Annotated in this window: 84 protein-coding genes and 2 tRNA genes (2 of these 86 running past the window's edge); 46 read left to right on the top strand and 40 right to left on the bottom strand. The window is 51.2% G+C overall.

Features of this window, described 5'->3' with window-relative positions:
- The 6 genes from IE117_RS22585 to IE117_RS22560 form a co-directional block, all read left to right on the top strand.
- Positions 1-399, top strand: the 3' end of a protein-coding gene (locus tag IE117_RS22585; protein ID WP_189567564.1) for a putative sugar nucleotidyl transferase. The gene continues 786 nt to the left of window position 1, outside the view; 399 of the gene's 1,185 nt are visible here — the last part of the coding sequence; the start codon falls outside the window, past its left edge; the stop codon is at positions 397-399.
- A 105-nt stretch (positions 400-504) separates the two neighbouring features.
- Complete coding sequence (gene holB, locus IE117_RS22580) at positions 505-1,632, top strand: DNA polymerase III subunit delta' (protein ID WP_189567562.1); 1,128 nt, start codon at positions 505-507, stop codon at positions 1,630-1,632.
- A complete protein-coding gene (locus tag IE117_RS22575) occupies positions 1,629-2,054 on the top strand; it encodes an ATP-dependent zinc protease family protein (RefSeq protein ID WP_189567560.1) in 426 nt (141 codons plus the stop codon). The genes holB and IE117_RS22575 overlap by 4 nt, the downstream gene beginning before the upstream one ends.
- A 121-nt stretch (positions 2,055-2,175) precedes the next feature.
- Positions 2,176-3,078: a 30S ribosomal protein S6--L-glutamate ligase gene (rimK, locus tag IE117_RS22570; RefSeq protein ID WP_189567558.1), complete on the top strand. Its 903-nt coding sequence runs from the start codon at positions 2,176-2,178 to the stop codon at positions 3,076-3,078.
- A gap of 101 nt (positions 3,079-3,179) precedes the next feature.
- Positions 3,180-3,677 (top strand): pyridoxamine 5'-phosphate oxidase family protein, encoded by a 498-nt coding sequence (locus tag IE117_RS22565; RefSeq protein WP_189567557.1) that lies wholly within the window; start codon positions 3,180-3,182, stop codon positions 3,675-3,677.
- A 105-nt stretch (positions 3,678-3,782) separates the two neighbouring features.
- A complete protein-coding gene (locus IE117_RS22560) occupies positions 3,783-6,326 on the top strand; it encodes a M14 metallopeptidase family protein (RefSeq protein WP_189567555.1) in 2,544 nt (847 codons plus the stop codon).
- A 56-nt stretch (positions 6,327-6,382) separates the two neighbouring features.
- Here the strand turns inward: IE117_RS22560 and IE117_RS22555 are convergent, their stop codons facing one another.
- Complete coding sequence (locus IE117_RS22555) at positions 6,383-6,964, bottom strand: nitroreductase family protein (RefSeq protein WP_308439297.1); 582 nt, start codon at positions 6,962-6,964, stop codon at positions 6,383-6,385.
- 289 nt (positions 6,965-7,253) lie between these two features.
- Here IE117_RS22555 and IE117_RS22550 point away from each other — a divergent pair, with 289 nt between their 5' ends.
- From IE117_RS22550 to IE117_RS22540, 3 genes are all read left to right on the top strand, one after another.
- Positions 7,254-7,766 (top strand): hypothetical protein, encoded by a 513-nt coding sequence (locus IE117_RS22550; protein ID WP_189567551.1) that lies wholly within the window; start codon positions 7,254-7,256, stop codon positions 7,764-7,766.
- Between the two features lie 120 nt (positions 7,767-7,886).
- Positions 7,887-8,549, top strand: a complete 663-nt coding sequence (locus tag IE117_RS22545) for a hypothetical protein (protein ID WP_189567549.1) — start codon at positions 7,887-7,889, stop codon at positions 8,547-8,549.
- A gap of 132 nt (positions 8,550-8,681) precedes the next feature.
- Positions 8,682-9,329 carry a hypothetical protein gene (locus IE117_RS22540; RefSeq protein ID WP_189567547.1) on the top strand — a complete coding sequence of 216 codons (648 nt, stop codon included), beginning with the start codon at positions 8,682-8,684 and terminating at the stop codon, positions 9,327-9,329.
- A gap of 12 nt (positions 9,330-9,341) precedes the next feature.
- Here IE117_RS22540 and IE117_RS22535 read toward each other — a convergent pair whose 3' ends face one another.
- Positions 9,342-10,064, bottom strand: coding sequence for an RluA family pseudouridine synthase (locus tag IE117_RS22535; protein ID WP_189567545.1), 723 nt, complete (start codon positions 10,062-10,064; stop codon positions 9,342-9,344).
- 221 nt (positions 10,065-10,285) lie between these two features.
- Here IE117_RS22535 and IE117_RS22530 point away from each other — a divergent pair, with 221 nt between their 5' ends.
- The 3 genes from IE117_RS22530 to IE117_RS22520 all read left to right on the top strand — a co-directional run bounded on the left by IE117_RS22530 (position 10,286) and on the right by IE117_RS22520 (position 16,251).
- A complete protein-coding gene (locus IE117_RS22530; protein ID WP_189567543.1) occupies positions 10,286-12,385 on the top strand; it encodes an outer membrane protein assembly factor BamB family protein in 2,100 nt (699 codons plus the stop codon).
- A 135-nt stretch (positions 12,386-12,520) separates the two neighbouring features.
- Positions 12,521-13,990: a M14 family zinc carboxypeptidase gene (locus tag IE117_RS22525; RefSeq protein WP_229581315.1), complete on the top strand. Its 1,470-nt coding sequence runs from the start codon at positions 12,521-12,523 to the stop codon at positions 13,988-13,990.
- A gap of 59 nt (positions 13,991-14,049) precedes the next feature.
- Positions 14,050-16,251, top strand: coding sequence for a TonB-dependent receptor plug domain-containing protein (locus IE117_RS22520; protein ID WP_189567533.1), 2,202 nt, complete (start codon positions 14,050-14,052; stop codon positions 16,249-16,251).
- An 82-nt stretch (positions 16,252-16,333) separates the two neighbouring features.
- Here the strand turns inward: IE117_RS22520 and IE117_RS22515 are convergent, their stop codons facing one another.
- Positions 16,334-16,717, bottom strand: a complete 384-nt coding sequence (locus tag IE117_RS22515; RefSeq protein ID WP_189567531.1) for a TraR/DksA family transcriptional regulator — start codon at positions 16,715-16,717, stop codon at positions 16,334-16,336.
- Between the two features lie 180 nt (positions 16,718-16,897).
- Between IE117_RS22515 and IE117_RS22510 the strand changes: the two genes are divergently transcribed.
- The 3 genes from IE117_RS22510 to IE117_RS22500 are packed head-to-tail and all read left to right on the top strand — an operon-like array spanning position 16,898 to position 19,017.
- On the top strand, positions 16,898-17,938 hold the full coding sequence (locus IE117_RS22510) for a sensor histidine kinase (protein ID WP_189567529.1): 1,041 nt from the start codon (positions 16,898-16,900) through the stop codon (positions 17,936-17,938).
- A complete protein-coding gene (locus tag IE117_RS22505; RefSeq protein ID WP_229581312.1) occupies positions 17,935-18,657 on the top strand; it encodes an SGNH/GDSL hydrolase family protein in 723 nt (240 codons plus the stop codon). Before IE117_RS22510 ends, IE117_RS22505 begins: the two co-directional genes overlap by 4 nt.
- 60 nt (positions 18,658-18,717) lie before the next feature.
- Complete coding sequence (locus IE117_RS22500) at positions 18,718-19,017, top strand: Dabb family protein (RefSeq protein ID WP_189567527.1); 300 nt, start codon at positions 18,718-18,720, stop codon at positions 19,015-19,017.
- 96 nt (positions 19,018-19,113) lie between these two features.
- On the opposite strand, the gene IE117_RS22495 is transcribed toward IE117_RS22500, so the two are convergent.
- The 5 genes from IE117_RS22495 to IE117_RS22475 all read right to left on the bottom strand — a co-directional run bounded on the left by IE117_RS22495 (position 19,114) and on the right by IE117_RS22475 (position 26,588).
- Positions 19,114-20,397 carry a Gfo/Idh/MocA family protein gene (locus IE117_RS22495; RefSeq protein WP_189567525.1) on the bottom strand — a complete coding sequence of 428 codons (1,284 nt, stop codon included), beginning with the start codon at positions 20,395-20,397 and terminating at the stop codon, positions 19,114-19,116.
- A gap of 60 nt (positions 20,398-20,457) precedes the next feature.
- On the bottom strand, positions 20,458-21,756 hold the full coding sequence (locus IE117_RS22490) for an MFS transporter (protein WP_189567523.1): 1,299 nt from the start codon (positions 21,754-21,756) through the stop codon (positions 20,458-20,460).
- Positions 21,757-21,901: 145 nt separating this feature from the next.
- A complete protein-coding gene (locus IE117_RS22485; protein ID WP_189567521.1) occupies positions 21,902-22,984 on the bottom strand; it encodes a PepSY-associated TM helix domain-containing protein in 1,083 nt (360 codons plus the stop codon).
- Between the two features lie 223 nt (positions 22,985-23,207).
- Positions 23,208-25,016 (bottom strand): FAD/NAD(P)-binding protein, encoded by a 1,809-nt coding sequence (locus IE117_RS22480; RefSeq protein ID WP_189567519.1) that lies wholly within the window; start codon positions 25,014-25,016, stop codon positions 23,208-23,210.
- 111 nt (positions 25,017-25,127) lie between these two features.
- Positions 25,128-26,588, bottom strand: a complete 1,461-nt coding sequence (locus tag IE117_RS22475) for a DASH family cryptochrome (RefSeq protein ID WP_189567517.1) — start codon at positions 26,586-26,588, stop codon at positions 25,128-25,130.
- 343 nt (positions 26,589-26,931) lie between these two features.
- Here IE117_RS22475 and IE117_RS22470 point away from each other — a divergent pair, with 343 nt between their 5' ends.
- Positions 26,932-28,023 carry a zinc metalloprotease gene (locus IE117_RS22470; protein ID WP_189567509.1) on the top strand — a complete coding sequence of 364 codons (1,092 nt, stop codon included), beginning with the start codon at positions 26,932-26,934 and terminating at the stop codon, positions 28,021-28,023.
- Between the two features lie 109 nt (positions 28,024-28,132).
- Here the strand turns inward: IE117_RS22470 and IE117_RS22465 are convergent, their stop codons facing one another.
- Both IE117_RS22465 and IE117_RS22460 read right to left on the bottom strand, forming a co-directional pair.
- Positions 28,133-28,642, bottom strand: a complete 510-nt coding sequence (locus tag IE117_RS22465) for a cupin domain-containing protein (protein ID WP_189567507.1) — start codon at positions 28,640-28,642, stop codon at positions 28,133-28,135.
- Positions 28,643-28,782: 140 nt separating this feature from the next.
- On the bottom strand, positions 28,783-29,997 hold the full coding sequence (locus IE117_RS22460; RefSeq protein ID WP_189567505.1) for a pyridoxal phosphate-dependent aminotransferase: 1,215 nt from the start codon (positions 29,995-29,997) through the stop codon (positions 28,783-28,785).
- A 572-nt stretch (positions 29,998-30,569) separates the two neighbouring features.
- On the opposite strand from IE117_RS22460, the gene IE117_RS22455 reads away from it, so the two are divergent.
- The gene (locus IE117_RS22455) at positions 30,570-31,379 is read left to right on the top strand and encodes a glycoside hydrolase family 16 protein (RefSeq protein WP_189567503.1); all 810 of its coding nucleotides are present in this window, start codon (positions 30,570-30,572) and stop codon (positions 31,377-31,379) included.
- A gap of 120 nt (positions 31,380-31,499) precedes the next feature.
- Complete coding sequence (locus tag IE117_RS22450; protein WP_189567501.1) at positions 31,500-33,665, top strand: polysaccharide lyase family 8 super-sandwich domain-containing protein; 2,166 nt, start codon at positions 31,500-31,502, stop codon at positions 33,663-33,665.
- Between the two features lie 20 nt (positions 33,666-33,685).
- Here the strand turns inward: IE117_RS22450 and IE117_RS22445 are convergent, their stop codons facing one another.
- On the bottom strand, positions 33,686-34,657 hold the full coding sequence (locus IE117_RS22445) for a zinc-dependent alcohol dehydrogenase family protein (protein ID WP_189567499.1): 972 nt from the start codon (positions 34,655-34,657) through the stop codon (positions 33,686-33,688).
- Between the two features lie 231 nt (positions 34,658-34,888).
- Between IE117_RS22445 and IE117_RS22440 the strand changes: the two genes are divergently transcribed.
- From IE117_RS22440 to IE117_RS22430, 3 genes are all read left to right on the top strand, one after another.
- Positions 34,889-35,512: a HupE/UreJ family protein gene (locus IE117_RS22440; RefSeq protein ID WP_189567497.1), complete on the top strand. Its 624-nt coding sequence runs from the start codon at positions 34,889-34,891 to the stop codon at positions 35,510-35,512.
- A gap of 75 nt (positions 35,513-35,587) precedes the next feature.
- A complete protein-coding gene (locus IE117_RS22435; protein WP_189567495.1) occupies positions 35,588-37,957 on the top strand; it encodes a M1 family metallopeptidase in 2,370 nt (789 codons plus the stop codon).
- A 220-nt stretch (positions 37,958-38,177) separates the two neighbouring features.
- A complete protein-coding gene (locus tag IE117_RS22430; protein ID WP_189567493.1) occupies positions 38,178-39,347 on the top strand; it encodes an AIR synthase related protein in 1,170 nt (389 codons plus the stop codon).
- A 59-nt stretch (positions 39,348-39,406) separates the two neighbouring features.
- Here the strand turns inward: IE117_RS22430 and IE117_RS22425 are convergent.
- Positions 39,407-39,480 (bottom strand) — tRNA-Pro (locus IE117_RS22425).
- 86 nt (positions 39,481-39,566) lie between these two features.
- A complete protein-coding gene (locus IE117_RS22420; RefSeq protein WP_189567491.1) occupies positions 39,567-40,601 on the bottom strand; it encodes a hypothetical protein in 1,035 nt (344 codons plus the stop codon).
- A gap of 716 nt (positions 40,602-41,317) precedes the next feature.
- Between IE117_RS22420 and IE117_RS22415 the strand changes: the two genes are divergently transcribed.
- On the top strand, positions 41,318-47,878 hold the full coding sequence (locus tag IE117_RS22415; protein WP_189567489.1) for a putative Ig domain-containing protein: 6,561 nt from the start codon (positions 41,318-41,320) through the stop codon (positions 47,876-47,878).
- Positions 47,879-47,941: 63 nt separating this feature from the next.
- Complete coding sequence (locus IE117_RS22410) at positions 47,942-49,141, top strand: PQQ-dependent sugar dehydrogenase (protein ID WP_189567479.1); 1,200 nt, start codon at positions 47,942-47,944, stop codon at positions 49,139-49,141.
- A gap of 100 nt (positions 49,142-49,241) precedes the next feature.
- Here the strand turns inward: IE117_RS22410 and IE117_RS22405 are convergent, their stop codons facing one another.
- The gene (locus IE117_RS22405) at positions 49,242-49,949 is read right to left on the bottom strand and encodes a 3-keto-disaccharide hydrolase (RefSeq protein WP_189567477.1); all 708 of its coding nucleotides are present in this window, start codon (positions 49,947-49,949) and stop codon (positions 49,242-49,244) included.
- Positions 49,950-50,171: 222 nt separating this feature from the next.
- Here IE117_RS22405 and IE117_RS22400 point away from each other — a divergent pair, with 222 nt between their 5' ends.
- The 3 genes from IE117_RS22400 to IE117_RS22390 all read left to right on the top strand — a co-directional run bounded on the left by IE117_RS22400 (position 50,172) and on the right by IE117_RS22390 (position 55,496).
- On the top strand, positions 50,172-52,238 hold the full coding sequence (locus IE117_RS22400) for a T9SS type A sorting domain-containing protein (RefSeq protein ID WP_189567475.1): 2,067 nt from the start codon (positions 50,172-50,174) through the stop codon (positions 52,236-52,238).
- Between the two features lie 105 nt (positions 52,239-52,343).
- Positions 52,344-54,641 carry a DUF7133 domain-containing protein gene (locus tag IE117_RS22395; RefSeq protein ID WP_189567465.1) on the top strand — a complete coding sequence of 766 codons (2,298 nt, stop codon included), beginning with the start codon at positions 52,344-52,346 and terminating at the stop codon, positions 54,639-54,641.
- A 255-nt stretch (positions 54,642-54,896) separates the two neighbouring features.
- Positions 54,897-55,496 (top strand): YMGG-like glycine zipper-containing protein, encoded by a 600-nt coding sequence (locus tag IE117_RS22390; RefSeq protein WP_229581308.1) that lies wholly within the window; start codon positions 54,897-54,899, stop codon positions 55,494-55,496.
- A 72-nt stretch (positions 55,497-55,568) separates the two neighbouring features.
- Here IE117_RS22390 and IE117_RS22385 read toward each other — a convergent pair whose 3' ends face one another.
- From IE117_RS22385 to IE117_RS22375, 3 genes are all read right to left on the bottom strand, one after another.
- Positions 55,569-56,615, bottom strand: a complete 1,047-nt coding sequence (locus IE117_RS22385) for a hypothetical protein (protein ID WP_189567463.1) — start codon at positions 56,613-56,615, stop codon at positions 55,569-55,571.
- Complete coding sequence (locus tag IE117_RS22380; protein WP_189567461.1) at positions 56,593-57,195, bottom strand: anti-sigma factor; 603 nt, start codon at positions 57,193-57,195, stop codon at positions 56,593-56,595. Before IE117_RS22380 ends, IE117_RS22385 begins: the two co-directional genes overlap by 23 nt.
- A gap of 71 nt (positions 57,196-57,266) precedes the next feature.
- Entirely contained in the window at positions 57,267-57,824 is a 558-nt protein-coding gene (locus tag IE117_RS22375; protein WP_189567459.1) for an RNA polymerase sigma factor, read from the bottom strand.
- Positions 57,825-58,176: 352 nt separating this feature from the next.
- On the opposite strand from IE117_RS22375, the gene IE117_RS22370 reads away from it, so the two are divergent.
- Positions 58,177-59,403 (top strand): 4-hydroxy-3-methylbut-2-enyl diphosphate reductase, encoded by a 1,227-nt coding sequence (locus IE117_RS22370; protein ID WP_189567457.1) that lies wholly within the window; start codon positions 58,177-58,179, stop codon positions 59,401-59,403.
- 22 nt (positions 59,404-59,425) lie between these two features.
- On the opposite strand, the gene IE117_RS22365 is transcribed toward IE117_RS22370, so the two are convergent.
- Positions 59,426-59,956, bottom strand: coding sequence for a DinB family protein (locus tag IE117_RS22365; protein WP_189567455.1), 531 nt, complete (start codon positions 59,954-59,956; stop codon positions 59,426-59,428).
- 4 nt (positions 59,957-59,960) lie between these two features.
- A complete protein-coding gene (locus IE117_RS22360; RefSeq protein WP_189567453.1) occupies positions 59,961-63,404 on the bottom strand; it encodes a DUF7133 domain-containing protein in 3,444 nt (1,147 codons plus the stop codon).
- A 211-nt stretch (positions 63,405-63,615) separates the two neighbouring features.
- Between IE117_RS22360 and IE117_RS22355 the strand changes: the two genes are divergently transcribed.
- Together IE117_RS22355 and IE117_RS22350 are read left to right on the top strand one after the other, a co-directional pair.
- A complete protein-coding gene (locus tag IE117_RS22355) occupies positions 63,616-63,873 on the top strand; it encodes a DUF6364 family protein (protein WP_189567445.1) in 258 nt (85 codons plus the stop codon).
- On the top strand, positions 63,870-64,295 hold the full coding sequence (locus IE117_RS22350; RefSeq protein WP_189567443.1) for a PIN domain-containing protein: 426 nt from the start codon (positions 63,870-63,872) through the stop codon (positions 64,293-64,295). Before IE117_RS22355 ends, IE117_RS22350 begins: the two co-directional genes overlap by 4 nt.
- 51 nt (positions 64,296-64,346) lie before the next feature.
- Here IE117_RS22350 and IE117_RS22345 read toward each other — a convergent pair whose 3' ends face one another.
- Positions 64,347-65,714 carry a dipeptidase gene (locus IE117_RS22345; protein ID WP_189567441.1) on the bottom strand — a complete coding sequence of 456 codons (1,368 nt, stop codon included), beginning with the start codon at positions 65,712-65,714 and terminating at the stop codon, positions 64,347-64,349.
- Between the two features lie 194 nt (positions 65,715-65,908).
- On the bottom strand, positions 65,909-67,003 hold the full coding sequence (locus IE117_RS22340; RefSeq protein WP_189567439.1) for a chorismate mutase: 1,095 nt from the start codon (positions 67,001-67,003) through the stop codon (positions 65,909-65,911).
- A 247-nt stretch (positions 67,004-67,250) separates the two neighbouring features.
- Between IE117_RS22340 and IE117_RS22335 the strand changes: the two genes are divergently transcribed.
- The 3 genes from IE117_RS22335 to IE117_RS22325 all read left to right on the top strand — a co-directional run bounded on the left by IE117_RS22335 (position 67,251) and on the right by IE117_RS22325 (position 69,748).
- Complete coding sequence (locus IE117_RS22335) at positions 67,251-68,453, top strand: proline dehydrogenase family protein (RefSeq protein WP_229581305.1); 1,203 nt, start codon at positions 67,251-67,253, stop codon at positions 68,451-68,453.
- A gap of 120 nt (positions 68,454-68,573) precedes the next feature.
- The gene (locus tag IE117_RS22330) at positions 68,574-69,365 is read left to right on the top strand and encodes a lipoprotein signal peptidase (RefSeq protein WP_189567437.1); all 792 of its coding nucleotides are present in this window, start codon (positions 68,574-68,576) and stop codon (positions 69,363-69,365) included.
- Between the two features lie 14 nt (positions 69,366-69,379).
- Complete coding sequence (locus IE117_RS22325; RefSeq protein ID WP_189567435.1) at positions 69,380-69,748, top strand: four helix bundle protein; 369 nt, start codon at positions 69,380-69,382, stop codon at positions 69,746-69,748.
- Between the two features lie 88 nt (positions 69,749-69,836).
- Here the strand turns inward: IE117_RS22325 and IE117_RS22320 are convergent, their stop codons facing one another.
- The 9 genes from IE117_RS22320 to IE117_RS22280 all read right to left on the bottom strand — a co-directional run bounded on the left by IE117_RS22320 (position 69,837) and on the right by IE117_RS22280 (position 81,857).
- A complete protein-coding gene (locus tag IE117_RS22320; RefSeq protein WP_229581303.1) occupies positions 69,837-71,492 on the bottom strand; it encodes a hypothetical protein in 1,656 nt (551 codons plus the stop codon).
- A 233-nt stretch (positions 71,493-71,725) separates the two neighbouring features.
- Complete coding sequence (locus IE117_RS22315) at positions 71,726-72,346, bottom strand: OmpH/Skp family outer membrane protein (RefSeq protein ID WP_229581300.1); 621 nt, start codon at positions 72,344-72,346, stop codon at positions 71,726-71,728.
- A gap of 37 nt (positions 72,347-72,383) precedes the next feature.
- Positions 72,384-72,947, bottom strand: a complete 564-nt coding sequence (locus IE117_RS22310) for an OmpH/Skp family outer membrane protein (protein WP_189567433.1) — start codon at positions 72,945-72,947, stop codon at positions 72,384-72,386.
- Between the two features lie 49 nt (positions 72,948-72,996).
- On the bottom strand, positions 72,997-75,588 hold the full coding sequence (bamA, locus tag IE117_RS22305; protein WP_189567432.1) for an outer membrane protein assembly factor BamA: 2,592 nt from the start codon (positions 75,586-75,588) through the stop codon (positions 72,997-72,999).
- A gap of 86 nt (positions 75,589-75,674) precedes the next feature.
- The gene (gene uppS, locus IE117_RS22300) at positions 75,675-76,415 is read right to left on the bottom strand and encodes an undecaprenyl pyrophosphate synthase (RefSeq protein WP_189567430.1); all 741 of its coding nucleotides are present in this window, start codon (positions 76,413-76,415) and stop codon (positions 75,675-75,677) included.
- A gap of 205 nt (positions 76,416-76,620) precedes the next feature.
- Positions 76,621-77,424, bottom strand: coding sequence for a LytR/AlgR family response regulator transcription factor (locus IE117_RS22295; RefSeq protein WP_189567428.1), 804 nt, complete (start codon positions 77,422-77,424; stop codon positions 76,621-76,623).
- Positions 77,421-78,869 carry a histidine kinase gene (locus tag IE117_RS22290; protein ID WP_189567426.1) on the bottom strand — a complete coding sequence of 483 codons (1,449 nt, stop codon included), beginning with the start codon at positions 78,867-78,869 and terminating at the stop codon, positions 77,421-77,423. Before IE117_RS22290 ends, IE117_RS22295 begins: the two co-directional genes overlap by 4 nt.
- A 45-nt stretch (positions 78,870-78,914) precedes the next feature.
- Positions 78,915-79,571: a hypothetical protein gene (locus tag IE117_RS22285; protein ID WP_189567424.1), complete on the bottom strand. Its 657-nt coding sequence runs from the start codon at positions 79,569-79,571 to the stop codon at positions 78,915-78,917.
- Positions 79,572-79,679: 108 nt separating this feature from the next.
- Positions 79,680-81,857, bottom strand: coding sequence for a TonB-dependent receptor (locus IE117_RS22280; protein ID WP_189567422.1), 2,178 nt, complete (start codon positions 81,855-81,857; stop codon positions 79,680-79,682).
- Between the two features lie 206 nt (positions 81,858-82,063).
- On the opposite strand from IE117_RS22280, the gene IE117_RS22275 reads away from it, so the two are divergent.
- The 10 genes from IE117_RS22275 to IE117_RS22230 all read left to right on the top strand — a co-directional run bounded on the left by IE117_RS22275 (position 82,064) and on the right by IE117_RS22230 (position 94,483).
- Positions 82,064-82,924: an SDR family oxidoreductase gene (locus IE117_RS22275; protein ID WP_189567420.1), complete on the top strand. Its 861-nt coding sequence runs from the start codon at positions 82,064-82,066 to the stop codon at positions 82,922-82,924.
- Positions 82,925-83,025: 101 nt separating this feature from the next.
- Entirely contained in the window at positions 83,026-83,946 is a 921-nt protein-coding gene (locus tag IE117_RS22270; protein ID WP_189567418.1) for a helix-turn-helix domain-containing protein, read from the top strand.
- 97 nt (positions 83,947-84,043) lie between these two features.
- Positions 84,044-84,688, top strand: a complete 645-nt coding sequence (locus tag IE117_RS22265) for a hypothetical protein (protein ID WP_189567416.1) — start codon at positions 84,044-84,046, stop codon at positions 84,686-84,688.
- A gap of 177 nt (positions 84,689-84,865) precedes the next feature.
- The gene (locus IE117_RS22260) at positions 84,866-86,131 is read left to right on the top strand and encodes a YdcF family protein (protein ID WP_189567414.1); all 1,266 of its coding nucleotides are present in this window, start codon (positions 84,866-84,868) and stop codon (positions 86,129-86,131) included.
- 4 nt (positions 86,132-86,135) lie between these two features.
- Positions 86,136-87,014 carry a hypothetical protein gene (locus IE117_RS22255; protein WP_189567412.1) on the top strand — a complete coding sequence of 293 codons (879 nt, stop codon included), beginning with the start codon at positions 86,136-86,138 and terminating at the stop codon, positions 87,012-87,014.
- 167 nt (positions 87,015-87,181) lie between these two features.
- On the top strand, positions 87,182-90,517 hold the full coding sequence (locus IE117_RS22250; protein WP_189567410.1) for a SusC/RagA family TonB-linked outer membrane protein: 3,336 nt from the start codon (positions 87,182-87,184) through the stop codon (positions 90,515-90,517).
- An 82-nt stretch (positions 90,518-90,599) separates the two neighbouring features.
- Positions 90,600-92,141, top strand: a complete 1,542-nt coding sequence (locus IE117_RS22245) for a RagB/SusD family nutrient uptake outer membrane protein (RefSeq protein ID WP_189567408.1) — start codon at positions 90,600-90,602, stop codon at positions 92,139-92,141.
- A gap of 233 nt (positions 92,142-92,374) precedes the next feature.
- A complete protein-coding gene (locus tag IE117_RS22240) occupies positions 92,375-93,214 on the top strand; it encodes a 1,4-dihydroxy-2-naphthoyl-CoA synthase (protein WP_189567406.1) in 840 nt (279 codons plus the stop codon).
- A gap of 10 nt (positions 93,215-93,224) precedes the next feature.
- A complete protein-coding gene (locus tag IE117_RS22235; protein ID WP_189567404.1) occupies positions 93,225-94,052 on the top strand; it encodes an MOSC domain-containing protein in 828 nt (275 codons plus the stop codon).
- 38 nt (positions 94,053-94,090) lie between these two features.
- Positions 94,091-94,483, top strand: coding sequence for a RidA family protein (locus tag IE117_RS22230; RefSeq protein ID WP_189567402.1), 393 nt, complete (start codon positions 94,091-94,093; stop codon positions 94,481-94,483).
- Between the two features lie 67 nt (positions 94,484-94,550).
- Here IE117_RS22230 and hemH read toward each other — a convergent pair whose 3' ends face one another.
- The 4 genes from hemH to asnS all read right to left on the bottom strand — a co-directional run bounded on the left by hemH (position 94,551) and on the right by asnS (position 99,272).
- Complete coding sequence (gene hemH / locus IE117_RS22225) at positions 94,551-95,618, bottom strand: ferrochelatase (protein WP_189567400.1); 1,068 nt, start codon at positions 95,616-95,618, stop codon at positions 94,551-94,553.
- Positions 95,619-95,689: 71 nt separating this feature from the next.
- Positions 95,690-96,454: a hypothetical protein gene (locus IE117_RS22220; RefSeq protein WP_189567398.1), complete on the bottom strand. Its 765-nt coding sequence runs from the start codon at positions 96,452-96,454 to the stop codon at positions 95,690-95,692.
- Between the two features lie 146 nt (positions 96,455-96,600).
- Positions 96,601-97,686 (bottom strand): complex I subunit 1/NuoH family protein, encoded by a 1,086-nt coding sequence (locus tag IE117_RS22215; RefSeq protein WP_189567397.1) that lies wholly within the window; start codon positions 97,684-97,686, stop codon positions 96,601-96,603.
- Positions 97,687-97,820: 134 nt separating this feature from the next.
- Complete coding sequence (gene asnS / locus IE117_RS22210; protein ID WP_189567395.1) at positions 97,821-99,272, bottom strand: asparagine--tRNA ligase; 1,452 nt, start codon at positions 99,270-99,272, stop codon at positions 97,821-97,823.
- 341 nt (positions 99,273-99,613) lie between these two features.
- On the opposite strand from asnS, the gene rpoN reads away from it, so the two are divergent.
- The 4 genes from rpoN (at position 99,614) to IE117_RS22190 (ending at position 102,929) form a co-directional block, all read left to right on the top strand.
- Entirely contained in the window at positions 99,614-101,065 is a 1,452-nt protein-coding gene (gene rpoN / locus IE117_RS22205) for an RNA polymerase factor sigma-54 (RefSeq protein ID WP_189567394.1), read from the top strand.
- Between the two features lie 134 nt (positions 101,066-101,199).
- Entirely contained in the window at positions 101,200-101,874 is a 675-nt protein-coding gene (locus IE117_RS22200; protein WP_229581298.1) for a hypothetical protein, read from the top strand.
- Between the two features lie 112 nt (positions 101,875-101,986).
- Positions 101,987-102,766: an enoyl-CoA hydratase/isomerase family protein gene (locus tag IE117_RS22195; RefSeq protein ID WP_189567392.1), complete on the top strand. Its 780-nt coding sequence runs from the start codon at positions 101,987-101,989 to the stop codon at positions 102,764-102,766.
- A gap of 89 nt (positions 102,767-102,855) precedes the next feature.
- A tRNA-Arg gene (locus IE117_RS22190) sits at positions 102,856-102,929 on the top strand.
- 532 nt (positions 102,930-103,461) lie between these two features.
- On the opposite strand, the gene IE117_RS22185 is transcribed toward IE117_RS22190, so the two are convergent.
- From IE117_RS22185 to IE117_RS22160, 6 genes are all read right to left on the bottom strand, one after another.
- Positions 103,462-103,611, bottom strand: coding sequence for a hypothetical protein (locus IE117_RS22185; RefSeq protein ID WP_189567390.1), 150 nt, complete (start codon positions 103,609-103,611; stop codon positions 103,462-103,464).
- 196 nt (positions 103,612-103,807) lie between these two features.
- Entirely contained in the window at positions 103,808-105,703 is a 1,896-nt protein-coding gene (gene drmB, locus IE117_RS22180; RefSeq protein WP_189567388.1) for an MrfA Zn-binding domain-containing protein, read from the bottom strand.
- Positions 105,704-105,714: 11 nt separating this feature from the next.
- Complete coding sequence (locus IE117_RS22175) at positions 105,715-109,434, bottom strand: helicase-related protein (RefSeq protein WP_189567386.1); 3,720 nt, start codon at positions 109,432-109,434, stop codon at positions 105,715-105,717.
- Positions 109,435-109,446: 12 nt separating this feature from the next.
- A complete protein-coding gene (locus IE117_RS22170; RefSeq protein WP_189567384.1) occupies positions 109,447-111,876 on the bottom strand; it encodes a DISARM anti-phage system protein DrmE domain-containing protein in 2,430 nt (809 codons plus the stop codon).
- A gap of 372 nt (positions 111,877-112,248) precedes the next feature.
- Positions 112,249-115,215, bottom strand: coding sequence for a type I restriction endonuclease subunit R (locus IE117_RS22165; RefSeq protein ID WP_189567382.1), 2,967 nt, complete (start codon positions 115,213-115,215; stop codon positions 112,249-112,251).
- A gap of 28 nt (positions 115,216-115,243) precedes the next feature.
- Positions 115,244-115,343, bottom strand: partial view of a hypothetical protein gene (locus IE117_RS22160; protein WP_189567380.1) — the 3' portion only. 482 nt of this gene lie beyond the right edge of the window; only the last 100 of its 582 coding nucleotides appear in the window; its start codon lies beyond the right edge, outside the window — the gene reads right to left on this strand; it ends in the stop codon at positions 115,244-115,246.

Raw genomic sequence — 115,343 nt, 5'->3', positions numbered from 1 at the left:
TCGGTACTTGGCGAATGGTGCAATCTGGGAGCGAATACCAATAACTCCAATTTGAAAAACGATTACACCAACGTTAAACTTTACAACTACGCGACCCAAGGGTTGGAAGACACCGGACGGATATTCTGCGGCCTGTTTATGGGCGACTATACCAAGGCAGGAATCAGCACAATGTTCAACACGGGTACTGTCGTGGGCGTCAACGTTAACGTATTCGGTGCAGGTTTTCAGCCCAAACACATTCCGTCTTTTTCCTGGGGCGGGGCCGCCGAAGGCTTCGCGCCCTACCGCCTCGAAAAAGCCCTGACCGTACTAAATGAAACCATGCGAAGACGAGAGATTTCGTTTGACGAGAAGCAGGAAGCGATGCTACGATGTATTAATGCTGGAATGGTGTAATGTCGGAATTGGTGATTTTTGCTTTCGCCAGCTTCCATTTGAATGCTGCACCGCGCGGGCGGCCCCGTCGAATAGTCCGACATTCACTAATTCCATAATTCCAAATTGAAATTCCAAGATCTCCCCGGCTTACAAGAAACCAAAACTACCCTGCGACGCGCGGTGAAGCAAAGTCACGTGGCCCACGCGCTACTGTTCGATGGGCCACCGGGTGGAGGCGGACTGGCGCTGGCGCTGGCCCTGGCGACCTATGTCAACTGCGAGAATCGCAACGAGGAGGATTCCTGCGGAGTTTGTGCTTCCTGCGTGAAGATGAACAAGCTGGTGCATCCCGATCTGCATTCGATTTTCCCGCTGCCGCGCTCACCCAAGGATGGGGAGGATTTGTTGGGGGAATTGACGCCGCTCTGGCGCGCGTTTCTGGACGAAAGCCCGTTTCGAACGTTGCCCGAGTGGCTGGCTTTCATCAAGGCTACCAACAATCAGCAGGGGATCATCCCTATCAAGGAGGCACGGGCGATCATTGGCAAGTTGTCGTTGAAATCCTTCGAGGCAGAGTACAAGATCATGATTCTCTGGCAGCCCGAACTGATGAATCTGCAGGCGGCCAACGCGCTGCTGAAAATCCTGGAAGAGCCGCCCGCGAAAACACTTTTTTTGCTCGTTACGGAACAGTCAGATCGCCTTATCACAACCATAATTTCCCGGACACAGCGGCTGGTTGTTCCGGCATTCCGGGATGAGGATGTGGTGGAGTACTTACAAAAACACCATCAAACCGACGAAAGCCGCGCCAGACGCATTGCCTACCTTTGTGACGGCAACCTTTCGGCGGCTCACCAGTTGTTACTGGAAAAGGAGGACGAGAGCCACGCCTGGTTCAGCGAGTGGATGCGCGACTGCTACAAGCGGGACATCATCAAGCTGGTGAAAAGGGCCGACGCCTTCGACGGCATGAGCAAGGAAAAGCAAAAGGGGATTTTTGATTATGCGCTGCGGCTCTTTCGTGACATGCTGCTGTGGACACAGGGCGCGGGCGAACTGCTGCGTGTGCCGGAGGAAGAGCTTACCTTCGTACAGAATTTTTCCAAGGCAGTCCCTGAGGCGTCGCTTGAACAAATGATTGCCGAAATCAATGAAGCCTATTACCACGTAGAAAGGAACGTGCGGGCCAAAATGGTTTTTCTTGACCTATCTCTAACCACCGTCCGCCTGTTTCAAAGATCCGCATGAAAAAGAAGACTCCCGCCACCGCTGAGAAAACAGTAATCGGTGCTACGGCCACCATCAATTTCCCCGATCTGGACTGGCACGGAGTGCCGGCACGGGTGGACACGGGCGCGGCAACCTCATCCTTTCACTGTTCGAAAGTAAAGGTGATCGAGCGGGACGGACAGACGTTGCTCAGTTTTGTGCTGGACATGAAAAAAGGCGGCGCCAGTAAGCCGATTCTGGTGAGCGACTTTAAAGAGAGAACCGTCAAAAACTCTTTCGGGCAGTCTGAGCAGCGGTACATCATTCGTACGACTGTCGAGGTGGCCGGGCGTCAGATACGCACCCAGTTTTCATTGGCTGACCGCTACAAGATGACTTTCCCGGTGCTGTTGGGCCGCCGTCTGCTTAAGGGAAAGTTCATTGTCGATGTTTCCCAATAATTATTTTTTCGTAAAAACACTTGGCCCCGAACGGAGTTCTGATAAATCCGTTTGATATTTGGCCGCCATTTGCGCACAACTCACTTGTCCCGCCGCATGGGACCTAATCCAATTCCATTTCATGAAAATTGCAGTTTTATCAACTGATCCTGAACTATACTCAACGCGCCGATTGGTGGAAGCAATCCGGGAAAGAGGCCACGAAGCGGTGGTTATCAACCACCTGAAATGCTTCCTGATGATCGAGGGCGAAACGACATCTATCCGTTACGAGGGGAAGTCCATATCGGGGATCGATGCCATTATTCCACGCATAGGTACGTCGGTGACGGCCTACGGCTGCGCGGTGGTGCGGCAATTTGAGCTGATGCGGGTTTACACGACAGTCAAGTCGCAGGCCATCACCCGCTCGCGCGATAAGCTGCGCTCAATGCAGATTCTGGCCCAGGCCGGCGTGCGCATTCCCAAAACTGTTTTTGCCAAAAACCCCGCGCAGGTCAACGAATTGATCAAGATCGTAAATGGACCGCCCGTCATTATCAAACTTTTGGAAGGAACGCAAGGCGTGGGCGTTGTGCTGGCCGAAACTTCAAAGGCTGCTAAATCTACCATCGAGGCATTTTTTGGCCTGAAAGCCAACTTTCTCATTCAGGAATTCGTGGCTGAGTCAAAGGGCGCGGACATCCGGGCGTTCGTCGTGGGCAACAAAGTGGTGGCGGCCATGCGGAGGCAGGGGGCCGAGGGCGATTTCCGCTCCAACCTCCACCGGGGCGGGGCAGGAACGCCCGTGGTACTCTCACCTGAAGAGGAACACGCGGCTCTGGACGCTGCACGGGCGTTGGGCGTACGCGTGGCGGGTGTGGACATGCTGCAGTCGAGTCAGGGGCCTATGGTGATGGAGGTCAATTCGTCGCCGGGCTTGCAAGGCATCGAGAAAACTACCGGGATCGACGTAGCCTCGCTTGTGATTGCCTACCTTGAGAAACAAATCAAGATGGATGAGGGCGATACGGTGGGGGTCTAGGAGAGAGTGAGTAAGGTTTTCAACAGGTGGCCAGGGAATAGTTCGTGGCCCAATTTTGGTAAGGTTAGGGAGAATAATTTTCAACCCTAAACTTAACCAAAATGAAAAGTGAAGAAATAAATCACGATCTGAATAAAGTAAAGGAGATAATCGACAGCATCGAAGTGGGCATGCTTACTACCATGCAGGACGACGGCGATCACAAAAGCCGCCCGATGCAAACCCAGAAACTCGATGCCGAAGGTAACCTTTGGTTCCTGACCAGCCGCTCTTCCCATAAAACCGAAGAACTACAGAAGCACCCGGGCGTCAACGTGGCCTATGCCGATACCGATGCCCAATCCTACGTGTCGGTCGTGGGCGAAGCCTCGATCGTGGACGACCCGGCTATCAAAAAAGATTTATGGAGTCCCGTAGCAAAAGCGTGGTTTCCCAAAGGACTGGAAGATCCCGACCTGACAGTACTGAAAGTTAAAATCAAAGAAGCCGAATATTGGGATAGCCCCTCCTCCACCATGGTGCAGGCTTACCATATCGCGAAAGCCCTGATTACGGGTGAGCAAAACGACGAAGGTGAACATGGCGAGGTGAAGATGTAGTAGCGACAGCTCAAATACCAGAATAACCACAAGGGTACTCCGACGAGTACCCTTGTTTTTTTGTAGTTTCGTTCAAAATTCACCCCAACTCCTCTTTCTTATTGCATGAAGAAATATTTGCTCTTACTACTGACCCTCGTTGGTACTTTCACCCTGCAGGCGCAAGTGGCCGACAGCTACTACCTTCCGACCAATATTACCTATGATCCGGCAATACCCACGCCGCAGCAGTTTCTGGGCTATCAGGTTGGCGAATGGCACGTGACACACGACCAGCGTGTGGCCTACATGAATAAACTGGCCGAACTCTCCAACCGCATCACGCTGGCCGAATACGCCCGCACCTACGAGCAACGGCCCTTGCTGCTGCTCACGATTACCAATCCGGCCAATCACGCCAATCTGGAAAATATCCGCACCGAACACCTCAAACTCACCGATCCGGCGCAGTCAGGGGGGCTGAAAACGGCGAATATGCCCGCCGTGGTGTGGATGGGCTATTCCGTTCATGGTAATGAGCCAAGCGGGGCCAACGCCTCGCTGCTATCGGCTTACTACCTGGCGGCGGCGCAGGGTGCAGAGATCGACTCGCTGCTGCGCGAGTGCGTCATTCTGCTCGATCCCTGCATCAATCCTGACGGCGGTAACCGCTTTGCCAGCTGGGTCAACACCCACAAAAGTATCACGCAAGTGAGCGACCCGGCGGCGCGGGAGTACAATGAGGTATGGCCCGGTGGCCGCACGAATCACTACTGGTTCGACCTGAACCGGGACTGGCTCTACACCCAACATCCAGAAAGTCAGGGGCGAATGGTAAAGTACCACGCCTGGAAGCCTAATATCCTGACCGACCACCACGAGATGGGCGGCAATTCTACTTTCTTCTTTCAACCCGGTGTGGCCTCGCGGACGCACCCGCTTACACCGCGCCTGAACATTGACCTTACGGCCAAAATCGGCGCCTATCACGCTGCCGAATTGGATAAAATCGGCTCTTACTACTACACCCAGGAAAACTACGACGACTTTTACTACGGCAAGGGTTCGACTTATCCCGACGTCAATGGCTCTATCGGTATCCTGTTCGAGCAGGCCAGCTCACGCGGCCACGCGCAGGAAACCAACAATGGCTTACTCACTTTCCCGTTCACGATCCGCAACCAGTTTACGGCTACGCTTTCTACGCTGAGAGCGGCACGCGCCATGCGAGTTGAACTGCTGGATTATATGCGGGATTTTTACAAAAGCACCAATGAACCCGTAAAAGCCTACGTTTTCGGCGGTAGCAACGACCGCGCCCGTACCTGGGAAATGGTCAACATTCTGCGCCGCAACGACATCGCTGTGCATGAACTTGCCAAAGACGAAACGCTGGAAGGCCGCAAATTCCCGAAGGACAATGCCTTTGTCGTGCCGCTCGACCAGTCGCAAAGAAAGGTAGTTAAGGCAATTTTCGAAAAGAGGACCGAGTTCGAGGATAGCCTGTTTTACGACATTTCGGCCTGGGCGATGCCGCTGACATTTAATGTACCATACGTGGAGTCCAAGGCGAACATTTCTTTGGGCAAAAAATTGACGGAGAATCCCTTTCCGGCGGGGAAAGTCGTGGGTAAAACTGCTTATTCCTATCTATTCGAGTGGGACAGCTACTTTGCACCACGCACGCTTTATGAACTCCAAAAGCGCGGCTACCGCACCAAAACAGCCGCCCAGCCGCTCATTGTTTCCATTGACGGAAAACCCCGCGAATTCGATTACGGTACCATTCAGATTCAGGTTCACGATCATAACCCCGACTCCACGTATCAGCTGCTCCAACGCCTTGCTGCCCGCGATGGGGTGGATTTTTATGCCTCCGGTACGGGGCTCACGAGCAGCGGCATCGACTTCGGCAGCGAAAACTTCAAGACCATGCGACAGCCCAAGCCACTGATGCTGGTCGGCGCGGGCGTCAATAGCAATGATGCCGGAGAAGTGTGGCACCTGCTCGATCAGCGGATCAAAGTACCCCTGACGATGGCCGACATGGGTAGTTTCAATCGTCTGGATTTGAGCGAATACAACACGCTTATTCTGGTCAGCGGAAACTACGGCAGCCTCTCTGTGGACAAAATCCGCGATTGGGTGCGGGCGGGCGGGGTCCTCATCGCCATGACCGACGCCAACGAATGGCTGGCCGAAAAAGGACTTTCTACCCTGAAACTGAAAGCGATTCCCAATGACACCACCGGGCCGAAACTCTATGCTTTGGCTGACCTGTACCAAGGAGCGCAGGTTACGGGCGGAGCCATTTTCCAGGTAAAACTTGACCTGACGCACCCGCTGGCCTACGGCTACAAAGAGCCGATGCTGAACGTTTTCCGCGATCACAACAACTTTGTACAGCCCATCAAAGATCCCTACGGCGCCCCCGCTATCTACACCGATAGTCCGCTGGTGAGCGGCTATATGTCGGCCCGCAACCAAAAGTTGATCCGCAACTCGCCCGCCATCGTTTGTAATAACCTGGGTTCGGGCAAGGTGATCGCCCTACTGGATAATCCTAATTTTCGCGCGTTTTGGTACGGGACGAACAAAATATTCCTGAACGCGCTGTTCTTTGGCTCGCAGATTTCTTCGGGGAGGTTTGGTGGAGGTGCGCAGGAATAGCTCCTGGAAGTTAAAGGTCAATGCAGGACATATCGTATCAATCTTTTAATCTGGCTTCATTCGTACCACGCAATCACCTCCTCACTGGGTTTCCGTTGCAGATCAGGAACTGTGGCGTCCGCAGCCGCATAGCCGACGGGGATGAGCAGGAATGGCTTCTCGTTGGCGGGGCGCGCTAGCAATTTTGTCAGAAAATCCATCGGGCTGGGGGTGTGCGTGAGCGCCACCAGCCCGGCTTGGTGAATGGCCGTGAGCAGAAAGCCGCAGGCAATGCCTACCGACTCATTGACGTAGTAGTGCGTTTGCCTTTCGCCCTCCTCCCCCATTCCATAAATCTGCCGAAAAACGATGATGAGCCAGGGAGCAGTTTCCAGAAATGGCTTATGCCAGTCGGTACCGAAAGGCTGCAGGTCGCGGAGCCATTCCTCACTCATGCGCCCGTGGTAGCTGCGATACTCCTCTTCTTCCGCCGCCGCCCGGATTTTGCTTTTTGTGGCAGGGTCACTCACCGCACAGAAAGTCCATGGTTGTTTGTGGGCCCCGGATGGCGCGGTAGAAGCGGCCATAATCATCTGTTCGATAGCTTTCTTTGGCACCGGATGGTCGGAGAAAAAGCGCAGCGAGCGGCGGGTTTCCATGAAGCGATGATAGTCCTGGCAGTTGCGAATAAGTTCAGCTGGTTGGACAGAAGGTTTGGAAAAGTAGGAAACCTGAGAAGACATCTTGTACTATTTCGTGGTATTCAAATATACGCATACAGGCGAAAAGTGGCGTTCGTTTGCTGTATTTTGATGGTTTACTATATAAGAAAGACCGTTCAAGCGGTTTGCTGTGCCGAATAATAATTTCTGTTCAATGGTCCTTTGCCTTACCAGAAGAATCACTTTACTTTGCGTATATCACTCACGAAACAAAATCTATTATATCATGAAAAAATTAATTTCCTCTCTTTTTATCGTAGCGCTGCTTGCGGTTTCCGCTGAAAGTGTAGTCGCGCAGTCATATCAGAATGGCGATAAGTTACTTAACGTAGGTATCGGTCTTGGTACTTATGGCGGCGGTGGCCTGGGTTTCGGCGGTTCCTTTGAATATGGCGTCCATGATGCAATCAGCGTCGGCGTTATGGGTGGTTACTCAGGCAGGAACTACCTGGGATCTAGATGGTCAGTACTTACCATTGGTGCGCGTGGCTCGTACCACTTCAACGAGCTACTGAACTTGGATAACGATCAGATAGACTTATACGCAGGTCTGGGATTGGGATATCGTAACTTCAGCTGGGACTATGCTGGTTTTGGAGATGCATACAGCTACGGAAGCGGCGTAACATTTTTGGGCCACATTGGCGGCAAATACTATTTCCAACCCAACTTAGGCGTTTTTGCTGAATTGGGCTCAGGATTCGGTGTTCTGCAAGCCGGAGTAAGCTTTAAGTTCTAATTTAATCCAAAAAGAACTGATTTTTCCAAAGCGTCGCTATGATTTTAGCGACGCTTTTTTACTTTTAGCCCTGAAAGGAAAAAGTTTATTCAATTTTTTTAATCTAAAATCCTGTTTGTGATGAAAAAAATCTTTTTACTTCTAGCAATGGTAAGTGTGTTTGGGGCTTGTCAGAAAAAGGAATACCCAACCTTCAATTATACCAATACCACGGTTTCTACCAGTCAAAAGCAAGTTTCTACGCCTGCCGAAGTTGTCGCCGCTGATGTGGAAACCCCGGCTATTTCCACGCCACAAGTACTTTCTGCCTCTGCCGACGAGGAGGTCGTCGTCATGACTGAGGAGGAAGTCGCGTTGTCGGTAATCCCTTCCGAAGCGATTACGCCAAATGCGGCTCCCGGTGTAGCAAAAACTACGGCAGCCAAGCCAGCCAAGTTGACCTGGACCCAGAAGATTGCGGCTAAGAAAATTCAGAAGCAGATCAAAAAAGCCAGTTCGCCCGAAACGGCCAAGGCCGCGAAGGCGGAGAACACGATCGCCCTTCTCTCGCTAGTTTTTGGTGGAGCAGGATTACTCCTGCTATTGCTTGGTAGTGGATTAGGGATATTACTTGGTATCGCCGGTCTAGTGCTTGGAATCGTTGGTTTGGGGCGTATCAAGAAAGGACAGGCTCCCGATTCTACCAAAACAATGTCACTTTTGGGGGTCATTTTTGGTGGTCTGGTGACCCTGCTGGGACTCATCGTCGTAGCGGCTGTCGCATCGTACGGCGGTTTCTATTGAGAGTAGAACTTCCGTCCCAAACCGGGAGGTTGCTTCTTGGAACAATTACTCGAGTTGGCATTCATACAAATACCCGCGTCTTATGGCGCGGGTATCTTTGTGATTCAGGTTGTTAAAAAAATTCTGTAAGCTATGAAAAGGCTTGTTATCCTTATAGCGTTTGTTTGGGCAAGCCAAGCTTGTCACAGAAAGGAATATGCTCTTTTTGACGATCTGGCTGCCAGGCCATATCTTCATGAGACAAGAAGCAACCCGCCCGTCATTGAGAAACGGGTCTTTTTGGCGGAAGCCGACTCGTCGGGAATTTTACAGGAAGAGAAACAGGTAGTTGTTGCGCAGCCAATACTCGCTTTGGCAAAAGCAGCCAACCCGCAGCGAGCTTTTATCAAGAAGAAACAAATTAAGACCAGCAGACTATCGAAACAAAGCGTAAAGCCTTTATTTAAGCAGAAAATAGATGAGCCCAAACCTCTTCCCTCTCGGGGTTTGGGAGTGGCTTCATTAGTCTTGGGAGCAGTTGGTTTGGTTCTATTGATTCCATCGCTGTTTACGCTGGAACTATTCGGACTGGCATTTACAGGCTTTCTGTTAGGGATAACCGGTATTTTTTTTGGAATCTTCAGTCTGCTTCGACAAAAAGATAGTCCAGATGTACCCTCTGGAAAGACTGCTGCAATAATTGGCGTAATTTTCAGCTCGCTCGCTATGGCCGCCGGAGCGTGGCTGGTGATGGTTTATATCTTCGTCACACTTTTTTCGGCGTTGTTTAGTTTCAGCTGATAAAGCCGTCTTTTACACCCCCCACTTATCCAGTTGCTTTACCAGCACATCCATATCTTTCGGATAAGGAGCCGTCACCTGAACGCCCTCGCCAGCCATCAGAAAAAATGACAATGAGTAGGCGTGCAAGGCTACTCGCTGGATTAGCGGCTGCTCCTCTGAACCCTGTTTCAGATTGAATTTTCTTTTTATTTTGGATAAAAAAATCGGCTCGCCGCCGTACTGCGGATCATTGACGATGGGGGCTCTCAGGCAGGAGAGGTGAATACGGATCTGGTGCATCCGACCCGTGATGGGGATGCATTCTACCAGCGTGTAGCCTTTGTAGATTTTCAGCGTATTGAAAATAGTCTCGGCCACCTTGCCTTTTTGGCGGTCGATGGTCACAGCGGTGCCGTTTTTCAGCTGCATGATGGGTAGATACACCGACACGCTGTCGAACTCGTGTATTCCATTCGTGACGGCGTGGTAGCGTTTGGTCACCTCGCGGGCCTCAAACTGCATGGCCAGATGGCGGTACGCTTCGCGATGTTTGGCGAACGCCAGCGCGCCGGAGGTTTCCTTGTCGAGCCGGTGGGCGGCCATCAACTCGGGGTTGTACTCTCGGGCCAGTCGCAGCAGACTATCGCCCCGGTCGGCGGTCCGCTCGTCGAGCGTGGCCAGGTTAGTGGGTTTATTGACAATCAGGAAATCGTCGTTCTCGAAAAGAATAAGGTCTTGAAAATTATACTTCATGGGGGTTTTCGGCGGTCGGCATTCGGCTTTTCAAACTCACCGATTCCCAGGCCAATTAATTTAAAATTCTTTTGTAAGCGATCAGCTTTGATGCTGTTTAGCTTTTGACAAAGGTCGCAAGATTATTGAGATAAGCCCATAACGGTAAACCCTCTTCCTATTGTTCTTTTAATCTCAAATCAAAAAAGCCGACGGCCGTAAGTCGATCGCTGAGAGCCACAATGAAAAAACTCATTCCTTTTCTTCCGCTGCTCTTCCTGAACGCCAGCCAGCCCGATGTGCCGCCGCACACGACCTGGGCCACCTACCGGGCTGACGCAGCAAGTACGGCCTATTCAGCTCTGGATCAAATCAACCTCAGCAACGTCGAAAATCTGGAAGTCGCCTGGACCTACCAATCGGGCGACGCGCGGGAGGGCAACCGCTCGTCCATCCAGTGCAATCCTATCGTGGCCGATGGGCGCATGTACGTTAGTTCGCCGGCGCTGAAACTGATGGCTCTCGATCCCGAAACCGGACGCGAGCTCTGGCGATTCGATCCTTTTGCCGGGCAAACCGCCAACGGTACCAACCGGGGCGTCGTGTATTGGGAGTCGGGCTCGGACAAGCGCGTGTACTTTTCTGCCGGGCCCTACCTTTACGCCCTGAATGCTGCAACCGGGGCATCAGTGAAGGATTTTGGCAAAAATGGCCGGATAGACTTGCGGGAAGGGTTAGGTCGCGACGCCGAGAAACTGACGGTCTGGGCGTCGTCGCCCGGCATTGTTTTTCAGGATTTGCTGATTCAGGGGACCGCGCTCACCGAAGGCTATGATGCGGCCCCCGGCTTTGTGCGGGCCTATGAACTGAAAACCGGGAAAATCGCCTGGACTTTCCGCACGATTCCGCAACCCGGTGAGTTTGGCTACGATACCTGGCCCAAGGAAGCGCACAAAGAAGTCGGTGGGGCCAACTCGTGGGCGGGGCTATGCCTGGATGAAAAGCGCGGCCTCGTCTTCGTGCCGACGGGGTCGGCTGCATTTGACTTTTACGGCGGCAATCGCGCGGGCGAAAACCTATTTGCCAATTGTCTGTTGGCGCTCGATGCCCGCAGCGGCAAGCGTATCTGGCACTACCAGCTCGTCCACCACGACCTTTGGGACTACGACCTACCCGCCCCGCCCACATTGGTGACGCTGAAACAAAACGGCAAAACCATCGACGCCGTGGCTCAAACTACCAAAATGGGCATGGTTTTCGTCTTCGACCGCGAAACGGGTAAGCCGATTTTTCCCATCGAGGAACGGCCCGTGCCGCCATCTGCTTTGGTGGGCGAAACTACCTCGCCCACACAGCCATTCCCAACCAAGCCCAAGCCCTTTGTGCGCCAAGTATTTAGCCGCGCTGATATCTCGGATGTTACCCCGAAATCCAAGGAATTCCTCATCAATTTTATCAAAGGGGCCACGCTTGGCGACATCTACACGCCGCCGGGTGTGGATGGAGTCGTGCAATTTCCCGGTACACGTGGCGGAGCCGAATGGGGTGGACCATCTTTTGACCCCGAAACCGGAATCATGTACGTGAATGCCAATGAAGTACCGCTGCTGGTCAAGATGAAGAAGCTGGAAACCGCCAATAACGGCACGCTGGCGGCGCAGGGTAGCAAACTGTACGCCCTCAATGGCTGCGCGGCTTGTCACGGTGGCGACCGTGCGGGCAGCAGCGTTTATCCATCGTTGGCAAACCTGTCCGCGCGGCGCACTGAAGCCGAAGTGAGTACCATACTGGCTAACGGCCGCGGACAGATGCCCGCTTTTCTGGCTATTTCGGGGAAAGAAAAGGAAGCGTTGCTGGCTTTTTTATTGGATAAAAACCAGGAAGCAAAAGCAGCGACAGCCGAGAAAGTACCCACGCGTTACGTCCACAACGGCTGGAATATTTTGCAGGACGAGGACGGTTATCCCGGCGTGAAGCCACCCTGGGGAACGCTCAATGCCATCGACCTGAACAAAGGCGAAATTTTGTGGCAAGTACCACTGGGTGAGTACAAAGAATTGATGGACAAAGGCTTGTCGCCTACCGGAACGCAGAATCTTGGTGGCAGTGTCGTGACGGCGGGTGGACTGGTATTTATCGGCGCGACCAAGGACGAGAAGTTCCGGGCCTTCGACAAGCGCACAGGCAAGGTAGTTTGGGAGTATAAACTACCCTTCGGCGGGTATGCGACGCCCTCCATTTATCAGGTAAAAGGAAAGCAATACATTGTCATCGCGGCGGGTGGCGGCGGCAAAGTTGGCTCGCCTTCGGGGGATAGTTACGTGGCGTTTCGCTTGAAATGAGTGGAGAAGTGATTATGGGCAGGGATGGATTTTTTTGATTATTAGAATCCTCCTTCGTGTTTTCAACTACTTTTGAAAAAAAATCGGCCAGGCCATCGGAAAAACTGAAAGGCCGGGGGCCGAAAGCCAACTGCCATGAAAAAACTTTTTCTCATCGCCTTTCTAACGCCATTTATGCTATCGGCCCAGCCCATTCCACTTGCAAAAAAACTCCACGATGCCCACGCTACCTACCGCGAAAGTACCTTAACGCAACGCCGCTTCAAACACAAGGATGTGCAGGCATTGCTGGACAAACGCCGCGGCAATCCACTCTACGAAATCACCAAGGTTGGCGAATCTTTCGAAGGGCGCGCCATCGATATGGTCAAAGTCGGCCGTGGCCCGCATAAAGCCCTATTGTGGACCCAAATGCACGGCGACGAGCCCACCGCGACAATGGCAGTGCTCGACATCCTGAATTTTCTGGAAAGCAAGAATGACGATTTCGATGCGTTGCGGGCGCAACTACTCGATAGCCTGACGCTGTACATTGTGCCCATGCTGAACCCCGACGGGGCCGAGCGTTACCAGCGACGCACCGCACAGGGCATCGACATGAACCGCGATGCGCTGTACCTCCAAACCCCCGAGGGCCGTATCCTGAAAGAATTGCAGCAGACTTTGCAGCCCGAATACGGTTTCAACCTCCACGATCAGAGTCCGCGCTACTCGGCGGGCCGCAGCGGCAACGTAGCCACGATTTCGTTTCTGGCGACGGCTTACGACTACGACCGCAACATCAACTCCGTGCGCGAGAAATCCATGAAAATGGTCGTGCGGATGAATCGCCTTTTGCAGACCTTTATTCCGGGTCAGGTGGCCCGCTATGCCGACGACCACGAACCGCGCGCCTTCGGCGACAACGTGCAGAAATGGGGAACTACCCTTATTCTCATCGAGTCGGGCGGCTACCTTGGTGATCCCGAAAAGCAGTACATTCGTCAGCTCAACTTCGTTGCCATCCTGTCGGGCCTGGCCGCCGTAGCCGACGGCTCAATAGCCGACGAAACCCGCGACGATTACTACCAGATTCCCGAGAACGAACGCTACCTCTACGACCTGCTGGTGCGCAACGCGACGGTGAAACTGGGCGGCAAGAGCTACCAAACTGACTTTGGGATCAACCGCAATGAGGTCAACTACGCCAACGCCAGCAAATTCTTCTATTACAGCAAGATAGAAGAATACGGCGATCTATCGACGCACTACGGCAGCCAGGAAATCAACGCTGACGGCTACACGCTGGAACGCGGAAAGGTATATCCTGCTACTCTGAAAAGCATTAGCGACGCCGCTAAACTGAATCCCGTGGAACTCTGGAAGCAAGGCTACACTTATTTGCGCGTCGCTAACACCTCGGGCCGCAGCCTGGGCCTGTACCTTACGGTGCATCCTTTCCATATTCTGCGCTCCGCTTCTACCCCGACCGGTTCACCGGATATGGGTGACGCCGCAACCTTTATCCTGAAGAAAGACGGGAAGGTACGTTATGTTGTGGTGAATGGGTTTGTGTACGATCTGGAAGAGAAATTTTCAAAAAAAGGTAACGGCTTGGTAGAGTGAGTTTTTGTTTGGCGAGTTAGTCCCTTTCGCTAATTTTGTTTTCCTGTAAACATAATTACATGCTAAAAATTGTACTTGGCTACGCTACTATCAGCCTGATTTTTTCAGCTAGTGCACTGGCACAAAGTGCCGCCACCGACACGCTGCAACTCAACGAGGTGGTAGTTTCGGCTTCCAAGTTCGGCGAACTCAAGCGCAACGTTCCCTACCAGATTGAGCAGGTCAAGCGTTCGGATATTGCTTTCCGGAATGCCCAAACCTCGGCGGATGTCCTGACGCAGAGCGGTCAGGTATTTGTACAAAAGAGTCAGGCGGGTGGCGGGAGTCCTGTCCTGCGCGGCTTCGAGGCCAACCGTATCCTGCTCGTGGTGGACGGCGTGCGGCTGAACAACGCCATCTTTCGCGGCGGACACCTCCAAAACGTGCTGCGCATCGACCAGAATATGCTGGACCAGTTAGAGATCCTGTACGGCCCAAACTCCGTCGTGTATGGTAGCGACGCCTTGGGCGGGGTACTTCACTTCAAAACCCGGATGCCGGAATTGTCCGACCAACCATCCACGCTTTTCAAAACCTCGATCCTGACCCGCTACGCCTCGGCCAACAATGAGTGGACCACCAACGCGACTGTCAACATAGGTCGCGAGAAGTGGGCCTCGCTCACGGGCTTCACCGCCTCCGACTTCGGCGACCTGCGGCAGGGGGCCAACCGCCGCGACGCTTATCCCGATTTTGGCAAAAGGCCTGATTATGTCACGCAGGAAAATGGTAAGGACGTCATCAAGCAGAACGACAAGCCCAATGTGCAGGTCGGAACAGGCTATAAGCAGTACGATTTTATCCAGAAATTCCGTTTCCAGCCTTCTGCGCGAGTGCAGCACATCCTCAATTTACAATATTCTACTACTACCGACGTGCCGCGCTACGACCGCCTGACGCAGGTCAGAAACGGCAAGCTCCGCTATGGGGATTGGTACTACGGCCCGGAAAAGCGCTTCCTGGCTTCGTACCAGCTGACCCTGACAGGAGAAAAGTACTACGATGAAATGCAGGTTACGGCGGCCTACCAAAATATCGGTGAAAGCCGCCACTCCCGCTCTCTCAATAGCACCCAGCTGAAAAGCCAGAACGAAAACGTGAAGGTTTACAGCCTGAACGCCGATGCCCAAAAGCGGCTCGGCGCGCACACGCTTCGCTACGGGCTGGAATATATTCACAACGACGTAGATTCGCGGGCTACCTTCACCAACATTACCACCGGTAGTCAAACATCGGCGGATACGCGCTATCCCGATGGTGGCAGTTCGATGGACTGGCTGGCTGCCTACGCCACCGATCAATGGAGTCTGAGCGATCAGTGGATTCTCAACGGTGGGGTACGGCTGAATCAGGTGAATTTGAAAGCTAGTTTTGTGTCGAAGGAATTTTTTCCTTTTCCGTTTGAGGACGCCGGACAGAACAGTACGGCAGTCACGGGCAACCTGGGGCTGGTGTGGCTGCCTTCACGTACCTCCAAGGTTTCGCTTCTGGGTTCGACCGGCTTCCGTGCCCCGAACGTGGATGATCTGGGCAAAGTGTTCGACTCTCAACCGGGACTAGTCGTAATTCCCAACCCTGACCTCAAACCGGAATACTCTTATAACACTGAGGTTTCGGTAGAGCAATGGTTCGGTAAGGTTCTTAAATTCAATGGTACTATATATCATTCCTGGCTGCGCGACGCGCTGGTTCTAACCCCCTATACTTTCAACGGGCGCGATAGTATCGACTACAACGGGCAACTCAGTCGCGTGACCGCCAACCAGAATCAGCAGCGAGCCTACGTGCAGGGCGTTAGTGTAGAGTTAAACGCTTATCCTGCTGCGAATTGGCGGTTGCAGGCGATTTACAATAAAACCAAAGGCCGGGTGCTGGAAGATAACGGAAGTAAGTCGCCACTCGACCATATTCCACCTTCCTATGGCAAAGTAAGCGTGCAGTGGCAACGGAAGCAGTGGCGGGCCGAGGCGTTCAGCCTGTACAATGGCTGGAAGCGCATCGCCGACTACCGACTAAACGCCGAGGACAACGAGTCCGGCGCGACCCCCGAAGGCATGCCTGCCTGGTACACGCTGAACGTGCGGGCTTCTTATCAGATAACGAGTTCTTTAACAATTCAGGCCTCCGTCGAGAATATTACGGATGCCAACTACCGAACCTTCGCCAGTGGTGTAAGTGCCGCGGGACGCAGCTTCATCGTGGCGTTGCGGGGGAATTTTTAAAAGTGTAGATTTTTACAAAAGGAAAGGGAAACTGCTCGCAGTTTCCCTTTCCTTTTGGTGATTTTTTCAAAAAAATCGGTACTTACTTCATCCGTTTTAGCTTGGCTTCAATCGTCTGCTGAGTATGTGGTACTACGCGGAGACGCTCTTTTGGAATAAGCTTTCCGCTGTCGACACAAATACCGTAAGTACCATTCTTGATGCGCACGAGGGCATTTTCAAGCTGTATGGCGTATTTCTGCAGGCGGGCGGCCATCTGGCTCAGGTTCTCACGCTCGCTGGCGTCGGCTCCGTCCTCCAATAACTTGGCAGTGCCGCCAGTCATGTCGGTACCACTGTCGTTTTTCTTGCTCAGTGTGCCTTTGATATAGTTTAATTCGTTCATCGTGCCTTCCAGCTTTTCCTGGATCAACGCCTCAAACTCCCGGAGTTCATCCTCCGAGTAACGGGTCCTTTCTTCTTGCATTTGGATATAGGTTTAAGAGTTGGCAGAGTCACGCGTAAAAAATTTCCGCAAAATTAACAGAAATAATCCACAATTCGGTAATCTGACTTACTGTTTACGCACATAAACCAGGCTATTGCCAAATGATTTCTACCTTTGCCGCTTACAGGCCTATTTTCAGTCCGCTTCTAGCTGCTTCTCATGTCTTTGAGTCCCCGTCTCATCGCGTTTATCCTGGCTGTGCTGATCGCAGCGATCAGCACGACGTTCCTGGCTTTTGTCCCCAACGTTACCACAAGCATGCTGTTTGTGGTGGGGGCGGCGAGCTTTGCGGGATCGTTTGGATTAGTGCTTTACACCATCGAGATCATTGTGTACCGGGAGGTCAATAAAATGTACCGCACGATCAGGAAACTCAAATTGAAGGACTTCGACATCTCGCGGAAGTCGCTGGTGCGGGAGAATAACCCTCTGAAACGTCTGAACGACGAGATATTTGTGTATGTGGCCAAGAAACAGAAGGAGATAGAAGAACTCAAAAAGCTGGAGCAGTTTCGCCGCGAATTCCTCGCCGATGTATCGCACGAGTTAAAAACCCCGATTTTCGCCGCACAGGGCTTTTTGCATACGCTTATCGACGGGGCTATGGACGATGAGAAAGTGCGCGACCGGTTCCTGAAAAAAGCCGCAAAAAGCCTAGACGGACTCGATGCCCTGGTGAAAGACCTCGTGACACTCTCACAGATGGAAACCGGGGCGATTAAAATGAACATTGAGCGCATCGACCTGCGCCTGGTAGTGGAAGAAGTACTGGAGCGTCTGGAAAAAATCGCGCAGGATCGCAAGGTTTCCTTTAAAGTGAAACCCGATAACCTGACTGAAGTATGGGTCAATGCTGATGGACATCGCATTGAGCAGGTGATGGTCAACCTCATTGAAAACGCCGTAAAGTACAACAAAGAGGGAGGCAAGGTTATCATCCACTTCAACGAGGAGAAGAAGCACAGCGTCATTTCGGTGCGCGACAATGGGCCGGGCATCCCGGCGGAGCATCTGAACCGTATATTCGAGCGTTTTTACCGGGTGGAGAAAAGCCGTTCCAAGGAGCGCGGCGGCACGGGACTGGGCCTGGCCATAGTAAAGCATATCCTGAATGGCCACGGCTCTAAGATTGCCGTGATGTCCAAGCCGGGCAAAGGAACTACCTTTACATTCAAACTCGATAAAGCCGAAGAAGTATGAATTACCTGACCTCACTCATCGCCGGTATGGCACTTTGCTGCCTGGCCTGTGTATCCGACAATGAGCCCGGTTCTACCACTACCTCTCCCAAAGTAACGCCGGCAGACTCCACGCAAGGCATCAGTTTCCTGTCGCTGGGTGACTCCTACACCATTGGCGAAAGCGTGCCGGAAGCGGCCCGCTGGTCGGTACAATTTGCCGAAATGCTGCGCAAGGACGGGCTTGCCGTAGCGTCGCCCGATATCATCGCCCGCACGGGCTGGACGACGGCTGAACTAGCAACTGGAATCATCCAAGCCAAAAATGACAAAACGTATGATCTGGTATCGCTCCTGATCGGAGTAAATAATCAGTACCGGGGTCAAACCATCGACCGCTACCGCAACGAGTTCAGAAGCCTGCTGGACACCAGCGTTAAATTTGCCAAAGGCAATAAGAAGCAGGTTTTCGTGCTTTCGACGCCCGACTGGGGCGTGTCGCCTTTTGGCAAAAACAGCGACCGCGCCAAGATTACCCGCGAGATCGACGCCTTCAATGCCGTGGCGAAAGAAGAATGCGAAAAAGCGGGTATTCTGTTCATCGACATCACGCCCATTTCACGCTCAGGCCTCAACGATCCCAGCATGTTCGCTTCCGATGACCTCCACTTTTCGGGCAAAATGTACGGCTTATGGGCAAAGGAAGCCCTGCCAAAAGTAAAGGCCTTGTTGGGTAAATAGGTTATGCTTTATTCTTTTTGAAACAATCTCAAATTAAATTCACTCACACAAAATCACCATATGTTTGTACATACCGTATTCTTCTGGCTTAAGGAAAAAGACAATGACGCTGCCCGTGCTGCCTTGCACGCGGGTCTTAAAGAGCTATCGACCATCAGCGAAATCCAGACGGCCTATGTGGGAACGCCCGCAAGTACCCGCCGTCCGGTAATCGACCATACGTACGATTTCTCAATTACCTTCATCTTTCCGGACAAAGCCACGCAGGATGTTTATCAGGACCACCCCGACCACCACAAATTCATTGACAAGTGCGCTGCACTCTGGGATCGGGTTCAGGTGTACGATGCTGTGTCCTAGTATCGTTTAGCTGGATATTTCCAGAGTAAAGGCTTGTCGGAATTCCTTTCCGACAAGCCTTTATTTATTTTAATAGTCAAAAAATCACCGTTTTTCTCAGATCCAGTCCCACTCCTTGCGGTACTTGCGCGAGAGCAGAGCATTGGCTTCGCTATCGCCCCGGAATTTTTCGCGCCGGGCGTTCCATTGCAGCGGGCGGCCCAGCCGCCAGGAAATCAGGCCCAGGTGCATGGGCATCGTCATCATTCGGGCATAAGCCAGATTGGATTCGGGTTGGGTGCGGTTCTTGACGGCATCCACGAAGTTTTGCTGGTGCCCCGGTGAGCGCGTAATGGTGATAGGAACGCTGTCTATATCGCCCATTACTTCGCCATTGATCGTGATTTCCCGGCTGCCGTAGTCGCACAGCAGTGTTCCCTTGTCTCCTTCAAAGTAGGCGCCAATACCCCGCCCGGCGGCACCGGGAACGTTGGGAGGCGCGGTAGTCCAGTGAATTTTCAGGTCGTCGAACTGGTAGTCTACGTCAATCCATTTCGGCGTGTTACCCGCGCCATCCGACTTTTCGCCCCGCGCGCTGACGCTCGTCAGATTCTGCGGATCGAGTGCCCACCATACCACATCGGCAATGTGGCACCAAAAATCCTGAAACACACCGCCCGAATAATCCAGAAAGTAGCGGTATGTAAAATGGCAGCGTTCAGGGGAATATGGCGAGTACGGAGCCGGACCTAGCCAATAGTTCCAATTAAGGGTAGACGGAGGCTCCTGGTACTGTGGGGCACCCATGATGGGTGGTGCGCCCGACTTCCAAAGACGCACAGTGTGCACCTTGCCAATGACTCCCGACCGGATCAGTTCCACTATCCGGTGGTAGTTGTCTCCCGCGTGAATCTGAGTGCCCAGCTGAAAGATCCGGTCGTGTTTATTCAGGGATTTGAGCATTTGCTGGCCTTCCTTCACGCTGTACGAAAGCGGTTTTTCACCATATACATCTTTCCCCGCTTCAAAAGCCAGAATGGCCACCTGCGCGTGCCAATGGTCGGGGGTGGCGCAGGTGATGGCATCGATGTCCTTTCTTTCCAGAATTTTACGGAAATCGCCGTAGGTGTCTACCCTGGCATCGGGCCGCAGTTCCAGTAAGGTACTTTTGGCCTTGGCCAGGTGTGTTTCGTCCAGGTCACAGAGGGCGACGGTATCTACCTCGGGAATGCCGGCAAACCATTTAAGATGGTTGGTACCCATGCCGTTGACGCCAATGTGGGCCACGCGCAGACGGTCGCTGGCTGCCACCTTGCGCGTGAAACCGGGCAGCAGCGTAAGTCCAAGGGCGGCGGCTGAGCCTTGTTTGAGAAACTGGCGGCGGTTTGGGAAGGTGTTCATTGTTCAGTGTTTGTTTTTAAAAGCCGGAATTGGCGTTTTTATCACGTTCATTTCGAAGGACTACCGCAACTCCGCGAGCGAAAGCATGCGCGACCTGCGGGTCAGTAAATGGATGATGCCCCAGGCGATGAGGTAGGTGAAGCCACAAATCGTGAAAATGATGTTATACCCCCCCGCCAGATTCCCGGCAGCCTTGTAGGTATCCAGCAGGCTGCCGATCAAAATCGGAAACAGGATGCCGCCGATGGCTCCCGCCATACCACCGATACCCACCACCGAACTCACAGCCTGTTTGGGAAACATATCCGAAGGCAGCGTGAATACGTTCGTCGCCCAGGCTTGGTGAAGGGCCACGGCGAAGCTGATGAGGCCTACGGCCACCCACACGTTGTCAGCAAACTGAATGCCGATGACCGACAATTCAAGGACCGCAAACGCCAGCAGAACTGCCTTACGGGCTTTGATGACGGGCCAGCCCCGCTTGATGAGCTGCGATGAAAACCAACCTCCGCTGATGCTGCCGACAGTGGTTGCGGTATAAATAATCATCAGTTCCAGGCTGAATTTTTTGAGATCCAGATCGAAAGTCGTGGCGAAGTACGACGGTAGCCAGAACAGAAAAAACCAGTAAATCGGGTCGATCAGTCCTTTGCCCGTGATATAGGCCCAGGTTTGGGGAAAAGTGAACAGCTTGGTCCAGCTTACTTTTGCCTTCTCTCCTACCCCTTTTTCCTCGGCCTCCTGCCCACCGATGATGTAGTCGTATTCTTCGGTCGTCAATCGTTTTTGCTGCGCAGGAATATCGTAAAAAATCAGCCAGAAAATCAGCCAAACGAAGCCCAGCGCTCCGGTAATCCAGAAGACCTCCTGCCAGCCATAGTGGCTCAGAATCCAGGGTACCAGGATAAGCGCTACCACCACGCCCACGCTCGTGCCGGCGTTGAACAGTCCAGTAGCCAGGGCGCGCTCTTTATTGGGAAACCATTCGGCTACGGTCTTGACTGCTGCCGGGTAGTTTCCTGCCTCGCCCAGCCCCAGCCCTACCCGAGCCAGGCCAAAGCCAAAGGCCGAGCGTGCTACGGCGTGTAACATGCCGGCGATGCTCCAGAAGGTAACGGTGAGTGAATAACCGAGTTTGGTGCCTACTTTATCAATAAACCAGCCGAACGAAACCAAACCCACGGCATAAGCTGCCGTAAATGCCATAACGATGCGGGCAAAGTCGGTCTCTGTCCAGCTGAACTCGACTTCGAGAATCGGTTTCAGCAGGCCGATGATCTGACGATCGAGGTAGTTGATAGTGGTGGCCGTGAAGAGCAGCGCCACCACGAGCCAACGGTAATTTTTGATTCTGCCCATGCGAGAAGAGGAAGGTTTAGGGTTGGTTGCCATCAACCTCTGCATTAAGGGGCAAACAGGCCCAATTATACTCTTTGCGCCATGGGTAGCTTCATGGTGTTTGCGATGGCGAAATCAGTGGAGATTGGTATGGCGATGGTACTTGTTATTTCCTGTTGCCCCACCAATATACAAATCCGGTAATTGATAAAGAGGCGCCGATCAGCGAGGCTAGGAAGGCCAATAAACGGGTGGGTAAGCCAAAAATATTTCCCAGGTGTATGTCGTAGGCCAAGCCGTTCAGGGTGGTGAAGAGGCTTGCGTCCTGATGGAGTCCGTGCTGAAAACTACCAGACAGTCTTGCACCGGTGTATCGGTCGAAGTAATACTGGTCGACATTCGTTACGGTTCTGTTTTTATCAATTACGGATACCTGGACAGGGTCATCGCTGGCGTGGGGATTGCTGATTCTGATATTGTTATCGGGGAATTCTTTCCTGAAATGCTCCCCCAGTTGATCCATGATCTGGTACTGGGCCAGGTCCGCTTGGGTAGTGTCTACGGCAGAACGAGGGACATCGTATTTTATCCGATCTTCCTGAGTAAAACCTTTTACTGAAGATTTTATGATTTTGAACCCCCAAAAGAGTCCCGTCATCACCAGGAAAATCAGCACCCAGCTGCTATAAAATCCCAGAACATTGTGCAAGTCGTAGTTAAGTCTTTTTCGTGAAGCGCTCCATTTGATGGTAAACCGCTGCTTCCGCTGTGATCTCCGGGCAGGCCACCAGAGCACGATTCCAGAAATAATCATGAGCAGATAGAGCAGGGTACCCCAGTGCACGATTTCGCGGCCGATGTCGCCCAGCATGAGATTCCGATGCAAAAATTTCAGGTTGTTCAGCCAGCCCTTCTTCATGTCCTGCAAATGGATCAGCTCCCCGGTATAGGGGTTCAGGTTGGCATGATAGTACGTTCCGGGCGCATAAAGAAGTAGCTGGACTGCCTTCGAAGGGCCACGGTAGTAAACCGTACGAAAGTCGGCGTCGGGTAATGCCGCCTCAACGGATTTTTTGAGGACAGGAATACCCACGAAGGGTTTTTCCTGGGGTTCGACATTTTCCCGGTAGGCAATGGCCGCAAATTCCGGCTCCCAGCAATAGAGGGCTCCTGATAAAGAGATAACTAGAAATAAACTTCCCAGCGGAAGCCCCAGCCATAAATGCAGTTTTCCGAACCAGTACTTCATTCAGTCTTCCATTGCAACCCTTCGTACCGTGAGTTAGTATTCGGGCTTTTACATGAAAGTCTTCCGGGTACTTTCCATACTATACGCAGTGTAGAATAGTAGGACAGACATACTATTTAAAATGGATTTTTCACGCTGGTATAGCCATCGTTATTTCAGCTCACAGAAATACAGCGTCCAATTTTCCCTGGCCGCCAATTCAGGTTTGGCGGCCAGGGGTTTGTTACAATTCTGCTGTCTCTTCGTAAATCTCGGTAATGTTTTTGAGGTCTCCCGCCATTTCTGAGTTCTCTTCGAGCGATTTGACCCAGGCCTCTACCAAAATCTGACTGGTGGCGCTACATGCCTGCAATCCGTAAGAGTATGGCCGCGAACCAGTCGTATGGGTGAATGTGATGTCATGGATACAGTCATTGGGACTTCCGTCCTCTCCGATCACCCGGTAACTGGCGTCGATATCGAGACCTCCCGTGTAATAGTAATATTTGCCGCGCTCCTTGAATACCAAATCTTTTTGATTGGTTTTCAGCAGGGCTTTTGCTTCGTCTGCCCCGATAAACGTAGCTCTCGCCCGACGCACCACGCCCTGTTTTACCAGTGACTTGAAAGGATACTCATCCAGGCTGACGGGCTTTTGCCCCCCGCAATGGATAAACATTTGGTAGTCGATGGTATAGGTAGCTTCACCGTCCTTCACCTCGACCGTCGTTAACCCTTTTTTGTGTTCGTCAGCTACCGTGACACGCCCTGTTACGATCTCCAGTTTTCCGGCATCATACAATGCCAGCAGGAGATTGCCCGAAGGTAAAGGCATGGCCGCAATGACGTTCATCAGAAAAGACATTACTTCTTTCCGGAATTGCAGGTGGTCTTCGGCGGGCATCAGCTCCGCGTGAAAATTCAGGGTGTACATCAGGTCGTCCATCACTTCTTTCCAGTGGATGGGCTTCTTGTTCTCGACGGAAATTTTAGCTTCTTTCATTTCGTAGCGCATCCCTTCGAAAGCATTGCCGAACTCGTGTTTATCCGACATCGTCTCCACAAAATCACTCAGCGTAAACGATGCATCGGCCAATTTTTCGACCATGTCGGGCAGCTTGTCTTTTTTAAAGGCTTTCCTTAGGGCCGGGCGGCACACTTTGTCGAAAAACGTTTCGAGTCGCAGGTACCCGTCGGCATCTAGCATCGCAAAAATTTCTTCCCGCTTCACATGGCGGTAAATTTCCCGGATGGGCTCTTCTTGCTCATATTGAAGATTCGGCAACCAGCCATGCGCATCGTGCATGGCTATGCTGAATCCCTCGGCTCCTTTGGCCGGATGAAAAGTCATCTTTCCGTCTTTGTCAGTCGTAAATTTGCCGTGCTTTCTCGACAGGGACGACACCACGTCGAAAGCACTCAGGGAGGCCCCCAGCGTACCGATCTTGAAATTGTGAAAGGTACCGTCCTTCGGCAAAATCTTATGAATAGGCCACGGGGAGGCATAAGTACCCGACGCCACGTCATCTTCCTCAGTCCAGACGTGCCCCGTTGCCACCACTACTTTACTGAACGTGTACTTTTTTCCATCGATGACTTTCAGAACAACTTCATCCCGCTCGGCCTTGTACTTGATATCTACTACCTCACAGTTGGGGAATTGCCGGACTTCGATACCTCCCTCGGCAAGTTTCCCAATGATAGCCCGGTATTGTGCCTGCAGATACTGCCCCAGAGCCAGACGGTTATACACCTCCGACTTACTTATTTTTTCGTCGGCCAGACCCAGGTTTTTTAGCGTCTTCTTGTCCTGTTGTTGCAGCCAATCCGCAAATGGTATGATGAGTTCCGGTAGTTCTTCCGAAGCAATATTGGACAGGTTGCAGAGGTCAGTCGTTTTGGGATTATAGGGCATTCCCATGCCCAGGATGTCGTCCTTCTCGAAAATGGCGACTTCTTCGATGTGCTCATGCAGTACATCGGTATTGTCCATCAGGTGTTTGAGCAGGTAGATGGCCGTTGCTCCGCTTCCGATAATAGCAATCTTTTTCATGTATAAATACCTTAGTGGTAAATGAATTTGAATGATGAAGTAATATGAATTTTTGTGGTATGTCCCTCGCTTAAACTGAATCAGAGAGGCTCTGTTTACTTTTTGTTCGTGTTATTCTTCGTTTCTTTCTGGTTGCAGTTTCTCATCGATCAGCTTCTGAATGTTGCTGATGGATCTGTTCCATTTTTTATAAATTTCCTCCGGTCGTTGGTACTCTTCTACACCCAGTTTTTCGAGTTCATCGTCGGCCAATAGCCACGGGGCGTGCCGGTAGGCAGTGGGTAGTTTGCTCAGATAGGCCAGCTCGGAGGTAATGTATTCGGCTGCTTTGTCGTACTTCAGGGACTGATGCACCGGATTGGTATAGTACAGATGCAGGGCCTGATTGTTCCAGTTGAACCAGTTGGAGCAGACGTCGTAGTCGAGCAAAAGGCTTTCAAACCAGGCAGCCCCCCACCGCCAGTCTATTTCATAATCACGCGCCAGAAAACTGGCAGCATTGACCCGGCCCCGATTGCTCATGAACCCCGTTCGGTTGAGTTGGTGCATGTGGGCATCCAGAAAAGGAATGCCGGTCGACCCGTACTTCCATCGGTCGAATAGCTCATAGTCTTCACGCCAATCTGTTTTCACCTGCTTATAGCCGCCCGGATAAAAAACCTTATCCCCAAACCTCAACCCCAGAAAGCTGAAATAATCCCGCCAAACTACCTCAAATACCAGCCACCAGGTAGAGACATTCTTCTTTACATCTTTTTCGTACTCTTTTACTGTGTGGTATATCATTCGGGGCGACAGGCTCCCGTGCGCCAGGTACGGAGAAAACTTGCTGCTGTAATCGGTGCCCAACGATTTGTTTCTGGTCCACTTGTAGGTGGTAAGAAGTTCCGAATCGAACGTATAGTACCGAAGGCGTTCGAGTGCGGCGGTTTCCCCGGCCGGGAAAGCATCAGCGTTGTAGTCGGTGGCCAGTTCGTCATCGGCAAACCCGATTTTCGCCGATTGGTCCACGTCTCCGTAGTCTTCCAGATTTACAACCTTGATTTTTTCCGGCGTCGGAAACAGCGCCCGAGGTTCTGTGGCTTTGGCGGTGTTGATACGAAAGACCTTACTGGTCAGCGGTATATCGTCCAGGGCAAAGGGTACATCATCAATATGGTACAAAGTCCGGCCCCACACGGGAAGTACGTTGCAGGAGTGCGATTTTAAGTTCACACCCAGCTGCGCTTCTACCTCGGTTTCCTCACTCATGATCTCTTTCTGGTAGATCAACGCAGTGCATCCGTGAGCGGCCACGAGTTCAGGCAATAGTACTTCTGGCCTGCCGTACGCAATCAGTAAATCGCCACCCTGTTTTCTGTAATTTTCCCTGAGATCGTTCAGCGTATCCTGTAAGTACCTGTATCGGAGATGACTCGTTTTGCGAAAGCCCAGGTCCAGCACACGGTAATGACGTTCGTCGTAAATATAGACCGGGAGTACTTCATCAAATTCCGAACAGGCCCGGGCCAGACATTCGTTGTCGTGGAGCCGGAGATCGGAGCGATGCCAGTACAGTACTCTTTTACCCATTGCCTTCTATCTTGTGAACAGGCAATCAGGTATAAAATAATCGTACCCCAGATAGTATGACTTGCGCAGGGGTAGCGGCTGTTTGTAATCAGCGGGAAGAGGGAAAGGAGTATGTTGGAAAGGCGGCGTAGTAAATCTCGGATTCCGTGCAGTTGGAAACGGCTGAATAGCTCTTGTTGTCTTTTGCATAGGCGTAACAGCGGCGCGGTGATTCGGTTCGTCATTGTGATAAAATACACATCGCCATGATCCTCTTATTTGAGGTAAAAAAAATATTTTTTTCATTATGGTTACTTGTTTTGATTAATTGTTTAATTGCATCATCACTAACCTTGACAACCTGATGAAACCCGTGTACAAAGCATTATTTGTGGCAGCGTCTATGACCTTCGTGGTAGCCTGCTCCGAAAGCCACCTGAACGATGAGGCGATGCAGCCCCAAAGAAACTCATCGGCCCGCATTGGTCAGCCAGGTGCCGAAGATCGATGCGCGACGATGAGAGTATTGTCCGACAAACTAGCCGAAAATCCCGGACTAGCCCGCAGTATGGAAGCTATTGAAGCTCACACGCAACGGTTTCTTTCCATGCAGAAAGGAAATAGCGGTAATGAGAAGCCGGGTAATGGAAATGGTAAACCCGGAAACGGCGGCGGCGGTGGTACAGGCGGCGGCGGAACCACTGATCCGGCCACTACCATTACGATTCCGGTCTATGTACACGTGATTTATAGCACGAGCCAACAGAACATTAGCAACGCGCAAATCCAATCACAGATCGACGTCCTGAATAAAGATTTCAGGGCTCAAAACAGCGACAAGAATAGTACGCCGTCTGAGTTTGCTTCACTGATCGCTGATTTCAACATCCAGTATTCCTGGAACACCAATAATTTGATTCGGAAGGCGTCTTCTAAATCGTCATGGGGTACCAACGATGCTGTGAAAAATAGTAAGCGCGGTGGCTCCAATCCGGTACCCGGCTACCTGAATATATGGGTATGCAACATCGGCGGAGGTATTCTGGGATACGCCCAGTTTCCTGGCGGGTCGGCTAGTACGGATGGAGTCGTAATCGGCCCCGAATATTTCGGCAGCAGTGCGTTGGGGAGCAACTTTTATCTGTCGGCTCCCTATGACTTGGGACGCACGGCTACGCACGAAATTGGCCACTGGCTGAATCTGCGTCACATCTGGGGAGATGGCGGTTGTGGCGTGGACGACTACGTTTCGGACACTCCTATGTCTGATGGCCCCAATTACGGCTGTCCTGCCTATCCCACCGTTCGCTGCAACAGCAGTAACATGACGATGAACTATATGGACTACACATATGATGGGTGCATGTACATGTTCTCTACCGGACAGAAAGAGCGTTCACGCGCGATCTTTGCGCCGGGTGGTCCGCGCGCTGATTTCGTGAGTGTTACTCCCTAATAGCAGAAGACATTTGACTGTTAGCAAGTAAGCCCGGCTCATTTGAGCCGGGCTTGCTTGCTTTATATTCTGCTAACCTCGGAAAGAATGCGTACTGGCGAAATACCGTTTAAGTCAGCCCTTCCACCACCACCCGATGCTGCGGAAACTGCGCCAGCAACGTCTCGCGCTCGGCCAGTTCAAAATCCGCGAAATCGAAGCCCGGTGCCACCGTGCAACCCACCAGCGAATAGGCCGCGCCCGCCACGGGCCGGGAGCCGAACCAGGTACCGGCAGGTACCACGGCCTGAAACACTTCGCCTGCTTCGGGGTCGGGGCCAAGGCGAATGATTTCCAGCGCGCCGCTTTCGGGATGAATAACGAATACTTCCAGCGGATCACCCGCGTAAAAGTGCCAGACCTCATCGGACTGAATGCGGTGCAGCGCCGAGAAATGATGGCCTTCCAGTAGAAAATAAATCGCCGTACTAAACGACCGACTGCCACCAAACCGTTCTGGCAATGCCGCGTGCGGAATTTGCTCCGCCGCGCGGTAGGTTTCTACAAAGTACCCACCCTCAGGATGGGGTTGCATCTGGTACTTATCTACCCAGTAACTGGCTGGTTTTTGGAGGTGCATTTCAAAACCGTTCAAGTTTGTAATTCTCTTCCAGCTTCTCCGTGAGCAAAACTGGAAAAGCGGCGACACAGCCCAATATAAAAAAAACGCCGCTATCGTATCCCGATAGCGGCTGTAAGAAAAAAGAGAATGACGTAATTTTAGCTCACTTCCTGCAAAGCATCCACAAAAAGTTTCATCTCATCCATAGTACCGATGCTGACCCGGCACCAGGGCTTGTCCTGTATGTCATACGCTTTTACCCCAATACCCTTGGCCGTCATTTTACCCAACAACTCCTTACCCGGAATGTTAATCGGGAAAATCACGAAATTGGTGTAGGACGGGATGTACTTATACCCCATCTTATCCAGATTGGCATACAGGAACTGCTTGGCCTCGTGGTTGAGTTTGCGGGTAGTGTCCTGAAAAGCCATGTCGTCCATGCTGGCGTTGGCCGCAAAGATGGAAGTGTACGATACCCCCATTCCGCCGCGGGTAATCTTCTGGATTTTTTTCAGAAACTCGGGCTGCGCGGCCATATAGCCTACCCGGATACCGGCCATTCCCATAATTTTAGAGAAGGTACGGGCAATGATCACATTTTTATTCTGCGCCAGCAGGGTATTCATGCTTTGGGTATCGCCTCCTACGGCCAGTTCGATATACGCCTCATCCACAAAAATGGGTACTTTCTCCGATACGCGCGAGCAGAAATCCAGCAGTTCTTTGCCCGAAGTAAGGCTACCCGTCGGGTTATTGGGATTGCAGATGTAGACCAACTTGGTGTCTTTGTCGATGGCAGCCTCCATCGCTTTCAGGTCGTGCGACCAGTCGGCTTTGCAAGGTACCGCTTTCCAGGTGGCCCCAACGGACTTGGCTACATTGACCAGCGACATGTAGCAGGGATCTGCCGATACGATGTTGCCTCCGTCCATGAAGAGTACCAGCGCCGTTTTTTCCAGCAAATCCGATGAGCCGGGGCCCATCATGATGTGTTCGGGCGTCACGCCTTCTTTCTTAGCGATCTTGTCGATCAGATCGGCCATTTCCTGCCAGGCGTAGCGATTACCCCGTTTGGCCGACTCCGCGATAGCCTCCTGTGCCGACATGGGCGGACCGTAAGGATTTTCGTTTGAGCTTAGTTTAGTGGTAATCTTGGGTCGGGGAGCGGCTGCCTCCAGGTAATGCTCCCGCACCATCGGACTGCGAAAAATCCGCAGCTCGGGGTCAAGCGAAAGAGGTGCATCGGCAAAGGCTCCGTCGTTGATGGTACGGCTGGCGGCTTCGCTGAGCTGGGGAAGGGCAGCGAGGCCGCCCAAAGTCAATAGCCCTTTTTTGAGGGCATCACGACGGTTGGTGGAAAAAGTAGTCATTGGAGATGGTAGATAGGTGATTAATAGGTTTCTTATATGCTTTGTCAATGGCGTGTGGCAGGTTCTGTACTTCTGGACGATAGGAAATAGGCCTGAACTAAGCATGTAATAAAAATTGACTACGCTTGACAGAACTATATTCTCTATTCGAATACAATATCAAATTTTTATTCTAATTTAAAGACTTAAACATGTAAATTGTGCCATTTTTATAAAAATTTAGCAAATAATATATAAAACGTATAGCTAAATATTGTTTCGTTACAATGCCACTTTTGAAACCCGGTTTCTGCCACTTCCAAAAAAGATACAGCTACTTTCGGAATTAACTAGATCATTAACTATCAGTAAGATTAGTGCAGGATAGCAAACATGCAGACGTTAACGGAAACGCAGTCATCAACTACCTATGCGTAGCTATCCTGACAAAAATCCAAAACCAACAATATCCACTCAGATCAGAACTGTGTGCCACATTTTCCCCCGCATCGCTGTCCAGCTTGTCTGTTCTTGGGCTTTAAAAGTATGATTGTCGGAGAATGCGCTTTTGGAGAAAAGCCATTATCCAGATCATGACGAGATATTTCCTTTGGATTCTCCTGAGTGTTTCCCTCCCCACCCACGCCCAATGGAAACTCGTTTGGGCCGACGAGTTCGATGCCGACGGACCGCCCGATCCTAAAAATTGGCAGTTTGAGCGTGGCTTCGTCCGAAATAATGAACTGCAATGGTACCAGCCCGACAATGCCCGTTGCCGGGACGGACTGTTGGTTGTCGAAGGACGGAAGGAGCAGAAAGCCAACCCAAACTACCAGCCTGACAGCGACAATTGGAAAAGCAGGCGTCCGCATATCGAGTATACCTCAGCCAGTCTGGTCACCCGCGGTCGGCAGCAGTGGCAGTACGGCCGCTTCGAAATGCGGGCGCGTATCGACACCCGGCCCGGTTTGTGGCCCGCTTTCTGGACGCTGGGCGTGAAAGGCGAATGGCCTGATAACGGTGAAATCGACATTATGGAGTACTACCGGGGTATGCTGCTGGCCAACGCCGCCTGGGGTTCCGGCCAGCGGTACAAGGCAAAATGGGATGATTCCCGCAAACGCCTCGAAACCTTTGACGACCCGAAGTGGTCGGAAAAATTCCACGTCTGGCGCATGGATTGGGATGAGCAGCGCATCGCGATCTACGTGGACGACCAGCTCTTGAACGAGGTGAACCTGGAAGAAACCTACAATCCGGGGGATAAGAAAAATCCTTTCCGGCAGCCCCATTATGTAATTCTGAATCTGGCAATCGGCGGCGACAACGGTGGCGATCCTGCGGCCACAGAATTCCCGGCGCTATTTGAGGTGGACTACGTGCGGGTGTATCAGCAGCAGTAGTTCAAGGGCATGGGTCAGATTAGAATTATTTATCTCAATAGTCTCGCTGACGCAATAGAAACCAATCAAAAAAGGCTTTATCAAGAAGCAATCCTAAACGCCTTTAAACCAAATCGCTCCATGAAGTTCCTGATGCGCCGCCTATCGATATTAACTGTTCTTGCTTTATTGACCTCGGTATGCCAAGCCCAGAAAGATCTCAAAATCATCAAAGAGCGCATAGTGGCCGACCTGATGGAGACTAAAATCGACGACAGTGCGGTGGGGAATCTGATGGCCAAAATGAACGTTGATGGTAGTTTTAAGGAAATCAACTACGACGACTTGAGCCGCACGGCGGGCTTCCCGCAAGGCCGGCACACCAGTAATCTGGTCTATATGGCCAAGGCGTACAAAACCAAAAAATCAAAGTACTACCAAAGTAAGCCACTCAAAGCGCTTATCGAAAATGGCCTGACCTTTTGGGTAAAAAACGATTTTGTGGGCGACAACTGGCACAACAATCAGATTACCACCCCCACGAACCTGGGAAACCTCATGCTGGTGATGGGCGACGAACTACCCAAAGACCTCGTGACCAAAGCCCAACCCATGATTTTCCGGGCTAATATGAACGCCTCAGGGGCCCGGCCCAGTGGCGACCGCATCGTCATTGCGGGCATTCTGGCAAAGAATCTGCTTTTTCAGGGCGACTACCAGGAGTTTGACAAGATCATCAAAATCATCGAAGGCGAACTGAAATTCGCGACGGGCCAGAGGGGAATGCAGCACGATTACAGTTTTCACCATCGGGTCGATCGCGTCAACAACACTGATTCTTATGGGTACGGGAAGTACGCCAATGCCTACGGCGAGTGGTCGTATTACGTGGCGGGTACGCAATACGCTTTCTCCAAAGAAAAAATCAACCAGCTGGTTGATTACTACCTCGACGGAATCTACAAGCAATCGGTGTATGGGGTTTATAAAGACGTGAGTGTTCAAAACCGCAGCATATCCCACAAGGGTACTTTTGAGCCACGTGGTACGCAGGAAATCGAGCGCGTGCTGGTGAGTACCGATTACCGTAAAGACGAACTGGAAGAAATAATCCGGCTCCGAAAGGGCAAAGCCAAGCCGTCAGCCTCCTTTGCAAAATTCTTCTGGCAGACCGAGCATTTTGTGTTTCAGCGACCTAATTTCTACACAACCGTCCGAATGTTCTCGACCCGCAACCGGAACATGGAAGTACCCTACAACGGACCGGGCAAGACCACCCACCACCGGGCCGATGGCACCAACTACCTCATGCTACGCGGCGATGAGTACCAAAATATCTGGCCCGTGTACGACTGGCAGAAGATTTCGGGAACTACCATCGTGCAGAAACCCCAACTACCCGGCCCTGACGATATCCAGAAGGATGGCCTGACCGATTTTGTGGGCGCAGTGACCGACGGAATGTACGGTGCCGTGGTATTCGATTTCAAAAGTCCGCACGATCCGCTATCGGCGAAGAAATCATGGTTTTTCTTTGACGAGGAATACGTTTGTCTGGGTACCGGAATCAACGCAGAATCGAATTTTCCGGTAGCTACTACGCTGAATCAGGTACTGATGCGGAGCGAGGTAAGGATGATGCAGGACGGCAAACAACAGAATGTCCCGAAAGGCAGCCGGACTCTGCAAAACGTGAAGTGGGTCCATCACGATAAAATCGGCTATATTTTCCCCCAGCCCGTCACAGTAAATCTGTCCAACCAAGTCGAAACAGGTACCTGGGCATCAATCACCGATGAAAAAAACATTAGCGATGAACGGGTCAGTGAAGACGTGTTTACGTTATGGTTCGATCACGGTAAAAAGCCAGAAGGAGCCAGCTATCAGTACATTGTGGTTCCTGACGTAACGGAACAGCAACTGAACGAAACCAGCCAAAGCAATCGCTCAATCGAAATCCTTTCCAATAGCCCGACGTTGCAAGCCGTGCGACAGAGCCAATTGGGCATCACCCAACTGGCTTTTTATCAGGCGGGAAAACTGGAAATCCAGCCAAACGTGGAAGTGCGACTGGATAGTCCAGGCATGGCGATGTTAAAAATGCGGGAAGGCCGACTCAGCGAACTAACTCTGGCCGATCCTTCCCGCAAACTAAGCCGGATGCTGATAACGGTAAGTGGCATTTACAATGCGAGGGGCGATAACTACCGTACCGTTACAGACCAGGAGCAAAACAGTACTTTATTTATTGTGGATCTGCCCAAGGGTGTTTACTTGGGTAAAAGTGTTGCGTTGAAAATGCCGTAGAGACAAGGCATGCCCTGTCTCTACGGCTTTATCAGGATTTTTCCCCAGCGTCCCGGTGCGTCGGCATGTTCGACAGCCTTCACAATTTCGTCCAGGCCGTACGTAGCCTCCACGGGTAGTTTTACCTCGCCGCTGGCCAGCCAGCCAATGACACCCTGCGCGGTTTGGTTGCGGGTCTGAGTATCGACCTTGCGCATCCACTCGGTAAGCCAGAAGCCCTGAATGGTAATTTCTTTAAAGATCATCAGACCCACGTCCAAGCGGGGGTTCTTTTGGCTAAGCAAGCCAAAAATCAGCATTTTTCCACCTTGTCCCACGCACTTCATGGCGGCTTCGGTAGTAGTACCCCCCACGGAATCCACGACGCAGCGGACGCCTTTTCCGCCGGTAATGTCATTTACGCGCTTGGGCAAGTCTTCCGTCTCGGTGTTGACGACCTCGTCCAGTCCCAGCTTTTTCAAATCCTCGTTCAGGCCGTCGCGGCGGACGGTGCCGACAGTCTTGATCCCCTTTTTCCGGCATAGCTGAATCACCAGCTTGCCGTAAGCCGAGCCGCAAGCCGTAATCATCAGCCATTCGCCTTCCTTAACGCCGGACTCTTCCACCATGGCCCAGGCCGTGAAGGGGTTGACAAACAATTGCGCGGCCATGTCATCCGGGATGGCATCCGGCAACGGAATAGCGGCTTTCTGATTGACGACAGCGTACTCACCCCAACTGCCGATGGCCGTGAAGCTCACCCGGCTTCCAACGGGCAGACGCACATCGGCACCAGCCGCCTCTATCGTGCCAACGCCCTCAAACCCCGCGCCCGAGGGTAGTTCAGGCCGGATGCCGTACCGACCCTGTACGAATGATATGTCGGAGGGGTTGACCGGAGCGGCGATTATTTTGACCAAAACTTCTTCCGCAGCGGGCTGAGGCTTTGGCTTTTCTACCACATTTAATATTTCGGCGGGATTTCCGGTTTTTTCTAGTTGGATCGTTCTCATAGATAGATAATTGACAAAACAATAATTTAATTTTTTTCTGAAAAAATTACAACTTGCGTAGCATTTGCTATACCAAGGGTTGCGAGGATAGGGAGTTCCGAAAGACTTTCCTAACTTTAATTTTTGAAATAAGGAAAAAGGCGACCCAAATTCTTTTTACGAGGAAATCAAGCCTTTTTGTGCAGTCATTTTGACATCAAAAGCGACCGCCCCAAAATATTTATCCCCTTTATGAGTGAGTTCCAAGCGTACCTCCAAGTAGGATTTGAACACATCACCGACCCGAAAGGTTACGACCATATTCTATTTATCGTAGCGCTATGCGCCATTTACACGCTACGCGATTGGAAAAAAGTGCTGATTCTGGTGACGGCTTTCACAGTCGGTCATTCCCTGACGCTGGCTTTGGCCACCTTCAATATCATCGCCTTTCGTCGCGATGTCATCGAGTTGCTGATCCCGATTACTATTCTCGTTACGGCCATCGTCAATATGTTTTATGATATTCCTAAAACCACGCTGGTCAGGCAGGAAAGGGGGTCGCCTGCGCGGTATGGGTTGGCTCTTGGCTTTGGCTTGATCCACGGTATGGGGTTTTCGGGGTACCTGCACGAACTGCTGGGGAGCGAGTCAAGCATCTGGCAACCGCTGCTGGCTTTTAATCTCGGGCTGGAAGCCGGACAGGTACTCATTGTTCTGGCCTTACTGATACTGACTTTCCTTATCGTAGATTTGGCCCGCGTCCCCAAGCGGTCGTGGAACTACATTATTTCGGGAGTCGTGGCAGGAATGGCTCTGTCTTTAATTATTAACAATGCGCTTTTTCAGGAATCTCTTTCAATTATGTTTCAATAGCTTACCTTTCAATACATTAACCTACTTTACTTTCATCTTCCAATCGAGCGGCAAGCCGCGCTAACCTTCAAACAAATGAAAAAACTACTATCCCTGATGCTTGCTTTCCTGCTGGCTGGCGTCGTCTGGGCGCAGAATCCCAACAACTACAAAGCCAATGATACCTTTGAGCAGTTGGGAACGGCCCTGCCCACGCCCAACACGTATCGCACGGCCTCGGGCGCACCCGGTAAAGAATACTGGCAGCAGCGCGCCGATTATGACATCAAGGCCGAGCTCGACGACGAAAACCAGCGTATCATCGGCACAGAGACCATTACTTTCTTCAATAATTCTCCCGACGATCTGCCCTATATCTGGCTTCAACTGGATCAGAACCTTTTTAAGGAAGACGCCATCGGCGGCCTGAGCCGTACCGGCACAATCAGCGAAAAAGGAATGAGCACCCGCCAACTGCAGGCCATGAACGCGGGGCGTGGCGCGAGTCTCGACCCCAAGAAGCAATTCGGCTACAACATCACCGCTGTAAAGGACAAAGCGGGCAAAGCCCTGCCCCACACCATTGTGGGGACGATGATGCGCATTGACCTGCCAACGGCCATGAAGCCCAATACCAACGTGGTGTTCAGCGTGGACTGGAACTACTACATCACGGAATACTACGGTCGCAGCGGCTACGAGTTTTATGAGAAAGACGGCAACTACAACTACTTCATTGCCCACTGGTTTCCGCGCCTGGCTCCCTACGACGATGTCAACGGCTGGAACCACAAGCAGTTTTTGGGTCAAGGTGAGTTCTCGCTGATTTTTGGTAATTATAAAGTCGCCCTTACCGTACCGAACGACCATATCGTGGCCGCCTCCGGCGAGTGCCAGAACTACAATCAGGTACTTACCAGCGACCAGAAGAAGCGCATGAAAGACGCCGAGAATGCCACGACGCCCGTCATCATCGTGACGCAGGACGAGGCCATTCAGGCAGAAAAAAACAAACCAACGGGCAAAAAAACCTGGATTTACAAAGCCGACAACGTCCGCGACTTCGCCTTTGCCAGCAGCCGCAGGTTTATCTGGGATGCCATGAAAACGGATGTGTACGGCAATGGCCGCAAGATTTGGTCGATGTCGTTTTATCCCAAAGAGGGCAACCCGCTTTGGGAACAGTACTCGACCCGCGCTGTGGAGCACACGCTGCGCTCGTACGGGAAGCGTACGTTCGAGTACCCTTATCCGGTCGCCATTTCGTGCCACGCCACGTCGGGCGGTGGCATGGAGTACCCCATGATTTCGTTCAACGGCGGTCGGCCCGAAGCGGACGGTACTTATAGCGAAGGCGTGAAATATGGCATGATCGGCGTGATTATCCACGAGGTGGGTCACAACTTCTTCCCGATGATCGTCAACTCCGACGAGCGCAACTGGACCTGGATGGATGAAGGACTGAACACGTTCTGCCAGTATCTGGCCGAGAAAGAATGGGACTACAACTACCCCACACGCCGCGGTGAGGCGCAGTCGGTGACCGACTACATGGCATCGGACAAGGCGGTACTTTCGCCTATCATGGCCCAGTCGGACAACGTGATCGGCCTCGGCCCCAATGCTTATGCGAAGCCCGCCGCCGGGCTGAACATCCTGCGCGAAACGATCATGGGCCGCGAACTGTTCGATTATGCTTTTAAGGAGTACGCCAACCGCTGGAAGTTCAAAAGTCCCACGCCCGCCGACTTCTTTCGCACGATGGAGGATGCGTCAGGCGTGGATCTGGACTGGTTCTGGAAGGGCTGGTTTTACGGTGTGCAGCCCGTGGATCAGGCCCTCGTGAGTGTGGATTGGTTCAGCGTGGATACGCAGAATCCTGAGATTGAGAAGGAGCTGGCCCGCCAGGAAGACGCCCGCAAGAAAAACACCATCAGCAAGCAGCGCGATGCCCTCACTAAGGATCAGACCGTGGTCGCGCAGGATTCGTCGATGGCCGATTTCTACAACCGCTACGACGAGTTTAAGGTTACGGCGCAGGATCGCAAAAAGTATGAGGATTACCTCGCCAGCCTGTCGCCCGAAGACCGCGACCTGGTGCAATCGAACACGAATTTCTATACCCTGAGCGTAAAGAACAAAGGAGGCCTAGTAATGCCTGTGATCGTAAAAATGGAGTTTGAGGACGGCACCGATTCCGTCGCCCGTTTCCCCGCCGAAATCTGGCGCTTCAACGATCAACAAATCAACAAAGTGATTTCGACCAAAAAGAAGGTAGTGCAGTGGACACTGGACCCCTACTTCGAAATTGCCGACATCGACACGGCGGACAATTCGTTCCCGCCCGTGGCCAAACCGACGCGCTTCCAGATTTACAAGCAACAGCAATACCAGCGCCCGATGAATCCCATGCAGGCCGAACAGAAAAGCGGCGGGGCCGGCAGACTGGGGACGGGAAATAGGTAGTGAAAGAATTTTGAGAGAGTCAGGAAGTATTCAGACGCTCACTCACTAACAATTGTAAAACGCCCTGTACTTAACGAATGCAGGGCGTTTTCCGTAGATATGGTAAAGCGATCGCTGGTAATTATTTCAATAAAAGAGATTATCAGTTCTGTTTTATGACAATTTGAAATAAATTCACTCATTCACTCATTCACTCATTCACTCATTCACTCATTCAAAATTGACCACTTCTGACCGTTACCTGCAACGAGGCGTTTCGGCTTCCAAAGAGGACGTCCACAAAGCCATCGCCAACATTGACAAGGGGCTTTTCCCAAAGGCTTTTTGTAAAATAGTCCCCGACACACTTAGCGGCGATCCAGACTACTGCACCATCATGCACGCTGATGGCGCGGGTACCAAAACATCACTGGCCTATCTGTATTGGAAAGAGACGGGTGATTTGTCCGTTTGGCGAGGTATCGCGCAAGATGCCGTGGTGATGAATACCGACGACCTGCTTTGTGTTGGGGCCACCGGGCCTATGCTGCTGTCGTCCACCATCGACCGCAACAAAAACCGCATACCCGGCGAGGTGATTGCCGAAATTATCAATGGCACCGAAGAAGTGCTGGAAATGCTGCGCGGCTTTGGCGTCGAAATCTACAGCACGGGCGGCGAAACCGCCGATGTAGGCGATCTGGTGCGTACCATTACGGTCAACAGCACGGTTATTGCCCGCATGAAGCGCGCCGAGGTAGTGGATAATGCCAATATCAGGGCAGGCGATGTCATCGTCGGCCTGGCTTCGTACGGGCAGGCTACCTACGAAACGGCCTATAACGGCGGAATGGGCAGCAATGGACTCACTTCGGCCCGGCACGATGTGCTAAGCAAGTACCTGGCTGCACAATACCCCGAAAGCTTCGACCCGGAAGTAAATCCTGATTTGATCTATAGCGGCAGCAAAAACCTGCTGGACGCCGTGGAAAGCACCCCATTGAACGTCGGTCAGCTCATTCTTTCGCCTACCCGCACCTATGCCCCCGTGGCCAAGGCACTACTCGACGAGCTAAGAGCCGAAATCCACGGTATGGTGCATTGCAGCGGTGGTGCCCAAACCAAAATCCTTCATTTCATCGACGATCTGCACGTTATCAAGGATAATCTTTTTCCCGTACCGCCTTTGTTCAAACTGATTCAGACCGAAAGTGGCACGAGCTGGCAGGAAATGTACCAGGTCTTCAACATGGGTCACCGGCTGGAAGTGTACCTTCCCGAAGCGCAAGCCGCCCGGGTCATCGAGGTTTCGGAGTCATTCGGCATTGCAGCCCAAATTGTGGGCCGTGTGGAGGCCGCAGAGAGCAAAAGTGTAACGATTCGGTCGGAATTCGGGGAGTTTGTGTATTGAATCTCCTCCCTTGAAAAAACAAAAAACCTGTTCAAAAATGAACAGGTTTTTTGTTTTAGTCGGGATGACAGGATTTGAACCTGCGACCCCACGCCCCCCAGGCGTGTGCGCTACCGGGCTGCGCCACATCCCGATGATGTGTTGGGAGGGCAAAAGTAAGGAGAAAAAACTATTGGCGCAATTGCTTTATGAAAAAAACGTAGTGCCAGATACTGTGTCTTAACGGGGAGACTGGACAAAAAATGAAAGGCGGGCTTTCGCTTTCTCAAAAAAACGACGGATTATTGTCCATGGCTTGTTCAGCGCGATGGAGAAACGAACCATGGAAGGGATATAAGCCAACTCAGGGAAATCCTTTTGAAGAAACTGGTGGGCATTTTCTTCAGTTTTCGAGTATTCTTCTGGGTTATTATCGCTTACATGGCCACTCTTTGCGGGGGTAAATGGAGCATGGACCATATGGGGATCAAATGGAAAATGAAGAAATTTGTAGCCGGAATTCACCATTTCATAAAACCAAACTGTTCCCCAGTCAGTGCCGTGCCAGGCTGCACCAAGCGGAAGCATTTTTCCTTTGGGATATGCTAGTTTCTGGTAAAGCTCAGTATTGATCAGACACGCGTACTCATTGAGGCGGCATTCAGGCAAAGGATACGTTTGGCCTTTTTCGATTAAGTTATAGTGAATAGCTTCACGAGCGGGAGGGAGAGAGATGACATTCAGGTACTTATTCAATAAATCCCGGTATTCCTGGGGTTTGGGCTGGAACTGCTCAAAGCGTGAGCCGTCACATTTTTGCGCAGCCAAAGCTGGGCAGTTCCAACATTGACCGATCATACCAACTCCCGCTATTTCCTCCTCAGCATCGTTTACCTGTTCCAGCATCATTCCCAGAAGATCGGCCTGGTAGAGGCAGTCGTTGTGGGACAAAAAATGAAACTTCTTATCGGTATTTTCCAGACCATACTGATACTTCAAACCATATCGTGTATCCCGATCGCCCAACGAATCGATCGGAGGAGAGCCATGATAGTAAAAGTGAACAGGGTAATAATATTCGACTGGCAGTTGCTTAAGAGCCCACTGTAATAATTTTACACCTCCATATTGTTGATAAGGTTGGTTTTTCTCGATAACCAAGTAGATGGTTCCGATATGCTGCCGACTATGCTTCCACAAGGTCAGTAAGGTAACGATAGTTTGATATGGCTTTCCGTAGTAATTAACGCTAACATCTACTTTGTTGATACTCATGTAAAAAGCTATTGAAATTCTGCCGCGAGGTAAAGATATACGTGTTAAATCGCTTGAGCCGGTGTAAATTCCAAACTCATCAAAGCCGCAAAGCTAAACGATAGAAAAGATAAACCGGGCGAAGTGATCCTGTTATTGTTTCCCGGTTTGCGCAACGGATCTCTCCGATGTTTCATCCTGAAAAAGACAATCCGTAAAAAGATACAAATCGGCATGATAATTGATACGAGGACTCAATAGTATATAATGGACAGAAAAAAGGCGACTACATGCTCTAATTCTATTCATTTCTCTGCTTTAATGCCTTGCAATCAAAAGGGGTACCAGGGAAAATTCTGCAGCAAAATTTTCTATTTTCGTTTACGAAACGAGCTTGAAAACTCCTCTGCTGGAGATTGCTTACCGGCAGTACTAATCCTGATGTTTTTTCTTTCGTAACTGTCATGTACAAATAACTCAAGCTATTGATTTTGAGTTAATGACTTTTTCCTTCCGCCGGAACCACGGCGGTTCTATCCTTCCGAAAACTACGCTGAAATCCGACTCTTACTCTGGATGAATTGGCAAGCAACGAACTCGGTCGCCCACGGAGACTTTGCCCTCTCGTCTTCGATTTGCAATCATCTTGGCTTGATTGTTGCTCCTGTTTGCGCAATCAAATATCCCCCTCTACCCCATCAGAAATACATTTTCAAATAAATAGCAAACAGCTAAGTATGAGTAAAATTTACACGACCATGGGGGTAGTGTACGCATTTCTTATTGTTATTCTTGGCAGCTTGACCATGCGAATCACGGCTGCCGGAACACCGATAGCACCGCCCGGACAGCCTCGTTACCTGAGCATGTCCATTACCAATGTGGAAGACGACGACAGCTACCTGCCTCTAATGGAGAGGGCGGCGAGAGCAGGCGTGAACTCCTTTATACTTAATGTCAACTGGGATCATGTGTACCGAAAGCGGGGTGCCGCCGCCGACTGGAGTCAGATAGACAAGGAAGCGGAACTTGCTAAGCGATTGGGCTGTAAAATCTTCCTGCGGATATGGGTGGCCCGCCATAGTGATGGCAAAGAAGGGGCTGAGGGCTGGTGGCCCGAAAACGTCCGTCCTGTTTCGGGTGACGGAGTACGCCATAAGGATCTCAACGGATTTAGCTTTTCGGCTCCTGACGCTGTGAATGAAGCCAAGGGCTTTGTACGGGATGCAGCGGAACATTTTCGCCCCCGTCAGCAGGCGGGCGAGGTTGTGCTGGTGACGGTCGTAGCCAATAATGCGGCTGAGGTAGGTTTTAGTGTAGATGCACACAATCCGGCCAGCAACAAGAACGAGCTTCAGTTGTTCGATTATTCCTTTTATTCCAGAAAGGAATTTAAAGAGTGGGTGCAGGCAAAATACAAAACGCTCGCTGAATTGAACAAGACCTGGGGATCGGACTATTCCCGCTTCTCGGATATCGAGCCGCCTTATATAAAGGGTGATGTCTGGAGTGGACATTACGGTAACATAGGTCTGGATTGGTACCTTTTCCGGCATTTTGTCTTAAAAAGAACCGTCGATGGTTTTACGGATGTCGTCAAAGGGGTGGATGGCAGCTACAAGTACTACAACGACATGGGGAGCTGTTACGATGGTTTGAGCGTCTTGAGGGGCACGCTTGGCTTTATTTCTATAAATGCCAAAGCAGATGGTTTTAAGGTGAACGATAATCACCATTATCCTCACCGCTTTGCCGCCGATCTGATGCGCTCCAATCTACCCGGCAGAATCATCGGAAACGAACTGGGAAACGATAACAGCGTCGACATAGGGGTTTACCGCGATTTTATCAACGAGACCTACGAACACGGGGCCGATTGGTTCAATCTCTTCGGGATTGACCGCGATTTCAATTTCGCACGCTACGAAAACCTTATCAAAGAAATGGCCAGCAAGTGGCTCAATAAGCCTGTCCAGGAAGTAAAGCCAACTCAAACGGTCACTTACACACTCACAGAAGCCATTCGGCAGGGTACAGGCAAAGTGCAGGAAAAATGGCGGGACGAATACGCGAAAACCAAGACACCGATCCGGGTGCTGTTGATTGAGGACCTGCTCGACGCTACGCCCCCAGCAAATCAGCCCCCTCTGGTCAACAAGATTATCCCCGACCAGCAGGGCAAGGTCGGGCAGACCTTTGCCTACGAGATTGCGGCTGGTACTTTCACCGATCCTGACGGGACCATCGCCAGCCTGACTGCCAGAGGACTGCCTGATGGCATCGTGCTGACTGACCGCAAGCTATCGGGCACTCCCACCGTCAGCGGCGAGTTTGCCGTGACAATCACAGCCCGCGACGACAAGGGGGCCGAAGTATCCGCTCAGTTCAGGTTCCGCGTAAATCCTAAAGACAATAATGGAGTCAACCAACCGCCCGTGGTCAGCAGAATTATTGCCGACCAGCAGGGCAAGGTCGGGCTGGCATTCAACTACGAGATTGCGGCTGGTACTTTCACCGACCCTGACGGGACCATCGCCAGCCTGAGCGCCAAGGGTCTGCCTGATGGCGTCGCGCTGACTGACCGTAAGCTATCGGGTACCCCTACCGCCAGCGGCGAGTTTGCCGTGACAATCACAGCCCGCGACGACCAGGGGGCCGAAGTGTCCACACAGTTTAAGTTCCGCGTGGACTCAAAGGAAAGCGGAAACGTGCTGCCCCTGGTCAGAAAGGCCATTCCCGACCAGCAGGGCAAGGTGGGCGAGAATTTCGACTACACGATCTCGAAGGAGACTTTCTTCGACCCTGACGGCCCCATCATTGACATTGTGGTCAAGGGCCAGCCCGGTGGCTTGAGCCAGAGCGGCTGGCGATTGTCGGGCACACCCACGGCGAGCGGCGAGTTCATCGTCACGGTCACGGCGCGCGACAGCCGGGACGCGATAATCGCCACGCAGTTCAAGATCACGATATCCCCGAAAGAAGGTGCGAACCAGCCCCCATTGGTCAGCAGAATCATTCCCGATCAGCAGGGAAAGGTCGGACAGTCTTTTAGCTACGATATTGCGGCCGAAACCTTCACCGATCCCGACGGTACCATCACGGGCATTACGGCCACGGGCCTGCCCGAAGGCCTGAGCCTGAACGGCTGGAAGCTTGCCGGAACACCAACGGTGAGCGGTGAATTTATGGTAACGGTTACGGCCCGAGACAACCAGGGAGCCACGGTCTCCGCGCAGTTCAGATTTAAGGTTGTTAAAAATGACAGTATTAATAAGCCCCCCATTGTCAGCCGTCCCATCCCCGACCAGCAGGGTAAGGAGCGCCAGGCATTCAACTACGAAATTGCAAAGGGAACCTTTACCGATCCTGATGGAACCATTGCCAGTATCACGGCCAAAGGATTACCGGCTGGAATAATCTTTTCCGAGGGCAAGCTGTCGGGTACCCCCGGTTTGAGCGGCGAATTCGTCGTGACAATCACAGCCCGCGACGACAAGGGCGCCGAAGTGTCCACACAGTTTAAGTTCCGCGTGGACTCAAAGGAAAGCGGAAACGTGCTGCCCCTGGTCAGAAAAGCCATTCCCGACCAGCAGGGCAAGGTGGGCGAGAATTTCGACTACACGATCTCGAAGGAGACTTTCTTCGACCCTGACGGCCCCATCATTGACATTGTGGTCAAGGGCCAGCCCGGTGGCTTGAGCCAGAGCGGCTGGCGATTGTCGGGCACACCCACGGCGAGCGGCGAGTTCATCGTCACGGTCACGGCGCGCGACAGCCGGGACGCGATAATCGCCACGCAGTTCAAGATCACGATATCCCCGAAAGAAGGTGCGAACCAGCCCCCACTGGTCAGCAGAATCATTCCCGATCAGCAGGGAAAGGTCGGACAGTCTTTTAGCTACGAGATTGCGGCTGGTACTTTCACCGATCCCGACGGTACCATCACGGGCATTACGGCTAAGGGATTGCCTGAAGGCATCGTGCTGGCTGACCGCAAGCTATCGGGCATCCCTGTTGTCAGCGGTGAGTTTATGGTAACGGTTACGGCTCGCGACGATAAGGGAGCCGAAACCGCGACGCAGTTCAGATTCAGGGTGGCCGGGAAAGACGCCGAAAACAAACCTCCTTTGGTTAGCAAGGCCATACCCGATCAAAAGGGCAAAGTAGGTCAATCCTTTACGTACGAAATTGCGAAGGAAACCTTTGTTGACCCTGATGGAACGATCGCAGGTATATCAGCTGCGGGTTTACCCAATGGACTGAGCCTGAATGGCTGGAAAATCACGGGTAGTCCCTTGACCAGTGGTGAATTCGGCGTGACTGTTACAGCCCGCGATAATCTGGGTGCCGAGGTATCCACTCAGTTCAAAATTTCTGTAGACAAAGCTTCGCCTGCTCCGACAGCCAACATATTCAGCCTGTTCCAGGCGGGTAACTTCCTGACCCGGCGTTTCCTTCACTATATGGAAGATGGGGACACCCTCCGGGGCGACGACGCCAAGTTGATCGTCAATATCCTGGTGTCGCCCAAGACAGGCGCAGTAGGGAGCTACGTCTTCAAGATGGAAGGCCCTTACTCGGTAGGCAGTACTGATAACAGAGCTCCTTACGGCGTTTTTGGTGACAATGGAGGCGTGGTATTTACGGCAGGCCGCTACACCCTGAATGTCAAATCTTACGAAAAGGCCGACCGTGAAGGTGCTCAGCTCAGCGACGAAACCATTCATTTTGTGGTGGTGGATGATGAGGGAAACCGCAACATTCCCCCTGCATTGGTAAAGCCGCCGGTCGAACTGTTTGCCAAGGTCGGCACGCCCTTCGCCCGCCGTCTTCCGGATAGCACCTTCGTAGATCCCGACGGCGTACTTACCGCTTTTGCTTTCACGGGTCTGCCCGACGGACTCAAAGGCGACGGGACGCTGATTTCGGGCACCCCTACCAAGGAAGGAGTGTTCACGGTGGTGGTCCGGGTGACCGATAACGGTGGGGGCGCGGCAGAGGCTACATTCAAGTTCACCGTTTCGGCAGACAACCTTGCGCCCATTGCGATCGGTACGATTCCCGACCAAACGGCCCCGGTCAATCAACCTTTCAGCTATACTATTCCGGAAAGCCATTTCAGTGATCCTGATGGAACCATTGCCTCAGTCACGATTCTGGGGCTCCCAGAGGGATTGACCGGCAGTGGAAGAACCATATCCGGGACACCTGCCAAAGCAGGAAAATATCAGCTGGTAGCGGTGGCAAAAGACAACGCTGATGCCACTGTGCAGCTCACCTTCAACCTGACGGTATTGGGCGAAAATCGCCCGCCGCTGGTGGCCAAAGCCATTAATGACCAGGTAGCAGACAGCAGTACCGTATACCGCTTTGTAATTCCTGCAGGTACTTTCGTCGATACCGACGGAAAGATCACACGTTTGGAAATCTCGGGTCTGCCCGCTGGGATAAGCGCCAAAGGCGACACGATCAGCGGTCGGCCCACCAAGGTGGGTGAATACACCGTGACCGTGCGGGCCTTTGACGATAAAGAGGCCTCCGTACAGCTTACGTTCCGCCTTACGGTGTATGGCAATCGCCCTCCTCTGGTGGCCAAAGCTATCAACGACCAGGTGGCCGACAGCAACGCCGTGTACCGCTTTGTAATTCCAGCAGGTACTTTCGTCGATACCGACGGGAAGATCACACATTTGGAAATCTCGGGCCTGCCCGCCGGTCTGAGCGCCAAAGGCGATACAATCAGCGGTCGGCCCACCAAGGTGGGTGAATACACCGTGACCGTGCGGGCCTTTGACGACAAGGAAGCTTCCGTACAGCTTACGTTCCGCCTTACGGTGTATGGCAACCACCCGCCTCTGGTGGCAAAGGCCATCAACGACCAGGTGGCCGATAGCAACGCCGTATACCGCTTTGTAATTCCAGCAGGTACTTTCGTCGATACCGACGGGAAGATCACACGTTTGGAAATCTCGGGTCTGCCCGCTGGACTAAGCGCCCAGGGCGATACAATCAGCGGGCTTCCTGCTCAGGCAGGCGAATATACCGTGACCGTGCGGGCTTTTGACGATAAAAACTTCTCCGTGGAGCTTACTTTCAAGTTGACAGTCCGGGGCAACCGCCCTCCGCTGGTGGCCAAGATTATCGAAGACCAGGTAGCCAGTAGCAATGCCGTGTATCGCTTCGTGATTCCAGCAGGTACTTTCTTCGATACCGACGGGAAGATCACACGTTTGGAAATCTCGGGCCTGCCCGCCGGTCTGAGCGCCCAGGGCGACACGATCAGTGGGCGCCCAACAGAAGTGGGCGAATACACCGTGACTGTACGGGCTTTCGACGACAAGAACTCTTCTACCCAGCTTACTTTTAAGCTTACGGTCGGGGGAGGGAATACGCCTCCGGTTGCCCAGCCTGTTCCCGACCTCTTAGCGATCATGGGTCAGATTTTCCGGTTCGATGTGAAAGAATATTTCAAAGATTCTGACGGAACGATCGCATCGATTAGCTATGCCTCGGCGTTACCGCCGGGCATCACTGCAAATGGTTCGCTGCTGGCCGGAAACCCTACCGCTGCGGGTAACTACCCCATGAAGGTGACGGCTGTAGACGACAAAGGCGCTTCAATCACGGTGGAATTTATGCTGAGGGTAGAGCGAGCCGAGTTGCACATTATCCTATATGAGCCAGGAGAACAGCCCAAGAAAGTCAGGGAAATTTCGAACGCCGATATTATTGCCATCAGTACTCTGCCTGCAAATCTCGATCTCTACGTGGAAAGTAACGCCGATGTCAATTCGGTGAGCTTCGAGCTTACGGGGCCTACTAATAAGAAACACACCGACGAGCTGGCTCCTTTTGGTTTGTATGGCAATGGTTCTGGGTTTAGTCCTCAGGTGGGTACTTACAATCTGAAAGTGACCGCCTACCGAAACAACACCGTGGTAACCACCCGCTCTATTCAATTCGACATTATCAAAGCGAACAACATGCCGGTTCGGCTGGGCGTGGAGGAGAGCGATGTTTTCCCGGCCGTGGAGTTGTGGAAAGCTTATCCCAATCCTTTTGTGAATCTGGTTAAGGTGCAGATGGATGGAGAAGACTTTACCCCCAAAGCCGTGGAGGTTTTGTCGGTAGAGGGGAAAAGCACACTACTGGATCAGTCCAAATGGCGTGTAGAGCGATCATTGCTAGAAGTCAATCTAACGGAGGTCGCGACGCGGTCGGGCATTTATTTTCTGCGGATTACCGGGCAGGACGGCCAACCACACACGTTGCGGATCATGAAGTCCGAGAAAAAATAGAAAGTTATGAAATAGAACACATCACCCGGTCTGTTCGTTGTAAAAAGAAACAACGCAACGAACATGACACTTTCCATTCATAAACTGCTGGCTTGGTCAGCACTATTTGTACTAGTCGCCTGTGGCAATGGCCAGGACGACGGCTCCGGCAACCCTGTAACCCCCACGCCCCCCGGCGCGGTCAGCTATAAAGTGGCGGAAGCTTTTCCGGGACTTAAATTTGCTGACCCCGTGGAGCTGGTTAATGCAGGCGATGGTACCAACCGCTTATTTGTGGTTGAGCAGGCGGGCACGATCCGGTTTTTCAACGCGGCGGGAAACCCTTCTTCAGCCACACTTTTTCTCGATATAAAGAATAAGGTGAAAAGTGGCGGCGAAATGGGGTTGCTGGGCCTGGCCTTCCATCCTGATTTCAAAAGCAATGGGTATATCTACGTCAACTACACCCGTGATAGCCCGCGGGAGTCCGTTGTGGCCCGTTACAGGGTAAGTAACCCCGCCACGGGCGCTGCTGATGCCGGTAGTGAGACCATCCTGCTCACTTATGAGCAACCATACTCAAACCACAATGGTGGGGCGGTGCATTTTGGACCGGATGGGTACCTGTACGTTTCGACGGGGGATGGCGGTAGCGGAGGCGATCCCAAAAATAATGCCCAGGACAAGACCAGCCTGCTGGGTAAAATATTGCGGCTGGATGTCAACGCTACCGGGAAAGGCAACTACGGTATTCCAGCGGACAACCCATTCCGGGGTGACAACAACGGGACGCGGGAGGAGATTTATGCCTACGGACTGCGGAATCCATGGCGGATCAGTTTCGATCCGGCCACCAATAAGCTCTGGGCGGCTGACGTCGGACAGAATCAAATCGAAGAAATCGACATCATTGAGAAGGGAGGCAATTACGGCTGGCGTCTAAAAGAAGCGGATGACTGCTTTAATCCTAAGAACAACTGTCAGGAAGCCGGACTGATCGACCCTGTGTGGGACTACACTCACGCCAACGGCGATATTTCCATCACAGGCGGCTATGTTTATCGTGGCAAGAAACTACCCGACCTGGTGGGAAAGTACGTGTATGGTGACTACGCCAGCGGTCGAATCTGGGCGCTGGAAGTACCCGCAAACGCAGCGGCGAAAAATGACCTCGTAGTAAATAAATCCGCGTCGATCTCTGCATTTGGCGTTGATGAGCAGAACGAACTGTATTTCTTCGATTATAGCGGCGGAAAGATCTTGACACTTACCGCCGCGGAATAATTGCAAAAATTCAAACAAAGTAGGGGCGGACACATAGGTTCGCCCCATTTGCGGCAGCTATCGGACGACACCCGGGTTCGCAGGTGTGTGCCGGCTGGCTTTACGAATCTGACAATTTTTTGATCGGGGTTAGCTGCACTTTCCGAAATTCCACTTCGGATCCTTCCGATTGTAGCGCAATATGGCCGCTGCTGGCCGTGGCGTCATAGCCGTAGTTGACATAATCGTTATTCATCCAGACTTTTATAGAATTGCCCAGGCACTCGATGGTTAGCTTATTCCATTCGCCCACGGGCTTTTCCGAGCCGTCGGTAAGGTTGGGAATGCGACGCAGTTTGTCTCCGTTAACACCCCATTTCTCCTTTGGACCCCGGCGTTTTTCCATGTCGGGGACCACGATATCCTCCTGGATACACCAGAAATCGCCCGCATTGGTGTGCATCATCTGCACTTCGATTGACTTTGGGAACATGTCGTACAGGGCGCGCGGCGTCGAAACGAAAACCAGCGCTCCGCAGTTGCCCGGCTTTCCGGCAAATCGGTATTCCAGTTCCAGTCGGAAATTACTATAGGTACCATCGGTGATGAGGTGACCGCCGGGCGTCCCGAGGCTGACCAGCAGCCCATCGCGCACCACAAAGGGCATTCGCGCTGTGGTGTCGGTATCCATGGCAGGGACGTCGGCATGCCAGCCGTGCAGATTCTTGCCATTGAAAAGGCTTTTACTATCGGGCTGTGCGCGGGAGCAAGCCGCAGCACTGTTCAATACAATGACTGCGAGACAAAGGCGGGGAAAGAGATTTTTCATAAATAAATTTTTTCCAGATAAGAACCGAAGGTGCCTCAACTACTTGCCAGCGCATCTGACTGCCGAATCTAACATTTAACCAGCAAAACAACTTTCTTTCTAGTGATTCAGGTTTGCTTCGCGTAAGGCTAATTTAGTACCTTCGTAACCTTTTTAGTGCCAGAGGCAATTTTGTAAGAAACGAGAAAAGGTAGCAGAGCGTAGAATTCGAGCAGTAATCGCATGGGAAAACGCACATATAGCGTCTGGCTGACGATAATCCTTGCCTTGGGCTTCATGGTTGAAACTCAGGCTCAAAAGTTTGGTCCGGCCACTTTCGATCAACTTCCCCGCAACTTCCAGCTTTATGCCCGCAACGACAGCAACCAGGCTGTCGTGCCGATTTCCGGCCGGGTCAGTAGCTTGGGCTACCGTTTTGTTTCGGTGGTGATTTACCGTAACAAACAGCCGTTGGCCTACCAGCGCAGCCCGCTTATATATGCGGAAAAAGACAGCTCAGCCCGTTTTAGTTTCAACCCCAAAATCAAAGCCGAGTTAGCTGATTATGATTTTGCAGTATACGTGCGCCGGGATGGGACAGACTCCACGCTGGTGGTGCGCCGGGACGACGTCGTGGCAGGGGATTTCTTCGTTATCAACGGACAGTCCAATGCTATCTCCACGGGACACGATCCCAAAGACCTCAATTTTTCCAGCAAATACTGCCGTACCGTAGCGCGGGTGCCTGACTCCGATCCGGATTATTACGCTAAGGATACCCTCTGGCTGCAGTCACATTCTTCGTGGCCTTCGGTGGGGGTGTGGGGGCTCGATCTGCAAAGGCGGATTCAGGAATCCTTCAAAATACCCACCTGTGTTATCAATGGAGCGGTACCGGGTTCAGGCATTCAGAAGCACATCCGGCGTGACAGCAGCTCGATTCACACTATTTACGATTTGCTGCGGCTTCGGGTGCGCAAGTCGGGAGCTAGCCGAGTCCGTGCTTTTTTCTGGCTGCAGGGCGAAGAAGATGTGCTGGCAAAAATTCCCGGTTATGTTCAGAAATTCGATACACTGTACCACTATTGGCAGCAAGATTTTCCCATGGCAGACACCTTTGTCGTCATGCAGATCAACCTGCTCGCCAATCTGAATCCCGAAGCAGGAACGATTCGAGATTTTCAGCGTCGCATTCCAATTTTGTATCCCAAAACTACCCACTTTGCCACGGTAGGACTTGCCGGGTATAATGGCATACATTACAGCCTGGCGGGCTATGTAGAACTGGCACGGCAAATGTTCAGGTTTATCTCGCCTGGCATTTATGGCACGATGGGTGAAGTAAACAACCGATCGCCCGATGTCCGAAAGGTATTTTACACCTCCAACCAAAAAGATGCCATCGTTCTGGAATTCGACGAAGGCCAGGAGATATCCTGGCCGACTGATACAATCGTGACAGATAAGCAAGGGAAGCCAGTTTCGTTGCGGGGAAGGGATCTGTTTTTCTTTGGAGAAAACGATTCCCTTACTCTCCCGATTGCCGCGCATCAGGTATTGGGAAACCGCATTACCCTGACGCTCGACTCGGCCATCGCGACCCACCGACTGTCCTATCTGCCTTCTTTTGTCGACAGCACGGCCTTTACCGTATTTCCAGGTCATTTGTTACGAAACAGAAACGGTCTGGCGGCATTTTCTTTCCATAGTGTCCCGATCAGGGATGCGCTGATTATCGAAAATTTCAGGAAAGACACCTTGAAAGAAGAAGCTGAAAAGACCATCAGGATTAGTTGGGAGCCTGTCGAGGATGATTCCGTCCGGTATATTTTGGAAAGGAAAAAGGAAAGGGAGCGCACGTTCGTTTCCGTTAGTGATTATGATGGCCAGTCAATCTACTTTCTGGATGTGGGGCTGGAACCCCAAACCCGATATACTTATCGCTTGCGGGCCATAAGCTCCCGGTCGGAATCACCTTTTGTCGAACTGACAGTAGCTACGGATTCCGTAGCCGTGACAGATACGACCACCGAGGAGGAGGATATAATACTATCCCTGAATCCCGGCGCAACGAGCTACTGGATTGCTTACCCGAACCCCAGCCGCGACTATATTACAGTTAATTTTGAGAAGGCCGTGACTGGCCAATTTGCACTTTACGACCTCAAAGGTTCGGTTGTCGGGCAAAAAACGTTGAGCCGGACGACTCAGGCAACCCTATCTGTCCAGGGGGTAGCAGCAGGCAGGTACCTTCTTCAATTTCGGGACGAACAAGGCGGGCGATCGTCGCGTCATATTATGGTGGAATAAGCACCGCCCCACGTGATTACTCTTTTTGTAAGGGCAACAGGAACAGCGCAAGTAAATCCTTTGTCTGGATAGCTTACTTTTGATATTTCCATAAAAAATTGAAATATGAAACGTAACTATTGGCTTGCAGGCCTGCTGGCAATTGCCTCGCTTCTGATCGTGACCTGCACGAGATCAGTTAACTCTAACAATCAGGCGCAGGAAACCAGGGTACTTCCCGAATCAGGCTTCGCCGAGCCCTTCGTTGTGGACGACAACCCTTCCCCCGCTCCCCTGACCCCCGAGCAGGCACTGCACTCCTTCCGTTTGCCCCAAGGCTACCACCTCGAATTAGTAGCAAGTGAGCCGATGATTACCGAACCCGTAGCCATTGCCTGGGACGGCAATGCCCGGATGTACGTGGCCCAGATGGAAACCTACATGCAGGATGTGGAAGGTACGGGCGAACACGAACCTACCAGCCGTATCCTGCTACTGGAAGATACTGATAACGATGGCAAAATGGACAAGCGGTCGGTGTTTATCGATAAGCTGCTGCTTCCACGTGCCATCCTTTGCGTGGGCCGTGAATTGCTGGTGAGCGAAACCGATACTTACGACATGTATGCTTATAAAGATACGGACGGTGACGGTGAAGCCGACCAGAAGCGGCATGTATATAAAGTAGGCCGGAAGGCTCCCGGCAACCTTGAACACCAGCGCAGCGGTCTGGACTGGAACCTTGACAACTGGATTTATATTACCGTGGACCCGGTACGCTTCCGTTATAGAAATGGCATGATTGAGGCAGATACGCTTACCAGCGGCAACCTCGGGCAGTGGGGCCTTACGCACGACAACTACGGACGGCTCTTTTTCAGCCAGGGCGGGGCCGAGAACGCGGGCATCGGCTTTCAGATCAACCCAAAATACGGCCAGCTCAATTTCCGTGATGCGTACGATGAAGCCACCTTTGGCCCCGTCTGGCCCATCATTAAAACTCCGGACGTGCAAGGTGGCCTGAAGCGTTTGCGCCCCGACACGACCCTGAATCACTTTACGGCGGGCAACGGCCAGTCTATTTTCCGGGGCGACCGCTTGCCCAAAACGCTCGTAGGCGATTACCTCATTGCCGAACCCGTGGCCCGCATCATTCGCCGGGCCAAGGTAGTGGATAGAGCCGGCAAAACTACCCTGGAAAACGTGTACGACCACGAAGAATTCATTGCTTCGTCGGACATGAATTTCCGGCCCGTGAATACCTACACCGGCCCGGATGGCTGCCTGTACATCGTGGACATGAACCGGGGCATCATCCAGGAAGCCACCTGGGTCGGCAAAGACAGCTACCTCCGTCCGCAAGTGCAGCGGCTGGGACTGGACGCCAATAAGCAGCGGGGCCGCATCTACCGCCTGGTATATGACGGTTTGAAACCGGGCCCTCAGCCCCGGATGCTGGACCAAAAGACGGACCAACTGGTGAAGTACCTCGATCATCCCAACGGTTGGTGGCGTGACAATGCTCAGAAGGAAATCGTGCTACGCGGCGATAAATCGGTCGTTCCGGCCCTGCGACAAATGACCCTGGGTGAGAAGGGAGCCTTATCCCGCGTTCCTTCGGCCCTTGGTCAACTTCATGCCCTCTGGACACTCGAAGGGCTGGATGCGGTAGACAAAGAGTTACTTTTCGCACTGATGCAGTCATCCGATGCCCAACTACGGCGGGCGGCGATCTGGAACAGCGAGCCTTTTCTCAAAATGGATGATGCACAGACACTGACCCGGCTGGCAACCCTGGAAGAAGATCCCAGCTACGATGTTCTCACGCAGTTGTTATTATCGCTGAATTACAGTCAATCGCCCCAGGCCAGAGCCGTAGCACAGGGTATCCTTGCTAAAAATGCCGGCAACGAAATGCTTGCCGCCGTGCGGGAAAGCCAGGAAAAGAACGAAGCCATTCGTACTTACGGCTCACGATTGGGCAAACTGGATGCCGCCAGCCGCAAAAGGGTACTGGATGGGGCGATCACCTTCAAGTCGCTTTGCGCCACCTGCCATGGGGCCGAGGGCAAGGGCTCTCCGACCAATCTGGCCCCCGTGCTGTCGGGGAACGCCCGGCGAATGCTGGGCAAGAAGGAAGAGGAAATCAAAATACTGTTGCACGGCCTGACGGGGCCGATAGAGGAAAAAACCTACCCCGACCTGATGCCCCCGATGGGTGCCAACAGCGATGAGTGGATCGCCTCCGTCCTGAGCTATATCCGCTATGACCTGGCCTACGCAGGTCAAAATCCGCCGCGCAATAATCCGGAGACCATGGAAAAAGTGCTGGTGAAACCCGAAGAAGTCAGGAAGGTCAGGAGCCAAACCGCCGGGCGCGATCATGCCTGGACTTGGGAAGAGCTGGACAAAGCGGCGCAGTAGGCGATTTTTAGAGTTTAAGCAACACCAATAAAAGGCCACAAGAAAAAAAAATCTTGTGGCCTTTTCTGGTTGATAAAAAGCAGGTTACGTCAAAGGTCTAACGCTTCCCTGTATTTATTTAGTAGACAGGAATAAACCCTCGGCTTCTCTATCCTTCTAACCCATGTACTTTTCAAAAAGGCTTTGAGGAGACACTATTTTTTTCACCCGCTCATCTGTTTTTATTAAAAACTAAGGAGCTTAATTTGAAAAACCATGAAAAAGCTAATCGGAATGACCTTGATCGCAAGTGCTATGTTTGCATGTAATGGCGTAAACAATACCAATCCCGCCAACCCCTCAACCGCTGAGTTGCAGGCCGAGTTGACGCAAGTCAAGCACGAAACCGAAATCCTGAAACTACAACACGAACTTGATTTGGTAAAAGCCCAGCAAGAGGGCACCGACCCCGCACTTTTGGCAGCTCTCGAGAACACGAATGCCCGGAATGCTTATCTGGGCACAGCGTTGCCAGCAGATTCACGCCGTACTCAGCAAGTTGACAATGAATGGACCCAGCACGAAACAACGTCGCCCACTGACGCTTATAGGACGACACCAACCGCTGATACTAAGCCCGCCGCGGAAGTGAAGAAAAAGGGCATGAGTACGCCTGTGAAAGGTGCATTGATCGGAGCAGGCGTAGGAGCCGCCACGGGGGCCATCGTTTCTAAGAACAACCGTGTGAAAGGAGCCGTAATCGGCGCCGTAGTCGGTGCAGGTGCGGGTGCCGGAACGGGTGTCATTATTGACAAGAGAAAAGAGAAGAAAGCAGAGAGCACGCCCTACTTCGCGTCAAATACTTTTCTGAGATAAAGAAGATTGTGCAAAAGAAGCGCGGCCCGACAGGATATCCTGCCGGGCTGCGCTTCTTTTTTGAATAAAAACCTAGTCCTTCAACCGTACGTCTCCGTAGTGCGACACCACTTTGATGACTGTGCCGTGGCCTGATCCCACAGTGCCGGAGTATTGCTTGGTTTCACGAAAGGTATTTGTCTTGGCGGGCTGATTGGTATAAATGACCTTGGCATCGTCGGGAAGGTGAAAACTGCCATTTGTTACCGTCACATCGAACTGATTGGATTCAGCGGGAAGTACCACCGATGAGTAAGAAGCCTGAATGTTCACATTACCAGCAGAAGCCGGGAGCCGACCTACCCGGAAATTGCCCGAGTAGCTAAGATTTACTTTACAGGATTCCTGCACGTTTCCAATAGCCGTGTATTCCGAGTAGTCAATATCGGCTTCCAGGTTTTTTACCTCGCCGATCTTCAATTTACCGCCTTTATAATCCAGCACTAATGACCGTACGCGGGCTAAATCAAGGTTGCTGTACTTAATTTCCATTTTTCCACCGTCCATGTTGCCGATTTTAGCCGTGCCATATAGTACCTCGATGTTGTTGTCATTGTTTTCCAGATCGTCCGCCGAGAAGTGTCCGTTCCGGGAATAAACCTGTAGGGGCGCCCGGAAGGACGGAATATCCGTATTGCCAAACTTATTCCTGACAATAAGCGGGTTATACTTAGGCATATTGATCGTGTAGTCGATCTGTATGGAATTCTTCTCGCCCGGACTGCTTCGCCAGGCGTTCCAGTTGCTTTTGCCAAACTGGCTGCGGTCGATTTCTGTGAGCAGGCTGATGATATTGCCTTCGCGCTTCTCCTCAATATTGACGGCGCGAAGGTAGTCTTCGGCGCGCTGGTCAGTGGGAGCGTTGGCCGTGATGGCTACCTGAACCCTGATCTCGGTTTTCTCCCAGAGATTGATCTTTACCTGCCCGTATTGATTGTCCACCGTCAGGCGGTCGTTTCTTCCCACCGTAAAGGTCTTGATTACCGTGCGGCGCTTCTCTACGAGCTGATTTTCTCCGGCGTGGGTCGTCCACGCGATCAGCAGCAGAAAGAGTGTACTATATAATGGCTTTGCTTTCATGGCGTTCGTTTGCCTGTTTGATGCGTTGTAAGATGGTTAATTGTTGATTGAGCAGATCGATCTGCCATTGCAGGTTCTGGATCATTGCCTGCACGAGAGCCTCCTGATTCGGGGCTTTGCTTAGTTCCGAGCGCAGATTACCATAGCTTTTTTCCAAACGATCAAGATCGGCCGAAAATTCTTTATAGAGATCGGGATTATCGGTCGTCAGCCGGATCAGTTCACGGCGTTTTTGATCGATAGCATCGTTGTACTGCGTAAATTCACGAGCGTAGGTAGGCACATTCAACGCCACCTGCGGATCCCGCGTGACGCCATATTCTTTGTTCAAGTACACGAGATACGAAACGCCCAATGCCAACAGCAGCCCCGCCGCTACACGCCAGTCGAAATATGCCCGTCCCCAATCCCGAAAGCGGGGAGGCGTTTTTATGGGTACTACCACTTCGGGTTCCGTATCGCCCAGCTGATTTTCAATGCGTCCCCACAACGAATCATCTGGTTCCAACCGATCAAAATCCTCCCGATTGTCGCGCACAAACCGCTCCAACTGGTCTTTTTTATCCGAAGACTTTTTCATTTTCACTTCTGGGTTGAATGTAATGTTTGAGTCAAATTGTCGATTTATTTAGGGTTTAGTTGCTATTTTTTCTACCTCATCATCTCCACCAATTTCCTTTTCGCCCTCAGGTACTGCGTCCGGGATGTCACTTCGCTAATTCCAAGTACTTCGCCGATTTCCTCATGGTCGTAGCCCTCAAACAGGTAGAGCGTCATCACCACGCGGTAGCCTTCGGGAAGTTGCTGCATGGTGCGACGGATGCGCTCAACCTCGTACTCGGCCTCTTCGAGAAAGTCGTCGCTTTCGTCTGCCGGGTAGGTGTCCCCGTTCTCTGTCTGCCACTCACCTATCTCGACCCATTTCATTTTCCGGCTCCGCAGCTGGGTGATGGCTTTATTGACGACGATCTGCTTCAGCCATGCCCCAAAGCTTGACTGTTGCCGGAACTGTCCGATGTGCGTGAAAGCATCCACAAATGCCTCCTGCAATGTGTCCTCCGCCTCACCCGCGTGATCGAGCATCCTCATGCATACGTTAAACATCGCCTTCGAATACTGTTTGTACAGCGCATACTGAGCCTGACGCTCGCCAAGTTTGCAGCGTTCCACCAGTTCGACGTGTCGGTCGGTGTACAATTTAGTTTCCAAGGAGGTTTTTGAGTGGACAGGGAACGGTTAAAGTTGGCACGGAGCAGCACTACCTACGGCTGGATTGTCGCGTTTTAATTAGTCATCCTATCGCTGTCTGAGTTTTTGAACGTTCTGGAATAAAGACTGCGGGGAAGGACGGGATGTTGCACGGCGGGGTAGTTTTTTTGTAAAAAGGCTTTCGTCACGCCCGAACGAACAAAGCTCCGAAGGCCGTTGTTATTTTCTGAGCAAACGTATCTTTGTGGTTAACCTACTGTCACAAGCTGGAAAATTTGACTGATAAACAGTCAACTGTACACCATTGCTTCGGAGTCCATACGCCGCAACGGCCCCTAACTCTCCACTACAAATGAAAACCTTTGACATTCCCAGCTTCTACCGAAGCAGCATCATCACGCCCATTAAGGAATTCCGCCGCAAAGCCGACAAGCTGAAGCGCGACTTCAAGCCTACGGTACTTGACTTTGGTCCGGTGCGTTTCCTGATTGCGCGGCATTTTGGGTTTTGCTACGGGGTGGAAAACGCTATAGAAATCGCTTACAAGGCTATCTCCGAAAACGAGGGCAAGCGTATTTTCCTTTTGAGCGAGATGATCCATAACCCTGACGTTAATCGCGACCTGCAGGAGCGCGGCGTGCGATTCATTATGGATACCAAAGGAAACCAGCTCATTCCCTGGACTGAACTGACGCCCGACGATGTAGTGGTGGTGCCAGCCTTCGGCACCACGGTTGAGATTCAGGCGCAGCTTTCGGCTATCGGCATCGATGCTTACCAGTACGACACTACTTGTCCCTTCGTGGAGAAAGTCTGGAACCGGGCCGCACAGATTGGGGAGAAGGATTATACGGTCGTCGTCCACGGAAAGCCCATGCACGAAGAAACCCGTGCCACCTTCTCACACGGCCAGCAGGCAACACCCACGGTGGTGGTGAAAAACATGGAGCAAGCGCAGCGGCTGGCTACCTACATCACGGGCGAAAGTGCCACCGAAGCTTTTTTCGAAGAGTTTGCGGGTCAGTATTCCGAAGGCTTCGATCCCGCCCGCGACCTGCGGCGCATTGGCGTGGTGAACCAAACTACCATGCTGGCATCCGACACGCAGGGAATTGCTGATTATCTTAAGCAGGTAATGATCCGCCATTATCAGCTTCTCCCGAATGCGGTGGACGAACACTTTGCCAATACCCGTGACACGCTTTGCTACGCCACCAACGACAACCAGGATGCCACCTACGCTCTGCTCACCCATCCGGCGGATTTGGCGATTGTGGCGGGTGGCTATAACAGCTCAAATACGTCGCATCTCGTGGAACTTTGCGAAAGCAAACTACCGACATACTTCATTGCCTCGGCGGATAAAATTTTGGATAAAACCCTTATCCAGCACTTCAATTTACGTCAGAAAGAGGAAATGACCACGAAGGATTACCTGCCCGAAAACACTCCGGCTACTATCCTGCTCACATGCGGGGCTTCCTGTCCCGACGCCGTGGTGGAGGGGATTCTGATGCGGATTTTGTCGTTTTATGAGGATGTACGCCCGGTCGAAGCGGTGATGCAGGAGTTTCGGTAGCCATCTGGCTATGGCTTAAGTACTATCCGATCCCCAGCCATGTTTCCCGCTCCTGCCGCTGCCGGAGGTGATGCCGGGCGTGAATTTCCAATCCCTGCAGCCACTCGGCACCATTTAGCCAACCGAATCTGAAATGCTCCGTTTTGTAGTTGCCATCGTCCTGCGCCAGCGCCTCGGCCCATGCCAAACCATCACTTAGCGTTTGCGCGTAGAGCGCTTTGTATATTTGCCGATCCTGAGCGATGGGTTCAGGGGCATTCGGAGCGGCAGGCCGCTTGATTTTTATCGGGGGGAAACTATTATGTTCGTAAACATTAGCGCCCGCTGCTGTCATTTCGCCTCCTCTTTGTCCTTTCCGCTTTTCCAGACAACGCTTCACGTTGGCCAGAAAGAAGTAGGTATTGGCTTCGTAGAGATGCTGGTACATCTGCCCGAGTGACCACTCCGCCTCGTCGGGTTTAGCCATAAACTGTTCATCGGAATAGCGATCCAGCGCGTCGATGTAAGACTGCATGATCTCGGCGAAGGAGGTTTTGAGCTCTGTTTGTGTCATTTTTCTATTTCAAACTGGCCAAAAACTCCACCATGTCCCGGATTTCCCGCTTCGACATGATGTATCCCATCGGCGGCATGCTGGACGGCAAATTCTCGCGCTTGGCGATACGGGCTACGGGTACTTTCAACGGCTCGGCTTCGGAAGTTTTCAGAATCAGTTCCTGCGGGCTTTCCTCGGACAAAATTCCGGTCACCATCTGCCCATCTTTCAGCGTAAGCATTACCGTACCAAAACCTGGCGACAATCGTGCACTGGGTTCCACGAGCGCTTCCAGAAGTTTCTCGCGGGAAAGCGTGCTGCCAATGTGCGTCAGCGACGGGCCAACCTCCCCGCCCCGGCCATTGATGGCGTGGCATCGAACGCATTGCCCGGTGGAGTTGGTGGCAAAGTACCGGCGGCCCTGTTGGGCATCGCCACCCGTGAGGGCATCCATAAAATTAGCCACGCCTTCGCCTTTGGGCTTGGAAGACGCCAGGCGCGACCGCAACCTTTCAGACTTAGTGGAATCAACGGCTTCGGTTAGTTCCAGGCTGATGTTGGGCGAAAGCTCTTTGTTTTCCATTCGCGTAACAAGCTTGTCCAGAATCGGCTCCGTTTTGGCGGCAGGGATCGTACTCAGCGTCCGCAGCATTTGCTGCTGTTCTTTTACAGAGCCTTTTTCAAAAATAGTATTCACCACATCTGCCAGGGCGGCGGACGACAATGTCGAGCCATCCATCATGCTCAAAGCCCGGGCGCGAACGTTCTCGTCGGCGTCGCTCATGCCCTGTTTGATAACGGATTCCATGTTTTTGTACTTCAAAGTACCCAGAGCCGTCAGCATCGCCGCCCGCACGTCGGGCGAGCTGCTTTTGCCCAATAGCTCGACCAATTTGGGATCATAGGCTGTTACGCCCAAATTCCCCATCATATCGGCGGTAGCTACCAAAATCTCCGGCTGAGCATCCTGCAGCAAAGCCGCAATGCTCGGTTCCACTTTGGCCCGCGTAGCTACAGGGTCACGCTTTATGACGCCCCGGTAGCGGCCATCTACCCGGTCCAGCACCGATGGGCTGGCCCAAGTGCCGAGAGCCGCGAGAGCCTCGGTTCGGAGTTCTTTATCCACCTCTTTTCTTTTAGCAAAATCCAGTAGCGCCTGCAGTTGCGCATCGCCACCCACGCGCAGATTGGCGTTAATGGCCCGGCGTAGCAGCGGCTCCGACTTAAAGCGCGTGTTGCTCAGGGTTGCCGCCAGGTCAGGCAGTGCGCCGGGAATCGACATGTCGTCATTGATAGCCCGCGCGGCTTCGGCCACGATGTACTCGTCCTTGTCGTTCAGGAAGCGGCGGACGTTCTCGTCGCTCCAGCGACGCAGCACCAGTACCGCCGCCAGCCGAAGTGATTTGTCTGGACTATCGGCCAGAGCAATGATAGGTTCCCGCTGTCCGAGCCGTGTAAGAGCCATTACAGCAGCGTGGCGCAGGTACAGGTCTTTATCCTGATTGGCTTCAATCATTTTCAGCAAAGCGGGTACCGATGCCTTGTAATCGACGCGACCCAAAGCCTGCGCCCCGAAAAATTGCACGCGCGGACTGGTACTCGCCAGCAAGGGAACCAGAAGCGGGCCAGCCTCGGCGATGGCCGCATCGCCAAGTACTTTGGCGGCTTGCGTCACAATTTCAGGATCATTGTCTTTTAATAGGGCCAATAATGGAGTGGCGGCAGATTTATCCGCTCGTGCCAGTTGCCCCAGCCCCCACACGGCGTGAACGCGGGCAAGTTGGTTGTCTTTTTGCGCCAAAGCTTTTTCAAAAACCGCCGCTCCTTTCTTGCCGCGCATGGCGAGTTCAAACTGAGCCTTCTGACGGATGCGCATATCAGGATTAGCCAGGTAACCCAGCAAGGCCGCGTCGTTCTGGGCGGCGTAATCGAGCAGCATGAGCCGTTGGGTTTCCTGGCGCAGGGCTTTCATGTCATTCTTATTGTCGGTCACGTCCAGCCGCCACACGCGCCCGGTGTTCTTGGTGTCCCAGCCGTTGAGCCAGTCGGCTACGTACAGTGCACCATCGGGACCGAAGCGGATGCCCGTCGGCAGGATGCCACTGAAAACTTTCTGCTCGCCATCCAGTACGAACGACGCTCCCGAAGGTTTTAGGCCAAACGACCAGATCGGCGAGTTGGCGGGGTTACCCCGGAATTCCACCAGAAAAAACTTATTCTTCCAGTCTGATCCCAGCGCGGTACCGGGATTGTACACCATGCCCGTGGGGCCGTTGTGAAAATTCTGGATTGGAGGAATAAAGTAGGCGGCCTGCCCTTCCTGCCGTGGTTTGAACATTTGCTCGTCCATCCAGACTTTGTAATCGTTGTTCTTGGGGTCGGTGTACTTGCCATACTGCCAGTTGGAGCGCCAACCCGCATCGGAGCCATCTACGATGTACACCAGCCGCTCACTTTCGCCGGGATGGTCGCCATCGTTGTCGGAGCTGATCAGGTTGCCGTACTCGTCGAATACAAACTCGTGCGTATTGCGCAGCCCTGAAGCAAATACTTCAAAATCAGTACCGTCCGGATTAGCGCGAACGATGACGCCTTCGTTGGGGTAGCGGTACTTATTACCTTTCACGTCGGTGAGATTGGCTCCAATATCACCAATGCCCCAGTAGATACGACCGTCCGGCCCCTCCACTGCGCCAGACATGCCATGACCACCAAAGCCGATATGTACTCCGAAACCGTGGGCAATCGAGGTTTTTTGATCCAAAATCCCATCGTTATTGGTATCCGTCAATCGCCACATATCGGGCGCAATACCTACGAACACATCTTTGGCCCGCACCAGCAGTGCTCCGGCTACGTCAGAAATTTCTTCAAAGAAATCACTCAGGATACGCGTCGAAACGTCGGCGATGCCATCATTATCGGTGTCTTCCAGTCGCCATACCTCATCTTTTTCTACGGCGAGGTCGCGCCAGTCGTGCGAGCCGTCCTCGTTGAGGTCTTTAAGCCATTCGTTCTCCTTGCTTTTGGCCGGATCGAAGGTTTCACGCAGAAATGCCCGGCGGTCTTCCACCGATTGCAGCCCGATGGAAGGCGTCATCCAGTTGCGGTGGCCCCGGATGTCAAACTCGGAATTTTTTTGGCGGTTGGTGCGCGTCAGGTACACCCGCCCTTTATCGTCGATAGACATCGCGATTGGATCGGGGGCCAGCGAATCGGAGGCCCAAAGATCTACTTGGAGGCCGTCGGCCAACTCGATGGCGACGCTTTCCTTGATTTCTTTCGCGCGGATTCGGGCCGTGCTGCCGTCTTCCTTCACGACTTCCAGCGGCTCCGCCGGCACGGGAACCGAAGTACCCAAAGCGGACGTACCCATCGGGGCCAGCTTGGCGCAGGAAATGATGACGATGCCCGCCGCCAGGATATAGAGCGCGCGCGGCGATCGGTAGAGTCTCTTGAAATTCATGATGGTTGGTGGCTTGGTGGTATTGGGTGTTTGTATAAGGTCGTTCTTGGAGAATTTGTTTGTAGGAGAAAAGGTGAGGTGGGGTAGTTTTTACTTGAAAACTTATTTTGGAAGGCGAATTAGCCCGTACTATTTGCACAGCTTGTTAGGTATTTCCATTTTGAGTCGAAAACACGTATCTTTGCTGAAATTAAAATTTCACACGTGCCTTATGTCCAAAGTGAAGCTCACTCTCACCATCGAAGAGTCGGTGGTGAATCACGCCAAAGTCGTTGCTAAGCGCAATCGGCAGTCTTTATCTGACATGATCGAGAATTTTTTGGCCTCTACCCAACCCAAAAAAATGAGCCTAAAATCTCCGAAAATGACAACAGCCCTAAAACTGCGGGGAATTGCCAAATCGACTTTGTCAAAAAAGACCGATAAAGAAATCAAGGCCATGATGTATAAGGAAAAGTACGGAATATGAAAATATTCCTTGATACAAACGTGGTGCTGGATTGGCTCCTGGATCGGCAGGACACCTTCGCCAACGAAGCTACCACTATTATCGAAGCCGCAGAAACCGGAAAACTCTCTGCGTACATTTCAGCGGGGTCAGTTTACACCCTGGCATATGTACTGGAAAAATCAGGAAGGAAAGGCGCGAAACTACGAAAAGCCGTGCAAGAGGTACTCTCGATTTTGAAAGTCATGCCTGCAGATAATACTCCTTATGAAAAGGCGTGTCAGCGACCCATGAGAGACTTGGAAGATGCTTTCCAGTATGAACTAGCAATGCATGGCGAACGCCTGGATTATTTTGTGACAGGAAATTTACGGGATTTTGCAGCGCAGGATACCAAGGCGCTACCTGTCGTTACGCCCGCTCAGATGGTTAAATTATTTTAAGAAAGTATTAGAACCCTTATTGCTAACCAGAATTCTAATACTTCCTGACCCTCACTCCTCCTTCTTCAACGCCGCATAGTGCTTAAAGAACAGCGGAATCGTCTCGATGCCTTTGTAGTAGTTGAATAGCCCGTAACTTTCATTTGGTGAGTGCAGGGCGTCGATGTCCAGACCGAAACCCATCAGGATACTTTTGCGGCCCAGTTCCTGCTCGAAAAGTGCCACGATAGGAATGCTGCCACCACCGCGTGTGGGGATAGGTTTCTTGCCGAAGGATTCTTCCATGGCCAGCGAGGCTGCTTCGTATTCTATTGAATCGGTGGGGTTCACGTAGGGCAGGCCGCCATGGTGGGGCTTCACGCTGACCTTCACGGAAGGTGGGGCAATGGACAAGAAATGCTTCGTGAATTTCTCCTCAATTTCTTTGTCGGTTTGATTAGGAACCAGGCGCATCGAGATCTTGGCGTAAGCTTTGGAAGGTAGTACCGTTTTGGCTCCTTCGCCGATGTAGCCCCCCCAAATACCATTTACATCCAGCGTAGGGCGGATGGAAGTACGCTCAATAGTGGTGTAGCCCGCTTCGCCTTTTACGTCCTCAATCAGCAAATCTTGCTTGTATTCCTCCAAATCAAAGGGGGCCTCGTTCATAGCCGTACGTTCGTCGGCAGTGAGCTCCTCCACGTTGTCGTAAAAGCCTGGAATGGTAATGTGGCCGTTTTCATCGTGCAGCGAGGCGATCATTTCGCAAAGTACATTGATGGGATTGGCGACTGCGCCGCCGTAGACGCCCGAATGCAGGTCACGGTTGGCACCGATTACTTCCACTTCCAGATACGTAAGCCCGCGCAGACCCACTTCAATGGAAGGTACGTCGTTGGCGATAATACTGGTGTCGGATATCAGGATGGTGTCGCAAGCCAGCATGTCACGGTGGGCTTTTACAAATTCGCCAAGATGATCGGAGCCGACTTCTTCCTCTCCTTCAATCATAATCTTGACATTGCAGGGCAGCGACTTGGTGGAGATCATCATTTCAAGTGCCTTGATATGCATATAAAACTGCCCTTTATCGTCACAGGCTCCGCGGGCATAAATCCGCTCGTTCTTGATAACGGGTTCAAAGGGTGGGGAATCCCAGAGTTCATACGGATCGGCAGGCTGCACATCATAATGACCATAAATCAACACCGTCGGGGCGGCAGGGTTCACGATTTTTTCACCGTACACGATCGGATGACCTGGCGTTTCAAAAATCTTGACCCAGTCAGCTCCGGCGTCTTCGATGCTTTGGCGCACAAATTCGGCGGCGCGGCGGGTGTCTTCTTTAAACTTTGAATCGGCGCTGACGGAAGGGATACGCAGTAGGTCGAGGAGTTCGTTCAGGAAGCGATCTTTATTATCGGTTAGGTACTTTTGCATAGTGAAACCGTGTCAATGATGAGTAATGAATAACGATTGGGTTGATGAGTGAGGCTGTTTCCGTGAAAAACTATGGAGTGCCCAAAACTAACAGATTACGATGGCTGTCCCAAATTGATCAAATCTGTTGAAAAGCAAAAGAGGTCACCATTCAGGTGACCTCTTTCATTTATTGTGAATACAGAGGGGCGCTATTATGCGCTTACCTGGTTCATTACCTCTGTTTGCTTGCGGATAGACTCCATGTGAACGAGTTTGAAGAGTTCGTCCACCAGATTAGGGAACAGGTTCAGGCTGTTGCCCCACTCGGCGCGAGTGTTCAGGATTTCGCGGAAGCGGTCCACCTGGTAAGCCGACACGTTGTTGTCGCGCTTGTACTCGGCAATTTTCTCGACCAGTGACATCCGGGCGGCTAGCGTTTCGAGCAGTTCACGGTCGAGGTGATCGAGTTTTTCCCGAATGATTTCCAATTGGGTCTGGTACTCGTCGCCGTACGACTTCTTACGCACGTGTAGTTCATGGAGCATTTCGCCCAGAGCTACCGGCGTCAGTTGCTGCGCTGCGTCGGACCAGGCCTTATCGGGATCGCGGTGCGACTCAATGATAAGACCATCGTAGTTCAGGTCCATCGCGCGCTGCGTCAGTTCAAACAGCAAGGCACGCTTACCCGCCATGTGACTGGGGTCGCCAATGATGGGTAGTTGTGGGAAAAGCGTCTTCAACTCAATGGCAATCGGCCACATTGGGGAGTTGCGGAACTTGTTTTCCTGCGCGTTGGAAAATCCACGGTGAATGGCGCCCAGCTTTTTTACGCCCGCCCGGTTGAAACGCTCCAATGCGCCGATCCAGAGTTGCAGGTCCGGGTTTACGGGATTTTTCACCAGGAGCGGAACGTCTACACCTTTCAGGGCGTCAGCCAGTTCCTGCACGTTGAAGGGATTCACCGTAGTACGGGCACCCACCCACAAAATATCCACGCCGTACTTCAGCGCCAGTTCGATGTGGTTGGGATTAGCCACTTCGATGGCCACGGGCATTCCGGTTTCCTTCTTAACCGTCTGTAGCCAGGGCAGGGCAGCTTCGCCCATGCCCTCGAACGAGCCGGGGCGGGTACGCGGCTTCCAGACCCCCGCACGAATGACGTGTGCGTAGCCTTCGTTCTTAATCTGGACGGCGGACTCCACCATTTGTTCCTCAGTTTCGGCGCTGCACGGCCCGGCAATCACCAGAGGCTTACCGTCGGTATTGATCCAGCTACTCAGTGGCAGGATGTCTAACGAAGCATTCATATTCAACTACTTAACCTTATGAAAAATAAAAAATGTACTAATGAAATCTGTATGAAATAGGGTATTGAAGTGCTTTATGTACCTTTGTTGCCCAAACAATTGCTGGGAAGTCAATTATTCGTATGGTTCTAAAAAAAATCATACTGGCTTTCTTTACCTTATTTGCTTTTCTACCTTAAAAATAGAACCCGTTTCTTTTCGTTTAGAATAGCGAAGAATACGAATTTAACCCAACGATCTAATTATAATGCCCCCAATAACCCAACCCGCTATTTCACCTGCTGTATTTGAAGATACATCCGTGGCTTTTGCGGCCAAATCCAATCATCAACTACGCAAAACCTATTGGCTTTTTGCTATGATGAACCGGGCAGGACTTGTAAATTTAGGTACTTTTTTTATAAAACTTGCTTTAAGACTACATTTACCCGTAAAAAAGCTTATTCGCAGTACGATTTATGAACAGTTTTGTGGTGGAGAAACGATCCGCGAATGCGAAAGTACGATCCGCCAACTAAGCGACTCTGGCATCGGCACCATTTTGGATTATTCCATAGAAGGTGAAGACGAGGAGGCCGTTTTTGAAGAAACTACCGCCGAATTACTCCGTACGATCGACCGGGCGGCCACCTCAAAAGATATTCCATTCACGGTGTTCAAGGTATCAGGAATCGCACCCAATGAGCTTCTTGAAAAAGTGCAAAAGAAAGCCGATTTAACCCCGGCCGACACTCAGGCTTATGCGCGCGTGGTAGATCGGGTCGAGCGACTGTGCAGCCAGGCGCACCTGCGTTCCGTACGAATATTTTTTGATGGCGAAGAGAGTTGGATTCAGGAAGTGATCGACGACCTGGCCTATACTATGATGGCGCGATACAACAGCCGTCAGGCCATTGTCTTCAATACTTACCAACTTTATCGGCACGAAGTACTGGAAGCTTACAAAACTGCTTACCTGCGGGCACGGGAGAACAATTACATATTGGGTGGAAAGCTGGTACGTGGTGCCTACATGGAAAAAGAGCGGATTCGCGCACGGGAGAACAACTACCGTAATCCGATTCAGGCCACCAAAGCCGATACTGACCGCGACTACGATGCCGCCGTCGATTTTTCGCTGGAACATATCGAGAATATTGAGTTTTGCCTGGGCACCCACAATGAGGATAGCTGCCTGCATTGCGCCTGTAAAATGCAGAAACTCGGTCTCAAATCAGGCGATCCGCGCGTGTGGTTCGCGCAGTTATTGGGTATGAGCGATAACCTGTCTTACAATTTGGCCAATCTGGGCTACAATGTCGCCAAGTACGTGCCTTACGGCCCCATCGATTCGGTGATGCCCTATCTCTTTCGCCGGGCTGAGGAGAATAAATCCATCGCCGGACAAAGCAGCCGGGAATTTTTGCTGGTAAAGCGCGAAATGAAGCGTCGCGGTCTGGGGGCCATGTAACAACAAGGAGTTATGTAAGGCCCGGAAAAAGGACTATTTTTGCCTTTTGATTCATGCCTGATCGCCGCATTAGGGATTTGCGTCGATAGGCGTGTCAGATCTTCCGTAAATTTTTTGATAATGATTCAACCCAAGAACCCCACCAAATACATTCTTTTCAGTGTGTTGCTTATTGCCATCGACCAGACAAGCAAGATGTTGGTGCATAAGTACATGGATCCGGGTTTTTCGGGGCAGATCGCGCTGATTGGCGATTGGATGAAGCTGCATTACGTCCTCAATCCGGGTATGGCCTTCGGCATGGAACTGGGGCATGAGTATGGCAAGCTATTCCTGACGCTCTTTCGCCTCGTCGCAATGGGGGCTATAGCCTGGTACCTGATCAATCTGGCGCGGCGCGGTGCGGCATCGGGCCTGTTGTGGGCGCTGGCAATGATTCTGGCAGGAGCAGTGGGCAATGTAATCGACAGCACTTTTTACGGCGTTCTGCTGGGAAATGCGCCCTATGGTTCCCCCACGCCCTGGTTTCACGGGCAAGTGATCGACATGGTTTTCGTTGATTTCTGGGAAGGGTTCGTGCCCGATTGGGTACCTGTCTGGGGAGGGCAGTACTATTCTACCCCCATTTTTAACTTCGCCGATGCCTGCATCTTCGTAGGTGTGTGTACGATCCTGATCTTCCAGAGCTCCTTCTTCAAGCATAGCCATGAGTATGAAGTCGAGGAAGAGGTAGAAGTGACAGACTATGAAAGCAACAAAGCGACAAAGCGACAAAGCGACAAAGTGGAATTTTCAGATGCGGAACTGTCAAATAATGAAGAGACGACGTTTTTGAGTGATGAGACTGAGGTTAGTGAGCCGCAAGATGAAGTCGTGAAGCCACAGGACGAGAGTTCAAAGCCACAGGGTTAATCAAAATCGATACTATGGCGGAGGTAAGAACGTTTCGTGATTTGTTGATTTGGCAAAAATCCATGTTGTTGGTAACAGCGGTCTACAAGTCAACCTCCGCGTTTCCAGATTCGGAGCGATTTTCCTTAACATCTCAGATTCGACGATGTGCTATCTCCGTACCCAGCAACATAGCCGAAGGTTTCGGTCGGAGGAGTACCGGAGACTATTTGCGTTTTTTACAAATAGCCTTCGGTTCACTTTACGAATTACAGACCCAGCTTGAAATTGCTGTCAACTTAAACTACTTGCAAAGAGACAGGTTCGATATCTTGCACGAACAGAGCCGGGAGGTGGAAAGAATGATGTCCAGCTTCATCCAAAAACTTAAAGCCAAAGAGTAAGCAAAAGTCTTTAACTTTTATGTTATGTATCATCGCCTCGCAGCTCAACTTTGTCGCTCTGTCGCTCTGTCGCTTTGTGGCTCAATAACTACTGCGTCGACTCCAGAGGCGAAAAGTCTTTGAAAGCGCGCTTCAACGCTTTGTCAGTAGCCTCCTTTTTATTTTCCCAGTTAGCGTCCAGTTCGAGGGCCACCAATCCTTTCAGATTCATCAGGGCGCGGAATTCGTCTAGCTTACGGATGAAATCGTTGGTGCGGCGGGCTGATTTGAGCGAATACTCGCGGGCAAAAATATCGCCTTTGTTCTGTAGCTCGCTCTTTTTCTCCATTACGTAGTTAAAGCGGTCCAACAGGTCTTTCGTCGAGCGACCGATGACTTCCGTGGCTTCCAGGGTCCCGATGGTCATCACCGTAGTTCCACCCACAGTGGTAATGCCCGTTTTCAGGCTGGGCTTTTTAGGCCCTGCGATAACCGGGGCGAGACCTGTGGTGGCACCGAGCGACGCATTTACCACCGAGCGATTTTTCTTGCCCTTTTTGGCACGGCGGTAGCCTTTTTTCAATTCCTCTTCCTTCTCTTTCATCTGTTCCAGCAAGCCCCAGGCGTTGACAAGGCCACTGCGATAAAGGGCATAGTTGTAGGCGTCACGCTCAGCTTCATTAATGGTGTTTTCTATATTGAAATGAATTTTACGTTCGGCACGATTGCGCGCTTTGTCCAGTACATAAAATGTTATGTCGAAAGCCAGCGAATCGAAAGGGTCTTGTACGAAGTCGTAACTAGGCGTCCAGATGAACTCGTACGAGGTTGGGGCATTTTTGACAATCGTATTGTTTTGAGAAATGTTGCGGTTGTCAGAGACGAAGGAGAATGTCGAGAGGTCGTCGTCGCCGTTAGGGTCGGAAAGGAAAAACTTGATGTTAATGGTCGTATTCTCTTTGTACTTTACCCTACTGACGTTTGGCACCACCGTGATTTCTGGAGGTAAATCTGTTTGTGTGATTTCCAGCTTGATGCGGCCTTTGGTGCGGGCTTTGGCAGGCTGGTCTTCAACGTAAAATTCGATGTACCGGGCACCTTTACCCAGAAAGTTGAACTGCGTCTGTGAAGGATTCCAAGTGACCTCCCCGCTCGCCGAAATCTTCATCCCTTCGGGCATCTGCTCCGCCGCAGGGACTATCACCGTCGGGTCACTATCGGGATCACGGACGGCATTCATATCTATTTGGTAAGTGTTCTGAGTTTTGTATTGCACGTAAAATGGCCGTAGTTCGTCCACTTCCGGTGGGCGGTTGACATGAACAATCTTAAACGCGATCTGCTTGGTAACGCTCTCCCCGGCGGTATTGGTCGCCTCAAAGACCACGGGCAACGAACGCAACGTGTTGATGCGGTCGGCCATGTCATACGAAGGCGTCCACACGAATCGACCCAATGAATCGAAAATCATATCTTTTTGCCTCCCTTCCGCAATTGAGAAATAGACCGTGTCGGATTTGCCGCCCTGCGATTTTAGCTTGAAGGCGAATTCTTTACCTTCTTCCAAAACATTCCAGCCAGGTTCGGTAGGCAGAATGATTTGAAGAGTGGACGTTTCAGTTGTGTTATCCTGGGCAAATACGTGGTTTGTAATTATTCCAAGAACAGCAATTAACAATAAGCTAACTAAATTGGAGAATGAAGCATGAAGTGAGGAGAATACATCAGTTTTTACGGTCTGATTTTCAGTATGTTGTGCTTTCATTTATCAATATGATTATTGGACAGGTATCAGGAAAAGAACCATACCTCTGAAACCAATTTTTTGGAAAAAATCTTTGTTTTAAACGCAAAAATAGCGAATCCCGTATGGAATGCGACTTTTAGAACGACGGAGTTTTGTCCAGCCTGCATTCAGTCTGTGGCAGTTTAACGATTTTAGCCAAAAAAAAAGCGAAGCATCAGGCGCTTCGCTTTTTTACAGAAAAGATGTTTTCCTTATTTCTTAGGAGGGGTAGTTCCAGCCTTCGGGGCGGTAGATGGTGCCGTCGGCGTTTCCGGAGCTACTTTGGCAGGATCAACACCCAGCTCTTTAAAGACCAGGTCAGACACGTTGTTTTCTTCCGAACCAACAAAGAGCAGAATAGGCGTAGTGTTCTGGCCAGCATCCGAATTCAGGATGTACAGGTAGTTATTAGCCTCACCTACAGCCTTAATGGCATTGTTGATTTTTAACAATACGGGCTCGATCAGCTGCTGGTACTTGGTCTGTAGAGAATTCTCGGAGTTACGCTGTAATTCCTGAATTGAGGTTTGCAATCCCTGCAATTCTTTCTCCTTATCGGCACGAATTACATCGGCCATACCGGATGCGTTCTTATTATAATTATCAAGTTTCTCCTGGAACTCCTTGTACTTGTCTTGTAGGGCTTTATCAAGCTGAGCCTTCGTGATAGAAAGTTCGTTCTCGATTTTTTTAGCTTCGGGGAGTTGGCCCAGAATGAAATCGACGTTGGTATAACCTATCTTGGTACGTGGTGCTGAAGCGGTAGTCTGCGCAAAGAGGGGCGTGCAGGCCACGGCAAAAAGCATCATCAGAGTAATCAACTGTTTTTTCATTGGTTCGTGTTTATTTAGGTTTTTTGGTTGTACTGTTTTAGTTGTTAGTCTTGGAAGCGGGCGCAGTACCCGATGCAGCCACGGGTTTGGTATCGATGCCCAAATCCTCCATGACGTAGTCCGTGTAATCGTGCTTGGGATTGGTATAGACCATTACAAAATCGCTGGACTTATCAAAGAGGAAATCGAGCCGCCGTTGGGAACAAACCTTTTCGACCGATCTCTGTACGCGTTCCATGACGGGCTTCAGTAATTCTTTTTTCTTCTGAAACATCATGCCGTCCACGCCAAAGACCTTATTGTTGTACTCACGAGCTTCCAATTCCTTCTCTCTGATTTCATTTTGCCGCTTGCGTTTAAGCTCGTCGGTTAAAAGTACCTCTTCAGCCATGTATGCGCGCTGCAAACGATCAATCTCGGCGCCTTTTTCCTGAATCTCCTTGGCCCAGCGTTCCGAGAACTGATTCATCTCGCTTTGGGCTTTCTGGTACTCAGGCATTTTGCTGGTGATATATTCCATATCAACATAGCCAAACTTCTGAGCCTGAACCCCCAGCGACGAAACGGACGACAAAAGTAATAAAAATACGATCTTCTTCATGCGAAGGTGCTGTTTTTTTGCACTTTATAACGAAAGGGTCATGTCTTTATTACCGGATCTGCTGCCCGATCGTGAAGTGGAATTGACCGCCGCTGCGCACACTCTTACCCTGAATCTTGTCGAATCCGTAGCCCCAGTCGATGCCCAGTAAGCCAAAGGCCGGCATAAAAATACGGGCACCGCCACCGACGGAACGTTTAATGTCGAAGGGGTTAAATTCGCGGTAACTACCCCAGTTGTTGCCCCCTTCCGCGAAGCCCAGCAGGAAGATAGTCGCCTGCGGATTGAGCGAAACCGGGTAACGTATTTCCGTTACGAACTTATTATAGACCACGCCGCCGCCGCCGAGTAATTGTTCGTTCTGATCGAGTGGCCCCACCTTACGATCGCCGTAGCCACGTAAACCAATGATGTCCTGGTCGGCCAGGGCGAAAGAGCCCTGCCCGGCCAAACCGGAACCACCCACGATGAAGCGACCAAACGGACTCATGCCCACCCGGTCGCCGTAACTACCCAGGAAGCCCATGTGGGCGCGGGCGCTCACGACGAGCTTACCCGTGATGGTGGCGTACCAACTGGCATCGAACATCCACTTATGGTACTCGACCAGTTTGAACCTATCCTGCGCATCGCTGAAATCCGATTTCCGGAAAGCAGAATAGGGCGGAGTGAAGGTAGCCGCCAATGAGAGCGACGAACCCGAGCGCGGATACTGGTTATCACTCAGGGTGTTGCGCGATAATGTCGTATTGAACGTCACGTTGTATGACTTACCATTGCTGTAGCCAATGCGGAAAAAGTCCAGACTATCCAGGCGGTATTGCTGCAGGGAAAGCGAATGGGTCAGTACCAGGAAGCGATCAGGTACTTTCAAACGACGACCCAGCGAGAACGTGATGCCATTGTTGTAGTATGAGCCCAGGAAAGTTTGCTTGCCGGGCGACACGGGGTTGCGGCTATAAAGCTGAGAAACATCCGAAATCCGGTAAACGGTACGGGTCAGGGCCACGCCGAAGTTGATGGGCTTTTTGCCACCCAGCCAGGGTTCGCTGAACGACAGCGAGTACGTCTGGAACTGCCGTCCGTTGGCCTGGAAGCGCACCGAAAGCTTCTGTCCGTCGCCCGAAGGCAGTGGCCGCCAGGTGGATCGGTTAGGAATATTGCGCAGCGAGAAGTTATTGAAAACAAGTCCCAAAGTACCTACAAAGCCAATGTAGCCGCCCCAACCACCAGAGAGCTCGATCTGATCAGAAGGTTTTTCCTCTACGGTGTATTCAATGTCCACCGTGCCGTCAGCCTGATTAGGGATAGGGTTGATACCGATTTTCTCGGGATCGAAGTACCCCATCTGCGCCAGTTGGCGGTTGGTGTTGATCAACTCGGTCTTGCTGAATTTTTGCCCCGGCAACGTGAACAACTCGCGTAGCACCACACGGTCGCTGGTCTTGGTATTGCCGTTCAGAATAATGCGGTTGATGGTAGCCTGCTTGCCCTCACTAATTCGTATTTCAATGTCGATCGAGTCGCCCACCACGGATACTTCGACGGGCGTCGCGCGGAAATATAGATATCCGTCGTCCATGTAGGCTGAGCTGACGTCCGCCCCGGGAATACCGTTGATCTTCTTTTCCAGTTCTTCCGGGTTGTAAACATCCCCTTTATTGATGCCCAGAATTTTTTTCAGAAAATCGGTTTTACGAAGGTAGTTACCCGTGAATTCTATATTGCGGTAGTAGTACTTCGGCCCCTCGTCGATCTTCATCACAATGTTGATCGTCTCGCCGCCCTGGCCCTGAATGCTGTCGTACTCGATGGTCGCGTCGCGGTAGCCGTTTTTGCGGTAGTAAGCGATAAGCTTTTCCTTGTCCTCGTCGTAGAGCTTGGGTATGTACTTTGAGGGGGTGAACAGGTGCCAGAGTTTTTTCTCTTTGGTCTTTTTTAGTTTCTTTTTCAGGGTAGCGTCGCTGATGGCCTCGTTGCCGATGATTTCGATTTCTTCAATCTTTACTTTCTTGCCTTTATCGACGGTGAAGTTAAGCGTTGCCTGGCCGCGCGTCGTGTCGGGAATTTGAAGAGCCTTTACGGTGATATTGTAAAAGCCCTTGTCCATGAAGTGCTTTTTGATGAGCAACTGGGTGTTCTTGATGACCGTCGGCGTGATAACGCGGCCTTTGATGAGCTTCACCTTGTCGTTCAAAGTCTCCTTTTCGCCTTTGCGTAAGCCGGAAAAAGTCACTTTATATAGCCGGGGGCGCTCCTTGATATTGATATTGAGCCAGATTTTGCCTTCTTCTATTTTGGTGTACAGAATTTCGACATCGTCAAGCGTACCGAAGTCCATCATCCTTTTGATGGAAGAGGAAATCGCCGGACCCGGCACCCGAACCTTGTCGCCCTTTTGCAATCCAGATATGGAAACCATGCTGTTGGGGTCCAGAAATTGGGTTCCCGATACGGTCACGTCCATAATTTCGTACTCCTTAGGATCGGCATAATCCAGCGCGGGGGCTTGATTTTCGACTGCAGGCTTGGCGGGTATACCTCCTCCCACGCCAATGCGCTGCGCATGGCTGGTTAGCGAGCAAGCCAGCATCAGCATCAATACGTGTAAGGAAGCGTGTATTCCGGTAAATTTCTTCATATAATTTTTCATTAGCTGAACTTGTGTGCTTGTGCCTATTGTAACAGTATGGCTGACTGATTGCGAGCATTCTTGCTTGTTCGTTGTCAACTATTGACCTGCTCGCTGGTCTTGCCAAACCGCCGTTCTCTTTTCTGGTACGACAGAATACCTTCGTAGAGATGCGCCTTACGGAAATCAGGCCAATACACTTCGTCGTAAATGTACAATTCGGCGTAGGCCAATTGCCACAGAAGGAAGTTGCTGATCCGGTGATCGCCCCCCGTACGCAGCATTAAATCTACATCAGGGCGACCTTTGGTGGCCAGTCGGTCGTTTAACAGACCCTCAGTGATGTCTTCGGGTTGTAATGCCCCCGATTTTATTTCCTGGGCAAGTTGCCTGGTAGCCTGCACGATATCCCATTTGCCGCTGTATCCGAGGGCCAGAATCAGGTTCAGACCGTCGTTTTGGCGGGTTTGCTCGATGGCTTCGGCCAATTGACGGCGGCAGCGTTCGGGTAAACTATTCAAGTCGCCGATCGAATCGAGACGCACGTTGTTTTTCTGTAAAGTAGGCAGTTCGTCGCGGATCGTCTGCACGAGCAGTTCCATGAGCGCTTGCACTTCTATCTGCGGACGCCCCCAGTTTTCGGTTGAAAAAGCATAAAGGGTCAAATATCCGACACCCAGTTCGGCGCAGCCTTCGGTCACTTCCCGTACCGCCTTAATCGCGCTCCGGTGGCCAAAAATGCGGGCCGCGCCCTGATTTTTGGCCCAACGGCCATTACCGTCCATGATAACGGCGATGTGTTTGGGCAGATTGCTCAAGTCGATGAGTTCCTTCATTCCGCAGACCCGAGTTTAACTTTTTTTAACAAAATTGTGGTAGCCATGTGGCACAGCCGAAACGCTTATTCTGAAAATAAGGGTAAAAAACAACTTAAATATTTACCTATTAAGCCATTACCCCCCTCCCGCTCTGGCAAATCGGGGCGCAAGTTAGTCATAAGTCTGACGGCTTCAAAATCAATCGCTTGGGGAACGTATCGTGTCAGATACTGAGTAGCTGGCGGATGGCGTCGCCGTAGGTAGAGCCGCTTTGCAGGGAGGACGCTTTGCGGTCGCGCATGACGATCATGTACTTGCCGTTGAAATAACGCTGAATTTCATTGATCTGGTGCGTATTGAGAATGGCCGAGCGACTCACACGCAGAAAATGAACCGGAAGTTTTTCTTCCAGACTGGTCAGCGTATGGCTGACCAGGTACTGGTGTCCATCGAGCGTATTAAGAAAAACATACTTGTCCTCTGCCTCAAAGTGAGAAACTTCGGTCAGCGGGATGAGCAGGATGCGTTCGCCGGACTTGACCGAAAGTGCGTGCATTTCCTGTCTGGGCTGCATTCTTTCCAAAAGACGCAGCAGGTTTTGGGTATAATGTTCTCTGGTATCTTCTGGTGCCGAAACGTCGGTTTGTGGCGTCTTCTTTACTTCGACCCGCGACTTTATCTTTTCGATCGTCTTCTGCAGACGTTCGTTTTCAATGGGTTTCAACAGGTAATCGACCGAATTCTCCTCGAATGCGCGGATGGCGTACTGGTCGTAAGCCGTAGCAAACACAACCATCGGCATCGTGCTGACTTTGGCCAGCATCTCGAAACCATTGAGCAGCGGCATTTCGATATCGAGGAAAACAAGGTCGGGTTTGTGTTTCTCGATCAGATCCAGTCCTTCAGCGCCGTTGTGGCCTTCGGCGATGATGTCGAACACATCGGCATAGTCGCTCAGCAACCGTTTCAGGCGGTTGAGAGCGAGTTGCTCGTCGTCGATGGTGATGGTGCGTAGGGGAAGATTCATGCCGTAAGCCGATTTGTTTTAATTTTTAGGGCGACATGCTTGTCCGGCTCATTGCGCATCTCTACCGAAGCATCGTCTTGGTAGAGGAGTTTCAGTTTTTCCTGAATGCTCCGCAAGCCGTATCCCGACGACAGGTTTTCGCCGAATGCCGGGCCGTTGTCCTGCACGCAAAGGTACAGCCAATCATCTTTTTCAAAAATATGCACCCGGATGCAGCCTGCTTCGGGTAGTTTGCTAATGCCGTGCTTCACGGCATTTTCGACGATAGGTTGCAGCAGAAACTTCGGTATCGTGAGCTTGGACAAAGCCGGATCTTCCACCTGTACCTCAAATTTCAGGCGGTCGCCGAAGCGTACCTGCTCAATTTGCAGGTATGTCCGCACCATTTCCAGCTCACTGTTAATAGTGTCGTAGTAGTCATCATTACTTCGACCCGTCGTGTATCGAAAAAGTTTGGAAAGTAGGACGGTCATTTCCTCGGCCTTGTCAGGGTCGCCGTGTACCAGACTGGCGATGCTATTGAGGGAGTTGTAAAGAAAATGCGGGTTGATCCGGGCCTGCAAAGCGCTCAGTTCGGCGCGGGTTTTTAATTTTTCAAGACTCAAAAGCTGGTACTCCTGTTCTGAAATCTTGCGAGAAAGCTGCTGCCCCTGCCGGCTAAGGTAATAGAAGAGGTTGGCAAGGCCGATCGGTCCAAGAGTGTAAAAGTACCAGGGAGCCGTTCCTCCTGCCGCATCCAGGCTGTTCCGTAAAATCAATTGGTTAATAATTTCCTGAGCCCAAAAGCAGTAAAGGGTGGTAGTGAAGGCAATGTATGCCAGCGTGATCAGAAAGGATAGAAGCAGGTGCCGCTTCCATACGGCAATTTGAAGGCGGTCCAGCCAGACAATAGTCCGGTTGGTAAAAAAAATGGTCAGAATACCGGTCAAAAGATTATTGACCACCACAAACTGGTTCAACTGCATCACCAGAGGATCGGAGGCCGTAGTGATCAGGTTGGTGAAATAAACAATCCCGCTCACTCCATATACGAAAATAGCCCCAAACAGCATCGCAACCGCCATACCCAGCCAGCTTTGGCTTTGAATGAGGGCCACCAGGCTCATATCGCCCCACTGAAACGAACTGTTCTTGTTAGAGAAGCTCAGGTTGACACCGTCCAGTTTGGCATCGGTCAGGTCGGTATCGGTCAGGTTACTGAAGCTGAAATCGACATTGGTCAGGTCGGCGTCACGAAACGAAGCGCGCGAAAGGTTGGAGGCCCTGATGCGCGCGCCGCGCAGCTTGGCATCGTTGAAGTTGGCGTCAGTAAGATTCGAAAAACTCAGATCGGCATCGGTCAGGTCCATGCCGCTGAAATCAAAACCGCGCAGCGACGAAGCCCGCATCCTTATCGGGACGGGCTTGCCGCTGCGCAGCTCCTCGATGATTTGCTGTTTTTCCATATTTTTTCCCGGCCTCGGCTCCGGCAACTTTGCTGGCTCTTTTATTTATTTACTCGCCTCGCCCAGCATATATCCGGCTTGCCCGTGTCCCCAATTGGGGTACAAAGGTCCTTCGGGTTTGAAGGTAGCAAATTTTTCCATTGCCTTTTCCAAAACGGGCTTGGCGACCTTTTTGCCACCGCCAAACTGCTCAGGCGTGTAGTACAGCGAACTACCCTGCATGAGGTAGATTCGCGGATTATCGGGATTAAGTGTTTTAGCTTTTTGCAGGCTTTCCTCAAACCTGGGCCCTTCCGTCATATATCGCGACTGCGGGTCGACCAGCATCCGGGCCTGGTGAACCTGAGCATCGAGCAGCATCAGTTCGGAATTTTCGCCCTCGATGGCCAGGGCTTCTTTTAAAAGTGCTTCGGCCTTATCGACCATCTGGTCTTTTTCGGTGGCATTCTTACCGAAAAATGCCAGCATCGAGTAAGCATAAGTAGCGTAGTAGCGCGGCAGCCATTCCTTCGGCTCAGCGGAGGCGATGCGCTCAAAGCGGTTGGCCAGCGCCTGCCACTCGGCCGGAACGGGTTCCTTATTTTCACTAACCGAAAAGTCTTTGAGGGCCTCGGTCATGGCGGCGGTGTACTGCTCACTCTGCGCAAACAAGAAATTGACAGAAAGAAACAGGGCAACAGTGATTGTCAGAAGCTTTTTCATTTTGGAATTGGGTTTGGGTGAAAGTGAAACGTTTTTCTTGAAGCGGCGGAGCGACAAAGTGGATAGTAGGGCAAGGCAACTTTGTCGCTTTGCCGCTTTGAAGCTTTATTAAATATCATTTTTCGTTACCACTGCTTTCTTCGAGAGCATGATTTGCATTCCGACAAAGAAGCTGCGGTAGCTTTGCGGACCGACCGCGTAGCGCGTTTTGCCATCAGGCGTGTAGCGATAGGTGAAGACATTGCGGGTGTTGAGGATATTGTCCACCGTCAGGTAAAGCACAGTGAAGTTATTCTTGATCATCATGATTTTGCTGGCCGAAAAACTCAGATTATGTACGGGCGGCGTGCGATCGGTAAGGAAACCGTCGTTCGGTTCGCCAATACGATTGGGATTATAGTAAGGGCGGCCACTCGTGTAGGAATAGGTGAAGTTTGCGCTCGTGGTGATTTTCTCAAACCACTTTTTGGTGATCAGGCTGGCGTTGTGGTTGGAGACGAACGTCGGCGTGGCGGATTGTTCGAATTGCTGGAAAAGCCGCTCGGTATCCACGTAGCTGTATGTGATCCAGTAGTCAAAATTCTTGATTAGCTTCTGATCGCGCCAGAAGACGTCGAAGCCCTGTGCGTAGCCGTTGCCGCCGTTGTTAGTTTGTCCCCAGGGGAAGCGGTAAGGGTTGGCGTCGAAAGGCTGGCCGGTAAACTCGCGCACAAGTTGGGCGTAGTTCTTGTAAAAGCCCTCGATCCGAAACGTTCGCTTGTTCTTGATGCGTTGGTAGTTGAGGATGAGGTGGTCGGCACGTTCGAAGTTCAGACCAGAGTTTATGTACAAATAGCGATAGTCGGGATTTTGGTAAAATTGCCCCGCCGCCAGCGAAACCTGGCTGTACTCGCCCGTTTTGTAAGCAAACGAGAGCCTCGGCGCGAGATTGGAGCGGTTGATGGCTGACGAATATTCCGTTCGCAAACCCACACGTCCGGCTAGTTTCCGGGTCACGTAAATCTCCGCCTCGGCGAAGGCAGCGGCGTAGTTGTCGTGCAGCGCGTAGCGTTGATTGTTGTATGCCGTAGTTAAATTGATGCGGTGAATTTCTGTCCCAAAAAGAAACGTATTGTTTTTGGACAAGAGCCGCGTCAGTACCGCCCGGCCCTGAATGCGCTCGTCGGAGCCGCCAAAGTTGGAGCCGTCGAAGGTAGTTTCATCGCTGTTGTGGCTGTACGAAAAGCCGCTGTTGAGCTGCCATTTGCCTTCTGCCCAACTATCGGTAAAAGTACTTGTGGCAAAGGCGTTGCGATTGTGCAGTCGGATGCCCGTGCGGGTTTCGTTATCCAGCGGGGCCTGCGTGACCATGCCCAGGCGGCTGTCGGAATACATACCGTAGGTTTTCAGAAGCCCGGTTTTGGATGTTTTCAGGCGATAGGTCAGCGACGAGCCTGTGAACTCCGGCTCACGCGTCCATTCGACGTTTTGCTTCACCAACGCGAAGAGCGGCCTGAGGTTGCCGTAATAACCCACCACCGATAGCGACTGCTTTTCATTGGCCACATCGTAATTCAGGCCCGCGCTCGCCAGGTTCAGGCTCACACCCAGACCATTGTCGGAGGCCTTATCGCTCGTACTTAATAAAAGTACCGACGACAGCGCCTGCCCGTACTGCGCCGAGTAGCCACCGGTGCTGAATGCCGTACCCTTGAACATAAACGGGTTGAACCGACCGCGTTGCTGTACGTCGGGAAGTGAGCTAAAAAATGGATTTTGCACAATCATCCCGTCGATAACTACCTTGGCTTCCTGCCCCGAACCGCCGCGGACAAACAGGCCGTTCTGCTCACCGACGCGCTGCGCTCCGGGTAGTAATTGCATCACCGCCGTGATGTCAGCCCCGGCTCCGGCGGTGGTCACGATGTCGAGCGGCTTGAGCATGGTCATGCGCTTCTCGTCCGAGGCCTCGAATGAACCCGCCGTAATGACGACCGTATTCAGCTCACTGGCCGATTCTTCCAGTTTTACGGTGAAAGTCTGCGGTTGGCCCCGCAAAATCAGTTTTTGGTCAAACGGTTCATAGCCCACGTAACTGACGAGCAGCGTAGCGGAATCTTTTTCAAAGGTCTTGAAGGAAAACCTACCGAGTGTATCGGTGGTGGCCCCATCATAAGTACCTTTCAACAACACGTTGGCACCGGGTAATGCGTGGCCCTTACGGTCGGTGACCTGGCCGCTCAGGAGCGTTTGGGCAGAGAGCGCCGTGCTGCTCAGGAGTAAGATAATAAGTAAAAGATTTTTCATGGCTAACAGATTTCGGACGATCTTGGTAGGCCAAAACTAGCCTGTTGGTAGCGTCTGGGTTAGCATTTTCCGACGAAGTAAGGGATTTCGGGGATGAAGTCGGAGTGGGCGGGGGTGAGCGGAAACGGCTACAAGGTCAGGAGATCGTGCTACAGGTTTAGAGGAAGGTAATCAGACCTTTGTCCTCACCAACAAAATGCAAAACCATGATACTGATAACAGGAGCCACCGGACAACTGGGCGGAGAAGTGATTCGCCATTTGCTCAAAAAAGTACCCGCCAGCCAGATTGCCGCGCTGGTGCGTGATGCAAACAAAGCGCTGGATTTGAAAAGCAAGGGTATAGATATCCGAATCGGCGACTACGACGACCTCGCCGCGCTCGACCAGGCGATGCAGGGCATAGATAAAGTACTTCTGATCGCCGGAACGGACGAAGAGAATCGTCTACAGCAACATAAAAATGTGATGGAGGCCGCTAAAAAAGCCGGGGTCAGGTGCGTGGCTTTTACCAGCCGGACGCTGAAAGACAAAGGTACTTTGGTGAACCGGTTGATGGATAGTTATTTCGATACCGAAGATTATCTTAAAGCGAGCGGCCTTGATTACGCGATTTTTCGCAACGTCTTGTACATGGATACCCTACCGCAATTCGTGGGAGAAAAAGTGTTTGAGCGAGGTATTTATCTGCCCGCGGGCCAGGGAAAAGTACCCTTTGCGCTTCGCAGCGAAATGGGCGAAGGCATTGCCAATGTACTGGCGGCGGGTGATTGCGGGAACAGAGTTTATAAATTTACGGGCAGTGAAGACTATACGTTCACCGATGTGGCGGCTACGTTGGCTGATTTGTCCGGGAAGGAGGTAAATTATACCTCGCCCGAGAAAAGCGACTTCGAGGCGCAATTGAAAGGTCGTGGTTTACCAGATGTCATGGTCGAGCGAATTACAGGTTTTATCACCGACATCAAAAACGGACAGGAATCGGACGTAAGTACCGATCTGGAAAACGCGCTGGGCCGAAAGCCCGCCTCACTTGTAGAAGGCTTGAAAGTACTTTTTAAGTTGTGAAAAAATGATCTTGGTTTGAAGGCCAGTCCACGGCGGGTGAAAAACACGCAACCAATCGGCTCTTCAATGGACAATAGTCAGAGTACCCTGGTTTCAAAAGCATGAAAAATACCCAACCACACAGGATCAAAACGATCAGCGAGTACCATCGTTTTCGAAAAATGCCCAGTCCGGAACACCCGCTTATCAGCGTGATCAATCTGGCGAACACTGTGTACGGACAACAAACTGAGTCCATAAGTCTGGTGCAGGATTACTACGCTATTTCTGTCAAAAAGCATTTCAACGCCAAAATGAAGTACGGACAGCAACCCTACGATTTTGACGAAGGTAGTATGGCTTTCACGGCTCCCGGCCAGGTATTGCGCTTTACCCCCGATGATCACCCGTCGTCGGAACCATCCGGGTGGCTGTTACTCGTTCATCCCGATTTTTTGTGGAATACGCCTTTGGCCAAAACGATCAAGCAATACGAGTACTTCGATTATTCGGTGAACGAAGCTTTGTTTTTATCCGAAAAAGAGGAAACGACGATCAAAGAGATTTTGCAGAATATCGAGCAGGAGTACCACGCCAACATCGATAAGTTCAGCCAGACCATCATTATCGCGCAACTGGAATTGTTGTTCTCGTACGCCGAGCGGTTTTATCAGCGCCAATTCATCACCCGAAAAATAACCAACCATCAAATTCTGGATCGTCTGGAAACCATTCTCACCGATTATATCAACAATCGTAGTTTGGTTGAAAAGGGGATTCCGACGGTACAATTCATCGCCGAAAGCTTAAACGTGTCCCCTAATTATCTGAGTAGTTTGCTCAAAGTACTGACGGGCCAAAGTACCCAACAGCATATTCATGGCAGATTAATCGAAAAAGCCAAAGAGCGGCTCTCAACTACGGATCTAACCATCAGCGAAATTGCCTATGAACTCGGATTTGAACATTCACAGTCGTTCAGTCGATTGTTCAAGGCAAAAACCAATTTTTCGCCTCTGGACTTCCGGCGTTCATTCAATTGATTAGCCAGAACTTCCCGAAAGTTCAAAACTTTCGGGAAGTTAATCGATAAGAGGGATTAACTTATTGACTTATAAGAAAAAACTTGAATCTGAGCCGATGAAAAACAACGAGATCCCGCTCCTGCCTGGTAACTTTTACCACGTTTTCAATCACGCAAATGGAAATGAGGACTTGTTTCTTAGCCGGGAGAATTACAGCTTTTTCTTAAAACGGTACGGTTTCTACATTAATCCTATTGCCGACACATTCGCATACTGCCTGATGCCAAACCACTTTCATGTGTTAGTCAGAATAAAAGATAGTGCGGCTCTGATTGATGCATACCATCGGATTCTGACGAGCCGCGACACTCCGAAGGAACCGAAGGAATTTAGCCAATCTGTTCAAACCGAATTTGTGAGCCGGCAATTTGCCAGTTTATTCAGTTCTTACTCACAGGCCTTCAACAAGCAGCAGGGCCGCAAGGGCAGTTTGTTCATTCCCAATTTTAAGCGTAAGCACGTGGCATCCGAAAAATATTATATGGAGTTGATCCATTACATCCACGCCAATCCCATCCACCACGGCTTCACCCGCGATATGACAGCCTGGGAGTTTTCTTCCTACCATGCTTTTGTTTCCCAAAAAACAACTATGCTACACCGGGAAGAAGCCTTGTGCTGGTTTAATGGCGTCGATGGTTTTGAGAAATACCACCGGGATACACCAGATGGGTACCGAAGTACATTGGACTTTGGGTAGCGATGCCGCGAACCTCCTATGCTATGAACTAACTTCCCGAAAGTTTTGAACTTTCGGGAAGTTGCGCGGCCGTACGGCAATTCTAATAATACGGAGACTGTTCGGAAGATTAATTTTCCCGTAACATTGGCGTAACACCTACCCTTTTTCTTTGCGGACTGAATTTAATTCGCTCTCATGAGGCTCCGCCCGACGACACTCATTCTGGTACTTTTTTGCAGCCAAGCCTACGCCCAGCAAACTGGCCCCCAGGTCTCTTACAAACCCATTTATAATCCATCAACTGTTCAGCTAAAAATCTTCTACGCCCTCGCTCTACTGGAAAGCCCGGAGGCATCGCGGATTCTAACGAATGATCCTGCCTTGCGCAGTTTGTATAAAAAGAAAAACGACCACCTGAACCGGGCAGTAAAGGAATGCGGCGGCGACGCAGGCTGCTACACGGGACCGATGAAATTCACGCAGGACGAAATCAAACTGGTGAGCGGGCGACTCTCTGCACTTTACAAAAAAGACAATGGTCTGGGAAAATTAGTCAGCGAAGACCTCATTCCTTCGGGTACTTACATTCTCTACGATTCACTCTCTCCCGAAGAATTGCTGGTCAAAGCCTGGGAGTTGGAGGCGCAGGGCCTGAATCATACAATAGAGGTGTACGCCGAAGGCAAAAAGCCCAACTACCCCGCCATCGACTCCATCGCCTTCGATGTGAAATCCCGCAGCTTCGGTACGTTGGCTTATGATGTTACGGAAACACTCCGACAAGAACAAACCCGGAATTCGTTCTTTGGTCCTTCGATGCAATATGCCCTATTGTGGCTGGAAGTGAACGGGCGCAGCGAAGCCGCCGATTACGAACCCCTTCGCTACACCGAAAACAAAGCCGCTTTTCTCCATGCGAAGTCCATCGATTCGCTGGCGTCTTGGGGCAAATTCAAGTACAGCGTTATCCTCGTACCCGGTTCGGGTCCTTCCGATCCAGCGGTCGCTCTGAGTCCGGTCGGAATGCTGCGCTGTCGCCTGGGAGCATTGCGGTACTTCGAGGGGCTGGCTCCTTTTATCGTAGTTTCGGGCGGACGGGTACATCCCTTCAAGACCCAATACAGCGAAGCCTACGAGATGAAAAAGTACCTCATGGACGAGCTGCACGTTCCCGAGAAAGCGATCATCCTGGAACCCCACGCCCGGCACACGACCACCAACCTGCGCAATACCGTCCGACTCCTCTTCCGCTACGGAATGCCCGTCGAAAAACCCGGCCTGATTACCACCACCCGTTCTCAAAGCCTGAGTATCGGTTCCGCTGCTTTTGCCGAGCGTTGCCGCCGTGAACTCGGGTACTTACCCTATCGTCTGGGTGAGCGGCTGAGTGATACCGATTTGGAGTTTCTTCCCTCCCTGAATTCTCTGCAAATAGACCATGACGAACCCCTTGATCCTTAGAAATATGAAAAATACGATGGTGGCCGCCTTTGGTCTGTGTGTGTTTAGCAGCCTGATTGCTAGTAATTTCTTTGTAGATAAACTCGAAATCTCCCATACAATTAGTATTGACTCTTTGGGCGCCTGCCAGGGCGTGAGTTTCATTGATGATAAGGTGCTGCTCTACGGCGACCGCGACGTGGGGATGATTCGCGAATACGTCGCTAAGGGCGACTCCCTGCTTTATTCAGGAAAGGAATACCGCCTGACCGTGGACGGCCAAGACGTCATCAACCATCCGACGGGCATCGCCTACCAGCCGGGGCAACCCTTTTTTATGGGCAATAGCATTCGGCTCAATCCCGAGGGTACTTTGTGGAAGGCGGTTATCTACCGGGTGGACTGGGCGGGACTGAAAAAGCAGGGAACGCTGGACGGGAACCTGCTGAAAACCATCGAAGACGACGCCTGCATTCAGGGTACCCGGCCCGAGTACGTGAAGTACCAGGGCAAGTGGTACGTTGCCACCGCCGACTACGGCGACAAGCGCAACGAGGTGCGGCTTTACGATCCTGAAAAACTAAAAAATGCCGAAAAGACTTCCGAGCCGGGGGTACTTTACAAGAAATTCAGTTGTGGACCCTGGGTCCAAAATCTGCACTGGATACCGGAAAAAGGAGTACTTGTTTTAATCCAAAACCAGATTGAAGGCCGCAAGTGGCGCTTTACCTTTCTGGATTTAGAAAAATCGCTGGCGAAAGGAGAAGCACACGTTCTCAGCATTCAGGATATCGAAAAGTCCGACGAACTGGAAGGCTTCACGATGCTGGGCAAGGGCCAAAGGGGCATTGCCGTTACCTCCTCGCGCCGGAGCAACGTACATTTCGTGAATGTTAAATTCTGAGTATTCCTATCCCTTAAATTTCATATTTTCTTAACCTTTATCTCTAGCTGGGGTAATCGCCTGAAAATACATTTGCGCTTGAATTGAGAGTCCCGGAAGGGACATATCAGTCAAGATTCAAATGTATTTTTTTATTGGTTTAGTCCAAAAAATGAGGTGAGGAAGATATGAAAAAACAACTATTAAAAATCGTACCCTATGCGCTGTCGGGAGCGCTGCTGGCCGGAATAGCAATTCCCGGCCAGGCAACGATAAGGGAAAAAGGTACCTTGACGCGCACTAACACAGAACGGCAGGCTTTGATCCTGGTGTCGGGGAAAGTCACGGACGAGGCGGGGCAGCCGCTCATTGGCGTGACGGTCCTGGAAAAGGGCAGTAGCCGCGGAACGGTTACCAACGAAACGGGAAACTACACCTTGAATGCCGAAGTTGGCTCGACGCTGGTGTTTTCCTTCGTGGGCTTCATTGCCCAGGAAATTCCTGTAACTAACCAGCAGAATCTTGACGTCACACTGGTGCAAGATGCGCTGATGCTCAACGAAGTAGTGGCCGTGGGCTATCAGACTTTGCGCAAAAGCGACCTGACGGGCGCAGTATCCAGCGTGAAGGCCAAGGAACTCAATCTGACCTCGCCTACTGTCGGGCAGGCGCTGGTGGGCAAAGTAGCCGGGGTGCAAATTTCGCAGGTAAGTGGAGCACCTTATAATACGACTAAAATCCGGGTGCGGGGCGTTGGCTCGGTCAATGCCAGTTCGGACCCGCTCTACGTGATTGACGGCTACCCGGCGGGTAACGACATTTTCATCAATCCCAACGACATCGAGTCCATCGACATCCTGAAAGATGCCGCCTCGGCGGCCATCTATGGTTCACGGGCATCGGGCGGCGTGGTACTCATCACCACCAAGCGCGGGAAAGAGGGCAAAGGGCGACTGGAATATGATTATCAATTTGGCGTAAATCAGTTGAGTAAAAAAGTAAAGTTGATGAACTCGGCGGAATACACCCAACTGTTCATCGACGCCCGCAACGGCACCTACCGCGACCTGATGGTCAGTGCCGGCAAGCCTTTCACCGACGCCAACTACTCCGATGACAATGCTACCCGCATCAGAAACGTGGGTAGTGCAGGGTCAGTGAGCATTCTCCCCAGTCTCTACGATTTTGCGAACCAGACGGCCCTGCCGCAACAGTACAACACCGACTGGCAGGACGAATTGTACCGCAACGCGCTGGTGCAGCGGCATAACCTTTCGTTTACCGGCGGCAAGAATGGGGTTCGCTACGCTGTCAGCGGCGGCTATCTCGACCAGCCGGGGATCATCCTCGGCACAGCCCAGCAGCGGCTCAATTTCCGCACCAATCTGGATGCGGAATTGACCAAAAAACTGAAAGTGGGGGCCAACCTGGCGGTAACGTCCAACACCAACCGCGAAGTACAGGAAGGGCGCTTTAACCAGGGCCCGATCCTGGGAGCTCTGATTTACATGCCCATTTTCAAGGCTTATAATGAGGATGGTACTTTGGCCAAGAACGAAGCCGCTGCGCTTAGCTCGGGTTTTGGTTTTCAGTCGATCGAAAACCCCGTGGCCCTGGCCACCGAAACGCACATCAACCGCCGGGGGCTGCGCGGTACGTACAACGGCTTCGCGACTTACGAAATCATTCCCAACCTGAACTTCAAGGTCAATCTGGGAATGCAGACTTATTCCGAGAAATACGAGTTTTACAGTCCAACCAGCCTGAGTAGCGGGGCCAACCCGCCCGGCTCACCACAGGCTGTTGCGGCCGCTTTTGCCCAGTCACAGATGGTAACGCAGGTGGATCAACTGGCAGAGTTCACGCTCAATTATCGGAAGCAGTTCGGCTTGCATAGCCTCGATGCTTTGGCGGGCTATACCGCCCAGAAGAATAGCCGCGACGTACTGGCGGTGCGGGCTAATGGTTTTCAGAACGACCGTATCGAGGAAATCACGGCCAAAGGTGCTGATGCCACTAACTTTTCGATGCTCAACGGTACAGGGAAAACCGACTGGACGCTGCTTTCGTACCTGGCGCGGGCGGTGTACAACTACGACAACCGCTACTACCTGACGGCCTCCTTCCGCACCGACGGCTCGTCGCGTTTCGGTCCTAATAATCGCTGGGGTAACTTCCCTTCGGTGTCGGCGGGCTGGAATATTTCCAATGAATCTTTCTACGCGGATCGCTTCGGCAAATCGAGCACGCTGAAACTACGCGGTAGCTGGGGGTTGAGTGGCAATAATAACATCGGTAACTACAACTTCCTGCAAACGATCGCCACGCCGGGCGGGGCGGTCTTCGGCAACGGTACGGTCAATACCGCCGTGTGGGCCGAGGGAATCAAGGATCTGGATTTGGGCTGGGAGTCCACATCGCAATTCAACTTCGGGGCGGATATCGGCTTGCTGAACGACCGCCTGTCGATCATCGCCAACTATTACCTGAGCCGCTCGTTCAACCTATTGTTCTACCAGCCTATTTCGGCCATTTCCGGTACGTCCACCATTCTGACTAACCTGCGCGATTCCAAAGTAGAAAACAAAGGCTTCGATATCCAGGTAGATGCGCGAGCCATTGCCAACCAGGATTTTACCCTGAACGTCAGCGGAAATATTTCCCTGAACCGTAACAAAGTACTGGACATGGGTGGCGCGAGCACCATCATCACCAACGGGGCCGAGCGCTCGTACCTGACGCACATCACGCAGGAAGGTCAGCCCATCGGGATGTTTTACGGTTTTAAGGTGAAAGGTATGGTGCGCGAAGCGGACATGGAAAATATCGCCATCGACAACGCCAACTACAACACGTCCACCAAGTCGTTTCCCGAAGGTTACGTCCTGAAAGGCCCCGCCCGTTCGCTGGCTTCCTCTAACCCACTCCGGCCTGGGGACCTGTATTTTGAGGATGTCAACGGCGACGGTGTGGTCGATGACAACGACAAGCGCGTCATCGGTAGCCCTCACCCCAAGTTCACCTACGGGTTCGCCCTGTCGGCGCGCTACCGCAATTTCGATTTTACCTCATCTTTCAATGGCAGTTATGGCAATCAGGTACTTGACGGACAGGATTACTATCTGTTCAATATGGAGGCCTCGGGCAATCAGTACCAGAAAGTCGTAGACCGCTATCGCTCCGAAGAGCAGCCGGGCGATGGCAGTGTATACCGGGCGGCACGTGGCGGCACGCAGAGCAACAGCACACGGCTATCGACTTTTTACCTGCAAAATGGCTCATTCCTGCGCTGCACCAACCTGATGCTGGGCTACAATGTACCCAACATGGCGAGCCTGACGCGTAACGCTATCAGCAACCTGCGTCTCTACGTGAGTGCGGATAATGCCTTTACGTTCAGTAAGTACCTGGGCTACAACCCGGAGGTGGATTACAACAACGGCGCTAACCTGACCCCTGGCGTGGACTACGGAAAGTACCCCCTGGCGCGGGCTTACAACATCGGCGCGAAAGTCACTTTTTAGGTATTGTCTCTATTGAATACCGGATGGTTATTGATAGTCCGGTCTTCGATGTCTGGTATCGACTTCACATTTTAGAAACATCATGATAAATATAAAAACTACCTTCTGCAGCACGGCTTTCGCCATCGCCCTGACTGTGCTTGCTTCCTGTTCTACGGATTTCATCGACTTGCAGGACCCCAATGCTGTTGCGGCCTCTACTTTCTACCGCAACGAAAATGACGTGCTGCTGGGCGTCAACGGTATCTACCAATCGCTGCGTAGCGGCAATAGCGTTGGCGAATCCAGCGCGCTGTTCAATGAAGAGCGGTCGGACAATGCCGGGCGCAACGACAACCAGTCCAACGCCGGCGAGCCGTTCCAGTTCAATGATTTCTCGCTGCTGCCTAGTAACACGTACCTGAAAAACCATTGGCTGGGCTTGTATCAGACCATTGCGCGCGCCAATCAAGTGTTGGAAGGAATCGAGAAAGTGAATTTTTCGGACCCAAAGCTGAAAGAGCAATACCAGGCCGAAGCCAAGTTTCTGCGGGCACTCATCTACTTTGAACTGGTGCGCAAATGGGGCGATGTACCTTTGGTCACCAAACCTCTCAATACCACCGACGAGGTGAACGCCAGTACTTTTCGTGAGAAAAAGGAGGTAGTTTATCAGCAGATCGTGACCGATTTGAAAGATATCGTGGCCAGTTCGCTGCCCAATTTGCAAAATGCCGCCAATAAGGGCCGCGTATCCAAAGCCGCCGGTAGCGCCCTGCTGGGCAAAGTGTACCTGACAATGGCTGCTACGCTCGATGCAGCCAACCGCAATACGAATCTGAATGAAGCTAAAACCTACCTGCTGGCGGCCTACACCATGCGTGCTTTCGGGCAATTGAAGGAGATTCCTTACGCCGATGTGTTCGACGTGAATAAGAAGACGACCAATCCTGAGCTGATTTTCCAGATCGTGAACAAGCAGGGCGACATCAACTACTCGTCGTCGATTGCCCGCAATAACCAGGCAAAGGGTGAAACGATCAATTCCCTTTTCACTTCCAATGGTGCGGGAACCAACGTAAAGCCGGATCTGGTGAAAGCCTACGAGACGGGTGATGTGCGTAAGGATTTTTCCATCAAGTACGCCAATGATCCCATTGTCAAAGATTATTTCATCACCAAATTCCGCGACAACAGCGCCACCGCCACGACAAACGGCTACGGTGGTAACGACTGGATTCTGCTACGCTACGCGGATGTAATTTTAATGCTGGCTGAGGTCAACCTGTATCTGGGCGACAACGCCGCTGCCATCGGCTACCTCGATCAGGTGCGCGAACGCGCCGGACTGCCGCGCTACGAAATCGCTAAAAACAACTCTGACTACGCTGCCAGATTCCCTACCCTGAAACTCGCCATCCTGCACGAGCGCCGCGTGGAGCTGGCCTTCGAAAACCAGCGCTGGTACGATTTGTTGCGCTTTTTCAGTGATGCAGAGTTAGTCAGTTATTTCAAAGCCAAAAGCCAGTCGGACTATGGCCTGGCCAAGCTTTCCAATTTTGGCCCCAAGGATCGCTACTACCCTATTCCGTTCGATGAGTACAAGCTCAATCCCGAAGCAATGTACCAGAATACGGGATACTGATTCGGTTGGCACTAGCTAAGGGGCAACGGACCACATTTGCTTTATCAAAAATGGGTTCACATATCCGTTAAGCTAAATTCATTTTTTACAGACAGAGTTGGCGTCTTGAATTATCGTTTTCACACGAAAACAATAATTCAAGACGCCTTTTTTGTTAAAATTTCAGTTATTTGAAGCGAGAACCACGGAAAATCGATGATTTTCAAACACCAACTCTCAACTTTCCTTTGAAAATGCAAGAACCAAACTGGCAGACTGCCAAAGAATACGAAGATATTACCTACAAAAAGCTGAACGGCGTCGCCCGCATTGCTTTCAATCGTCCCGATGTCCGCAATGCCTTCCGGCCCGGCACCGTCTTTGAACTGCTGGATGCGTTTGACGATGCCCGCAATGACGGCACTATCGGCGTAGTGCTGCTCTCGGGCGAAGGCCCGGCTAAAGACGGCGTGTATGCCTTCTGCTCCGGCGGTGATCAGAAATTCCGTGACAAGGCGGGTTACAAGGGCAACGACGGCCTGGACCGCCTGAATATTCTGGAAGTACAGCGCCAAATCCGTTTTATGACCAAGCCCGTCATCGCCGTGGTGCCGGGCTGGGCGGTGGGTGGCGGACACAGCCTGCACGTAGTTTGTGACCTGACGCTGGCCAGTAAAGAACACGCTATCTTCAAACAGACTGACGCCAACGTGGCCAGTTACGATGCGGGCTATGGCTCGGCCTACCTCGCCCGCCAGATTGGGCAGAAGCGGGCGCGGGAGATTTTCTTTCTGGGCCGCAGCTACTCGGCGCAGGAAGCTTTCGACATGGGCATGGTCAATGCCGTGGTGCCGCACGACGAACTGGAAGCCACCGCCTACCAATGGGCGCAGGAGATTCTGGAAAAAAGCCCAATGGCGATCCGAATGCTCAAATTCGCCTTCAATCTTGTGGACGATGGCATGGTCGGGCAGCAGATTTTTGCGGGTGAAGCCACCCGACTGGGCTACATGACCGACGAAGCGCGGGAAGGACGGGATGCTTTTCTCGAAAAGAGAAAGCCGGATTTTGATCAATTTCCCAAGCATTCTTAAACAAACGCACATGCTTACCGTAAGCCAGCTTTACCTGTTTCCCATCAAATCGCTTGGGGGCATTGCCGTGTCATCGGCTGTGGTGACCGACCGGGGTTTTGCGAATGACCGACGCTTCATGCTCACGGATGAGAACGATAAGTTTCTGACTATCCGTAATTTTCCAAAAATGTGGCTGCTGCAGCCTTCGTTGGAGAGCGAAATGCTACGCATTGCTTCGCTGGACTATAAAATCGAGGATCTGATTATTCCGGCGCAACCCGAGGGTGCCGCTGACCGAACCGTAACGGTTTGGAAGGAAAAAGTGGACGCGCACGGTCTTGGCCCGGATGCAAATGCGTGGTTCAGCGAGGTGCTGGGAATCAAGTGCCGACTGGTGTATATGCCGGACGAAAGCCTCCGGCCGGTTGAAGCCAGTTCGGGTTTCCGACCGGCGGGTAAGGTGACCTCGTTTGCTGATGCTCACCCTTTTTTGATGATTGGCGAGGCTTCCCTGCGCGATCTCAACGAACGGTACCTTGCGAACTCCGCGCCGGGAACAGACGAACTGGCCATGGCTCGCTTCCGGCCTAATATTGTGTTTACGGGTGGCGCACCTTATCAGGAAGACGAAATCATTGATTTTACCATCAACGGCGTGTCTTTCACCGGGCTGGAAAACTGCGCGCGCTGCAATGTGCCGAACGTCGATCCTGTCACCGGAGTCGCCACGAGCCGTGAACCGCTGGCTACGCTATCCAAATACCGTTTGAAGGACAGGAAGATTTACTTTGGCCGGGATCTCATTCACACGGGCACAGGCGAAGTGCGTGTCGGCGATGAAATAATCTTAGTATAAAAAAACACTGACTAATTAACCAGAAGTACCCAAGAACTATGGAAAAGCAAAGAGTGACCCACCCCCAGCGTGATCCTGATTTCAGCACAGGAGCCTATTCCGACGGTGTCGTTTGTGGCGACCTGCTGTTTGTGAGCGGCCAGGCAGCGGTGGATTTTGCCAATAATACCTTTAAGCTAGGTACGATTGAAGAAGAAACCCGCCTGACGCTGGAAAATATCAAAGCCATCGCCAGCCAGGTAGGCCTGACACTTGACGATGTCCTGAAATGTACGGTGCACTTGGCTGACATTAACGATTTTGCCCGTTACAACGAAGTGTATGCTTCGTACTTCACAGGCATCAAACCCGCCCGCACTACGGTGCAGTCAGTGCTGGCTGAGGGGTTGAAAGTCGAGATCGACGCTATTTTTACTATGCCCGCCAAATAATCAGCGTATCAATGCACTGATAATGAATAAGCGGCAGGAAGCGTGCAAATTTGGGGCAATCGGATGATCACGCTTCCTGCTTCACCAAATCAACCAGCGTTTCGACCCATATTTTGCTGTCGTTCAAGCTTTCGACCAATTGCCAGTGCTCACCACCCTGTTCTTCGAACAGCTCCTTGTATTCGTCGCCGATTTCGATAGTCGTTTCCAGGCAGTCGGCCACGAAGGAAGGTGAAAATGCCAGAACGCTCTTGATACCGCGGCCGGCCAGTTCTTTAATAATATCGTCAGTGTAAGGCTTTATCCAGGGCGTTTTGCCCAGGCGCGACTGGAAAGCCGTCGTGTAGGTGCCCTCTTCCAGGCCCAGTTCCTTCACTAGCAGGCGCGTCGTTTCAAAGCATTGAGCACGGTAGCAGAACTGGTTGTGCCTGTTCGCAGTATCGCAGCAACTACCTAGCTTGCATTGTTTGCCGGTGTAGTCGCCTTTCAGGATTTGCCGCTCCGGCAAGCCATGGTAACTAAACAGAATATGATCGTAGTCGCGCTCGGCTAAGTACTTTTTGCCCGCCTGTACAAAACCTTCAATGAATTTTGGGTGATCCAGGAAACGGTTGACAAAACGTAGCTCCGGCATGACCTGCCACTGGCTCAGCACCCGCATGACTTCTTCATAGACCGAACCTGTGGAGGCGGAGGCATACTGCGGAAAAAATGGGATAACGGTGATTTTGGAAAGTCCCAACTGCTGTAGTTCGGCCAGGCTATTCTCTATGCTGGGGCTTTGATACCGCATAGCCAGCTTCACTACATACTCATTTCCCAGCGCCTTCTGAAGCATTTCTTCCACTGCGACACCGTAAGTTTTCAGTGGCGAGCCCGCTTCGGTCCACAGTTCTTTATAAACCTTGGCCGACTTCGGTGCCCGGAAAGGCGCAATAATGAGATTTATCAACATCCAGCGCGACGTGTATGAAATGTCGATTACACGGCCGTCCATCAGGAATTCGCGCAGGTACTTGCGTACATCGGGCGTATTCGGGCTATCCGGCGTTCCGAGATTCACGATCAGGACGCCCGTTTTTCCGATGCTTTTTTTGGTAGTAGTGTGGGTAGTGGGTGAAGTTTGGATATTCATCTTTTAGGAAATTACTACTGAAAGACCTCTTGTTAAGGCAGATGAGCAGACAGGGGCGCCCTGCCCCTGATTCAGAAAGTCGGCTTCTCGAAAGATTCGAAAACGGACTTTGGTAGCTTATCAAAGACCTGAATATCGGTCAACTGTCGCTGTCCCCGGTCTCCCGAAAGCATCACTTTGCCGTAGGGTTTGTATGCTTTCCAGGGCATGGTGAAGTTGGGCTTGTCGTTTTCGGCTTTGGCAAAATAGGCCCATTGTGTCACCATTTTGGAATCGGGGCTGAGCCAGACATAGTATTTGTTCTGGGGAGTATCGCCGACGTTTTCAAAAGTCATCTGAATCTTTTCGGCAGCAGCCCCGTCTTCGGTTTTGTCCTCACCCATGTATTTCAGCGTTACGCCCGAATCTTTTAGTTTGTAAGGCATTACCAACCAATAAGAGTCGTTGATCCAGGCACTCTTGGCCTGCTTTACGTACTTGTCCACGGAGTCGGGCTGAGTGATTTCCTGACCGTTTTTCATTACGCGGCCTTTGTCTGTATTGACGTTCAGCAGCACAGTTTGGTCATTTTTCAGGTTCTCAACGCGCACGTCACCTGTCCACTTATCCCAGGTAAGACGGCGGTTTCCAAAGAAATTCCAGGTGATGTAGTGGGTGTTGTCCCAGTTTTTGCGGCCGCCCATGGCGTCCATCGCTGCATCGGCCAAGGCAATCGCCTTGGCGTCAGATCCGGCCGTATTGAAGCCTTTGGCCGCCGGGTTGGAAGATTTTTGGGCATTTGACGAAACAGTCAGGCCGCCAATAAATAAGACGAGGAAGAGGAAGTGTTTTTTCATTGATTTCGATTTTAGCGACTTAATGGTTTTTGATTAGCCTTCTGTATAACTGAAAAAGGGGGCATTTTGTGCGAAAAAAGCGGGTTGCGAATTTTAAAACCGGATGTGTCTGGCCAGAAAAAGACGAAGGAGAACAAACTAGGGCCTCAAACTCCCAATAACCTCCACACCCCCGATACAAAGAAAAGCACCAACCCTACGGGCGTGAGCACCTTCCAGCCCAAGTACATAAGCTGATCCACACGCAGCCGTGGCAGCGTCCAGCGAACCCACATTTGTACCAGCACGCCCAGCAAGGCCTTGGATAAAAGCCAAAACGCCCCTGATATGTATCCCAGCCAGGTACCCGGCTCGCCGCTTGTCCAGTCGGCCAGCCGGACAGGGCCGATGTTCGGGAATGGCGTATTCCAACTACCCAGAAAAAGCACAGCCCCCAGCAACGATACCAGCAGCATCATCCCGTATTCCGACAGCATGAGCAGCGCATAGCGCATCCCTGAGTACTCCGTATGAAAGCCGCCAACCAGCTCCGATTCGCCCTCGGGAAGGTCGAAGGGCGCACGGTTGCATTCAGCCAGTGAGGCAATGAAAAAAATAACGTACACGATCAGCAAAAATGGGTTTCTGACGATGTTCCAGGATAAAAAACCGCCCACATGCGTCACGTCAACTCCCAAATCTTTTAACCCAAAAAGGTAGATCGGTTCCAAAGAATAGATCCCCTGCTGAAAACTGATCACCTGCAGATCGAGGGTTTGGGTGAGCATCACCACGCAAAGTACGCTCAGGCCAAGGGGTACTTCGTAGCTGATGATCTGTGCGACTGAGCGCATGGCGCCGAAGAGCGAGTACTTGTTGTTGGAACCCCAGCCCGCCATCAAAATCCCGATGACATCTACCGATAAGATGGTAATCAGATAAAACACACCTACCGCCGCCCCCGAACCGCTCAGTCCCGGTGCCATGGGCATAACCGCATAGGCTGCAAACACAGCCGCGAATATAATGAACGGAGCGCCCAGAAACAGCCATTTGTCGGCAGCTTTGGGAACGATGTCTTCCTTCTGCAGTAGCTTTAATAAGTCGGCGATAAGTTGCAGCAGCCCCCATTTCCCTACCTCCATCGGCCCCATCCGATCCTGGATAAATGCCGAAACCTTCCGCTCAAGATACACCCCCACGACCACGAAGCCGGGTACCATGAGGAGGAAGATGAGGAGCGTAAAGAGCATGGGGATTCTTTGAAGTGGTAAAGTTCCAGAGTGGCAAAGTACCAAAGTGGGCTGACGCCGGATGCGGAGTATGTCCGGCAGAGGTTTTAGTATTTAAATACTCACTCGGGCACTTGGGTACTTTGCCACTCAAATTAAAACTCTGCGCTTTTCGGGTAACGCGGGAAAGGAATCACATCACGTATGTTCCCCATACCCGTAACGAACTGGACCAGGCGTTCGAAGCCCAGGCCGAAGCCTGAGTGCGGGGCCGTGCCGAACTTACGGGTTTCAAGGTACCACCAGATTATGTCGGGATCAATGCCGACCTCGTGGACGCGTTCGAGGAGCACATCGTAGTTCTCTTCACGCTGGCTGCCGCCGATAATTTCGCCGATGCCGGGGAACAGCACGTCCATCGCCCGGACGGTAGGGGCGGGCGCCGCGTCGGAGGCCTCGTCCACTTTCATGTAAAAAGACTTGATCGAACGCGGGTAGTTGGTCAGGATCACAGGTTTTTTGAAATGCTTCTCGACGAGATAGCGCTCATGCTCGCTCTGCAGGTCCACGCCCCACTCCACGTGATACTGAAATTTTTTCTGCTTGTGCGGCTTGGAGTTTTCCAGAATCTTGATCGCCTCCGTGTACGTGAGTCGCTCAAAGGGGTTATCCACGACGAATCGCAATTTTTCGGTCAGGGGCATAGAGCGCTCAGCCTGCGGCTTGCTTTTCTCTTCCTCCGCCTGGCGTTTTTCGAGAAATTCGAGGTCATCGACACAGTTGTCGAGGGCGTACCGAATCACGTACTTGACGAAATCCTCCGCCAGATCCATGTTGTCGTTCAGATCAAAGAAAGCCATTTCCGGCTCGATCATCCAGAATTCCGCCAGGTGGCGGGTGGTATTGGAGTTTTCGGCCCGAAACGTGGGACCGAAGGTATAAATCTTGGACAAGGCCAAAGCCCCCAACTCGCCTTCGAGCTGGCCCGAAACGGTCAGATTGGCTTCGCGACCAAAAAAGTCTTCTTTGTAATCGACCTTCCCGGTTTCGTCGCGGGGGGGCTCGCCGGCGTCCAGCGTCGTGACGCGGAACATTTCGCCCGCCCCCTCGGCGTCGGAGGCCGTAATGATCGGCGTGTGGAGGTAGAAAAAACCGTTGTCGTTGTAATACTTGTGTACGGCAAAAGCCAGAGCGTGCCGAATTCGGAGAATAGCCGAGAAGGTATTGGTTCGGGGCCGCAGGTGTGCAATTTCCCGCAAAAATTCCAGCGAGTGCTTTTTGGGTTGCAGCGGATAATCCTCAGGGTCGGCAGTTCCGTATATCAGGACATCCTGCATTTTTACCTCTACGGCTTGTCCTGAACCCAAAGATTCTACCAGGGTGCCCGTGACTTTGAGGCAGGCACCCGTCGTAATAAGGCGCAGAGTGGATTCGGGAAATTGCCCCGGCTCAGCTACGGCCTGAATGTTGTGCAGCGTGGAACCGTCGTTGAGAGAGATAAAAATGGCGTTTTTGCTTTCGCGCTTGGTACGCACCCAGGCTTTTATCTCCACGGGTTGGCCGACTTCGGCACTCTTCAGGATTTGGTTGATCTGTATAGGACCCATTTAGTTGATGACAATGAATGATGGACAATGTATAAGATCGGGGCATCGTCAGATAGGGCGCGAAATTACAAATTAGCCATCTAAAACCTATGCTAATACTTTGTGTGCTGCCAAATCGTGCTTACAGCAGGTCGGAAACTAGACTGCCTCATAAATAAATAACCATATAAAATGCTGATAAATAACAGTTTGTAAAAAATCGAATAATAAAAGGTTACTAATTAAAGGCGAAACTATAAATTGGCATTAATATTGATAAAGAAGTAACTAATAATCGGGAAGAGGATGCCTGAGGCCAGAATGAAAACCTGAAATCCACTATGAACAATCTTTACTGACTCATGCAAAAACTTATAATTAACCAGGGGTTTCTGCAGAAGCTTTCGCCGCAGCAAATTCAGTTTATCAAGTTACTTCAGGTTCCTACCGCCGAATTGGATGCCCGCATTAAGGAAGAACTAGAGATAAATCCAGCGCTTGAGGAGGGACAGGAGGAGGTTCCCAAGAATGAGTACGAACTCGAGGAAATGGACGGGAACGATTATGAGGAAAGTACCCATGACGACCTCGATCTGGATACCTACCTGCAGCATGAGGATATGGGGGGCTACAAAATGTATGGCGATGGCTCCTACAATAATGACGAGGACCGGGAATTTCCTGTCGCTACGCGCATGACCCTTCATGATAGCCTGTTTCAGCAGTTTGGCTTCCTGCACCTTACTGAGCAGGAGCGTTTTCTGGGGTTGCATCTGTTGGGCAGTATCGAAAACGACGGCTACCTGCGGAGGGCGCTCAAGTCCATCGCCAGCGACCTGGTTTTTACGCAGGGTATTTACACAACCGAATGCGAGCTGGAGCGTATTCTGAAAATGGTTCAGGCTCTCGAACCTGCAGGGATCGGTGCCCGTGGACTACAGGAATGTCTGCTATTGCAGCTTCGACGCCGGGACCAGTCCGACGTGACCGTGCAATTAGCCTTACAGACGATCGAGCATTATTTCGAGGAGTTCTCTAAAAAACATTATGAGAAAATACAGCGGCGGCTAGGCATATCTAGTCAGGAAGCCTATGACGTCCTGACGCTCATTACCAAACTCAATCCCAAGCCCGGCTCAGTGGAGGGCGACGACGACCGATCGCACTATCTGACGCCCGATTTTATTCTGAGCAACCACAACGGCAACCTGGAAGTGACGCTCAACGCCCGGAATGCCCCTGAGCTGCGCATCAATCGCACTTTTGCCGACATGTTGGATACTTATCACAAAAGCGATAAAACCAACAAGAGCGTCCGTGAGACGGCAACCTTCGTGAAGCAAAAACTGGATTCGGCCAAATGGTTTATTGACGCCATCAGGCAGCGGCAGGCCACACTTATGCGCACCATGTCAGCCATTTTGAACTACCAGTACGATTTCTTCCTGGATGGCGACGAAACCAGGCTTCGTCCGATGATTCTGAAAGATATAGCCACGATCATCGACATGGATGTTTCGACGGTCTCGCGGGTGGCCAGCAGCAAGTGCGTACAAACCGAATTCGGCTTGTATCCGCTCAAATATTTCTTCTCCGAGGGTATTGCCACCGACTCCGGAGAGGATGCCAGCAGCCGCGAGGTCAAAAATATCCTCCGCGAACTGATCGAAAGCGAACCTAAGCGCAAACCTTTCTCGGACGACAAGCTGGAAAAACTACTCAATGCCAAAGGCTATAACATCGCCCGCCGTACTGTAGCCAAGTACCGCGAGCAGCTTAATATCCCCGTGGCACGGCTCCGAAAACAGATTTAAGATTTTGCCTGGGTGTATATTTGTGGGGGTGTCTGGAGGGGAGGATCTATTCAGGGAAATACCTGGCTTTACAGGAAGGCGGCGAACCAGCCTGGACAAATAAACGACACAACTACTCAACAGAACTACTACTTTTGCTGTTTCAGAAATTAAAACAGAAACACGCTGAGTTGAGCCACCGCCTTGCCTTTTTCCTGTCTGTCATCCTGCACCCGCTGCTGCTCCCCACCTATATCTTCGCCATTCTTTTTGGCCTGACCCCCGAATTGGTGGGTGTAGTTGCACTAAGTTTATCAGCGCGAATCAGTCTTCTGGTCCTGCTTTTCCTGAATACTTTTGTGGCTCCGGCGTTGGTCATCTTCTATATGCATCGGCTGGGTTTTGTCAAAAGCCTGCAGCTACAGACCCTGCGTGACCGTCGGTTGCCCTACTTGGTCACCCTGATGATTTATGCTTTGAGTACTTACCTGTTTGGCTGGCAGTTTCAGCCCGTCAGCGAACTGGCTCCGCAGATTTCCATCGTGCTGGGCAGCATCACGGTTTCACTGATTTTCGTGGCCTTAATCAGCCTGAGCTGGCAGATCAGCGCCCATGCTACGGGTATGGGAGGCTGTTTAGGAGCGTTGGGTGGCGTTATTCTGCGTTACGGCGACTTTGCATTATTCCTTCCTTTCGTCGTTAGTGTTATCGTCACTGGTTTTCTGCTGAGCGCGCGCTTGTACCTTAATGCCCACACACCCGCCCAGGTTTCCGCCGGATTGGCTCTGGGCGTGGCAGTCAGTATGGTGGCAGTGTTTTTGTTCTTTTAAGAGTAAAAACTTCGGCTTCAAGGAATGAGCACCCCGACAACTGAAAGGTGCCGGATACGCCAGTTTGCCCATATCCTTGACCCCATCATTTTCTACCTAACCCTGATTCAGTATGTACAAGAACCTCATTTACGAAGCGACTGATGGCGTGGCGCGCATCACCCTCAACCGCCCGCAGGTGCACAATGCCCTTAGCCCTGATCTTATTCAGGAAATAACCCGGGCCGTCAATGCCGCCGGTGCTGATGACTCCGTGCGAGTGCTGCTTCTTACCGGCTCGGGCGACAAAGCCTTCTGCTCTGGAGCCGACCTGAAAGCAGGACTGGGAGAAAACCCCAGCATGGGCGACGCCCTGCGCAGCCGTTACAATCCCATGATTCGTGCCTTGCGGAACATTCCCAAGCCCGTTGTGTGCCGCCTCAACGGATTGGTGGCGGGGGCAGGCTGTTCGCTTGCCTTAGCCTGCGATGTGGTCATCATGCCCGAAGAAGCCTACTTCGCCCAACTTTTCGTGGGAATCGGTCTGATGCCCGACGCCGGTTCTACTTTTTTTCTACCCCGCCTGGTTGGCACGGCCCGCGCCTTCGACCTGGCCTCCACGGGCCGCCGGGTGTATGGTCCCGAAGCTATGCAAATAGGAATGGTGCAACGCACCGTACCTGCCGCTGAGCTAGATGCCGCCGTGGCTGAAACCGTCGCTTACTACCGTCATGCACCCACGCGAGCCATCGGCGCCATGAAGCGGGCTCTCAACCAATCCTTCGATTCCGATCTGGAAACCATGCTGGAAGTGGAAGCGCGGGAGCAAGACGTGCTGGGCCAATCGCGCGATACCGCCGAAGGTATCATGGCTTTTTTACAAAAGCGGAAATCGGATTTTCAGGGATTGTAGTGATCAGGAAAAGACTTTTTATAAAAAACGAAAAATTGTTTTGGTGAAAACCCAATCATCCACTACTTTTGCAGTCCCATTAGCGGAATGGTTCTGTAGCTCAATTGGATAGAGCACCTGACTACGGATCAGGAGGTTTGGGGTTCGAATCCCTACAGAATCACTTGAAAGTAAAGCACCTGGCGTTTATATGCCAGGTGCTTTTTTGTTTGGCTCGCCCACAAACTCGCCCGGATTGGGAGGTATATGGGAAGTATAGAAGTCTATTAATTCCTTCGCTGGGTTTTCAATAGTATTAGATTTGGTTCAGTCTAAAGATCTAATCAAAACTTTCGAACACTAGATTTCTCTAAATCCCATCTGACTTCTCGAAGTAGGATATCAATATAGGTATTACGCACAGGTTCCTCATTGCCAGAAATAGGCTGGGCAATCTGGCCCAATTTCTTCTGAGTTTCTGGAATATCCTCAAAATGACTTATCCTTTCATTTGGTATAGCTATCACCCGATCTTCCTTTTTAGGCTTTCAGAAGGAATATATTTTCCTTCTCTTCTCGGCGCCGAATTCGTTGCGAACTAATCTAGTTCTTGGGCAGTCAAACCCTCCCCTTTTCTGTGGAAATTATTCTGGATCAAAGAGTGTAAGAGGAAGATTGATGTTACACAAATTGGAAACTACACATTTGCCAACGACCTAAAGTCCCCCTAGGAAATCCTGAACTGTGGTAATTGTAAATTCTTCCTCCTCCTCAGGATTAGCTGCCTGCCAAGTGCGGTGAGCTATTTTTTTTAGTTTTTCAATACCAACTTTGGTGTTATCATCCACCTCATTTATGGATTCCAAATTGTCATATGGCCATTTCAGCAAGCTTTCTAAATGAGTTCTGGACTGGAAAGTATAGTATCGTAGGGAAGCATTGAATACTTATTATAATCTGCTTTTATGGCCGTGGTATTGATTGTATCCCATTTACCTTATATGAATTTGAGTTAATCAAAGTTGCTTATCATGGGAGCTGGATAGGTGTCATGGTAAGATACTAAATATGGCTATTAAAGTAGCCCAAATTTGCATCTACCAAAAACCGTCGGTCCAGAAAACTGTTGAATTCTTCACAAGAAGTTTCAGGAATAAGTGTGCAGGAATGACACGAGGCTTTATTCAAACTCCCCACCCCCTGGCCATCCGACTCCCAGCAGATGGGGTCTGTGGCACAATCAGTAGCCCGATACAGAGCAGATTTTAAAAGGTATGTTAGCTGTTCAGATTTAGCCATTGATGTCAACCCTCCATAACTACCCTCAGCTCCGGCTATGGTATAAATTAGGAGTCCACACATCCGGTTATCGACATAAAGACGTTCTTGTAAGGAGGCCGCCGGGTAACCACAATAAAACTCCAATTCACGAATCAGGACATGAGAGAGCGTATGGGCTAGAACCAATTCTGCACTGACCTGCTTCTGAGCTATGGATACTTGAAAGGACTCTTTCGCTCTACTCTGAAAGTCTTGGGTTCTGCTTTTAACTTCCCCGCTATTCTTCCAAAGGGCAACCTTTTTCCTATCCAGTTCAAAAAAAATTCCCTCCCCATAATTTTCTACTCCTGGTAGAAAAAAGGTCTTTTTCCCGAAGCTCTCCACTACAAATTTTTTCTTTACTCTTGGACGAGTCAATGGGTCTTCGTCTTCGTCGGAGAGGTATTCGTCCGGCTGTATTGGCTCTTGTCGGGTGTAGGAGGTAAGTACACTTGCAAGCTGTATTTTATCCAGCCTATATACCGATTTGATACCCTCAATGGGTTCTGTTAACGATACTTTTTCGAAACAGAGGTTTTCTTCCCTACACTCGGGTTTAGAGGTTATAAAGCCAAATTCCTGGTATCGGTAATCCGCCTCGCTTATAGTAGATCGGACTTGGTCTAATTTGAAATTATTTGCTATAATCCGTTTAATAACCGATAGATCAATAGCTAAACTATGGTATTTGAGTACTTTTTGGGCTACTATTGTTTCTTCCGTCCCAAAATCTTCAACTATTGCTTTGATCTTTTCAATCAATTCCTGACTTAAATTTTCCTGTGTTGGTGGTAGATATAGACTCGTCAGAATATTGGGGAAATACACACTATTACTGCTTCTCAACACTGGTTTTAGAGGAATCTGGGAATGCCCTCCTTCGAACTCGCGCAATGTATTTTTGGGCTGTCGTAAATTGAAAAGACCCCTCAGAGAACGCCATCTTTCTTTTTTGTCAGGTAAAACTGCCTTCACAATTAAGTTTCGTAAATCAGAATACTGGCTGTCGGTGCTAAGAAAAAACTGGGTACCAGGAGGTACAGCTACTGTTCTCAGAACGGTTTCCTTTTTTTCGTCATCTGCCTGAGCAGAACCCTCCTCCTGGTGGCTGGCAAACACCCATTGATCCCATGGTACATCAGCAATATCACCATGAGCAGACGTCATCACAAAGCGGATCTGTTCCATTATGACTTTCTTCCGGTTTGCCGATTTACAATATGGGCACTCAGGAGGAGTGGGTAAGTCGGCACCCTGAAAAAGTAACTTCCAACTTTTCCTTAAATCGTCCAGGTGCTCGAAACGTTGGCAACTGGGACAGGAAAACCATCTTGGAAAATACTCCGCACTAATAATTTTATCTCCATCTGCTGGCGAATTGAAGTTAAGCTGGTTGACCGGTACCCGTTTAATAGCTTTTAACTCCGTAAACTGTTTTCGTAGCCTTCCCACAAATCGGATGTCCTGGATGCTGTTTTTCAGGTCATCATTTTTTATCCATAACCCTACCCAATGTTCGTAGTAAGGCCATTGATCAAATGGTTTGATCAGGATGGATCCATGTCGCGTCTCAATTAAAGAACCTATCCCACCATAGGCACTTATAGATTTCCTAGTTTGTATTTCTTCGTATTCCATGGCTATAATTGTTATTGTTTTAATGTTGAGGGGACAATTCGAATAATACTACTTGTATCCACTTCTCGCATGGATTCCATCAGATTCCAGTCCGAAGTGAATTTATCAGGGGGATCGATCAGACCTCTACTCTTGTCTCTGTTATTTTTGTATTGTAACTGCGCGATTTCCAGGGTCTTCTGGACCCAATTGTCATTCAATTGTTTTAGGAGTTGCTCAGCATACGCTTTTTGTGTTGGGTCCTGAATCCGTTTCAAGAGTAGTTCTTTGATACCTTCATAATCACCGGATTTATAATTTACCGCCTCACCGTTGGCAGCTCGATTCTGTACGTGCCGAACGTGAGTAATAAGCAGACTTTTTAACATTTTTTCCAGGGCAATTTCTGTATAAGGAGTCACACTCAGGGGCTCTACGTATTGATAATAGGCCAAGTTGACACTTACGTAATTTTCAAAAAGCGATTTTTCACGAGCTCTATTAGGGTCCATCAGATTAATTACCAATCCTTTTTTGTCTCTTCCCACCCTACTCGACGCCTGAATGTATTCGGCAATATTCCGGGGCTGACCATTCATAAGCATAATATTCAAACGACTGATATCAATCCCTACTGAAAGCATATTTGTGGCCAGTACCAAGTCTACTGTATTTTCAACTTGCGTATTTCCAGTCTTATCATTTTTACCCAAAGCGAATGGCTGACCTAACTTATCCAGTACTTGCTTTATCTCATAGCTTGGAACTCGGCTTGTGAGTTCATAGGCCCGGTAATCCAAGCCACGGTAATTGAACCCCAAAGCCGGATGCATTTTGTAGCGAATGTGAAGAGTTTCCAATGCCTCTTTTAAGCGAGCTCCCACATCATTATAGGCCCTTCCCACATCGCGCAAGCTGTTGTAGTACGATACGATGGTCCAAAAAGGATCAATGGCCTGAATCGCTCCAGCCTCGCCATCTGGTTGTGCCAGGTAGTGTTGGTATAGCTCCGCTCGGGCATAAAGCAAATGAGCTAATATTTGAATTTGGGTTTCCAGGCTAGATTTGCCCGATGGCATAAAACCGGTATGCCGTCGTTGAGAATCTTCACTTACATACGAAAAGAAATTATCCTCGTACGTAATTCCAGGAGCTGGGAAAATGCTTACTTCCCGATTATACAGGCCAGTAATTTGTTGACTTGTATTTCGCGTTGTGGCGGTTGAGGCTACAATTTTAGGAATACGGGAAGGCCGTGTACAGAGTTCGAGAATGATCGTTTCAAATAACCCTACCACCGAACCAAGTGGGCCACTAAGTAGGTGAAGCTCATCCTGAATGATGAGATCGGGAGGGAGCTTTTCGTTATCGAGGGAATTGAAAAGTTGATGCCCTTCTTCGATATGAGGAAGCTGGGCAAACTTATCGACCGTTCCAAACAGAAGCGTCGGCCGTTTTTGATAAATTTGTTGATCAATGAAGTAGATTGGAAGCTCAGTGGTAAAATGACAGGAGTTATTAAGACATTTGGTAGTAAAACTAATTCTGCCTTTGGCATTTGAAGATTCATAACCCATTACCAGTTTGCCCGTTTTAGGGTGAGTAGAAATAAGATTACAGCCACACCAGGGACAACTGCTGAGTGGAAATTGATTCTTGCTTTCCAGGTTGACGCTAGTACCATTATTTTTTCTTTCAATCTCCCTATCTAACTCTTCTACTTTGGTATGAGCATCTTTCAGTTTGTTAGGGGTGGTGGATCTACCCACCCACATACCAATCGAAATAGGTGTTTCCCCTAAGCTTGCATCGCCAGATTCTATCAACTTGACACGTAGAAACTCTAAGGCCACAATAAGCCTGGAAGCTCTTTCAAACTGTTGGGCGGTCAGGAGTCGAAGCGTATAGCGCATTATGACAGCTACCCCATCACTTTTGCCCGGATTAGTAATATTCCGAAGTAAAATGGTGTAAGCCGTGAGAGCCAGATAGGCCTCAGTTTTACCCCCTCCCGTCGGGAACCAGATTAGATCCACCACCTCTCGTGAATTGTCCATTGTTGCCGCCGGATAGGCCATATCTTTAAGATTTAGCAACAGAAAAGCAAGCTGGAAAGGGCGATATTGAGGCTCCCTATAATTAATGTCAAAATGGTTGTATTCGCTAAAATATTCCAGGGATTTGTAGGGTGCATGCGGCAGCCCTTCAAAATCTTTTAATTCTTTGATTGTGTTTCCAAAAGCCCCATTTTGGTCCCTCGAAATGATCATTTGAATATACATAGCCGTATTGGCCAGCTTGAAACAACGAAAAATAAGATCATTGTCCAGAGATGCAACGTTTGATCGTAATCGTGCTATCAGCCCTTTATGTGCTTCCAGTAATGGGTTGTATAATTCTTTGTTGCTTATGTCCTCTTCGGCTTTTGTGCGCTGCTTATTGAGCCAATCTTCATAGCTATCCACAAACCGAGATAGACGTTGCTGAATTTCTACTCGACTCAGCGATGTCCAGATAGATAGATTTTTGAGTTTTGATACTTCGCGTACCTCCGTTGGTATTTCATTCCGAAATGCATTACTATAATGCCGGATGTCTACCTCGGGGAGGTGGATAGTACTGATCCCAACAACGGGTATTGCCCTTGGCCAGCATACTGAGCAGCTATGGCCAATTCCGAAGGCCTTTACCTCCCGGTATTGATAGCTGATGGTTTCGGCCTCCTGGTCGTAGGGATTTCGGAATTGGTGTGGCTTATAGGGCAAAATCTCCGTTTGATGTACTTCGATGCCTACCTGAAACAGGCATTTGTGATTAAGTAAATCATTCCCATTGGAAAACTTTGATCCGGGGTGATCAGTGGAACTATTTTCCAGCAGAACCTTAACATATTTGCGTCCCTCTCTCAGAATGATCCGAACATGGTACGTGGCTCCCAGTTCGTTTTTAGAATTAATGGTTCTGGTCCATAGTTTCTCTGAAAAGGTTATGTTCTCATGGGGCAACTCAATGTCCACCCTCTCCGTTACGGCTGCCCTTTGCCATAAGGTATCACTGAGGAGCGACCTTACGCGCCTGTACCCTTCCAAATTGAGAATTTCTGCTGATTCTTTGTACCAGGTTCGCAAACTTAAAATAGTCTCTTTGGCACCGTCCAAAGTCAGTCGAATGCTATTATCGGAGAAAGTTACCAACTCATTGATGGGGTGAGCGGTCAACTGAGACAGCTCCGCAAGCCGGTCATACTCAGCCCGAGTTAACGAGACTTCCCTTTCCGTCTTGGAGAGTTTACGGTATACACCAAATTGAAAAGTGACCGGTATGCTTTCCGTGGATTGGGACACACAGAACGATAAACCCATGTTAGTGGGGAAGTAGTAGTTGGCTGAAACACGCCCGGCTTCTTCCTCTGCTTCCTGTCCTTTGACAATAGACTGATTAGTTTCAATCATTCCTTCGGGCGGTCCGTCTTGTCTGACAATCGGAAACGGCTCCTCGTTAGTATTCTTTTCTGGATCCAAGGCATTTTCCCCGATGCGCGCTTCCAGTTCGACTTGCTCCCCCAGGGGAGCAACAAGGGCGCTTCGCTTAGGGAAAAGAATACCCCCAAAGTAGCGCCGAACCGGATAGTCACTGATAATTTCAACCTGATCGTCAGGCCATAGTGTTTCTGAGCCAGGGCCAATCAGGCCTACTTGAAGGCGGTTTAAAAAGGATCTTCTGTTTTGGTCAGTTGGGAGGGGTAATTCCATAGATGGTATGGGTTATCGGTTTTCGATTGAAGTCACAACTTTTTCCTGGATGGATTCAATGAGCAGGTAAATTAGATTTTCGGTGAGCAGGCTAAGTACGGGACCCTTAATCGCATAGTCCGAGTTTTCGAATACCATCAATTCACTTCCTAACTCACGGCCTATTCGCTGACGAAGACTTTTATCCTTTCGTTTATAACTGAGAATTTCACGGTATGCCAAATCAAACGCCGAGCCAGCACCTTTGTATTGAAGGCTGAGGGCGTGAATAGCCTTTAACGTATCGTAATTGGGAAATCGGGTGGAATTACTGGATAGGAGATAGTTGTGCAGCACCTGTTGACTATTATTATATCCATGGTTCTTGAGCTGTTGGAACAATCGGTCTTCATCCCCAAAAAAATAGTTGAGATATAAATTATACAACTCCTCACGCCAGGTTGCTGACGCAGCCTCTATTTTCTCATACAAACCCTGGGTGTCCAGGCTTCTGATTACTTCCTCAAATGCATCTGCATTGTTGTTCTGATAGTACCGAATACGGTTTCCTGCAATAAGAGTCCCAACAGCCACAATCTTTCTTTGACCCCCCTCCTTTAGGAGTTCAACGCGACGGTTCAAATGCGTATCATAGTACGTCTTATCCGTAAATCTGATTTTACACGGCTGAGCGATCCATTCATAGCTGGACTCATCACCCGGAATAAACTGTTTGCTAATATCAATTGAGAACAGTTTTTCAATCCTGACAGAGTTTGTAAAGGTAAGTGAGGGAGGAGGGTCAATATCCAATCGGCAATTGGTCCAGAGGTGACGATCCAGGTGGCTAATTTTTGCCCTTTCGGCAAGAAAATAGCTACGAAGAACATAGTCGGGGTATTCGTCTTCCAAGCCAGCATAGGCTAATACAATAATCGGAAGAGTCAATAAAGATAACTGGTCCAATAGCTGAAAGCTCTGACTGATCTCGGGTAAAAACAGTTTACCCCTGGTTGAAGGAGGAATGTATTTTTCCGGAGACTCAGCCCATTGGGCTACGGTAGGGATGGATTGATGATGCCAGCGCCGGGAACCAACGCCATACAGTACATTCTGACCCTCCATTGCTTTGGCCTGTTGCTCATGCCCGAGCATAACCCACGACCGGTGCAGGTGATTTTGCGCACAAAACTCAATGAGTGAGTTCCATTTTGGATTGTTTGTCTCAAAATAGGAATGTATTTCCCTAAACAAGTACTGAATGGGTAGGGTATTCCTTCTAATTTCATCTGGATCATATTGCTGCACTTCAAACCAGCGCTCCTCCCATTCAGGCTCTTCAAATCGATTTTCAATCTGCTGCTGATAATACTGAAGACAGCCGTCTCTCACAGCACCCATCGGAATTGCCAGCCCAAGATAGGGCCGTAGCCAGGATATACATTCACGGAGGTCAATGTTGAATTCTTCGCGATACTTTTGCAGAAGTGTTTCTAATCCTTCGACCAGGGAAACTAATCCAGCGGCCGATACCTTATGCGTTTTTAGGGTTGAAAAACTACAATTACGAAGGTACTGAATCTCAGTGGCGGTCATCTCCCAGGTTTTTGCATCAGGAAACTTCTCATCTCCGATGAGAATCAGACGCCCTACATCGCCTGAGTTTAGCTTTTTTCTGAGAGCAGGTATTACATTACGGTAACGGGAGGCTCCCACTACAACTAATTCATCAAAATACATACTGGGGAGAATATGTTCAATCGCAGTAGCTACATCACCACAAGCCTCAATCATAGGCTGTACGGGCAAATGATGCGCCCTTTGTTCTCCGGTTTTATTTAAGTAGCGTAAGGGTAAACAATTATTGATTTGCCAAAGCTCTCCTTCTGCTAAAACCACCGACCGGTGTTTGAATTCTGACAAGAGAGGAAGTTTGCTTTTGCGTAATTTTGTCCGAAAGAATGTACGGTACTCTTTTAAACCGCTTGCGGTTGCCCTGGGCTTATATTCATACTTTGTGTTGGGCAATAACCTAACCGGCTCCTTAAACTCAACTTCGTATATCCCGTGCATGCCCTTGGCAGGAAAGGCCGGGCTGATACCCCATTTGTTTTGACCTCGTTGAGTTTTTACCACATAAATGTCATCATTACGAAATACCCATTCACCTTGTTTAGGTTTGTAAGGCTCTTGCTGGATAGTCCTATGGTTCTGCCTGTATTTTACCACCGCCAACGTATACAGCAATACCTCGTTAAAGTTTGGGCCAAGAGCGAAGCCGGGGAGTTTTAATTGAATACAGTTGGTTTCGGGGGTTGCCGGTTTGCTTAACATCCGGTAAAGCAAACCCGAAAGAAAGCGGTCCGAAGCCGTCCAGTGGGATTCAGCGATAGACTTCGAGAGTAGGGCAAAATCTGCCTGAAGAGTCGACAGATAGTCAGTAGTACTGTGATGGAGGGGCATTACTAAGTCAGTGGCTGTGTGTTTTAATTGGTGTCTGAAATATAGAAGTCAGGATAAGCTTGGTATTACTCTTTCCCACCCGCCCCCGGCCAATACTCTTAGCTGAAGGCCTCCTGCAATAGTTAAAGAGTATCATTCGAGTGCTATTGACTACACTTCGGTATACTTGGCCAGAACGTTAACCTCGTTGGTTTCGGTATTTTCTATCTTTTGGCAAACTGGGAAGATATACCCAATACCCCATTATATACTGTTTTTTTACATCTAGGTTAACCTTGCCTATCATTGTTCAAATCTCATTCTTTAACATAGAATCATGTAAGTAATTAAATGCCGGGTTTATATATATTATGGGAAAGGTATCCCCCCCTCTCAATAATACTCCTTAATATACCCATACGCCCGATCAAACAGCTGCTGATCCTTATGCAGCTTGTATTTGAGCAATGACTGTCGGAGAGACTTCTGGACCTCCCGCTCACCGGCGACGGTGGTTTGCCAGCCGGGGAAGCGGACTACCTTCACGATTTGGTCGATATCGGTGACGATGCGCTCCACTACCGCTGGGGTTTGGTCGGTTTTAATTTCCAGGAAGAGCTCGGTGAGGGCGGCGGCTCCCGTTTTGCGGATGGCCACGGGCTCGGTTTCGCGTTCGGCCTGAACGGTTTCCTGGGCCAGTTTGCAGAGTTCCTTTACGAAGTCGATGCTGGCGATCAGGCCGCGCTCGGCTTTGTTGCGCAGGTCTTCCAGTCGGTCGCTGAGTTCTTTATATTTTGGATTTCCGGCATCTTTGTTCCAACGGCTGATCAGCTCCTTTTCGAGTTGCTTGACCTTTTGGGAGTTGGGGTTCTTGGACAAATCGTCGATGATGTCGGCATCCAAGACAAATTCTGCCAGATCGTCGATGCCACCCACATGGATGTTCTCGTGGATCAGTTTGGTGGTTTGGGCGCCGAGCGTATACCACAGTAGCTTGCCGATGCCATCGCCGGCTGGTTTCACGGATTCATATACCTGCGACAACCATTTGTAGTCGGTTTGATAGGGATTTAGAACAGCATCGGGCGAGAGCGACTCCCACAGTTTGACCAGGTAGGTGAAGTCCAGGGCAAAGGCATCCTTTTGCTCGTTGGTTTTAATGGCTTCCTGCGCGGCTTCCAGGCCTTCGAAGCCGCGCAGAGTGCGGTCGACGCCTGTAAAGTGTTGCAGGCAGTCGCGCATGGCTTCGGGGAGTTTGTCGCGGAGTTCCTGCAAATTGGTCACTACTTTCTTGACCGTCTCCTCGTCGAATTGCAGGGCCTCGGCGGCATCGTCGAAAATGCCGAAGTAATCCACAATGCAGCCGAAGGTTTTGTTGGGATAGAGGCGGTTGGTCCGGCAAATGGCCTGCAACAGCGTATGGTCTTTCAGCGACTTGTCCAAGTACATGGTTTGCAGGATCGGCGCGTCGAAGCCGGTCAGCAACTTGGCCGTGACGATCAGGAATTTGAGCGGTGAGGCCGCGTCGTTGAATTCATCCAGTACCTTTTCCTGCTGCGATTTATCCAGCGCCCACTTTTGCTTGAATTCGTAGTCGTCGTTGGCGCTCGTGGAAATGACCACCCGACTGGCTTCTGTTACGAAGTGTTTGTCCAGGGCCTCTTTGTACTGCACACAGGCGTAGCGGTCGGGCGTGACGATCATGGCTTTGAAGCCGTGCGGCAGTACCTTCTCCTTGAAGTGCTTCGCGATGTCGTTCACGATCAGCTCCACCCGTTCGGGCGATTTCAGGAAGGCCGACATCTTGGCGGCTTTCTTGCTCAGCGCATCGGCTTCTTCGTCGCTCAGGGCAGCTTCGTCGGTCAGTTCCTTGAAGAGTTTGTCGATGGTAGCCTTGTCCACGTGCACGTCCACCAGCCGTGGCTCGAAGTGCAGCGGCAGCGTGGCTTTGTCGCGGATGGAATCCTGAAAGGTATAGCGTGAGAGGTACCCCTTTTCGTCTTCTTCGGAGCCAAATGCCCAGAACGTATTCTTGTCCACTTTGTTGACGGGCGTTCCCGTAAGACCAAACAGAAAGGCATTGGGCAATGCGGCCCGCATTTGCCGCGCCAGGTCACCTTCCTGCGTGCGGTGGGCTTCGTCTACCAGCACGATGATGTTGTCGCGGGTATTCATGTTGGGCGGCGCATCCCGGAATTTATGGATCATCGAGATAATGATCTTACGGGTATCCTTAGCCAGCAGGTCATGCAGTTCTTTGATATTTTCGGTGGGTTGGACGTTGGCCACGTCGGCGGCGTTGAAGGTACCCGAAATCTGGGTATCCAGATCGGTGCGGTCTACCAGGATGATCACAGTTGGACTTTTCAGCTCGGGGAGTCGGCGGAGTTTCTGGGCCGCAAAAACCATCAGCAACGATTTGCCCGATCCCTGAAAATGCCAGATCAAACCTTTTTTGAGGCGGCCTTCTCGCACCCGCTCCACAATCCGGTTGGCTCCTTCGTACTGCTGGTACCGGCAGATGATCTTGATGCGTCGTTTCTTTTTGTCCGTCGAGTACAGCGAAAAGTTTTGCAGAATATCCAGCAGGCGTTTGGGTTGCAATAGGTCGGTGAGTTCCTTACCAACTTTGCCTAGGCCGAGTGCCTTTATCAGGCTGTCCTCGTCCGTTTCGAGTCGCCAGGGCGGCCATTGTTCCAGCGGACAGCGCACCGAGCCGTAAAACAGGTCTTTGCCTTCGGTTGCGAACGACAGGATGTTAGGGACGAAGAGTTGCGGGACGGCGTTTTCATAGATGCTGTGGATTTCGTGCGCACCGTCGAGCCAGGATACCGACGGCCGAATGGGCGTTTTAGCCTCGCCGACCACGACCGGAATGCCGTTGATCAGCATAACGATATCGGGAATCTTGGTTTCGTGGTGGTGGGTGCGGTACTGATTCGTCAGGACGAAGCGGTTGTTGTCCGGTTCGGCAAAATCAATGAGATACACCGGCACGTGGCGGTTATTGGGGCCGAAGGGCATGGTCTTCTCGCCAGTGAGCCACTTGGCAAACTCTTCGTTGGCCTTAACCAGGCCTACCTGATTGACCATGAGCAGAATCGCCCGCAGCTTGTAGATGACCTCGTCGGCCCGCTCGGGCTGTCGGGCTATCTCGGGATTGATCCCGATGAGCGCATCGCGCAATTCACTCTCCACAAGTACTTCGTTCACGCTCCTTTTGAGTTCGGAGGCGGGCTGATAATGCCACTGTAAACCGTACGTTCCTTTCTCTTCGGCCCAATTGGCGTGGTTCAGGTTGACGCCACTGAGTTGCTGTATGATGTAGTGCTCAACGGTATTTAACTCGTTGAATGGCATGGAGGGGTGTTTGAGGGTTAGTAGTTATTCACATAAATACTTCTTGGGCGTAATTGGTAAGTTGTTTCTGCGCGATTTCGATGTACTCCGGGCGGAACATTTTGGTTTTGCGCGACGACCAGTCTTCG

The sequence above is a fragment of the Persicitalea jodogahamensis genome, assembly GCF_014651615.1.
Lineage (GTDB): Bacteria > Bacteroidota > Bacteroidia > Cytophagales > Spirosomataceae > Persicitalea > Persicitalea jodogahamensis.
This window is presented reverse-complemented; position numbering and strand designations above follow the sequence as displayed.

Coding starts and splice junctions, on each gene's coding strand:
- IE117_RS22575 (WP_189567560.1), top strand. CDS start 1,629: ATGAAAAAGAAGACTCCCGCCACCGCTGAGAAAACAGTAATCGGTGCT.
- rimK (WP_189567558.1), top strand. CDS start 2,176: ATGAAAATTGCAGTTTTATCAACTGATCCTGAACTATACTCAACGCGC.
- IE117_RS22565 (WP_189567557.1), top strand. CDS start 3,180: ATGAAAAGTGAAGAAATAAATCACGATCTGAATAAAGTAAAGGAGATA.
- IE117_RS22560 (WP_189567555.1), top strand. CDS start 3,783: ATGAAGAAATATTTGCTCTTACTACTGACCCTCGTTGGTACTTTCACC.
- IE117_RS22555 (WP_308439297.1), bottom strand. CDS start 6,964: ATGGAAACCCGCCGCTCGCTGCGCTTTTTCTCCGACCATCCGGTGCCA.
- IE117_RS22550 (WP_189567551.1), top strand. CDS start 7,254: ATGAAAAAATTAATTTCCTCTCTTTTTATCGTAGCGCTGCTTGCGGTT.
- IE117_RS22545 (WP_189567549.1), top strand. CDS start 7,887: ATGAAAAAAATCTTTTTACTTCTAGCAATGGTAAGTGTGTTTGGGGCT.
- IE117_RS22540 (WP_189567547.1), top strand. CDS start 8,682: ATGAAAAGGCTTGTTATCCTTATAGCGTTTGTTTGGGCAAGCCAAGCT.
- IE117_RS22535 (WP_189567545.1), bottom strand. CDS start 10,064: ATGAAGTATAATTTTCAAGACCTTATTCTTTTCGAGAACGACGATTTC.
- IE117_RS22530 (WP_189567543.1), top strand. CDS start 10,286: ATGAAAAAACTCATTCCTTTTCTTCCGCTGCTCTTCCTGAACGCCAGC.
- IE117_RS22525 (WP_229581315.1), top strand. CDS start 12,521: ATGAAAAAACTTTTTCTCATCGCCTTTCTAACGCCATTTATGCTATCG.
- IE117_RS22520 (WP_189567533.1), top strand. CDS start 14,050: ATGCTAAAAATTGTACTTGGCTACGCTACTATCAGCCTGATTTTTTCA.
- IE117_RS22515 (WP_189567531.1), bottom strand. CDS start 16,717: ATGCAAGAAGAAAGGACCCGTTACTCGGAGGATGAACTCCGGGAGTTT.
- IE117_RS22510 (WP_189567529.1), top strand. CDS start 16,898: ATGTCTTTGAGTCCCCGTCTCATCGCGTTTATCCTGGCTGTGCTGATC.
- IE117_RS22505 (WP_229581312.1), top strand. CDS start 17,935: ATGAATTACCTGACCTCACTCATCGCCGGTATGGCACTTTGCTGCCTG.
- IE117_RS22500 (WP_189567527.1), top strand. CDS start 18,718: ATGTTTGTACATACCGTATTCTTCTGGCTTAAGGAAAAAGACAATGAC.
- IE117_RS22495 (WP_189567525.1), bottom strand. CDS start 20,397: ATGAACACCTTCCCAAACCGCCGCCAGTTTCTCAAACAAGGCTCAGCC.
- IE117_RS22490 (WP_189567523.1), bottom strand. CDS start 21,756: ATGGGCAGAATCAAAAATTACCGTTGGCTCGTGGTGGCGCTGCTCTTC.
- IE117_RS22485 (WP_189567521.1), bottom strand. CDS start 22,984: ATGAAGTACTGGTTCGGAAAACTGCATTTATGGCTGGGGCTTCCGCTG.
- IE117_RS22480 (WP_189567519.1), bottom strand. CDS start 25,016: ATGAAAAAGATTGCTATTATCGGAAGCGGAGCAACGGCCATCTACCTG.
- IE117_RS22475 (WP_189567517.1), bottom strand. CDS start 26,588: ATGGGTAAAAGAGTACTGTACTGGCATCGCTCCGATCTCCGGCTCCAC.
- IE117_RS22470 (WP_189567509.1), top strand. CDS start 26,932: ATGAAACCCGTGTACAAAGCATTATTTGTGGCAGCGTCTATGACCTTC.
- IE117_RS22465 (WP_189567507.1), bottom strand. CDS start 28,642: ATGCACCTCCAAAAACCAGCCAGTTACTGGGTAGATAAGTACCAGATG.
- IE117_RS22460 (WP_189567505.1), bottom strand. CDS start 29,997: ATGACTACTTTTTCCACCAACCGTCGTGATGCCCTCAAAAAAGGGCTA.
- IE117_RS22455 (WP_189567503.1), top strand. CDS start 30,570: ATGACGAGATATTTCCTTTGGATTCTCCTGAGTGTTTCCCTCCCCACC.
- IE117_RS22450 (WP_189567501.1), top strand. CDS start 31,500: ATGAAGTTCCTGATGCGCCGCCTATCGATATTAACTGTTCTTGCTTTA.
- IE117_RS22445 (WP_189567499.1), bottom strand. CDS start 34,657: ATGAGAACGATCCAACTAGAAAAAACCGGAAATCCCGCCGAAATATTA.
- IE117_RS22440 (WP_189567497.1), top strand. CDS start 34,889: ATGAGTGAGTTCCAAGCGTACCTCCAAGTAGGATTTGAACACATCACC.
- IE117_RS22435 (WP_189567495.1), top strand. CDS start 35,588: ATGAAAAAACTACTATCCCTGATGCTTGCTTTCCTGCTGGCTGGCGTC.
- IE117_RS22420 (WP_189567491.1), bottom strand. CDS start 40,601: ATGAGTATCAACAAAGTAGATGTTAGCGTTAATTACTACGGAAAGCCA.
- IE117_RS22415 (WP_189567489.1), top strand. CDS start 41,318: ATGAGTAAAATTTACACGACCATGGGGGTAGTGTACGCATTTCTTATT.
- IE117_RS22410 (WP_189567479.1), top strand. CDS start 47,942: ATGACACTTTCCATTCATAAACTGCTGGCTTGGTCAGCACTATTTGTA.
- IE117_RS22405 (WP_189567477.1), bottom strand. CDS start 49,949: ATGAAAAATCTCTTTCCCCGCCTTTGTCTCGCAGTCATTGTATTGAAC.
- IE117_RS22400 (WP_189567475.1), top strand. CDS start 50,172: ATGGGAAAACGCACATATAGCGTCTGGCTGACGATAATCCTTGCCTTG.
- IE117_RS22395 (WP_189567465.1), top strand. CDS start 52,344: ATGAAACGTAACTATTGGCTTGCAGGCCTGCTGGCAATTGCCTCGCTT.
- IE117_RS22390 (WP_229581308.1), top strand. CDS start 54,897: ATGAAAAAGCTAATCGGAATGACCTTGATCGCAAGTGCTATGTTTGCA.
- IE117_RS22385 (WP_189567463.1), bottom strand. CDS start 56,615: ATGAAAGCAAAGCCATTATATAGTACACTCTTTCTGCTGCTGATCGCG.
- IE117_RS22380 (WP_189567461.1), bottom strand. CDS start 57,195: ATGAAAAAGTCTTCGGATAAAAAAGACCAGTTGGAGCGGTTTGTGCGC.
- IE117_RS22370 (WP_189567457.1), top strand. CDS start 58,177: ATGAAAACCTTTGACATTCCCAGCTTCTACCGAAGCAGCATCATCACG.
- IE117_RS22365 (WP_189567455.1), bottom strand. CDS start 59,956: ATGACACAAACAGAGCTCAAAACCTCCTTCGCCGAGATCATGCAGTCT.
- IE117_RS22360 (WP_189567453.1), bottom strand. CDS start 63,404: ATGAATTTCAAGAGACTCTACCGATCGCCGCGCGCGCTCTATATCCTG.
- IE117_RS22355 (WP_189567445.1), top strand. CDS start 63,616: ATGTCCAAAGTGAAGCTCACTCTCACCATCGAAGAGTCGGTGGTGAAT.
- IE117_RS22350 (WP_189567443.1), top strand. CDS start 63,870: ATGAAAATATTCCTTGATACAAACGTGGTGCTGGATTGGCTCCTGGAT.
- IE117_RS22345 (WP_189567441.1), bottom strand. CDS start 65,714: ATGCAAAAGTACCTAACCGATAATAAAGATCGCTTCCTGAACGAACTC.
- IE117_RS22340 (WP_189567439.1), bottom strand. CDS start 67,003: ATGAATGCTTCGTTAGACATCCTGCCACTGAGTAGCTGGATCAATACC.
- IE117_RS22335 (WP_229581305.1), top strand. CDS start 67,251: ATGCCCCCAATAACCCAACCCGCTATTTCACCTGCTGTATTTGAAGAT.
- IE117_RS22330 (WP_189567437.1), top strand. CDS start 68,574: ATGATTCAACCCAAGAACCCCACCAAATACATTCTTTTCAGTGTGTTG.
- IE117_RS22325 (WP_189567435.1), top strand. CDS start 69,380: ATGGCGGAGGTAAGAACGTTTCGTGATTTGTTGATTTGGCAAAAATCC.
- IE117_RS22320 (WP_229581303.1), bottom strand. CDS start 71,492: ATGAAAGCACAACATACTGAAAATCAGACCGTAAAAACTGATGTATTC.
- IE117_RS22315 (WP_229581300.1), bottom strand. CDS start 72,346: ATGAAAAAACAGTTGATTACTCTGATGATGCTTTTTGCCGTGGCCTGC.
- IE117_RS22310 (WP_189567433.1), bottom strand. CDS start 72,947: ATGAAGAAGATCGTATTTTTATTACTTTTGTCGTCCGTTTCGTCGCTG.
- bamA (WP_189567432.1), bottom strand. CDS start 75,588: ATGAAGAAATTTACCGGAATACACGCTTCCTTACACGTATTGATGCTG.
- uppS (WP_189567430.1), bottom strand. CDS start 76,415: ATGAAGGAACTCATCGACTTGAGCAATCTGCCCAAACACATCGCCGTT.
- IE117_RS22295 (WP_189567428.1), bottom strand. CDS start 77,424: ATGAATCTTCCCCTACGCACCATCACCATCGACGACGAGCAACTCGCT.
- IE117_RS22290 (WP_189567426.1), bottom strand. CDS start 78,869: ATGGAAAAACAGCAAATCATCGAGGAGCTGCGCAGCGGCAAGCCCGTC.
- IE117_RS22285 (WP_189567424.1), bottom strand. CDS start 79,571: ATGAAAAAGCTTCTGACAATCACTGTTGCCCTGTTTCTTTCTGTCAAT.
- IE117_RS22280 (WP_189567422.1), bottom strand. CDS start 81,857: ATGAAAAATCTTTTACTTATTATCTTACTCCTGAGCAGCACGGCGCTC.
- IE117_RS22275 (WP_189567420.1), top strand. CDS start 82,064: ATGATACTGATAACAGGAGCCACCGGACAACTGGGCGGAGAAGTGATT.
- IE117_RS22270 (WP_189567418.1), top strand. CDS start 83,026: ATGAAAAATACCCAACCACACAGGATCAAAACGATCAGCGAGTACCAT.
- IE117_RS22265 (WP_189567416.1), top strand. CDS start 84,044: ATGAAAAACAACGAGATCCCGCTCCTGCCTGGTAACTTTTACCACGTT.
- IE117_RS22260 (WP_189567414.1), top strand. CDS start 84,866: ATGAGGCTCCGCCCGACGACACTCATTCTGGTACTTTTTTGCAGCCAA.
- IE117_RS22255 (WP_189567412.1), top strand. CDS start 86,136: ATGAAAAATACGATGGTGGCCGCCTTTGGTCTGTGTGTGTTTAGCAGC.
- IE117_RS22250 (WP_189567410.1), top strand. CDS start 87,182: ATGAAAAAACAACTATTAAAAATCGTACCCTATGCGCTGTCGGGAGCG.
- IE117_RS22245 (WP_189567408.1), top strand. CDS start 90,600: ATGATAAATATAAAAACTACCTTCTGCAGCACGGCTTTCGCCATCGCC.
- IE117_RS22240 (WP_189567406.1), top strand. CDS start 92,375: ATGCAAGAACCAAACTGGCAGACTGCCAAAGAATACGAAGATATTACC.
- IE117_RS22235 (WP_189567404.1), top strand. CDS start 93,225: ATGCTTACCGTAAGCCAGCTTTACCTGTTTCCCATCAAATCGCTTGGG.
- IE117_RS22230 (WP_189567402.1), top strand. CDS start 94,091: ATGGAAAAGCAAAGAGTGACCCACCCCCAGCGTGATCCTGATTTCAGC.
- hemH (WP_189567400.1), bottom strand. CDS start 95,618: ATGAATATCCAAACTTCACCCACTACCCACACTACTACCAAAAAAAGC.
- IE117_RS22220 (WP_189567398.1), bottom strand. CDS start 96,454: ATGAAAAAACACTTCCTCTTCCTCGTCTTATTTATTGGCGGCCTGACT.
- IE117_RS22215 (WP_189567397.1), bottom strand. CDS start 97,686: ATGCTCTTTACGCTCCTCATCTTCCTCCTCATGGTACCCGGCTTCGTG.
- asnS (WP_189567395.1), bottom strand. CDS start 99,272: ATGGGTCCTATACAGATCAACCAAATCCTGAAGAGTGCCGAAGTCGGC.
- rpoN (WP_189567394.1), top strand. CDS start 99,614: ATGCAAAAACTTATAATTAACCAGGGGTTTCTGCAGAAGCTTTCGCCG.
- IE117_RS22195 (WP_189567392.1), top strand. CDS start 101,987: ATGTACAAGAACCTCATTTACGAAGCGACTGATGGCGTGGCGCGCATC.
- drmB (WP_189567388.1), bottom strand. CDS start 105,703: ATGGAATACGAAGAAATACAAACTAGGAAATCTATAAGTGCCTATGGT.
- IE117_RS22175 (WP_189567386.1), bottom strand. CDS start 109,434: ATGGAATTACCCCTCCCAACTGACCAAAACAGAAGATCCTTTTTAAAC.
- IE117_RS22170 (WP_189567384.1), bottom strand. CDS start 111,876: ATGCCCCTCCATCACAGTACTACTGACTATCTGTCGACTCTTCAGGCA.
- IE117_RS22165 (WP_189567382.1), bottom strand. CDS start 115,215: ATGCCATTCAACGAGTTAAATACCGTTGAGCACTACATCATACAGCAA.